The organism is Terribacillus sp. JSM ZJ617 (assembly GCF_044383785.1).
GTDB lineage: Bacteria > Bacillota > Bacilli > Bacillales > Amphibacillaceae > Terribacillus.
Genome location: NZ_JBISEQ010000003.1, coordinates 57,672 through 173,014 on the forward strand (window position 1 = coordinate 57,672; position 115,343 = coordinate 173,014).

Genomic DNA, 115,343 nt, shown 5'->3' on the forward strand with positions numbered 1-115,343 from the left:
GGGAATATGCTGCTAGACTATGTCAGCTGGAGAACTTCGCTGGTCATGCAGAACAAGCATTACTGAGAGTGAGAAAATACAAATAACTAAGAAATCACACTTCTATTATGGAAATAGGTGACCACTATGTTAAGTATGATAGGTCTTATTGGTGGGTTAGTATTACTGACGATTCTAGTTATGAAAGGTATGAATCTGTTGGTAGTTGCACCGATATCTGCATTATTCGTGGCAATTTTGAATGGTATACCAATATTCCCTCAGTTTGCCGATGAGGGTCAAGTAGATTTTATAACCGGATATATGGATGGTTTTGCCGGATTCATTACCTCTTGGTATCTTATGTTTTTGGCCGGTGCTATTTTCGGGAAAGTGATGGAAGATAGCGGAGCAGCTGATAGTGTTTCGCATTGGATTATCACAAAGATAGGAATTAAGCACGCTGTACTTGCAATAGTACTCGCATCTGCTGTATTGACATATGGCGGGGTTAGTTTATTCGTAGTTGCATTTGCAGTATATCCGATGGCGGTCAGCTTATTTAAGGAAGCGGATTTACCAAGAAGGTTCATACCAGCCGCATTGGCGTTCGGCTCTACCACATTTACAATGACATCTGCAGGATCACCTGAGATACAAAACTGGATCTCGATTCCCTTTCTCGGAACAAGTCCTTATGCAGGGTGGGAAGTCAGTATACTGACAGCTGTATTTATGATTGTCTTTGGGTATTGGTGGCTGATGAAAATGATCAGAAAAGCCACTAAAAAAGGGGAACGTTTCATTGCAAGAGATGCAGATCAAATAGAAATAAGAAAAGATCTCCCGAATCCGTTAAAAAGCATAATTCCATTATTAATAGTTTTAATTATTGCTTTTGCTTTCCATAATACATTAGCCCAGTCAGCATTGATTCTTGCTTTGCTTGGCGGGATTATCTCTACATGGTTATTAAACAGAAAGTACTTTAGGAACTTCTGGAATGCTGTGGGCGAAGGTACGACTGGAGCAATTATTGCAATCGGTAACACGTCAGCAGTAGTCGGTTTTGGCGGAGTTGCAAAGATAACCCCAGCATTCGATGATGCAGTGAATTTTATGACTAGTATTCCAGGATCACCATTAATAGGCGGAGCATTAGCTGTAATGGTTATTGCGGGATTGACTGGTTCATCATCGGGGGGCCAATCGATAGCCTTGCCAATCTTGGCTCCGCATTATTTGGATATAGGAGTAGATCCAGAAGCTCTTCATAGGACGGTATCAATTTCTTCCGGTACTTTAGATTCTCTGCCGCACGGAGGTTATGCCGTTACTACGATAAGAGCGATTGCGGGAGAAACACATCGAGATGCATATCCCGCATTTGGAGCAATGACAGTCATTGTTCCATTAGCAGCAGTTATCCTAGCTGTATTATTATTTAGTTTGGGATTAGGCATTTAGTAGTTGTCCGCATAGATACAAAAAAGAGCCCCTTCATTATTGAAGGGGCTCTTAGCATTAGATGATCTGTTTACCCATTTGCCCTAAAGCATAATGAATCCCGTGCTGCAATGTTTGGAAACAGTCGAATGTTGCAAGTGAGATGCCGGAGTTGGTAATTTGTAAGCCAAGCTCTGGTGAAATTCCGACAAGTAATGTCTGCGTACCAATCAAGGATGAAGCCGATCCAACCTTGCTGATAAGGTTCGCGGTATACTGGCTGACGTCCTTATCCAGTCCTGTCAAATCAAGGAGCAGGTATCTTGCTTTATATGCAGGCAAATTCTCGAGCGTTTTAAATAGCAGCTCCTCGGATCGCTCTTCGTCATATTTTCCAATTAAGGGAACGACAACAACATGATCCAGTACAGGAATGATCGGGGATGATAAATCACGTACCAGCTTTTTCAATTCCCTTGTCTTATCTTCGACAGTCGCTTCCAATTCCATGATTTTCTGTGATTCTTTTTTCCGTGCTAACTGATGGATATTCTCCGAAACCGTAACTTCTGAAGGGAAGTAATGGATGATAGTACTTTCATAGCCCTCCAATTGATAATGCTCTACCTTATACCATACATTTGTTCCGAACATACCGCTGAAGATGCCAGCGTAATGGGCTGGCAAGAAGCGGCCGCCTTCGGTTTTTCCTTGAGCAATGTTTATTTTATGTTCCCAGCTGTCAATCAGTTCTGCTGTAAGTGTATGTTTTTCCGGATCAAGATCCTTGATGGTAGTCCTGCCCCAGCCTGCAGAAGCATACGTGTTCGTGATCAGTTCTGCAGCTTGATGAATTCCGACATCAGGTTTGTTTTCGAAATACTCTCCGACAACAAGACCCTGTCGATACCCTGTTGTTTCGAAAACAAGATTGGATACCTCTTCTCCTGAAATCTCCTCTATCGTGTCAAAAAGTTCACGCATAGCACTGGAAATCCAAAAGAGAACTGCATCCTGATCTTCATATATGAATCTGCCTTTATCCAGTTCCCAACCAAACTGGAGGCCGCCAATTTCTATCTTGTCCAATGGTTCCGTACTCCTTTTTCGGGCGAATTATAGTCCAAGTATCATTATAAATTTTATGTAGATACAATGCCAGTTCTTTGCTGTCACGCAGTAAGTCTTATACTATCATTTCTCTTTATCGTGCCAATATACTAACAATAGCACATATTATGGATGGTTGCTGGAATGCAATCCAATACGATTTAGAGTAATACGTACGATAATTCCCGTTGGCTAACTGCACAGGAGATATGTATAAAATAAGAGCGTGCCGAATGGACACGCCCCTGACTCATTTTGTAATATCCATAAATCCTTCACCGAAAACGTCTCGTACGTCGTATAACGTAATGAATGCTTTCGTATCGATAGAGCGGACTATTTTCTTCAATGGAAGCAGTTCCTGTTTATTGATGACAACATACAGAATTTCTTTCTGGTTCTGTGTATAATACCCACGTCCTTCCAGCAGCGTAACACCTCTGTCGAGCTGCGTGGAAATTGTTTTGGCGATCGTATCTTTCTGATTGGAAATGATGAACACAGCTTTCTTTGGATTTAACCCTTCAATCACGAATTCCATTACCTTAGTTGCGATATATAGCATAATTACAGTAATCAAAAGCTTCTCAGTACCGATGATGAACCATGAAGCTGCCACTACGATCAAATCGAAGAACAGCAGGGCAAAGCTAGTGTTCCAATCAAGATACTTATTCGCAAGACGGGCAAGAATTGCAGTGCCTGCTGTCGTGCCGCCTACTTTAAGTACAAGTCCAATGCCGACACCTGCAAATAAACCGCCGAAAACTGCGTTTACTAGTACTTGATCAGAAGCTATTTCCCAGCTCTCAGTTATATGAAGGAAAATAGAATTGAGTATGACGACGATAATTGTATAAAAAACGGTCTGTTTGTCTAGGAATCGATATCCTATGATAAGCAAGAGTCCATTCAAAATTAAGTTCATGATACTCGGAGCCCAGCCAAGAGTATAAAATAAAATTATAGTAACACCTGTTACACCGCCTTCACCCAGCTCACTTGGAATAGCGAAGATATTCACTGCCAGGGCAAATAGAAAGGATCCAGCTATGAGGAATACGAGGTCTTTGAGGAAGTGCTGCTTTATCTGTTTCATCTGATAACCCCCTTTTATAATGTTGTTTCTTCTCTGATAGACCACGAGATTATATCACACTGCATTATAGCTTGCCATATTACTTGACAAGATTCTAAAAGAATATCTGTCGGTTTCATTGCAGATAAAAATAGGGTAATGGAATTTGAAAAGTGAAATATTTAGCAAAATGCGCATAAATTGTGTCTGGTTATGAAAAAGATTAGTATGTAGATAGTAGGAGGGTATGCAGATGAATGAAACATTTAAAGCGTTAATTGCAGATAAACAGGGAGAAGACTTCTCGGTCCAGGTGAAGGAATTGACCGTTGACCAGTTGCCGGAGGGAGAAGTATTAATCAAGGTCCACTATTCTGGCGTCAACTATAAAGATAGCCTAGCAACGATACCAAATGGAAATGTAGTGAAGTCTTACCCGATCGTACCGGGAATAGATTTAGCTGGAGAAGTTGTCACTTCCGAAGATGAGCGGTTCCAGCCGGGTGATCAAGTGATTGCCACGAGCTATGAAATCGGGGTTGCTCGTCATGGTGGTTATAGCGAGTACGCAAGGGTGCCAGCCGAATATATTGTCCCAGTGCCGGAAGGGATGACAACGAGAGAAGCAATGATCATTGGTACAGCAGGGTTTACAGCTGCACTTTCCGTTCAGCGCTTGTTGGAGAATGGTTTGAATAAAGAAAACGGTCCAGTACTTGTTACAGGGGCGACCGGAGGAGTCGGAAGCTTCGCGGTAGCTATATTGTACAAGCTTGGCTTCGAAGTAGAAGCAAGCACAGGTAAACTAGAGGAGCAGGAATACCTCAAGGAGCTTGGAGCTACCCGTATTATTTCGCGTGATGATGTGTATGACGGCAACCTCAAACAGCTTGCCAGCCAAAAATGGGCAGCAGCAGTCGATCCTGTTGGCGGGGAACCTTTAGCGGCGGTCCTCAGCCAGCTCAAGTATAATGGATCTGCTGCAGTGAGCGGATTGACAGCAGGAGGTAAGGTTCCGACTAGTGTCTTCCCATTCATCCTGCGCGGAATCAACTTGCTTGGAATCGATTCGGTCTATTGCCCGAAACCAACTCGTGATAAAGTATGGATGCAGCTGGCAACCGCTTTTAACCCAGGAGATTTGGAACGATTCGTTATAGAAGAGCTGACACTGGAGCAATTGCCAGATGCATTACCTAATTTATTGAAAGGTCATGCCCGAGGCAGATACCTTGTCCGTATCGGAGAATGAGTGTGACATTTGTGTGTCAGTGAAATTTGAACTGTTTGTGAACATCGTCACAAATTGTTTTCCTCTGCGATCAATCATGGCATAATCATAATCAAATGACTATGTGAGGTGCACAAAATGATTTATCTATTAATTGTGTTCGCGGTGGCTTGTGTTGTTGGCTGTTTTGCAACTTGGATGAAGATGGTCAAACAAGACGAAAATCAATTTGCAAATGTGACGGAAACTCAGACAGAAGCATATAAAAAGGCTAATTAAATGTAAAAAGCGCGCTGTTAATCAGCGTGCTTTTTTTATATGACAATATTACTAACTTTTCTTCATAAAATGGGTTATAAGATTAGCTGATTAGGGTAAAGGTATGATATTCGAATGATGCTTAAGGAGAAAGGTACTGGAAATGAAAACAGTTGCGGAGATGACCAAAAGTGTAAGTGCTTTTGATAATTTCGATCAAGCGGCACAGGGTGTGCTGGATATTATCAGTGAATTCGTGAAGATTAATACACTATTTATCGCTAAAAATGATAGCATTCATAATGAAATCATCAAAGTTGTAAATCAGAAAGAGACGCTCCTGCAGGAAGGCGAAAAGCTTCCATTCAGTGAAACATTATGCAAGCTTAGTGTGGATCACGGGAGAAAAATACTAATAATTCCCGACTTGGCGAAAAGCGAACTTTCTCAATCGCTTGAGATAGCAAAGAATCTTGGAGGCGGCAGCTTTATCGGGATTCCGATCTATTTTGAGAACGGACAGAATTACGGAACCATTTGCGGACTTGACTCGAACTCATTTCCGTTTACAGAGGAACACATCCGATTATTTGAAACGATGGCTTCGCTTATGACTTTTGTACTTGAGCTTGATAATGCAAACAAGCAGATACAAAATTTATCAGCACCATTTGTTCCGATTACTTCTGGGGTAGCAGTGCTTCCGATTATCGGATTCATCAATGAAGATAGAGCAGAAAAAATAATTCAGCTATCTCTGCAAAAGAGTCTGGAGCTGAATTTGGACTATCTTGTCATCGACTTATCTGGTATTTCACAGATTGATCATGTGGTGAGCAGCTCACTGCTAAAGATAGCCACCTTGCTGAAGCTTATCGGGGTGACCCCTATTCTGACCGGATTCCATCCGGATTTAGCATTGAAAGCATTATCTCTGCAGATGGAATTAAAGGACATTCTTATTGAAGCCAATTTGGAGCGTGCATTGAATAAGATCGGATTAAAATTGGAAAAACGTGATAGTTTGTAAACCAGACAAAGATATTTGTCTGGTTTTTGTATTAGGTTGGGACCAGATTTGAATGAATTTGTCAATTTATGGAAAGGGAGAAGTGTAGCGCTGTTAACAAGTTTCATCTTAGCTGGGGTTTTCAGCGGCAGGCTGGCTTCTTGGTAAGTCTTATGCATTTGTTTCAGGAGGCATTATCTATCATGCTATCAAGCTACAAATGCAGGAACAAGGAAAATCTACGGCGTTTTTGTATTTCTGTATACCTTGTATTCTCTATACATTTGTTTGGATAATGGTAAAATAAGGAGGGTACCTAAACAGAAGGAAATACTGCTTGTTGATCCAAGTATTGCAGGAGTATGCGCGTTTACATAGTACGAATCAGATTCCGGAGCATGACGGAATGGCTCTAAGTAACGAGCCGATTTTCGAAAGGAAAGCATATGAGGTGGAAGTATGAGAATCAGGGAAATTGAAGAAAAAGATAATCAGCAAGTCGAGCAGCTGATTCGGACTTGCTTAAAGGAGTTCGGTGCCGATAAACCTGGAACAGCTTGGAGTGATCCAGATTTAGGTCGTTTCTATTCCTTGTATCAGCAGCCAGGTTCGAAGTATTGGGTTGTGGAAGAGGAAGGAACGATTGTTGCCGGATGCGGTATTGGTCCGATCGAAGGACACCCGGAAGTTTGTGAGCTCCAGAAGATGTATACAGCCAAGAATACACGCGGGACAGGCATTGCACGCGATTTGCTGCAAACAGTACTTACTTTTGCTAGCAAGCATTATAGTCGCTGTTACTTGGAAACGCTGAGCAACATGACTGCAGCAAATCGTTTCTATCTGAAGACAGGCTTTCAGCGTTTGGACAGGCCTCTGAGCGAAACAGAACATTATGCTTGTGATGTTTGGTATATCAAGGATTTATAATGTAACGAAAGGAAGGCGAACTCTTGCACGTCAAACCAATCGTAACGCTGCTGGAAGCGAATGAGATTGTTTATGCTGTTGGGGGTTCATTGCTGCTCTACTTAAAAGGGCTGCCAGTTAGTCCAAATGATATGGATATACTAGTAGAGCCTGAGCAGTTTGCCCGTGCAAAAAGAACACTTCAAAACATAGCGGTCATATCGGAAGACAAGCTGCCGCTGGACCGGTTTCAAACGAAGTCATGTACAACCTTCACTATGTCAGATGGTTTACAAGTGGACTTGATGGCAGGTTTTGCCGTTTCCTATGGAGGTAATGTATTAGAGATGCCTTTTACTGCTGTAAGGGATCAGACAATTGCCGGTGTACTGCCGCTAAGCAGTATGGAGGCATGGTACATTATGTACTGGTTGTTGCCCGGAAAAGAAGGGAAACGTTCTGTAATGGAGCAATACTTCCGCAGTAGCGGGCTAAAGGATCGGCATTATTTACAGCAAGCACTCGAATTTGAATTACCGGAAGGTGCCTCCGCGGCAATTCAGGATTTATTAACAATATGAAGAAACAGAATTCAATTTAAGTCAAAATAAATTCATAACAACTACTTGAAAATCCCTTTCTAAAGGGATTTTTTTGTTTGTTAACAAAGCTGTGACGATTACGCCACAAATTGTTCAATATTTCACAATCCCAAATAGGAAGACAGGAGTATACTAAATGTAACAGGACATTGTGACCAATTTCACATAGTTTCCGATAAAATTATGAAAAGAAAGAAGGCGGCAAAATGGATGTTGTAGAGCTTTCGCGTATCCAATTTGCATCAACGACGTTGTTCCACTTCCTATTCGTTCCGTTAAGTATAGGATTGGCATTCATCATTGCAATCATGGAAACATTGTATGTTGTCAAAAAAGACGATAAATATAAAAAAATGGCGAAGTTCTGGGGACATATATTCCTGATCAACTTCGCAGTCGGTGTTGTCACCGGTATATTACAGGAATTCCAATTCGGAATGAACTGGTCGGAATACTCCCGTTTTGTAGGGGATGTTTTCGGTGCACCGCTTGCTATTGAAGCGCTGCTGGCATTCTTCATGGAGTCCACTTTCCTTGGTCTGTGGATTTTCGGTTGGGATCGCTTGCCAAAATGGGTGCATGCATTATGTATTTGGCTTGTGTCCCTAGGTACGATTTTCTCTGCATTCTTCATTCTGTCTGCAAACTCATTCATGCAGCATCCAGTCGGAGAAGTATTGCAAAATGGCAGACTTGAGATGAATGACTTTCTGGCAATCATGACAAATGGTCAGCTTTGGGTCGAATTCCCGCATACAGTCTTCGGTTCGTTCGCGACTGGTGCATTATTCATCGTTGGTATTAGTGCCATTGCTCTATTGCGTAAGAAACATGTGGAATTCTATAAAGGTTCCTTTAAGGTTGCAATTGTTGTCGCTTTGATCAGTGGTATCGGTATCGCTTTATCCGGTCACGAGCAGGCATTATATCTTGTGGAAACTCAGCCAATGAAAATGGCTGCCAGTGAGGGTCTTTGGGAAGACAGTGCCGATCCTGCACCTTGGACAGTAATTGCCAATATCGATACCGAAGCGAAGGAAAATACGGGAGAACTTAAAATCCCTTATATGTTAAGTTTCTTATCTTATGGTACATTCAGCGGTTCAGTAGAAGGCATGAATTCCTTGCAGGAACGTTATACAGATCTATACGGACCTGGCAATTACATCCCGCCTGTCAAAACGACATTCTGGAGTTTCCGTGTCATGACGGTACTAGGCGGAGCAGTTCTAGCTCTATCCATCTGGGGTGCTTATCTTTATGCACGTAAAAAACTCGTTAATAGCAAATGGTATCTGCGCTTGATGATCGTTGCAATCAGCTTCCCGTTTATCGGCAACTCTGCTGGTTGGATCATGACTGAAATCGGTCGTCAGCCATGGGTTGTATTTGGATATATGAAAACAGAGGATGCGGTCAGTGCTGGTGTCACAGCTGGAGAAGTTCTTTTCTCCCTCATCACTTTCTCGGCCATGTACTTGATTCTGTTCGCGGTCATGATTACTTTGTTCGTCCGTGAAATCAAAAAAGGGCCGGAGCATGATGTGGAAGAAACAGAACCAATCGCAGACCCATTCACGAAGGAGGGTCAACATGCTTTCTCTTAATGAATTTTGGTTTATCCTTGTCGCTGTTTTGTTCGTTGGCTTCTTCTTCCTGGAAGGCTTCGACTTCGGCGTCGGGATTGCAAGTAAATTTGTAGCTAAAGATGATTTGGAAAAACGCGCTTTCATCAATTCGATCGGCCCATATTGGGATGCGAATGAAGTATGGCTCATCACAGCTATCGGAGCGATGTTCGCAGCTTTTCCGAACTGGTATGCGTCTATGCTAAGCGGTTTTTATCTTTGCTTCGCTTTCATTTTGTTCGGTCTGATCGGCCGCGGGGTGGCTTTCGAGTTCCGAGGCAAAGCGGAGCACCCGACGTGGCGCAAGACTTGGGATTGGGTGATTCTCTTCGGCAGTATCATTCCGCCGCTTGTTTTCGGTATCATGTTCACTGCGTTGATCCAAGGTGTACCGATTGACGAGAATATGCACATGCATGCTGGTGTGTCCGATGTCATCAATGTCTATACAGTTCTTGGCGGTGTGACGTTGACAATGCTTTGCGTATGGCATGGTCTTATCTTCGGAACACTACGTTTAATGGATACGTTACGTGAACGCTGCCGCAGTGCAGCAAAAAAATTGCTGCCAATCAACGCAATTTTATTGGTTGCATTCCTTGGAATGACATTCTTTAAGACAGATATGTTCAGTGTCCATGAAAATATTTTAGAGTATCTATTCATGGTCGGTATTCTTGTGTATATCGCATCTGGCTACTTCATCACACGAAAACGTGATGGCTGGGCATTCCTGATGTCTGGTTTAATCATGATCCTGTTGATTGCTTCTGTGTTCATTGGTCTATTCCCTCGGGTAATGATCAGTTCTATCAGTGAAGCTTACAGCTTGACTGTACAGTCAGCATCATCAGGAGATTATTCATTGAAAGTCATGACCTATATCAGTTTGGCATTGCTGCCATTCGTGTTAGGCTATCAAATTTGGAGCTACTACGTTTTCCGTAAACGTGTAGATCATAAGGAGCATATGGAATACTAATGGGCAGAAATTTAATGGCTTACAAGGGAATAAAAACGGTGCTGGTAGGGCTATCCGCATTGACGCTGCTGCAAGCTGTGGCCATTATCTTTCAAGCGAAATGGCTGGCGGAGGCCATCACGCACCTATTCCATGGGGAAATCTTCACTTCCCAAATCCCACTTATAGGCTGCTTTATAGCAGCCTTTCTTGCTAGGCAGCTTTTGCAGCTGATCATCAAAAAAATATGTTTCCGCTTCGCAGAAGCAACTGTTGAGGATATGCGGAAAGCATTTTTGGAAAGTGTATTCAAGCTTGGACCACGCTATACGAAACAGGAAGGAACCGGGAATCTGGTTACCTTTTTGCTGGAGGGAGCAGGTAAGCTCCGCGACTATCTGGAGCTGTTTTTGCCAAAGCTCGTTTCCAATATGATTACACCATGGCTTGTACTAGTTTATATCTGGCTGCATGATGGTATTTCGGCTGTCATTTTATTGGTTACCATTCCTATCTTGGTCGCTTTTATGATTTTGCTTGGCTTAGCCGCACAGAAGAAAATGGACAGTCAGTGGAAGGCTTATCGAATGCTTTCCAATCACTTTGTGGATTCTTTAAGAGGATTGGAAACGTTGAAATTCCTTGGTCGCAGCAAGGAGCACGGTGAGACGATCGAGAAAGTAAGCGGACAGTATCGCAAATCCACGTTAGGTACATTGCGGATTGCGTTTCTTTCCTCTTTTGCGCTGGATTTGTTCACGCAGCTTGCGATCGCTTTCGTCGCCGTGACACTTGGTCTGCGGTTGATTGATGGAACACTATTGCTGGAGCCAGCATTGATGATCCTCCTGCTTGCGCCAGAATATTTCCTTCCGATTCGTGAGGTGGGAAATGATTATCATGCTACGTTGGATGGTAAGGATGCTGGCGACCAGATGCTTGCTGTTATCAAGGTTGCCAAAGAGAAGCATAAAGGAAATCAAGCAGGTGCTTGGGGAGAAGACAGTGAGCTTGTTTTAAATGATGTGACTGTTATGTACGACAATGATCGTCCTGCTTTGTCTGACATAAAGCTAAGCATCAAAGGGAATCAGAAGGTCGGTTTAATTGGAGCAAGTGGTGCCGGTAAGTCAACATTCATTGATTTGCTGAGCGGGTTTATTGATCCCGTTTCCGGTCAAATGGAGCTGGACGGAAAGCCTGTGGACTTCTCAGCTGAAGCTTGGCAGAAACAAACAGCTTACATTCCGCAGCACCCATTCATATTCCAAGGCAGCATCAAGGACAACGTAAGATTTTATGCGCCGGAAGCTTCGGATGAACGAGTGGAAGAAGCGATTGGTCATGCTGGTCTCAGGGATGTTGTTGATAGGCTGCCTGAAGGATCCGACACCTTGATTGGGGAAGGAGCCCGTAACTTAAGCGGCGGTCAGGCACAGCGTGTTGTCTTGGCGAGGGCATTTTTGAGTGACCGTTCGATTGTCCTTTTGGATGAGCCTACAGCGCAGCTTGATATTGAAACGGAATATGAATTAAAAGAAGTCATCGAGGAGCTTGCTGCAGGTAAACTATTGTTCTTTGCATCGCATCGACTACATTGGATGCAGGAAATGGATCTAATTGTAGTCATGGATAACGGAAGAATAGCGGAGTGTGGCACGCATGAACAATTAATGGCAAACCGCGGCCAATATGTCCGCTTGCTGAAAGCACAAATGGGGGATAATCATGAAGCATCGTGACTGGATCATGCCATATGTTAAACAATATAAATATCGCATGCTGACCATTCTGCTGCTGAGTATGCTGACAGTAGGTTCAGCTGCAGCATTGATGTTCACATCTGGCTTTTTGATTTCTAAATCATCACTTCGGCCGGAAAATATCCTGCTCGTATACGTGCCGATTGTACTCGTTCGGGCATTTGGTCTTGGTCGCTCTGTATTTCGCTATTCCGAACGACTGGTGAGTCATGATTTCATTCTCCGCGTGCTGGCAAAGATGCGGACTAGGCTTTATCATCTGGTCGAGCCGAAGGCAGCTACGAGCAAGTCGATGAAAACGGGAGAAGTGCTCGGTATATTGGCGGAGGATATCGAAAGCTTGCAGGATTTGTATCTGCGTACGATTCTGCCGACTGCATCCGCTGTCCTTCTATATGTGATCAGTATTTGTGCACTCGGTTACTTTAGTATTGGATTCGCTTTACTTATGGCGATTTATTTCTTCGTGCTGGTTGTTGTGATGCCGATTTTCTCACTTTTGCATATGCGTGCTGCCAATCAGGCATACAAAAAGGATAAGGACCAGCTGTATCAATATGTAACAGATGGTTTCCTTGGTATACATGACTGGCTTTTGAGCGGGCAAAAACAGCATTTCTTCAGCCGCTTTTTCAAACGTCAGGAAACACAGGACAAAGCTGATAAACGGTCGAAGAACTGGTCATATTATCGTGAATTCATCGGGCAAATCGTTGTTGCTGCCATGCTGGTCACGATGCTTGCTTTCGGTGCCAGTCTGTTCACGGATGGAAGAATAGCAGATGTATTCATTGCTGCATTTGTACTTGTCATCATTCCGCTGTCCGAGGCGATTCTACCTGTTTCGAATGCTGTGGAAAAGTACCCACGGTATGAGGAATCATTGAATCGTGTCACCGAGCTGGAATCAGATCAGGACACAACCGTTGAGGCTGCAGCCTATGAAGGTTCTTTCGAAACTGTACAGCTGACTATGAATAGTGTGGATTTTGGATATGAAGAGCAGGGGAGTGTTATCAAAAACCTATCTCTCGAACTGACACAAGGTAAAAAGATTGCCATTATCGGTAAGAGTGGAGCGGGTAAATCAACATTGCTCAAGCTTTTGCAAGGGATGCTGTTACCAGATTCCGGGACTGTACAAATCAATGGATATGAAGCATCATCCATTCGTCCTGATATGACAAAACTTGTTTCTGTATTGAATCAAAATCCGTATCTTTTCTATACAAGTGTGGCGAATAACTTGCTTTTGGCAAATGAAACAGCAACCGAAGCAGAAGTGAAAGCTGTTATGAAACAAGTCAAACTGCATGATTTAGTAGCCAGTCAGCCAGAAGGCTATCAGACATCTATGCAAGAAACCGGGCAGCGCTTTTCTGGCGGAGAACGTCAGCGTATTGCGCTGGCACGGGTATTGCTGCAGGATACACCGATTGTCATGCTGGATGAGCCGACTGTGGGACTTGATCCGATCACTGAACGAGACCTGCTTGATACGATTTTCACTAGCCTGACGGGTAAGTCCTTGTTGTGGGTAACACATCATCTGGTCGGAATGGAACAGATGGATGAGATCATATTCATGGAAGAAGGGAAAATCAAAATGCGCGGAACACATGCACAATTGCTGCAGGAATCAGCACATTATCGCAAATTATACGAACTGGACCGGCCGACGGCATTCCAGCATGTGTGATCCAAAGCTTTAAAGCTTTGGATTTTTTTTATGCATAAATCGATAGAAAGCTCATCATACTACCGGTAAAGCAAAATTGAAATGGAGTGACGTGATGGATATCCTTCTTGCCGTCCTGCCTGCATTGTTCTGGGGCAGTATCGTGTTATTCAATGTCAAGCTTGGCGGGACCCCTTATCACCAAATCCTCGGTACGACTATCGGTGCATTGTTGCTCTCGATTGTACTGTATTTCTTCGTAAGGCCTGAATTGACTGGATTCATCTTCTTAATTGGGTTTTTATCTGGGGTGTTCTGGTCACTTGGTCAAACCTTCCAGTTAAAAAGCGTACATGCAATCGGTGTTTCCAGAACGATGCCGATTTCGACTGGTGCGCAGCTTGTTTCCACTTCCCTATTTGGAGTGATTGTTTTCGGTGAATGGAATACAGCAAGATCTGTCATTCTCGGAATTCTGGCATTATTGCTCATTATCATTGGTGCAATGCTCACTTCCAAACGTGCTAAAGGAGAAAAGACGGACGAGGCAAGCCGGGGAGCGTTCCGAAAAGGTCTGATTTTCATCACCATCTCAACAGTTGGCTACCTCGTATACGTTGTCATAGCCAGACTCTTCGGTGTTGATGGATGGACAGCTTTATTCCCGCAGGCTGTCGGCATGGTAGCAGGCGGAATCATCCTGACGGTGAAATACAGACCGTATGATTTTTACACCATAAAGAACATCATTCCAGGTTTGATATGGGCGACAGGAAATATGTTTTTGTTTATTTCACAGCCGCGTGTAGGCGTAGCGACTAGCTTTTCTTTATCTCAAATGGGAATCGTCATATCCACGCTTGGCGGTATTTTCATATTAGGAGAGAAAAAAACGAGGGGCCAGCTGATCAGTATCAGTATCGGTATCATCCTGATCGTTGTTGCCGGTTTCCTATTAGGCTATACAAAATCATAATGAAGGAGAGTTTCGTATGTATCCAAGTTTGCAAGGGAAAGTAGTCGTCATCACAGGTTCATCTACTGGTCTCGGGAGAGCTATGGCTTTGCGCTTTGGCCAAGAAGGTGCGAAAGTAGTCGTGAATTATTACAATAATGGCGAGAAAGCTGATGAGGTAGTCCAAGAAATCAAAAACAGCGGCAGTGATGCAGTAGCCATACAAGGAAATGTAATGGTGGAAGAGGACGTTAAAAAACTTGTTCAGACAGCCATCGATTCATTTGGTAAATTGGATATCATGATTAATAATGCTGGTGTCGAAAACCCGGTTCCTTCCCATGAATTGCCACTGAAGGATTGGGACCGAGTTATCGGAACGAATTTGACAGGTGCCTTCATAGGCTCGCGTGAAGCATTGAAGTATTTTGTTGAAAATGATGTAAAAGGAAATATCATCAATATGTCCAGTGTACATGAAATGATTCCTTGGCCATTGTTTGCACATTATGCTGCTAGTAAAGGCGGGGTAAAGCTCTTGACCGAAACATTGGCACTGGAATATGCTCCGAAACAAATTCGTGTGAACAATATCGGACCAGGCGCAATCAATACGCCAATCAATGCTGAGAAATTCGCAGATCCAAAGCAAAAAGCAGATGTAGAGAGCATGATTCCGATGGGTTATATCGGAAAGCCAGAAGAAATTGCAGCTGTTGCAGTGTGGCTTGCTTCTGATGAATCCAGCTACGTGACAGGTATAACATTATTTGCAGATGGCGGTATGACCAAGTATCCAAGCTTCCAGGCAGGAAGAGGCTGAACATTAAAAAGACAATGCCCCATGGGCATTGTCTTTTTAATGTTCATAAATCATTTTGCGTGTCATGCCGCCGTCTACAACAATATTTTCACCGTTGATGAAGTTATTTTCAGCTGATGTCAGGAATATGCATGCTCTGGCGATATCTGATGGTGTTCCGACACGTTTTGATGGGTGCTGATCATGATCGACAGGACGCAGACTATCATATTCCTTCGTTTCGATCCAGCCTGGGCTGATGCTGTTTACCGTAATGTAGTCATCCTGCAATGACATAGAAAGTGCATGCGTAAGAGCGACAATGCCGCCTTTAGTAGCAGCATATGCTTCCGTATCAGGTTCCGACATGGTTGCACGAGTCGATGCAATATTCACGATCGAGCCGCCTTTTCCGCTTTGTTTCATATATCCTGCAGCTTCTCTGCTGGCTAGGAAAGTGCCGCGCAAATTTGTATTGATGATGCTATCCCATTCTTCGACCTCTAGTTCAAACATATTCTTGAACGCACTGATACCAGCGTTGTTAATCAAAATATCAATTTGTCCAAAATGGTCAAAGGTTTGCTTCATAAAATCAGTCACGTCCTGGTGATTCCGAATGTCGGTCTGAAGGGCAAGTCCTTCTCCTGCCATTTCCTGTACAGTTTGTTCGGCAGCTGCATGATCCAGATCAACTGCAGCTACTTTTGCTCCTTTAGCGGCATACTGAAGAGCAACCGCCTTTCCGATTCCATTTCCTGCTCCAGTTACGACGACCACTTTGTCTGTAAAATCCATTACATTCATCCTTTCTTATCTTTGTAAAAAATATGTTTTAAAGACCATGTGCCATCTTCTTGAACAATCAATTCGCCGAATGAGAATTGCTCCTGCCGCCGTTTATCTGTTGGTGAGCCGGGATTGAAAAGAACAAGATCCGCTTCTTCCTTATGAATGGGAATATGTGAGTGGCCGAAGATAAGCAGATCAATATGTTCGTCTTCAAATGCTGCCTTCGCGCGCTGTTCAGTCGTTTTTCCTTTCCCGTGTCCATGTATTACCCCAACCTTCACTCCATGAAAGGTAAGGAGCTGTTTATTTGGTAATGTATCAATGAGCTCGGGATTGTCTATGTTTCCGGAAACAGCTGTAACTGGAGCGAAAGATGCAAGGGAATCAAGAACCCGGCTATCCTGAAGATCACCAGCATGGATGATATGGTCAGCCTGCTCCAGATGGGGGAGCAGTGCAGCTGGCCAAACCTTTGCCATACGCGGCATATGTGTGTCAGCTAAGATAGTGATTCGCATCTGCTTCCCTCCAATCAATCTCATAATACCCTAAAGCACGTCACAGCAATCATAAAAAAACCGCTCACCCCATCAAGGGGGAGCGGTCGATGTTATATTTGAGTCTGATGCTCAGGCTGATGCAGTGTGATATCTGCACCAAGCTGTGTGAACAGCCCGACGATATCCTCATAACCACGCTGAATATGTTTGACATCCGTGATTTTGGTTACGCCATCAGCTGCCAGGCCAGCCAAAATCAAGGAAGTACCAGCGCGAACGTCATGTGCTTTTACTGTTGCGCCCGTAAGCTTAGAAACACCATGAATCAGGATCTGATGATCAACCACTTCAATGTCAGCGCCAAGTTTCTTCAACTCCGCAACATGCCCATTACGGTTTGGATATACTTTGTCCAAAATCGTACTAGAGCCAGCTGCTAGAGTGAGCAGCGTAGTAAGCGGCTGCTGCAAATCAGTTGCGAGCTCCGGATACATGCCTGTCTGGATACGCGCACCTTGCAGCGCGGTTCCTGAAGCTGTCATCGAGTCATCGTCTTCTGTAATAGTCATACCTAGCTCGATCAGTTTGTTCGTACAGCTAGCCAAGTGCTCTGGAATGACATTTTTAACTGTAATCCGGCCATTCGTCACACCTGCAGCCATCAAAAATGCGCCAGCAATCAAACGATCCGGAATCACCGTGTGTTCAATACCCCCATGAAGGGACTCAACGCCGTCAATTGTGATCTTCTCTGTGCCGGCTCCTTTGATCTTTGCTCCCATCAAGTTCAGGAGATTCGCTAAATCAACCACTTCCGGATCTTTTGCAGCGTTGTGCAGCGTAGTGCGTCCTTCTGCTTTAGCTGCTGCCAGCATAGCGTTGATGGTAGCACCTGATGTAATGACATCAAATGTAATCTCCGCACCGGTCAATTTCTCGCTAGTTACTTCATAATACTGCTGCTTGAAATCGAATGTCGCTCCAAGTGCAGAAAGAGCCTTCACATGCTGATCAATCGGGCGTGATCCAAAATCATCTCCGCCTGGATATCCGATTTGCACGGTCTTTACCTTGTGCAGCAAAGCTCCGACAAAATAATATGATGCACGGAAATCTGAGGTTTTTGCTAAATCAAGCTTCCCGGATGTTATATGTTTGCCGGTAAGCTCATATGTGTTCTTCTCTTTTTCTTCCATATGCAAACCAATATCTTCGGCAAGCTCTTTTATCAATAAAATATCCCGGATAGCGGGAATATCATGAATTGTAATTGTCTCATCTGTCAAACAGCCTGCTACAACTAGTGCAAGCGCACTGTTTTTGGCACCCGGGATGGTAACTTCTCCGGTTAGCGGGCCGCTTTTTCTGACTTCAAACCATGCATTGTCCACTCTATTACGCTCCTTGTCTAATTACAGCTCTGAAAGTCAGAATCAAAGGAATAAAGAATAAAGGAATTACCCTAGCTTCTTTGTATTATCCAGTATTTCTGATAAGCCTTCAGCGCTTATTATCTGCTCTCATATGCACATAAATTTCATTTTACCATTAATCAGCCAAGAAGTAGATAGGGAATAAGTATTCCTGTATGCAGTTTTTACCTTTATCTTCGAACCCCTAGGGTAAGAGCTTCATATACTAGCGGTAACAGACTTTTGTGCTACAATAAAAAGGACTGGACTATACCAAAGGAAAGGCAGGCTCATCATGAAAGGAAAAAAGGTTGTCAAGGGCACGGCTATCGCGCTGCTTGTACTTTTTCTGTTTTGGTTCGTCCGGGAACATATTAAACTGTCACCTGAGGATATCCAAGGGTGGATTGTCTCATTTGGGATCGTTTCTCCATTAATCTACATGGGAATCTATGCGGTCAAACCCGTCATTTTTTTCCCTTCCTCTGTATTATCGATTGCAGGCGGTTTAGCGTTTGGCTTTGTTAAGGGTACCATCTTCATATTAATTGGTTCCGCGGGTGCTGCTATCGTCGCATATTTTCTAGCTCATTTTTTCTCCGAGCGGTTCGGGGATAAGGATTTAGGCGAAAGAGTGGAGAAAATCAAGCAGAAATTGCATGACGAAGGTTTCTTTTATGTATTGGTCATGCGGGTGCTGCCGGTTTTCAATTATGATTTGGTCAGTTATGTTGCCGGTCTGACACGTGTTAAATTCAAGCAATATATGGCCGCCAGTTTATTAGGCGTGCTTCCGGGGACGATGACCTATGCACTTGTCGGGTCAAGTATCGTATCCTTAAACTATACGTATCTAGCTATTATTCTATTGATTATATTGATTTGTGCTCTCATAGGCTTTTGGAAAAGAGACAAGATAAAGGAAATACTGACATAAGACAGCTGAGGCTGTCTTTTTTTATTTTAGGTGGAAAAAGTTTAGTTATTATAGTTGAAAGAATATTCCGAATTGTGGTGGTGTGTGCATGGAAGATCAAAAACAGTCACTACGACGCAGCATCCAGTACGTGAAGCAGGAAATTATCGGCCATGATGATGGTGCAAAGCAGCAGATGTAAGCTGACTCTTGCACCACTTAACCCGAATTGGAACGCCGTACAGCTTGTAGGCTATTGAGCATGATATCCGAGAGACAAAAAAACAGAGAGAGAGGCTGGGACATATTTTAGCCATATAAAAACCGAACTATTTTGCAAATCCTCCTAAGAAAAATTTGCATAAGTTCGGTCATTTGATTAGTTACCCATATTAGCGGAGTATTCGCTCAAGAATAACATTCGGTTTATGTCCCGGTCTCTTTCTTCATGCAAATGCTGTAGCTTGGATTCCGCTTTCTTTTTCATAGGCACGCTGCAGAGCGCGCGTTTTATCGCCTGGTGTCCCGTCACCAATTTGTTTACCCTCAATTTCAATGACTGGCATGATTTCACTTGTTGTACTGGTAATGAATACTTCATCTGCTTGGAGCAGCTGATCTGTTGTAAATGCTGTTTCCTTTACCTGCAATCCTGTGTTTGGTGCAAGAGCCAATACTCTGCTCCGCACGCAGCCATGCAGGATGTTTGTTGCAGCCGGGTGCGTGAAAAGGATGTCATCCTTTATGATGAATACATTAGAAGATGAGCCTTCGGTAACTTTGCCATCCTTGTGGAGAATAGCTTCAAAAGCTCCATTATCCTTGGCAGTTTGCTTGGCTAATATATTCGGCAGTAAATTCAGGCTTTTGATATAGCATAGATCCCATCTGATATCATCTGCCAAAATAGTGCGAACGCCTTTCTGAAGTAGAGAAAAAGGTCTTTCACTAGGTTCGATATAAGCATAGAAATTACTTGGTACATCCGGGAAGCTATGCTCACGGGGGGCAGAACCGCGAGTGATTTGCAAATAAAGCTTTGCGTCCGTTTGAACGTCATTCTTGTCTGTAAGCTGATGGAGGGAAGCAACCAATGCCTCTTTGGAAAACGGAACTTTCAGCCGAATCGCTTCAGCAGAACGATAAAGCCGTTCGATATGTTCCTCCAGCAAATCAAATGTTCCTTGATATATACGGATGACCTCGTAAACACCATCACCGAATTGCAGTCCACGTTCTTCAAAAGGATACAAAAGTGATTCTTTCGTGATTATCCCGTCTTGCGTCAACAAATAATCGTACAAGCTCATATCCATACCTCCCTCTTGTTAAAATCCAGTATAACAGAGGTGTAAAAGGAGGCGAGAAAAAAATTTGTCGAATTATGTTTAGAATGTTGCGTGCATGTAAAAACCTTGTTATACTACTTAACATACTATTTATAAACCGGGGTAATCATTTCGCTTTTCTCGCACTTGTTAACTACCCTTGAGCCAACGCAGTGTCTCGTTTTAAACGTAACGAGGCATTGCGTTTTTACTATGTATATTAGGAAATAATGATAAAAGAAAGGAGGCCGTATGATGGATACAGAACAGCTGAAGCAGGAGCTGATTGCCTACAGCAAGAAGATTGGTGTAGATAAAATAAAGTTTACAACAGCCGATGTCTTTCAGGAGCTGAAGGAAAGACTGAAACAGCAGCAGGAGAAAAATTATCAGTCAGGTTTTGAAAAGGGTACAATCGAGGAACGGACTGAACCGAAGAAGCTTATGCCTTCTGCTCAATCCATTATTGCAATTGCGCTCGCGTATCCTTCCAGATTGCCGAATGCACCAAAAAGTACGAAGGAAGAACCGCGCGGCTTGTTCTGTAGGGCCTCCTGGGGAATGGATTACCATGAAGTGCTGCGCGACCGGATGAATAAGCTGACTGCGTTTCTTGCGGAAAGGGTGGAAGGATTCACCTATCGTTCAATGGTTGATACAGGAGAGTTATCCGACCGAGCTGTAGCGGAGCGGGCAGGTATCGGTTTCAGTGCCAAAAACAGCTTTGTCATTACACCTGAATTCGGATCGTATGTGTATCTTGGAGAAGTAATTACCAACATTCCATTTTTACCGGATGAAGCTGTAGAAGATAGCTGCGGAACATGCACAAAATGTATTGATTCCTGTCCGACAGGCGCGCTTGTCCAAGGCGGCCAGCTGAATGCACAGCGCTGTATCGCCTATCTGACTCAGACGAAAGATTTCCTGCCAGATGAGTTTCGCTCTAAAATAGGAAATCGTATCTATGGCTGTGACACATGCCAGCTTGTTTGTCCAAAGAACAAAGGCATGGATTTCCACCTTCACGAAGAGATGGAGCCAGATCCAGAAGTCGTGAAACCGCTGCTGAAACCTTTACTCAAGATGTCGAATAAAGAGTTTAAGGCGAAATTTGGTCTGATCTCTGGTTCTTGGCGTGGTAAGAAGCCGATTCAGCGGAATGCAATACTTGCCATTGCGCATTATAAGACCACATCTGCTGTGCCGGATTTGATAGAACTGATGGAACAAGATCCACGACCTGTCATTCGCGGAACAGCTGCCTGGGCAATTGGTAAGATTGGGTTGCCGGAAGGCTTTGATGCAGTCAGAAAAGCTATGGACAAGGAGCAGGACGAACAAGTACTTGAAGAAATGCGCAAAGGACTGCAGTTTGAAGAGGAATATGCTGAGGCACACTGAAAAAGGAGCATGAATATATGCTCTTTTTTTATTTTCACGGTTTAGCAATTTAAAAAGCCGGGTATTTAATAACAAGATGGAATATATGGATATTTTTTTAGGCTTTGAATGGTATGAAATGCCTAAAACTATTGTCCTGATACTGTCGAATAAGTGTATAAGAAACGTAGGGATCAGAATGGAATTATTACATAGTTTAGTTGAGTCAGCAGAGGATCTGCAAAAAATGATCGGTACCGATACGATGATCGGAATTACAGATAGAGAAAAATTCTTAAGTTATCTGCCTACTACAAAGGTGGATTTTGGAATACATATAGGAAGTCCGATACCAGCCGGGGATAAAAACCTAGAAGCTGCATTAGCGGGTCGATATGGTTCGGTTTTATTACCTAAGGAAGTGTACGGTATTCCCCTGCACGCGAAGTCCTTTCCGATTCGGAGCGACAATAAAGAGGTTGTTGGCGCATTTGCAATTGCTATTCCACTGGATGCTCAAGAAAAAATGGAAGGTTACATTGGCAATCTGCGTCAAATAATTGATGGACTCCAGGATAAACTGCATACCGTTTCGGCTCATTCAGAAGAGCTTGCGGCCTCAAGCGAAGAGATTGCAGCACAATCTCAGGAATCCATGTTGCTGACAGAAACGACAGTTGGGTCAATAAGTGAGATTTCCCAAATCCAGCAGCAAACCAATATCCTGGGTTTGAATGCGTCGATTGAAGCAGCCCGAGCAGGGGAAGCTGGTGCAGGTTTTGCTGTAGTTGCAAGTGAAGTGAGGAAGCTGTCTTCCCAAACGACAGATGTTACGAAAAGTATGAGCGTCTCTCTGGAGAATATAAAAAATAATATTACTGCCCTATCCGGAAGTGTGGAGCAAATTCGAAATGCATCCGGCGAGCAAGCAGATTTAGTTAATGACTTCAGTCAGCTTATCGACCAATTGCATCTTTTAGGTGAAGATATGCAGTTATTTTTCAAATCAGTTACATCTTCATAAAATAAGGCCGCAGCAGCGGCCTATTTTAATGCTTTGCCCAACCCTTCTGCGTTATAAAATCTTTCATATATACACGTTTCGGGATTCGGAGCTTATCTGTAGCCTGCTCGGTCCAGGTTGTCTTCCGAGTGTTTTCAGTCCGATCCACGTAATATGACTGAATAGTACGGTCATATTCCTCCAGCTGGGCATTCAGCATGCCTTTATCCACATTATATCTATTTTCATGATATACACTTCCGAACGGCAGCCGTGGTTTCTTTTCATTTACTTTCTCCGGATAACCGACGGCAATCCCGAACAACGGCAATACATGTGCAGGTACGCCGAGGCTTGCAGAAACGCCTGCCAGATTATTTCGGAGCCCGCCTATGTAACAAATGCCCAATCCCATCGATTCTGCTGCAATGGCAAGATTTTGGGCGGCCAGTGAGGCATCGATAGTACCGATCAGCAAAGCTTCCGTGCCTTGAATTGTTTCGGAAATATCGGCTCGCAAATTTTTAGCCATTTCCTTATGGCGGTAGAAATCAGCACAAAAAACAAAGAAGTGGCCATTATTCACGACGTACTCCTGGCTGCCAGCATATGTGCTAAGCTCCTTTTTCACTAAAGGATCGCTCACACCAATAATCGAATACGCCTGGAGGAAACTCGACGTGGATGCTGCTTGAGCAGCGGAGACAAGCTCCTTTATCTGTTCCTCTGTAAGGCGCTCGGTCGTAAATGATCTTACTGATTTGTGGCTAAGGATGGTTTGCAAAACATCAGACATCGTATTCTCCCCCTTTTTTATAAGGATACACAAATTTGTCACATTTGTAACTAAAAATGTTTGCGCTTTCACAAATAGAATCAGTCAAGCTGATGAAGCATATACTGTCATGATTCTACATACATACAAGTGAGGTGGGAGCATGGAGACATTCATGACTATTTTATCCGTATTCGTAGTAGGAGGCTTGCTCCTCCTGCGGGGATATGCCATGTCATATCGAAGGAAGAACAGGAGGGATAGAGATGGGGAAGAGTGAACAGCTGGCGGATTATTGGATGCAGGAAGTCGACGGGAAGAAAGCTGGGAATTGGCTTGTAAACCGAATTGCTTTCCATGAAAAGGATGGGGCGAAGGTTGCCCAGATTCGAGGAGAAGGGACAATCCTGAGCGAAGAGCATGATGGGGAAGAGGATATCATTACCTACCGCTTATGTGCAACTTTTCTCGTGCATAAGCAGCATGCTACGTATCATGAAGAAGAAGTGCATACACATATAGCCCGTATGCGTGATGGGCAGATCATTCATAATGAGCGGGTAGAGGATGCTGTCCAGCCTCATGTCCAGGGACTTGTCGTTTATGAAAGCAATGATCAGGATTTTGACCGGCAATTCACCTACGACAGACGAGCGGCGGTTCAGTATGCCGAGCGATGGTGGAATGATTATAACCCTGCCTATAAGAAATTTGAAGTAGACTGTACAAATTACATTTCACAGTGCCTTCGGGCGGGCGGAGCACCAATGCGGGGAGAACCGGACCGGAATTCGGGATGGTGGTTCAATGGGGAAAATTGGAGCTATAGTTTCACAGTGGCGAATGCTTTGCGGTGGTATTTGAGCGGATCAAAACAAGGGTTACGAGGCAAGGAAGTAGCCGATGCAAGACTGCTGCGGCCTGGGGATGTGATTTGCTATGATTTTGAGGGCGATGGCAATTTCAACCATAATACGATAGTGGTAGCCCGGAATGCACAAGGAGAGCCTTTGGTCAATGCACACACCGCCAACAGCAGAATGCGTCATTGGGCTTACGTTGATTCACCGGCATATACAAAGAACGTTGTATATAAATTTTTCCAGATTGGGCTATGATCTCTGCTATGCTATACTGGTAAGGTTGAAAGTAGAAAAGCAGAGGTGAAAGTATATGCCAAGACATATCGTACTATTCCAGCCAGAAATTCCAGCTAATACAGGGAACATTGCTCGTACCTGCCTTGCGACAGATACGGCTTTGCATCTGATTCGTCCGCTTGGTTTCTCGACGGATGACAAAATGCTGAGAAGGTCAGGATTGGATTATTGGCATGACGTGGATATCCATTACTACGATAGTATAGAAGAGTTATATGAAAAATTTCCGGAAGGTGTCTTTTATTATATAGAGAACTTCGGTACCAAGTATTATTCAGATTATGATTTCAGTAACACAGATCAAGATCTGCTATTCGTTTTCGGACGGGAGTCGACTGGCATTCCAAAGGATTTGCTAGTAGGAAAAGAGGAGCTATGCCTTCGTATTCATATGACAGATAAAGTTCGATCTTTGAATCTGTCTAATACTGCTGCAATTATCATTTATGAAGCTCTTCGTCAGCAGGGCTTCGATGGGTTATCCTAAACTGCACCTTGTGTGCAGTTTATTTTTTATAGTTGTTTAGACATGGATAAAAGGGGGCAAATATAGTACTTTAACCTGTTTTATTTGGTAGCATTATACTAATGTCACTTATATCCGGTGGATTTACTGAGGTAACGAGGTATAATGGAGTGCATGAATAATATGAGAGATTACACGCTATTGCTTCGGACATTTGGGGATAAGCTTCGATATCTGAGAAAAAAACAGATGCTGACACAGGAGGAATTGGCTGGCATGGCGGGTTTTAATCGATCGTACTACTCCGATATTGAAAACGGCAAGCGAAATATTTCTTTTGTGGGCATCAGTAAGTTGGCAATAGCACTGAATGTGGAAATGGTGGACCTTCTGCCAACAAAAGAGGACTATTATAAGCTGCTTGATTTGTCAGCAGAATACAACCAGGAAACAATTACATACATATACGGCAGCACTGTTGAAAGGCAGTTACGCAAAACTTGAGGGGCTAAGGAATGAGATTCTATGCCAGCCAGTTGCGAAAATGGATTCTCAGGCTGCCAGATCTGGCAGCTTTTTTTTGAAAAAGGAGAATGAAATTGATCTTAAAACGTAAACGCATCCAAGATATACTACTAGGTGATTTTTTGGGCAGTGACATTGTCCTGGCAGACAAGACAAAACTGGATAAAGGGACAGTCATTACTGCAGCATTACTGGAACAGCTGAAGCATAACAGAGTACCGTCCGTCATCGTGGAAACAGCGGAAGAAGAGACTTCTGATCCATTTAGCAAGACAGATCGTCTTCAGCAGATGATTCTGCAGCTACAGGAGAAAGAAATGGATCATCAAGCAACATATAAACGAAGTATGGAAAAGCATTTTTACACAAATTTATCTTATATCGCTTTTGAATATCGCTATGGAAAATTGCTTTATGAGGAAGAAAGCATCCGTTTCTTGAAGGACCTATACATCAAAAGCCTGAAGACGATGGGAAGAAGCAGTCTTTGGCATATGCTTGAGCAAAGAGATCCGTACGCTTTCATCCATTCCATGGACGTTTTTGTGATCGGCACGATGCTCGCTTATCATATGAATGTCGTGCAGCTGGAACTTTGTGCAACAGGATATTTATTTCACGATATCGGCAAGCTTGATATACCTCGTGAAATTCTTGATAAAACAACGTCACTGACAAAAGAGGAATATGAGATTGTACAAACACATACGGTCAAAGGAGAGACACTCCTGCACCAGGCAGGTGAGCCTTTACTCGGCCGCTATGCGCGAAGTCATCACGAACGGCTGAATCGACAAGGCTATCCGGATGGTGCTTATTTGCCGGAACTAGGAGTGGATTTGCAAATATTAGCTGTCGTCGACACGTTTTCTGCTTTGACCCTTTCCCGCACTTATCGGGAAGTCCTTCCTGCAGCAGAAGCTATTCAGCTGATGCTGGAAATGTCGGAAGCATATCCAAAGAAAATAGTGAAGAAACTGGCCCAGCTGATGCATATATTCCCTAACGATAAAAAGACACTTCAGCTTGACGATGTCATGCTGGATAAATATACGAATGAGTCGTATATGGAAATAGGATGGAAGCAGAAGCCGTAAGCGTCGTTTATGGATTTGCTGGCATGATAGCCAAACCCTGGGCATACATTAAGGTAATCGCCTTTTGTTTAACAATGCCTGGGAGGTTAATGAATGATGAATATATTGGATAAGGTACAGCAGTATCGCCAGGAACAAGAGAAGCTCCACTGGGAAGGAACGCTCGCTGATTATCTGCGTTTGTTGAAAGACCGGCCTTATCTTGCTCAATCTGCACATTCCCGTGTATATAATATGATCAAGCATAAAGGCATTGAAGAAGAAGATGGTGTGAAAAACTATAGCTTCTTCAAGGATGCATTATTCGGTTTGGAAGAACCGCTTGAAAAGCTGGTAGAAGAATACTTCCATCCGGCAGCTCGGAGACTGGATGTACGCAAACGGATTCTCCTGCTCATGGGACCGGTAAGCGGAGGGAAATCCACGCTCGTCAGCCTGCTCAAACGAGGGCTGGAGGAATATACACTGACAGATGAGGGTGCAGTTTATGCCATAAAAGGCTGCCCGATGCATGAGGATCCGCTCCATCTTATTCCTGTTCATCTTCGCAAGGAATTCGAGGATGAATATGGTATCCGGATTGAGGGGAATCTTTCCCCATTAAACCTGATGCGTCTGGAAGAAGAGTATGATGGAAGAATAGAAGATGTCGTTGTTGAACGAATTTTCTTTTCCGAAGATAAACGATCAGGAATCGGTACATTCAGTCCTTCCGATCCAAAATCACAGGATATTGCCGACTTGACTGGTTCCATTGATTTCTCCACAATCGCGGAATATGGATCAGAATCGGATCCCAGGGCTTATCGCTTTGACGGAGAGCTCAACAAAGCTAATCGCGGCTTGATGGAATTTCAGGAAATGCTGAAATGCGACGAGAAGTTTCTTTGGCATTTGCTTTCATTGACGCAGGAAGGCAACTTCAAAGCCGGCCGCTTTGCGTTAATCAGTGCGGATGAGTTAATCGTGGCGCACACGAACGAATCAGAGTATCGTTCATTTATTTCCAATAAGAAGAATGAAGCATTGCATTCCCGGATGATCGTCATGCCGGTTCCTTATAATCTTAAGGTGGATGAAGAAGAGAAAATCTATCAGAAAATGATCTCGGAAAGTGATATTAAAGATGTCCATATCGCACCGCACACACTAAAGATTGCTGCGATGTTCACAATTCTTACGAGATTGAAAGAATCGAACCAAGGCGGTATCAGCTTGCTGAAGAAAATGCATCTTTATAATGGGAAGCAGCTGGAAGGATTCAGCGACGCAGATATCCAGGAACTGAAAAAAGAACACAGCGATGAAGGGATGAGCGGCATTGATCCGCGCTATGTGATCAACCGAATTTCCAGTACGATCATCAAAAAGGAAATGCGTTCGATCAGTGCATTGGATGTACTCCGTTCCTTGAAGGATGGGCTTAGCAGTCATGCATCCATATCGAAAGAAGACCGCGAACGTTACTTGAATTACATCGCAGTAGCACGTAAGGAATATGATGAAATTGCGAAGAAAGAAGTACAGAAAGCATTCGTCTATTCTTATGAAGAATCAGCTAAAACATTGATGGATAACTATCTGGATAATGTAGAAGCTTATTGTAATAAGACAAAACTGCATGATCCGCTGACAGGGGAGGAAATGCCTTCTGATGAAAAGCTGATGCGTTCCATCGAGGAGCAAATTGGGATTTCGGAGAATGCGAAGAAAGCTTTCCGTGAAGAAATCCTTATCCGAATCTCGGCGTATGCACGTAAAGGGAAAAAGTTCGACTATCAATCCCATGAACGGCTGAGGGAAGCAATCCAGAAAAAGCTGTTTGCTGATCTGAAGGATGTAGTAAAAATCACAACGTCCACAAAAACGCCAGATGAGCAGCAGCTGAAGAAAATGAATGAAGTAGTCGCAACATTGATCGATGAATATGATTATAATTCCACATCGGCAAACGACCTGCTCCGCTATGTAGGAAGTTTGCTGAATAGATAATAAATAAGCCGCCGGGATCCCGGCGGCTTATTTATGTGATTTATGCAGATAATAGTAAAAATCCTGCAAATATCGGAAGCAATACCATCGCTGTCTTCAAGTAGACAGGACGAACGCGTTTTGTGAATTTCGCTCCGACATAGGAACCGATCATCGTTCCTGCAACTACTTCAAGAAGTAATTTGATATCAAGGAAACCGAGCTGTGCATAGCCGACTCCGCCAGCCAAGGCGATTGGAATAATGATCATCATCGTTGTGCCTGCGGATTGCTGCGCGGACAGTCCGAGCAGGATAAGCAGTCCAATTTGGATGAATGGAGCAGAACCTATACCGAACAATCCGGATAGTGCACCTGTAATAATACCGAGCAATGCAGCGGAAATGAAATAAACAAGCTTGTTCTGGTAGATGAATGCACTTACTGTATTTTCTTTGTTGGAAGGTTTGCCCATCAGCAAAAGACGAATACATAGAACTACACCCGATAATACGAGCATTCCGGCTGTAAGATAATTCAGGATATCTTCCGGGATGATTCCGGAAAAATGAGAACTGATGAAGGCGCCAACTGCACCGAAAATACCAATGATCAAACCAGCCCGCAACGTGACATTTCCTTCCCGGTAGTGACTGACTGCACCCGAGAATGATGAAAACAGCATTGATGTAAGAGCAGTGCCTAACGCTACGTGAATCGGGAAACCGAACAGCACTGTCAGGATGCTGATGATGAACCCAGATCCCCCAGCACCGACAAAGCCGACGATTAGACCCGCGGCAATCATGATAAGGATAATTTCAATAGCCATACTAATTCCCTCATTTCTTGTTGTACTTTTAGTTAACCATACTGAAATAGTATTGTATAATGCATAAATAACATATAAAGCATGCAGGAAAGGTATGGGTCAGCTTATGGAATGGCAGCAGTTAGTTTATTTCAAGGAAGTAGCGGAGCGGGAGCACTATCTTCAGGCAGCAAAGGCTTTAGCCATCTCTCAGCCTGCCTTGAGCCGGTCGATTCAGAAGCTGGAGGAGCAACTGGGAGTCCAGCTTTTTGAGAAAAGGGGTCGAGGAATTGTTCGCAGCCTGTACGGGGAAGCTTTTTATATACATGCAGTCAAAATATTGGAAGAAATGGACAAGGCTGAAAAACACATACGGAAAATGAAGGATCCGCAGTATGGGGAAATTACGCTTGGATTTATGAGATCGCAGGGACTCCAGCATATCCCACGATTGTTGAAGCAGTATAAAGAGATATATCCTTCCGTCGAGTTCTCTCTGAATCAAGGCTCAACGGAAGAGCTGATCAACCAGTTAAGGGAAGGGAAGCTTGATTTATGTATCTGTAATATGGATCAAGGGGCAGAAGGGCTATCCTGGCGAAAGCTGTGGTCAGATCAGCTTTATGTATATGTATCTGATACACACCCGCTCGCAAATGAAGAGCAGCTGGGATTAAAGCAGATAGAAGACGAGCCCTTTCTGCTTATTCGCCCAGGCTACAGTGCCCGGGTGATGTTTGAACAAATAGTCGAAAAATATGGACTGGAACCGAAAGTGGCGTTCGAAAGTGAGGATATGATGACAATTCTGGGTTTTGTCGCGGCAGGACAGGGCATTGCCCTGCTTCCATCCTTGGAGGCACTTCATATGCATCATGTCAGAAGCATCCCGCTCATCGAACCGACAGAAAGGCAGATTGGTGTGGCTTGGCGCGAGGGAAGTGTACGATCTCCTGCAAGTGAGCATTTTATTGAACAGATTATCACGTACTCAACAAAATTTGGAGAATAAAGCGGCTTGATGTCGCTTTATTTTTTTCTGGTTAACACTTTAGCATATTTTGTCGAAGTATTATGGCAACAATTTACAATCTCTTCATTGATCCTTAATACATAAATTCTAGAATGAATGCGGGGAGACAATCCCGATAAAAGATAGGGGGAGCTATATGAAGCGTTCATATCGAATGGCTGCTGGTCTCAGCGCATGTTTGCTGCTTATGCAGACAGTTGTACCCGCATCCATTCCAGCCGTAAATGCAGAGGAAAAGATTCGGGAAGAAAAGGTTTCTATCACAGAAGTCTACGGCAGTGAGAAACAAGGTGCTGATGGTTTATCTTTTATCGAAGTACATAATGGAACAAAAGAAGCGAAATCCTGGAAGGATCTTAACATCATATACACAACCGACCAGGAGCAAAAACTTACAGTTCAAGAACAAGAGGAGCAAATTCCGGCAGATGGCTATGCAGTACTTGCTCTGGACAAAGAGGCAACCGTCGAAGCTTTCAACAGTCATTTCGGTACGGAATTGACAGACGCAGCATTCACCACCGTGACAGACCCCTACATATTCACAGACGATGAACAGCAGCTTTCCATAACTGATACAACGACCGAGCAGACCTCCGTTTCTGTTTTCCATTTCCAAGACGTGGAGAAGGCAGAAAGTATCCACTTTGCTAATAATCAAGAGACGCCTACCATCCTGGCAGCACCATCACCAGGATCCGAAAGGATAGAGCAAGCTCAAGCTGAACAGGAAGAAACAGTGGAAGACTCGGAGCAGGATTCCCCTGAGGAAGATGTGAAGGAAGCACCTGCTGCAGAAGGACAAGAGTCTGATCCAGCGCCTGAATCAGAGACGAAGGACCAGGTACAAGAAGAACAAGCTGATGCTGAAGCCAAGGAACAGCCAGCTGAAGAGACCGAAGAGCAGACTGGAAAAGGTGAACAAGAGAAAGCAGCAGAAACGGATGAACCAGCCCAGGAGGAACAACCTGAGCAGCCTGCACTCGCTCATGAAGCGATTTCCAATGCCGATAGCAGCCAGGATCTTACTATCACTGCATCTATTGAAAACGGAAACGCAGATTCCGCAGTACTTACATATGTTACTGCTCCTGGAATGATCGAACGAAAGGTCGACATGACAGACAAAGGTGATGGCAATTGGGAAGCTGTCGTTCCGAAAGAGGTGCTATGGAGTCCGACGTTCCAATACAGCATTGATGTGGTCAGTGGAGATGCACCGCTCCGCTTTCCTGAAAGTGGATTTCAGAGCATACAAGTAGCAGTTGCCGAGCCTGATCCGCAGACACAGCCGCCCGTCCTTATCACGGAAATCGTTCCAGACAGTGATAATATCAGCGGTGCTGATGCGTATGAATTCATCGAGGTTTATAACAACTCCGATCAATCGATGGATTTGAAGGATTATAAACTTTCCTATCAATATCCTGATGGAAGGCAGACAGATTGGGATATCGATCGATCTGTCACATTGGAGCCAAAGGGTAAGGTTGTCATCTGGATCAAGAATGGTGCGAACCAGTCACTTGGGCTAGCTGATTTTAACAGCCATTATCAGACTGATTTGTCAGAAGACCAAATAATCGAAATGAACAATGATGGAATGGCAAATGGATCAGCTCGTACCATTGCATTCCAAACCGACAGCGGAGCACAGCTTGCAGCAGCAAGCTACAATGACTCGGAAGGAATCGATGATACGTTTCCGAATCAAGGAATCACGTACCAAGCTTCCGGTACCGCGCAAATGAAGAAGGTGGGATTGCAGCTGAACGCTTCACCTGGCGCTTTGATTGATGGACAAGTTCCAGCAGAAACCGTCAAGGTCGAAAAAGATGAAACAGCTCCGGAAATTAGTCATGAACCGGTGAAAACAGTTACCATTCCTGCACCGCTTCAAATTGAAGCTGCCATAAAAGAAGAGAATTTCATTCAGCATGTGACGCTTTATATCAAAAAAGAGGGCGCGGATGAATTCGAGCAATATAGCATGCAGCATACAGGAGAACTATATAAAGCTGAAATTCCTACTGCTGACCTGGAAGCAGGAACGCTCGAATATTATATTGAAACATCCGATGGTTTCAACAGTTCCAAAACAGATACTTTTAAAGTGGAAGTGAAAAAGCCGGATACTGATTTTTCTGTGCTCCCTTCTTTATTAGTAACAGAATTGGTGCCCGATTCTTCTAATGTAAATGGAGCGGACGGATTTGAATTCATCGAGGTTTACAACAATACGACAGCTCCGGTCGATATGCAGGATTATGATTTGACTTATGTATATCCGGATACGAGAGTGACCGCTTGGAAGCCGGACGAAAGCCCAGTCATCCAGCCTGGGGAGACTGCTGTATTCTGGATTATCAACGGTTCCAATAATGATTTGACTGCTGATGATTTTAATAATAATTACAGCACGAATTTAACCCTCGGTGTAAACTTGTTCAAAGTACAGTCGGGCGGGATGGCAAATGGCGACCAGCGAGGAATCGGTGTAGCAACAAAGACTGGAAGTACAATTGCGATGGCAACATATAACGAGGTGTCAGGCGTCAAAGACACTGTTGCCAATATGGGAATCAACTTCAAGTATCCGCTCGATGGCTCGACAAATATGTTAAAACTGAATGCTGGTACCATACTTGGTACTCCTGGAACTGTCACTTCTGATCAAGTTCCCGGCGAACCTATCCAAGTGGAAGAAGATAGCGTTGCACCAGAAGTGAAGGATCTGACGGACAAAGATACCATCAATCAAACGGAAGATCTGCAGATCTCTGCTGAAGCTTCTGATGATAAAGGTGTCAAACGTGTATCCGTATTCTATCGTACTGATGACACTAGTGACTACAAACGGGTTGATCTAACCAAAAACGAACAGACAGGCTACTATCATCACACAGTTTATACACCAGAGCTGATTGCAAAGGATTATGTGGAATATTACGTGGCTGCAACAGATGGTTTCAATGAAACAAAAACAGAAACAAAGCGTGTAAGTATTGAGCGTGATCAAAAAGAGTCCAGCCCGCGTTTGAATGTGGAGGAAGGACAGCTCATTTCTGGAACATATAAGCTAAAAGCGACTTCTGATAACGCAGGTCAGGAAACAGCATTGCTTATTGACGGGAAAGAAGTTGAGCAGACAGACAAAGCATTGGAAACAGAAGCTTATTTCGCATTTGATGTGAATGGAATCAATACGTATTTCCAAAATGCAGTTGTACAAGATGGGGAAGTGCTGCGTATATTCGATGACTGGATCGATACGTACACGACAATTACTGTTCCGGTTGACCCCGATACGCTGAAGGAAGGAAAGAATACAATCAGTATCCATGCCGGAAACAAAGCCTCTCCTTTCCAGCTTGAATCTCCGGAAAACCGGGATGACTTTGATGCGAAGAATGTCCGACTTGTTTTAGGGGATGGAACTGTCTTGTATGATCCGGCGTTTGCAGATCCAAATCAAGTAATTGATATTGGAGATAACGGTAATTATCGTCCGGTTCAGGATTTCACTTTCACCATCCAGCCCGAGAAATTCCAGGCAAATGCATATGAATGGGATACGACGAAAACAGAAGATGGTACACACACGATTGAAGCTAAGGATGGAGAAGCATCTGACAAAGTTTCCGTGACTGTTGACAATACTGTGCCAGTCATTGAAACAGCAATGGAAGACGGAAAATCGTACAAAGGACCATTCACGATTGATGCCAGTGCAGAAGATGCTTTGAGCGGTCTGGACAGCCTAACTGCAGAACTTGATGGAGAAGAAATTCAGCTTCCTTATGAGACTTCATCTGCAGCCTTAGCTGCTGGCGATCATCAGCTTCTGCTGCGTGCGGTTGATAAAGCTGGAAATGAAGAGGTTCGTACAATTAATTTCTCTACTCCTGAAGAGCAGCCTGCAGCTCCAGAATTGATCAAACCGGAAGATGAAGCGGGTAATGTCGGGAAAAATCCGGAGCTTGAAGTCAAAGTGACAGATCCTACCGGAGATGATATGGACGTTACTTTCTATCAAGGACATAAATATAAAGTCAGCCAAGATAGTGAAATCAAAGCGTACAAGAATGCAGCAGATTACGAGCCGCCATCTGACTACGCGCCAGACGGGGAAGAAGCATTCAGCAGCGAGGATATCGATAAGGTTGCGGATGTAGATGACAAGTATTTAATTAACGACAGTGAGACGCAGTTCCCTTACCATCGATTTGAGGTTCCTGTTTCCAAGGATGTTGACGAAAAGAATGTCGTCGAAGTCAATTGGAGCGGTAATTCCCTGCCAGGACGCAAGGTTTCCATGTATGCGTGGAATCATCAGGAAGAAGACTGGCAGCTGATTGATTATAAGGTAGCAGGAGATGAGGACTTCGATTTGCAAGGATCCGTAAATGTCGATGCCTTTGTAAAAGACTACAAGATCAATGTCCTGATTCAAGATGAAATTGCAATTGAAGATGAAGATTATGATTATAGTTTCGTCTGGATGTCTGATACGCAGTATTATTCCGAGAGTTATCCGCATATTTACAACGAACAAGTGAATTGGATAGCTGAAAACAAAGACAAACTTAATATTGATTATGTAATGCATACTGGTGATTTGGTGAACTTCTCGGATCAGGAATATCAATGGGAAGTCGCAGATAAGGCGATGCAAGTATTGGATGACGCAGGGGTCCCTTACGGCGTCTTGGCCGGGAACCATGATGTGGAGCAGAAGAGTAATGACTATACTGATTACTACCGTTATTTCGGAGAGGATCGTTTCAAAGATAAACCTTGGTACGGCGGTTCTTATAAGAATAACAGAGGACATTATGATCTGATCTCCTCTAATGGCAATGACTATATTATGGTCTATCTTGGCTGGGGCATAGATGATGAGGGTATTGCATGGGCGGATGAGGTTCTTAAAGCACATCCGGATCGGAAGGCGATTCTGAACTTCCATGAATATTTGCTGTCATCTGGAAACCGTCATCCAGTGGGTGAAAAGCTCTATCAGGAGCTTGTTCTGGATAATGAAAATGTGTTCGCTGTCCTATGTGGCCACTATCATGCTGCAGACATGCTCGTGGATGAAATTGATGACGATGGCGATGGTGTAACCGATCGCAAAGTCTATCAAATGCTTGCCGATTACCAGGCAGGTCCTGAAGGCGGTCAAGGCTATATGCGCATCTTGCTCTTTGATGCAGAAACCGATCAAATCAAAGTAAAAACATACTCTCCATATATGGATGATTACAACTATTATGATGAGGATGAATTCCCGGGAACGGACGAGTTCTCTATCGGGCTTGAATTGGATGCTCAAAAGAAACGTGTAGCTACTAACTATGTAGAAGTGAATGTATTCGGCACGAAGGAAATAGGAAAAGCGGAAGATGTTAAAAGCGGAGAAACTGCTTCTGTTACATGGGATGGATTGACCTCTGACCATGAATATGCCTGGTATGCTGTTGCAGAGGATGCGCATGGCGGCAAGACGAAGTCCGATCTGTGGACGTTCACTACTGGCGGGGGAGCGCCTGCCCCTGGAGACAATGGGAACGAACCGCCTGCAGAAAATCCACCAGGAGATGATGGAGACAGCGGGCAAGAAGATCCGATAATCGGCGGTGGAGAGAATCCATCTGAAGATACCGGTGGGAAACCTGACGGAAACAGCCAAAATGGAAATACGAATCTACCAGTGAATCAAACACAGCCTTCGGGTGACAATACAGCGAAGAATGTATCGCCTGTACCTGCAGATTCTAAAAAAGCGACACCATTCGGCGGAATTCTCCCTGAAACTGCAAGTCAGCTGTATAATTATTTGTTGGCTGGCGCTGTACTGCTTCTATTAGGCGGAACCTTGTATTGGTTTAATAAAAGAAGAACAGCAAACAAATAAAGTTGGAGGATAAATGGAAAATAACTATCCATTTATCCTTTTTTTAATTTAAAAAAGCAATGTTTTTTTCTTGCTGAAATAAAAATGTAAAAACGCTTTCAAAATGATGATATTTATGAAAGGTAATTATATAAACCCTTATATATCAATGAAGAAAGCGTTTTAAAAAATTTCTTGTTTTAGTTGTAAGTTTTGTTTTGTTACGGTATATTGGGAGTGTGAAATCGTAACAAGCCACTTAAAAAAATTTCCAATTTCAAAGCCTTTGCTATTCTAAAAAAAGTTACTTCTATTGGGGGGAACAGTCGTGGGACAAAAGGAATCTAGCGAAAGATTCTGGGAGAACTTCCATGGACCGAATATGGGTTATGTGGAGGAGCAATACGACAATTATAGGCAAGATCCGGAATCAGTGGAAGCATCATTGAAAGAACTATTCGATACGTATGGAGAGCCGAGGGTGATGCGGCGTCAAGGGGAAGACGCGCCATCAACAGGAATGTCCGAAGCATCCATAAAGAAAATCACTGCGGCAATTCAGCTTGTAGAAGCAATTCGCCGCTATGGGCATCTGGAAGCAGATATCTACCCAGTCGGCGGAGAGCATACGGAAACTGCGGTACTGACCAAGATGGAGGATTTTCAGCTAACTGAATCTGATTTACGGGATATACCGGCAAGCTTTGTCTGGGAAGAGGCTCCGAATGATGTACATACGGCTTTGGAAGCCGTTCAGCTACTGAAGGAAAGGTATGCAGGCACCACTTCCTTCGAGTATGATCATGTCGGCAACCATGAAGAGCGCAAATGGCTTCAGGATCAGATTGAGACTGCATCCTATATTCCAGGGTGGAGTGAAGCCGATAAAAAAGAAATTTTGAAACGGCTTACAGACGTGGAAGGCTTCGAATCCTTCCTGGCGCGTACTTTCGTCGGTCAGAAACGTTTCTCCATCGAAGGTCTTGAAGCGATGGTTCCGATGCTGGATTCTATCATTAAAGAAGCGTGTCTCGCTGATACTGATGAAGTGATGCTTGGCATGGCGCATAGAGGAAGGCTATCTGTACTAGCACATGTATTAGGCAAGCCTTTCGATCTTATCTTCTCTGAATTCAATCACACAGGTGAGAAAGAGTTGCTTCCTTCAGAAGGTTCAAGAGGCCTGCATGGCGGCTGGACTGGTGATGTAAAATACCATTTCGGTGCTGTAGCGGAACACCATGAAGGTCAGGAAAAGCATACAACTATTACATTGGCTAACAACCCCTCCCACTTGGAATTTGTCAATCCGATCGTAGAAGGATTTACAAGAGCGGCCCAGGACAATACATCACAAGCAGGGTATCCGGATCAGGATCCGTCGAAAGCGCTTAGTATCCTTATCCATGGTGATGCTGCTTTCATCGGGGAAGGTGTTGTAGCTGAAACGCTTAACCTAGGGGATTTACCGGGATATACGACTGCTGGTTCGGTGCATATTATCGCAAACAACCAGGTTGGCTTCACAACGAATCGCCGCGATGGACGTTCAACCCGATACGCAAGCGATTTAGCGAAGGGTTTTGAAATTCCAATCGTTCATGTGAACGCTGACGACCCGCTTGCATGCGTAGCAGCAGCATCGCTTGCTTTCCGTTACCGCCAGCGTTTCCATAAGAGTATTCTGATTGATCTTGTAGGTTACCGTCGTTATGGTCATAACGAGATGGATGAGCCGCGTTCCACACAGCCGATCCTTTATCAGGATATCGATGCGCATGATACGGTAGCTAAAATCTTCTCTGCGAAACTGGAAGAAGAGAAAGTCATCACAGGAGAAGAAGGCTACGACTCTCTTAGTGCGCAAGTCGGTGAACATCTGAAGGATATCTTCCAGAATATGAAGGAAGAAGATGCGAAGGAAAAGCTGCCGAAACCAGAACCGGAAGCTCTGAAATGTGATCTGCCTGATATCCAGACTAGTGTCCCGGCAGATACTTTGTTCTCCCTTAATAGACAGCTACAGAAGAGACCGGAAGGATTCCAAGTCTTCAAGAAGTTGATCAAGATTATTTCCAAACGGCATCAGGCATTCGAAGAAGAAGGGAAAGCAGACTGGGCTGTCGGTGAGATTCTGGCTTATGCCAGCATTTTACAGGAAGGCACGCCAATACGTCTGACTGGTCAGGATTCAGAACGGGGCACATTTGCCCACCGGCACGCGGTGCTGCACGATGTCGAAACAGACGCAACCTATTCTCCGCTGCATGGCTTGGATGAAGCAAAATCATTTGCCCTTCATAATAGTCCGCTGTCAGAGGCAGGCGTTATCGGCTTCGAATATGGTTATAGCGTACACAATCCGAATGCTTTTGTTCTTTGGGAAGCGCAATTCGGAGACTTTGCCAATACAGGACAGGTCCTATTCGATCAGTTTATCGCGGCTGGCCGTGCTAAATGGGGCGAAAAGTCCAATATGGCTATACTGCTGCCGCATGGATACGAAGGACAAGGACCGGAGCATTCCAGCGGCCGGGTGGAAAGATTCCTTCAGCTTGCAGCAGAGAATAATTTGATTATAGCGAATGTGACAAGTTCCGCTCAGCTGTTTCACCTGCTTCGCCGACAAGCGAAACTAGGGGGAAGAGAAGAGGCTCGACCTCTTGTGCTAATGACGCCGAAAAGCTTGATGCGGAGTGCTCGTCTGGCAAGTAACCTGGAAGAATTCACAGAAGGAAGTTTTTCGTCCTTGCGTGTTCAGCCTAATAACGAGGCGACATCTGAAACAGCTAAAACACTTGTATTAGGAAGCGGAAAAGTGATGGTGGATCTGGAAGAAGCGATGGAAAAAGAAGCGGGTGCATTTGAAGAGCTTCATATCGTCCGTGTAGAGCAGCTTTATCCATTCCCTTCCCAGAAAATCAAGCAGATTCTTGAAGACTACCCTTCAATCAGAGAAGTGAGATGGGTTCAGGAAGAACCGCGTAATATGGGAGCCTGGACATTCGTCCGCGAAAGAGTTGAATCAATTCTTTCAGAAGGTCAAACACTTGAATATATCGGCCGTCCGGATCGTGCATCACCTGCAGTAGGAAAGCCTGCTGTACACAAAACAGAACAGAAGCAGATCATCAATCAAGCCTTAAAGCTGTCCAAGGGAGGAGTTAGCGTATGAAGGAACTGAAAGTACCAGAGCTGGCAGAATCAATTACAGAGGGAACGATTTCCGAGTGGTTAGTAAATCCAGGTGACCATGTTGAAAAAGGGGATCCGGTTCTCGAATTGGAAACAGATAAGGTAAATGTGGAAGTCAACGCGGAATATAGCGGTGTGGTAAAGGAACTGCTGAAGGAAGCAGGCGATGATGTAGAAGTAGGCGATATCATTGCTACAGTTGACGAGAATGGCGAGGCTGGCGGTGAGGCAGATACATCTGCAGCAGAAGAGACGAAAGCAGAAGCGGCAGCTGTAGCAGAAGCTCCAGTTGAAGAGAAGAAGGAAGAGACAAAAGTCAAAGCGGCTGAACCGGCTGCCTCCAATAAAAATACGCTGGCAACTCCGGCTGCTCGTAAACGTGCTCGTGAGTTAGGTATTAGCCTGGATGAGATCTCAGCACGTGATCCATTTGGCAGAGTTCGTCCGGAAGATGTCGAGGAAGCAGCGAAACCGAAAGAAAAACCTGCCAAGCAGTCAAAAGATGATAAACAAAAACAATCGGCAAAGACAGAATTCGAGAAACCTGTCGAGCGGATAAAAATGACTCGCCGTCGTCAAACGATTGCGAGCAGGCTGGTGGAAGCACAGCACACGTCGGCGATGCTGACTACTTTCAATGAAGTCGATATGACAGCAGTTATGCAGCTTCGCAGTGAACGCAAGGATAAATTCCTCGAAAAACATGATGTGAAGCTTGGGTTTATGTCCTTCTTTACGAAAGCAGTTGTCGGGGCATTGAAGGAATTCCCTTATATCAATGCAGAGATCCAGGGTAATGAAATCGTTTTGAAGAAATTCTACGATGTTGGTATCGCTGTATCTACTGATGATGGACTTGTCGTTCCAGTTGTGCGGGATGCAGATAGACTGGACTTTGCTGGCATTGAAAGCGAGATCTCCCGACTAGGTAAGAAAGCCCGTAACAAAGAGCTTAGCTTGGATGAACTGAACGGAGGTTCATTCACTATCACAAACGGTGGTATTTTCGGATCACTCGTTTCCACACCGATCTTGAACACACCGCAAGTAGGTATCCTGGGAATGCATACGATCCAAAAACGTCCAATCGCGATGCCGGATGATACAATCCAGATTCGCCCGATGATGTACCTTGCATTATCTTACGATCATCGTATCGTCGATGGAAAAGATGCGGTACAGTTCCTTGTGCGTATCAAGCAATTGCTGGAAGATCCATACGATCTCCTTTTGGAAGGTTAAACTATAAAAACCGCCCTCGTTATGAGGGCGGTTTTTTGTGTGCTCTTTTTCTACATATCTTTCCTGCACCTGCACAAACTAACAAAAATGAAACTGGAAAGGTGCGTCGCCATGGGTTTTTTCAAACAGAAGAAGAACCAGCCAGTACAAGAAAAAGTCATACGTGAAGACAAGATGCCGCCGCATCAATCCACAGTATCACTAGAGAAAAACATCCGTTATATCCAGGAAGAGATGAAGAATTCGGCTGATCTAAAAGTACGGCTGCTTCCAGGCAATAAACAAGCGTTGGTTTACTTGGATGACATTACAGATCCGGATAAAATACAACGATATATATTCGTACCGCTAATGGAAATGGATGGGAATATTCAAAGAGTTAGAGATCGGGAAGAAAGTGAAGATCTCAATAAAGCCGTTTCTGCACTTTTGGAAGGTAAAGCTGTCTATTTAATAGAAGGGGATGCTACATGCTACTTCTTCAATGTTCAGCAAAATGTGACCCGGGCTATCATGGAGCCGATGAACGAAAAGGTTATCAAAGGATCGCATGATGGTTTCAATGAAGATATCAAGCAGAATATCAATCTCATTCGCCGCCGTATTCAGCATAGGAGCCTGACGATAAAAAAGCAGACGGTTGGCGATTACACAGAATCTGAAATTGCCTTGGTCTATGTGGAGGGCATAGTAAATCCAGATGTAGTGAAGGAACTGGAAAAAAGGGTGAAAAATATCAGCAGTGATGCACTATTGAGTGCTGGGGCCTTCAGTGAATATATTGAAGATCGCACGTATAGTATCTTTCCGCAATTTTTGAGTACGGAAAGACCCGATAAAACTGTTGCACAATTGATGGAAGGCAGAATTGCGATTCTTTTTGCCAACAATCCTACATGTCTAATTGCTCCGGTTACTTTCTTTGCCTTTTATCAATCGCCGGATGATTATAACACACGCTGGCTCGTAGCAACTTATATTCGTTTAATTCGCTTGTTCAGTTTTATTTTGGCTATAACACTGCCTTCTTTCTATATAGCAGTAGTCGGCTTTCATTTTGAAGTGATTCCGGAAGCACTTATTTCACCTGTACTGGGTGCTATTCGGGATATTGCTTATCCGCCAATTGTAGAAGCAGTTCTGATGGTAATCGTCATCGAACTGATACGGGAATCCGGTATCAGGCTGCCATCCCCTATCGGCTCTACAATTGGTATTGTCGGTGGTCTTGTTATCGGTGATGCGATTGTGACAGCTGGATTGGTATCCAATTTGATGGTCATCGTCATTGCCCTCACTTCTCTGGCTTCCTTTGTTGTGCCATCGAATGAAATGAGTGATTCGCTAAGGATACTGACATTTCCGCTGATCATCCTGAGCTCTGTTCTTGGTTTTATCGGGATTGCTTTTGGTTTACTGATGGTTCTGATCCATCTTTGCCGGATGGAATCGTTGGGACTCAGCTACTTTACACCTATCCAGTTCCGGGATTTAAAAGATACAGTAATTCGTGTTCCGCAATTTTTAATGAAGCGCCGCCCAGAGCAATTAGGATCACCGCGTCCATACAAGTCCAATGAACTGAGTGATGAAAATGGCAGTAAGTGATACGAAGCAGAAAATCACCTTGTCCCAACTTGCTTATATCTTTATTCAAAGTCAAATTGGCGTCGATATTTTGAATCTGTCCACAGTACTGCATAAAGCAGCTGGGGCGGATGGCTGGATTCCTCTACTAATCGGTGGTGTGATTTCCACTGTCTTCGTAATAATGGTGTTGCATATCAGCAACCGTTATCCTGGTGAAGGTTTGTTCGATATTCTAAGAAGCAGTTTTGGGAAGCCGTTAGGCAATGTAGCCGGATTCGGATATTATGTTTATTTTCTTGTTGTTGCGATATACCTTCTGACGTCTTACGGGGAACTGATCAACGAGTGGCTGCTACCGGAAACACCGATCCTGGTACTCTATGTGCTATTGCTCGTTAGTGCGCTCTATACTATTTCAGGTGGATTAACTGTCATTGCCAAGGTATTCACCTTTTTCGCGGTTATTTTGTTTATTATTTCCGCATTGTTTCTATTCGGTTTTGTGGATGCAAAGTTCATTTACATGCTGCCGTTCGGTCAGGCCTCCTTTTCAGGCTATATGGAAGGGATACGAGTCACGATTTATTCGTTTAGCAGTTATGTGCTGTTATTGCTGTTTGTTCCTTATGCAAAGGGCGATTTAAAACAAAAAAAGCGGACATTGATCGGCGCAAACTTACTTGTGCTCCTATTCTACCTGTATACAGTCATCGTTTCCTTTGCGCATTTTGGATCAGATCAGATTGAACATGTGTCACAGCCTGTTCTTTATATGCTTCGAACTGCGGATTCTGTCATTATTACAAGAATCGATATCTTTGTGCTTACCATGTGGACTGTTTTCGCAATGACAGCTTTTGCAGCGTATCTGTATGGTGCAGAAAGGGCTTTCGCTAAAATACCGAAGCCGAAGAAGAAGATGCTGAATGTATATACAGCTTCCATCATCGTTCTTGCTGTTTCCTACTGGGGAGGACTAAATGAGAAGCATATCAGAAATATCATTAATTTCCAGGATTTAATTACAGAATACTTCACCATATATATTCCGATTTTACTATTCCTTCTATCTTTCTTTCGCCGAAAGGATAAGAAAAAGGGGGCAGCACAATGAAAAAGCTGACTATGATACTGCTAAGCTGCACGCTTATATTGTCTGGCTGCTGGGATACCAGGGAATTCAAGGAAGTGAAGATGGGCATTTCTGCTGCCTATGATTTGACAGAGGATGGTGTTTATACGAATACCATACTCATACCGAATGTACAGAATAGCGCACAAGGACCGGGACAGGAATCAACCCAATTTCTAACGGCAACCGGAAATACTCCCTCGGAAGCAAGAACGAACATCGATAGACGGTTATCATCGACGTATAGTCCGACACAGCTTGATGTTGTTCTTTTTGGAGATAAGCTTGCCCGACAAGACATCTATCCATATGTGGATGCCTATTACCGCGATCCGAGGATGCATCTTGATGTGGTACCAGTGGTAGTGAAGGGTAATGCAGAACAAGCGCTGAAAGTAGTTCCTAAATCCGAGACGCGTCCGAGTGAATATATAGAAGGTATCGTCGAATCGGAAGTAGAAACAACAAATACTCTTGAGACCAGTTTGCAAGCGATCGGTTCCGAACTTTATGAAGAGGGGGAAGACTTCAGCTTACCGCTCTTACAAGTCGGGGACGGGGGAAAAACGGTGTCTTATGAAGGGTTAGCGCTGTTCCATAAATCAAGTTATACGGGGAAGGATATTCCTTTCGAACATACGACGCTCTTTTTATTGATGAAGAAGGTTAAAGGTAAAGTAGCTCGTATTACTACCAAAATATTTGATGGAAAGAAGCCGGAACCAGATAACTATACGACCATTAATATTGAGGATTTTTCCAGTAAAATCAAGTCGAAGCCAGATAAGCAGAACAAAGTAAGGACCGATATAACATTGAATCTAACCGTAATGATTCAAGAGTACCCACAGGATCATCTTGCTTTGAAAGATTTACCTGAAGTCAAAAAAAACCTGGAACAGGCATTGACTGACCAAGCAAATGAAACAATCAAAATAATCCAAGATGCGAATAGCGATGTGTTCGGAATCGGCCGAAGCATATATGGTCATTATCCGTCACACTGGGAAAAGCTTGATTGGGAAAAGGATTTCAAAGAAATAAAAATTGTTCCTCATGTGACTGTAAATATCCGTTCACGCGGAATTTTCAGATAATTTAACACTTTTCTATAGTTTGTTTAATCAATACCAGTACTCCCGCATAAGATAGACTAATTATCTTAAGGAGGCTGGCGAATGAGTGATTCCAATCATTTTGCAGTGTCAGAAGAAGACTGGTCCCTCCATCGAAAAGGATATGATGATCAGAAGCGGCATCAGGAGAAGGTCCAGGAAGTATTGAAGAACAAGCTGCCCGATTTGATCACAGAAGAAAATATTATCATGTCTAATGGGAAAGATCTGATCAAGATACCGATTAGATCATTGGATGAATACAAGATCCGCTATAGCCAAGACAAGAATAAGCATGCGGGCCAAGGAAAAGGCGATAGTAAAGTAGGCGATGTGCTTGGGCGTGCCGGCGGCCAGCAGAAGGCGCCAGGTAAAGGTCAGGGAGAAGCAGGGGACCAGCCTGGTCAGGACTATTACGAAGCAGAAGTATCTTTTGAGGAACTGGAAGAGAATTTCTACAGTCAGCTGGAGCTGCCGAATTTGGAGCAAAAAGATGAACAGCAGATGATTGTGACGGATATTGCGTTTCATGATATTCGCAAGACAGGACTTGTCGGTAATATCGACAAGAAACGGACGATGCTGGAGGCATTCAAACGCAATGCTTTAAGCGGTACTGCAGCATTTGCTCCGATTTATCCGGAGGATGTACGCTACAAAACCTGGGATGCGATTGAAAAACCGGATTCGAAGGCAGTGGTACTTGCCATGCTTGATACGAGCGGCAGTATGGGAAATTGGGAAAAGTATGTGGCAAGAAGCTTCTTCTTTTGGATGACAAGATTCCTGCGGACGAAATACGAAACAGTGGAAATTGAATTCATTGCCCATCATACAGAGGCGAATGTTGTCGATGAAGAGTCCTTTTTCTCTAAAGGGGAGAGCGGCGGGACGATCTGTTCCTCGGCTTACAGAAAGGCCTTGCAGTTAATAGATGAGAAATATCCACCGTCAGCTTATAATATTTACCCATTCCATTTTTCAGATGGCGACAACCTTACATCTGATAACAGCCGCTGCGTTGGACTGATCAATCAGCTGATCGAGAAATCAAGTATGTTCGGCTACGGAGAAGTCAACCAGTATAATCGTCATTCCACGCTTATGCAGATTTTCCGTAAGATGGATCATCCGAAATTCCGGTATTATGTGCTGCGGAAGAAAACGGATGTTTTCTACGCCATGCAGCGCTTCTTCTCGAACGAAGAGACAGAAATTTCCGTTTGAACAGCAGTTTTTCACTGCTGTTTTTTTCTGTTTTCAGGAAAAAATCAGATCGAAAAAGCATATATTGGTCATATGCCAAAAAGCCCTTTCTTTTTTCTAAAATATCCTTTAGGATAGAATAGGCGATTAAATGTTTCGTTTACATTACAAATAAATTACAGATATATTAAATAGAGAAGTGCTTTTAATGGGAAAGGGAAGGATTTACAACATGAAGGAAAAACGGATTCTATTTACGGGGGGCGGCACTGCCGGCCATGTAATCGTGAACGTGGCCTTGATTCCTGTATTCAGGCAAGAAGGGTGGAAGATCGATTACATTGGTTCAAAGAATGGAATAGAGCGTGACCTCATTGAACCGATGGAAGGCGTGACCTATCATAGTATCTCAACAGGAAAACTGAGAAGGTACATGTCTAAAGAGAATTTCAAAGATCCTTTTAAAGTGATGAAAGGAACAATGCAGGCGTATCGAATCATGGGGAAAGTGAAACCACATGTGATTTTCTCCAAAGGTGGATTCGTTTCCGTTCCTGTCTTGTTTGCATCTTGGCTGCGTCATATTCCGGCAGTCATTCATGAATCAGATATCACACCAGGTCTTGCGAATAAGCTGGCAATGCCATTCGCGAAGAAAATCGTGACGACATTTGCAGAAACAGTATCACATGTATCTGCCAAGAAAGCAGAATGGGTTGGAGCAGTTGTACGGGACGAACTGATTCAGGGTAATCGCCGGGTTGGTTTAGAACAGCTTGGTTTTTCTCCTGATAAAGCAGTGCTGTTCATAATGGGAGGAAGCGGTGGTTCCCAAGTGATAAATGAAGCCGTTCGTTCCAGCTTGGATACGCTGCTAAAAGAATTCCAAATTGTACACATCTGCGGTAAGAATCAAATGGATGATACAATCAAGCGCGATGGATACGTACAATTTGAATATGTGAACGAAGGGCTGAATGATTTGTTCGCCGCTTCCGATTTTGTCTTGTCACGTGCAGGTTCAAATGCCATATTCGAATTCTTGGCACTGCGTAAGCCGATGCTTTTGGTACCTTTATCTCGTAAAGCGAGCCGGGGCGATCAGCTGCTTAATGCAAGCTCCTTTAAAAAACAAGGCTATGCAGATGTACTGGAAGAAGAAGAGCTGACAAGTGCCTCTTTGATTCAGCATTTACAGGATCTCAAGGAACATAAAAATGAAATACTGCGAAATATGAGTCATTATGAAAGTCAAGAAGCGAAACAACGTGTAATTGAAATCATAAAAGAACATTCAAAAAAAACCAACTGACAAAATGTCAGTTGGTTTTTTCGTATCCGTTGCGGATGACAGTCAATTCTCCAGTTGCTGGATCGATTACGAGCGCATGTACTGGTACCTGTTTAGGAAGCAATGGATGATTTGCAATCAAGGATGCACTGCTTTCTACAGATTCCTCCACGCTGTTAAATCCATCGAACCATGTACTTGCAATATCTTCGCTGGATGATTGACGTAAGTATGTCTCAACATCTCCACCTTGCTTACCGATCTGTTCCAGCATATCAGAGCCATGCAAATGGTGCATACCGCAGTCTTTGTGGCCGATTACGAAGACTTCTTCGCCTTTTAAGGCATGGATTGCTACTAAGATACTTTTCATGGCACTGTCAGAAGTGTCAACGAGCATTGCGCCAGCATTCTGAATGATTTTTGCATCTCCATTCTTCAAATTGACTGCTTTAGGCAGCAATTCCAGCAAGCGGGCATCCATACAAGTTAGAATGACAGCTTTTTTGGAAGGAAACTTGTCCGTTTCATACTGTGCATATGCTTTGTCTTCTACGAATTTTTGGTTATGAGCCAAGATGTCATCTAATAACATAGATCGTGACACTCCTTTTTTTAGTTATCTTCTTTAGTTTACCACATAAGGACAAATGTTTATCTATTGCTTATTGCTCAAATTGTTTGAAAATATCGTTGACCTTTTTAAACCGGTATGTATATACTTATTATGCATAAAATAACAATTGAAAGGAGGAGCCCAAAATGAATAATCGGAAAATAGTTTTTATCAGCCAATTTCATAGTGGGCATCTCCTCCTTTGTTCGGAATCTTTTCAGGGATAACTTTATCTGGACGGAGTCTGCCGCATATCGCTTGCTGCTTACTTCTGAGAACGTGTACGTCTGCGGGCGTGCGCGTTTTTTTTATGCGCAAATTCAACGAGTTGTTGATACAAGCTGGATTTCCTGTTCGGCTTTTTATCATAACAAGAAAACAAGGAGGAAAGCTTATGCTGAACGTTCAAACAAGACCATGGGAAGAAGATTGGAATGATGATGGCTAGCTGAACGACTGAGACAAATTCGTGAGAGAAGGTTGGGGAAAGTATGTTTGATGTATTGAAAAAGCTGGATTGGTTCTTCCTGAAATATTGGAAGCGATATACGATTGCAATTATCGCTCTTATTATTGCAAGTCTGATCGGGTTGATTCCGCCGATGCTGATCGGCCAGACCATCGATGAGATTAACTATAACTCTTTGACGACAGAAAGGCTTTGGCAAGTCATCGGTTTATTTCTCTTGCTGATCGTCTTACACTACGTCATTTCTTATGTATGGGATTACACGCTTTTCAGTGGTTCCGCAATTCTGGAGCGGTTGATGCGTTCCAAGCTGATGGGACATTTCTTCCGTATGACGCCTACGTTCTTTGATAAGAAAAAAGTAGGTGATCTGATGGCTCAAGGTACAAATGATTTAAGAGCCATTTATATGACGAGCGGTTTCGGGGTGCTAACCTTGGTCGACTCGAGCATCTTCATGCTGATGATCATTGGAATCATGGGATTTTCAATCAGCTGGGAGCTGACTTTAGTCGCTCTTATCCCGATGCCTATCATGGCAATCGTGATGCATAAATACGGGGAAGCAATCAATGAACGCTTCACAGAAGCTCAGGAAGCCTTCGGAAACCTGAATAATGAAGTGTTGGAATCGATCCGCGGCATTCGTGTGACCCGCGCGTTCGTTCAGGAAAAACAAGATGAGAAACGATTCCAGGATATGACAGAGGATGTCTATCAGAAGAATATCAAGGTAGCTAAAATCGATGCGTTGTTCGAGCCGACAATGAAAATCCTAGTTGGGCTTTCCTATACAATCGGCATCGGCTATGGCGCCTTGCTCGTCTTCCGGAATGAAATCACGCTAGGGAATTTAGTGTCATTCAATATGTATCTAGGCATGCTGATTTGGCCGATGTTTGCGGTAGGGGAACTGATCAATGTCCTGCAGCGGGGCAATGCTTCCCTGGACCGTGTCAATACGACACTGGATTATCCTGCCGATGTAAAAGATCCTTCACAGCCTGCTGATAAGGAAAAGCCAGGGGATATCGTTTTCGATTCCGTTAGCTTCCGCTATCCAGGGAATGATACAGAACGCCTTCAGAACATCACCCTTGAAATCAAACAGGGAACAACTCTTGGTGTTGTCGGTAAGACTGGTGCCGGTAAATCGACGCTGTTCAAGCAGCTGCTTCGGCAATATCCGCCAGGAGAAGGCAGATTGCTTCTGGGAGGTACGCCGATCGATCAGTTTACATTGGAAAAGACACGCAGCTGGATCGGTTATGTGCCGCAGGAACAAATTCTCTTCTCTAAAACAATCAGAGAGAACATCCGGTATGGAAAACATGATGCATCTGATGAAGAGATATTCCGCGTGATGGAACTCGCTCATTTTCTTACAGATATTCAGAGTCTGCCGGAAGGACTGGATACAAAGGTTGGCGAGAGCGGTGTAACGCTTTCTGGAGGCCAGAAGCAGCGCGTAGCCCTTGCACGTGCTTTTATAAAAAATTCTGAAGTGCTGATCCTCGATGATTCGATGAGTGCGGTCGATGGCAAGACTGAGGCAAATATTATTGAACATTTGAAGAAAGAGCGCCAGGAAAAAACCACAATCATTGCAGCTCACCGTCTTTCCGCTGTTAAGCATGCAGAACAGATTATTGTGCTGGATGCGGGGAAAATCATAGAACAGGGCACGCATGAAGAACTTTTGGCTTTAAACGGCTGGTATGCTAGTCAGTATTACTTGCAGCAGCTAGAGGATAAGGAGGTTATCTCCTCATGAAGAAAAACACAACGGAACGAAGACTGTTCCGATACGCTTTAAGCAATAAAAAAACGATCAGTATCGGTCTTGTCTGTTTGCTGATTGCAGTGGTACTGGAGCTGGCGGGTCCTTTAATAGCCGCAAGAATCATTGATCACCATATCCTTGGTATTGAAGCTACTTGGTATGAGGTAGAAGATGAAACCGATAAAACTGTAAATTACGATGGAAAAACTTATGTCCGGTCTGATGAAATACAAACGAAAGAAGATGCAGCCGGTGAAGCAACGATTCTTCAGATTGGCAGGCATTTTTATTTCACGGATGCGGTTTTGCCTTTGGATGGTTCCAGATCATATGAGGATGGAACAATCACGGTTGAAAGTCCCGTGGGGATTGAAGAAGCAGAAGCTGCGAGACTATCAGCTGGTGAGCTGTACGAATTTTTCAGTCCGCAGTTCCAGCCGATTATCATACTTCTGATTGTCTATGCAGCACTTCTATTCATCGCAGCTATATTCCAGTTTTGGAAGACATTCCTGCTCCAGCAGGCTTCCAATAAAATTGTCCGCACGATGCGGAATGATATATTTGCCCATACGCAGCGTGTTCCGATCAATTATTATGTGGATCGGCCAGCAGGTACAATCGTGGCTCGGATCACAAACGATACGGAGGCAATCCGTGATCTATATGAAAGGGTTCTGGCAACCTTCGTTACGAGTTTCGTGTATATGGCCGGGATTTTCGTTGCGATGTTCTTCCTGAATGCCCGGCTTGCTGCTATCTGTTTGCTCGTCATTCCGATTTTCTGGGCTTGGATGAAAGTTTATAAGTATTTTGGTACTAAATATAATAAAGTCGTCCGAAAAACAGTAAGTGAGATTAACGGCAGTATCAATGAATCGATACAGGGGATGCCGATCATCCAGGCGTTCAACAGAGAAAAAGAAACGAAAGCAGAATTCGAAGTCCTTAATACCCGGAACTTTACTTATCAGCGTAAGCTGATGAAGCTTAGCGCCTTAACCTCGCATAACTTAGTGACAGTGCTTCGTAATTTAGCTTTTGTTGCATTCATCTGGTATTTCGGCGGTGCTGCCGCAACAGGAGGCTCAATCGTTACCGTAGGTGTACTGTATGCCTTTGTAGATTACTTGAACCGCTTGTTTAATCCGGTTACAGATGCAGTGAACCAGCTGCCGCTTCTTGAGCAGGCCCGTGTTGCCGCTTCCCGGGTATTCCAGCTGCTTGATCAGCCGGGTGAAGATGTGGATTTGGAGGCTAAACGGGAGAAAAACCGTGGAGAGATCGAATTCGATCATGTCAGCTTTGCATATAATGATAAAGATTATGTCTTAAAGAATCTTAGCTTCCAAGTGAAAAGCGGCCAGACAGCAGCTTTTGTTGGTCATACTGGTTCTGGGAAAAGTTCTATCATGAATTTACTATTCCGGTTTTATGATCATCAAAAGGGTAAAATAACGATCGATGGAGTCGATACAAAAGAAATGTCACGCCAGCAGGTTCGCAGCAGTATGGGAATTGTACTGCAGGATCCATTCCTTTTTACCGGTACTATTTTGACGAATGTGACGATGAACAATCCGGATATTTCTCGGGAAATGGCAATCCAGGCATTGCAAGCAGTAGGAGCGGACCAATTCATCTCCAAGCTTCCAAAACAGTATGATGAACCGGTCAAGGAAGGCGGTTCCACACTTTCTATGGGAGAGCGCCAGCTGGTTTCCTTTGCGAGGGCTTTGGCTTTCAATCCTTCTATCCTAATCCTTGATGAAGCAACAGCCAATATCGATACGGAAACAGAAGCGATTATCCAACGGGCTTTGGATGTACTCAAACAGGGCAGAACGACATTGGTTATTGCGCATCGGCTTTCGACGATTATGCATGCTGACCAGATTTTTGTCCTGGATCACGGGGAGATATTGGAACAAGGCAATCATATGTCCCTATTGGAGAAAAAGGGACAATATTATCAGATGTATTTAATGCAACAGAGCGGCATCAAACGTTCTGCCGGTTAAAAAAAGCCGTCCTGTTTAACAGGACGGCTTTTTTATGGGGGTTATTGTTGCAGAGATTTAATTTTTTTGTAATTATTTTGAGAAGCACCCTTCACTCTGGGTGTTGTATGATAGGCATATTGGTTAAGTATTGGAGTAAGCCATATGTCATATAAAAAAATTACGAATGAACTTATACGAAATTTACAAATGAAATTAGCATGTTACACCCGAAAATTACAATTATGTTACGAAAAATATAGAAGGCTGGAGGTGATAGGTCTTGTATCTACGCCAGTCTAATGATCCTAACCGCGGAAAATTAGAAGAACAAATCAAACAAGTGCAGGCCGGGAATACCGATATGCAAAATCAGCTGATTGAGAGCTATCAGCCTTTTATTGCGAAATCTGTTTCCGAGGTATGCCGCAGATTTATCGATCCTACCAAGGATGAAGAATTCAGCATTGGCCTTTCTGCTTTCAATGAAGCGATGCTTGCGTATGCAGATGACAAAGGAAGCTCGTTCCTTTCGTTTGCCAAGCTTGTGATAAAACGAAAGACGATCGACTATATCAGACATGAACGGATCCGCCTTCCGGCTGCTTCGCTCGATGAGCTGTATGAAGATGACAGCGAGAATCCGCGGGAAGCTGAAGCTGCCCAGACAGCTTATAATCAGGAAACGGAAGCATGGTATCGTCGTGCTGAAATCGAGGAGTACGATAGGAAACTGAAGGAATACAAGCTATCCTTTCAGGAGCTGATCCGTGTTGCGCCAAAGCATCGTGATGCGAGGGAATCGGCCATCGAAGCAGCTAAGATTCTTCATCAAGATCATGAGTTGCGGGATTATGTGATAAGAAAAAAGAAAATCCCGATTAAGCAGCTAGTGGAAAAGGTAACAGTTAGTAAGAAGACGTTGGAAAGGAACAGGAAGTATATTCTCGCTATTTTCGTTATACTGAGCGAGGATTATATCTACCTGAAGGACTACATGAAGGGGGTGAGTTAGTGAAGAGAGGAGTCGTCGTGAAACAAAGCCGCCGGAGCACGATTGTGTTGACCAGTGAAGGCACATTCCTGGAAATCAACGCGCAAGGGCAGGCAGAGATCGGGCAAGAAGTCGAATTTAGTGCACAGGAACTGGTTCGGAGAACAAGAATTAGGCATTGGACACCTTCCATGAAAAATTTCATGCGGGTTGCCGTATTGGTGCTTGTATTTGTTCTGGCTTTATTTCCGGTTTATTCCTGGTACAACGGCAACAAAGCATATGCCTACGTCAGTTTGGATTTCAATCCGAGCATTGAATTGAAAGTGAATAATCGTATGGATGTCGTCTCTGTGGCAGCTTTGAACGAAGACGCGAAAACAGTCCTCGCTAATTTGGATGATTGGCAAGGTGAGGATGTTAAGACGGTCGCGGCCAGTATTTTGCGTATATCGAGTGACTTAGGTCTTTTAGCTGACTCGGAAAGTATTATTATTGGTGTGAATTATATTCATACCAAGCAAGAGGACAAACAGCTGACCAATATCTTAGAAGGTTCGATCATTGGTTTCAACGAGACATTACATATTGCTTCCTACCAAGTACCTGATAGGGTACGTGAAACAGCCCAGGACGAGCAAAAATCCATGAATGAAATTATGGCAGAGTCCATCCTGGATGAAGACTCATCTAAGTCTGTACCTGCTCTTACACAATCAGATTCAGCTATTATTAAAGATTTTTATAAAAATGATGTGGAAGAAGATGGAGCAGAAGCAGAAGAGACTTCCCTTCAGACAAGTGAGGACCCTGATTCACAGTCTGCACATGCTGTGGCAGAATCCGCTGAAAAGAGGGAGAAAGCGGATCAACAAGCAGATATAGTGAAAGCAAAGGCAGAACAGGCAGAAGCCAAACCGCTAAAAGCAGTAAGTGAACAAAAAAAGAACGAAGAAGCTGTGCGTTCAAGAGAAGCAATGAAGGAAGATAAACAAAAAGCAAAAGAAGCAGCTAAGCCATCCAAGGATGAAAGAAAGCGAGCAAAAGAAGCTGAGAAGCAGTTGAGGGAAGCTCAGAAGGAATTCAAAGCGAAAGAAAAGCAGATGGAAAAAGAAGAGTCGAATAGACAAAAAGAAAATGAAAAAGATAATCATCGAAATAAATCCGAAGAAACTAAACATTCCTCTGCGAGAGAGCAAGGAAATGAACGAGATAATGATGATAAAAGAGATCCACGTGATGATGAAAGACATGGAAATCATGACGACAACTAAACCTTTTTAGGATGAAGTAGGTAATCTGTGCCGGGAAGTATCGATTTTAGACAGGCTTTTAGCTCATAATAGGACTACATGTATATCAGGAAGGGTAAAAACAATAGTGAACTTTGCTGAATAGAGAGGATACCTACTATGTCTGAACTTGATTTGTCGCAGTTTGAGAAAAAGGTTGTTTTACGTAATATTACGGAAGCAGATATTGATCAAATCCTGGACATGCAGAAAGTGTGCTTCCCAGGCATGGAGCCGTGGAAAAAGAGCCATTTGAAAAGTCATATCGATATATTCCCAGAAGGCCAATTCTGTGTGGAAGTTGACGGTAAGATCATTGGCAGTTGTTCCAGTTTGATTGTCAATTTTGATGAATACGATGATCGACATACGTGGGATGACATCACGGATGAAGGATATATCACAAACCATAACCCGGATGGTTTCAATTTGTATGGCATTGAGGTCATGGTGCATCCGGATTATCGTGGCATGAAGATTGGGAAGCGCCTTTATGAAGCGAGAAGGGAACTGGCCGCAGAGATGAATTTGAAAAGCATCATCATCGGCGGAAGAATCCCAAATTATCATAAGTACAAGGATGAAATGACACCACGGGAGTATGTGGAGGAAGTGGAATCACAGAATATCTATGATCCCGTACTTACTTTCCAAATGATGAACGGATTTCGCGTGATGCGGATTAATCGTGATTATTTGCCTGATGACAAGCAATCCGCAACTTTCGCTACCTTAATGGAGTGGAATAACATTGAATATCATGCAAAAACGAAACGTCATTTCAAAACGTCTTATCCGGTGCGGATCACGGTTATTCAATATATGATGAAGCAAATCGAATCGTTTGAGGAGTTTGCAAGGCAAGTCGAATATTATGTTGACGTCGCCTATGATTTTGGATCTGACTTTGCTGTATTTCCCGAAATCTTCACAACCCAGCTCATGAGCTTCCTTGAAGAAAAAGTACCTTCTAAAGCAGTCCGTAAACTATCTGAATTTACGGAGCAGTATATCGAGCTATTCACTAGTCTGGCTGTCCGCTACAATGTCAATATTGTCGGAGGCTCGCACTTTGTGGAAGAGGACGAGCATATATATAATATTGCCTATCTTTTCCGCCGGGATGGCACAATTGAGAAGCAATATAAAATACATGTTACACCGAATGAGAGAAAATGGTGGGGAATCCAGCCTGGGGACACAGTAAAAGTATTTGATACAGATTGCGGCCGAATTGCAATCCAAATTTGCTATGATATCGAATTTCCAGAGCTTGCACGCTATGCAGTAGATCAAGGTGCGAATATCATTTTTGTACCATTCTGTACGGATGATCGACAAGGCTACTTGCGAGTTCGCTACTGTGCACAGGCCCGTGCAGTTGAAAACCAAGTGTATACTGTCATCGCAGGAACGGTTGGCAACTTGACTCAAGTAGAAAATATGGATATTCAATATGCTCAGTCTGGAATTTTCACACCTTCTGATTTTGAATTTGCGCGTGATGGAATTGTTGGAGAGTGTCCGCCGAATATTGAGACAGTTGTTGTTGGTGATGTTGATTTGGAGATATTGCAGCGCCAGCGGAAGACTGGTACTGTACGTCATTTGCATGATCGCCGCAAAGATCTCTTCGAATTAAAGTTCAAGAATCTGGAGAGTGAAACGCCTGAAGACCAATAAATAGACTCGAGCATAATGCTCGAGTCTATTTTACATATCCAAAGCATACAGAGTTGTATGACCTAGTGCATGATCGATATATTGAATCAGCTCTTCGTGTGATTTCACGACTGCGTGCTGTTCGGAGGGATAATGAAAGGCGTGCAAAAAGATTTCAATCCGCTTGGAAAGCATATCATCCTTTGTGCGTACCATGAGGACAAGCAGATCATCCCACTGTCCCCAAATTGTGAATAGCAGTGCTTTTTCGTAATCCTGGACTTTCATTGCGCTATCCCCTTCCTGTCAGGGTATAGATAGTATCTCTCCAATCAGCAGGAACATTGCTGGCAGATATAAGCAGCACTGTTGCCTCCTTTGTATAGGGTGAAAAAAACCGTACATACTAAGCGCAGTATGGCAAATCAAAGGAGGAAACACCAATGAAAAAATGGAAATTAATCAGCATGGCTGCCCTTGCTGCGATTACGCTTACAGCTTGTCAGAATGACGATAATAACAATGACACTGGCATGGGCAATGTAGAACCGACTAGATTCAATAATACGGACAATAATTTAGTCGACCGTAATACTGACAATACAAGAGATGGGGATGATCGCCAGAAAAATGGTGATGACCAACAGCCGCGTTACCAGGTTGCAGATGACGTAGCAAGAAAAGTGGAAGAAGTTGAAGGTGTAGATAGAGCGTATGTATTTACAACGGATAACAATGCTTATGTAGCTGTCGATATGAAGGACGATAACAATAACGGTAACAATGGTAATAACGGTATTAATGGAAACAATGATAATAACGGAAATAACGGTAACACAGGCAACAACGGAATGGGCAACACAGCTACTGGTAATAACAACAATAATGAAGTAACAGACAAGATGAAAAAAGATGTGGAAAAAGCAGTTAAATCAGTCGATGAAGATATCGATAATGTATATGTATCCGCAGATCCAGACTTTTTGGGAATGGCAGAAGACTACAACAACAAAATTGATGAAGGTCAGCCAGTAAAAGGCTTCTTCTTAGAATTCGGCAATATGCTAAATCGTGTCTTCCCTAATAACGAAAGATAAAAAAGAGGCTCCCACACGGGAGCCTCTTTTTAATTTGGCTGTTTCGAAAGAGATGAAGCAACTGCCAAAGCTTTCTTTATCGCACCTTTACCAACGTCATAATGTGTGACAAAACGAACACTGTAAGGACCGAAAGCATTTGCCAATACTTGCTGTTCCTTGAGCAGCTGAACATAAGCATCTGCTGTCATACCGGTACCTTGCACATCTGCAAGCACGATATTCGTTTCAACCTTATTCATTATTTCAATACCGTCAATTTCAGCTAGGCCATCTGCCAATAGCTTAGCACTCTCGTGGTCGTCTGCGAGACGTTCGACATTTTCGCGCAGGGCGACAAGGCCAGGTGCTGCTAATATGCCGGCTTGGCGCATGCCGCCTCCAAGACGTTTTCTCCATTTCTTAGCTTTAGCAATGAACACTTCAGATCCTGCCAGAACAGAACCGACAGGCGCTCCTAAGCCCTTGGACAAACAAACCTGGACAGTATCGGTCAGCTGCGCATATTTTGCCACACTAATACCGGAAGCGACGGATGCATTGAACAAACGTGCACCATCCAAGTGAATCGGAATTCGATGTTCACGGGCTATTTGGGCAATCACCATCATATTCTCGATCGGGATGACGGCTCCGCCTGCTTTATTATGCGTATTCTCCAGACAAATCAAGCCTGTTTCCGGAAAATGGATATCGTCCTTGCGGATAGCAGCAGCTAATCCCTCCGGGCATATCGCCCCGCGTTCCCCTTTCAGTGTACGTGTCTGCACACCTGCAAAAATGGATGTAGCAGCTCCTTCATAGAGAAAAATATGGGATTCCTCTTCCAAGATGATTTCATTACCAGGGTTGCAATGAGAAAGTACTGCGATTTGATTCCCCTGAGTACCGCTTGGCACGAATAGTGCGGCTTCCTTTCCAAGTAAATCGGCAACCGTTTCCTCTAGCTCATTTACAGCTGGATCCTCTCCATAGACATCATCTCCGACTTCTGCTTCATAAGCAGCTTTTCGCATCGCTTCTGATGGCTTGGTGACCGTATCACTACGCAGATCGATCATGACGACCACTCCTCTCCATCTTATTATATAGTATGAATTTGTAACTTTTCCACTATTTTTATAGTTGTTGACTTTGTATTCCTAAAAAGTGGAATTTATGACTGGCATCGTATTTTTTCATTGAATAAACTGAGGTACTATGGTATTCTTCTGTCATAAACATGATAATCCTTATTAGTTTACTTGGATATTTGAGATATTACACTTGAGGTGATGAAATGGGCCGCGAATTTATCGATATGTTCGATGAATGGGCAGAGACGTATGATGATACGGTTACTGGCCAGGATCCACAATATAAAGAAGTGTTTGATAAATACAATGAAATCCTGCAAACTGTCGCGGATGCTGCAGAAGGAAACACACTGGAGTTCGGTGTCGGAACAGGAAACCTTTCTGAAAAGCTGTTAGCTAAAGGTTTGAATGTAACTGGAATTGAACCTTCCAAAGAGATGCGCGAGCATGCATCCCGGAAATTCCCGCAGCTTCAGATAGTAGACGGTGATTTTCTCTCCTTTCCGCAGCCTGATCATGAGGTTTCTGCCATCGTAAGTACGTGGGCATTCCACCATCTGACAGATGAGGAGAAGGAGCAGGCAATTACGAAATATGCACAGCTGCTTCCAGCAGGCGGAAAAGTAATATTTGCTGATACGGTATTCTCAAGTGAAGAAGGTCGTGACCAGCTAATTCAGGAAGAAAAGGATAAGGGATATGACAGACTTGTCCAGGATTTAACAACCGAATATTATACGACGATGCAAGTGCTTCGTAACATTTTCCAAACGCACGGATTTCATGTTACATTTAAGCAAATGAACCGCTTCGTCTATTTGATCACAGCAGAAAAAGCGTAAGGGGAGAGACAATCATGACAAAGAAAATGAACGTAGAAAGCTTCAACCTTGATCATACTAAAGTTGCTGCACCATATGTCCGCTTAGTCGGCACAACAGAGGGAGCACAAGACAAAGTATACAAATACGACATCCGCTTCAAGCAACCTAACAAAGAGTATATGGAAATGCCAGGTCTGCATTCCTTGGAGCATTTAATGGCTGAGAATATCCGCAATAATATCGACAATATCCTTGATATCGGTCCAATGGGCTGCCAAACAGGTTTCTATGTTTCCATTTTGAATAATGACAGCTATGACGACATCCTCGTCGCTTTGGAAAAAACATTGCAAGATGTGCTCGATGCAACAGAAGTGCCTGCTTGCAATGAAGTGCAATGCGGCTGGGCAGCTAACCATAGTCTTGAGGGTGCACAGGAGATCGCGAAAGAAATGCTTGCTAAAAAAGATGAATGGCGTCAAGTTTTCGCTGAATAGAGGGAGAAAATGGCTGTTTACAATTCAGTACACGAACTGATTGGGAATACACCTATTGTACAAATAACGAACTTTTCTCTTCCGGAGGGAGTTCGTTTATTTGCGAAACTGGAGTTTTATAACCCTGGTGGCAGTGTGAAGGATCGGCTTGGTGTCAATTTGATCGATGAGGCGTTTCGGACAGGGAAACTGAAGGAAAACGGTACGATCATTGAACCGACAGCGGGTAATACCGGTATTGGTATTGCACTGGCTGCCTTGAAACGCAGGGTTTCCGTAATCTTCTGCGTACCAGAGAAATTCAGCCAGGAAAAACAGGAGCTGATGCGGGCGCTTGGGGCAAAGGTAATCAATACACCGACATCCGAAGGGATGACAGGAGCAATTAAAAAGGCAAAAGAGCTGCTGGATGAAATCCCTGACAGCTATTGCCCGCAGCAATTTGCTAACCCTGCTAACCCAGAGACTTACTATAAGACGCTTGGTCCGGAAATATGGCGTGACCTTGAAGGTAAAGTGGATATCTTTGTAGCTGGTGGCGGCACAGGCGGAACGTTCATGGGTACAGCGCGTTACTTGAAGGATCAGAATCCTGAAGTGAAGACAGTCATTGTTGAGCCGGAGGGTTCGATCCTGAACGGTGGTGCTCCAGGATCACACCGTACAGAAGGTATAGGCATGGAGTTTTTACCTGATTATATGGATACAGCATATTTTGATGCAATTCATACAATTTCAGATGATGATGCATTTTATTACGTAAAAGAGCTGGCTGCCAAAGAAGGGCTGCTTGTCGGCAGTTCTTCCGGATCTGCTTTCACTGCAGCACTTAAAGAAGCAGAGCATGCTAAGCCAGGGACGACGATTGTGACCATCTTCCCTGACAGCAGTGAGCGCTACCTCAGCCAGCAGATCTACCAAGGAGGATTACGATGAGACGGAAAACAAAAATGATTCACGGTGGAATTACATCGGACGAAAAAACGGGCGCGGTTAGTGTGCCTATTTACCAGGTAAGTACGTACAAACAGCCAGGACCTGGTGAACACACAGGCTATGAATATTCCCGTACAGGGAATCCGACAAGGCATGCATTGGAAGAAACAATTGCAGCTTTGGAAAACGGTAAAAGAGGCTTTGCATTCAGTTCCGGTATGGCGGCCATCACTTCTGTGATGATGCTTTTTGAAGCAGGCAGCCATGTTGTCATGACTGACGATGTGTATGGCGGAAGCTACCGTTTAGCGACAAAAGTACTGAATCGCTATCAGCTTGGACACACATTTGTAGATACCAGTTCGCCGGAAGCGGTTGAGCAGGCAATCAAACCAGAAACAAAAGCCATTTATGTCGAGACACCGACCAATCCATTATTGAAAATTACTGATATCAAAAAGATGGCGGAAATCGCGAAGAAACATGACGTTCTGCTGATTGTCGATAATACGTTCGCAACACCTTACTGGCAGAATCCGCTTGATTTGGGAGCAGATATCGTACTTCACAGTGCAACGAAATATATTGGCGGTCATAGCGATGTCGTGTCAGGGCTCGTTGTCGTAAATGATGACAAACTTGCTGATGAGCTGCACTTTATCCAGAACTCTGCTGGTGCTGTTCTTGGACCGCAAGACAGCTGGCTGCTTCTTCGCGGAATCAAGACACTTGGTATCCGCATGGAAGCTATAGAGAAAAATAGTGTTAAGCTAGTCGACTTCTTGAAAGCTCATCCAGGAGTGAGTACGATTTATTACCCTGGTCTGCCTGAGCATAAAGGACACGATATTGCTGCAAGCCAAGCAGAGGGCTTTGGCGGTATGATATCCTTTGATGTCGGCAGTGGTGAAAAAGCAGATCAAGTCCTGCGTAAAACGAAATATTTCGTCTTGGCAGAAAGCCTCGGAGCAGTCGAAAGCCTCATATCCCTTCCTGCTAAAATGACGCATGCATCCATTCCGCAGGAACGCAGAGCAGAATTGGGTATTACGGATGGTTTGATACGAATCAGTGTTGGTATCGAGGATAGTGAAGATTTGATCGAAGACTTGAAGCAAGCAATGGAAGATTGATAAAAAGCCAGCTCCGTTTACGGAGCTGGCTTTCTTCTTAAAATTTGTTCTTCCTCTGAAATTCGCAGCACAGCGCGGAAAGAACGAGGGTTTTCTTCAAAATCTTTTTGTTCAATTCGCTTGATGACTGCTTTCGCTACATCTTTGACACTGGCTGGATTCTGTCCGGTGATCAGTCTGTCGTCTGCTTCTACATGTCCTTTGAAAGGCACTTTTGATTTGTGGTAGGTAAGTGCGCGTATTTTAAGCTGCTCTTCCAAGCTATAAGGAATTTCGTGTTTATTCAGGCTAGCAGTTTCTTCGCGGTCGGAATAACCAGTGACTGTCTTATCTTGCAATAAGTAAGTCCCGTCAGACAGCTTCACATTCAGCAATGCAGCAGGGCCGTGACAAACGGCGGCAACAATTCCTCCGTTTTCATAGATTTCCCTAGTCAACTGCTGCAGCTCCTTATTTTCAGGGAAGTCCCACATTGTCCCGTGACCTCCAGTGAAATAAATGGCATCATAATCGGCCGCATTCACTTCTTTCGGGGACAGGCTGTTCTCCAATAATCTCCTAAACCCCGGAGCCCGGTAATATTTCCGCAGCTTATGGCTTTTGAACAGCCCTGTAAGACTGCGATGATCTATTGGTATATTTCCGCCCTTTGGACTGACAACCGTCATGACATGACGTGTCTTTAGTTTATCGTAAAAATTCGTCAGTTCACTGAACCAGAGTCCTGTTGTGTGGGGTGTCTGTTTCAGGCTGTCGTGGTTGGTTGCGACAATCAATACATTACCCATTGTTCTCCTCCTGACGTGACTGTGTATTTCTATTTAGTTTCCACCAGCAGGTACAAGCTAAACAAGAATCAGCCGATTTATGCTACACTAGTAAGAAAGGAAAGGGTGGCGCAAATGACGAATCAAGTTGTCGCTTATTTACAGGAAAATCGGGAGAAATTGCTGGAGAAGCTTTATACATATCTTCGGATTCCCAGTATCAGCACAGATAGTGCATACAAGGAAGATGTTGCAAAGACAGCCGCCTTTACGGCTGACTATTTGAAAGAAATCGGCTTCGATAAAGTGACCATCCAAGAAACAGAGCGTCATCCTATCGTAACAGGTGAATGGCTTGGTGCAGGTCCGGATAAACCGACTGCACTTTTCTACGGACATTATGATGTGCAGCCGGCAGATCCGCTTCCGCTTTGGGACAGCGAGCCATTCGAGCCGACAGAACGCAACGGACGGATCTATGCACGAGGCGTGAGTGATGACAAAGGTCAGGTATTCATGCACCTGGCAGTATTCGAAGCATTCATGAAAACAGAAGGCGCGCTGCCGATCAATGTAAAAGTATGTATCGAAGGAGAAGAAGAGATCGGAAGTACGAATCTGCATGCTGTACTGCATGAGCAGACAGAGCAATTCCAAGCCGATTTCGCTATCATCAGCGATTCCGGGATGGTCGAAGCAGGCCAGCCGACTATGCTTTATGGCTTGAAAGGTGCAGCTGCGCTTGAGTTCTCTGTGTATGGACCAGATCGCGATCTGCATTCCGGTATGTATGGTGGTGCTGTCCGTAATCCGCTTCAGGCATTGGCGCATATCCTAAGTTCCTTGAAGGATGAAAAAGAAGTCGTTCAAGTAGAAGGTTTTTATGATGGTGTAGAGGAATTGCCTGAAGAAGAGCGTAAACTGATGGAGCAAGCACCAGGTGAAGACTTTGTTCAGACAGTAGGCGTGCCGGAAGCGGTTTCCGAAAAAGGTTACACTGCCAAGGAACATACAATGGCTCGTCCAACCTTGGAAATCAACGGTATGTACGGCGGTTACCAAGGAGAAGGTACGAAAACAATCATCCCGGCTGAGGCAACAGCGAAGATCACCAGCCGTCTCGTACCTGGACAGGATCCAGTTGATATCGTGGAGAAAATCACGGCACACATCGAAAAACATGCACCTGCTGGCGTTCGTGTGGAAGTGAGACCGGAACCTTTCAAAGCAAAAGCATACAAAGTCGATCCGAATCATCCGCTGATCCAAAAAGCAGCGGAAAGTCTGACACAGGCCTTCGGTAAGGAAACGGTCTTCGTTCGTATGGGAGGATCGATTCCGGTCGTCGAATGGATTGATACGGTTTATCAAATGCCAGTGGTTCTGCTTGGTTTCGGAACACCTGAGGACAGATTGCATTCCCCGAATGAAAGCTTCCCGCTGGAAAGCTTTGATAAAGGAATGGAGACGCTGGTTTATTACTATCAAAAAGCAAGCGAGTGAAAAAAGACACCCGAAAGGGTGTCTTTTTTCTGTCTTATCAGCATATGTATGAGTACTATTACGTACAAAGGGGAGAAAGCCCGTGCTGCAATCCGATACACATGCATTGGAAAGGGCTATTGGGGAAATAACGGAAATCGCAAAGGGCTTTGGCCTTGATTTCTACCCGATGCGCTATGAAATTTGTCCTGCTGACATCATTTATACATTCGGTGCTTATGGTATGCCGACAAGATTCACACATTGGAGCTTCGGGAAGCAATTTCATAAAATGAAGCTGCAATATGACCTTGGTTTGAGCAAGATTTATGAGCTTGTAATCAATAGCAATCCTTGTTATGCCTTCTTGTTAAATTCCAATAGTCTTGTTCAGAATAAATTGATTGTGGCCCATGTGCTTGCGCATTGTGATTTCTTTAAAAATAATGTTCGATTCCAAAATACAAACCGTAACATGGTCGATAGTATGGCAGCTACAGCAGAACGGATAGCTGCATATGAAAAAGAATTCGGCAAGAAGGAAGTCGAGGATTTCCTCGATGCTGTGCTGGCAATTCAGGAGCATATTGATCCATCCTTGCTGCGGCCGAAGCTCGGCTGGGATATTGATGACGATGAGACAGATGAAAGTCCGGAAAAGTCGACGGAATATGATGATCTTTGGTTTGTTGATCGCGGAAAGTCAAAAGATAAGAAAGAAAGGAAACGAAAAGCATTCCCGCCTCGTCCGGAAAAAGATATTCTTCTATTTATAGAGGAATACAGCCGGACCTTAGAAGACTGGCAGCGGGATATACTGACAATGATGCGGGAGGAAATGCTGTATTTCTGGCCCCAGCTTGAGACAAAGATCATGAATGAAGGCTGGGCTTCGTACTGGCATGCTCGTATTCTCCGAGAAATGGATTTGACGAGTGATGAAGCAATCGAGTATGCAAAGCTCAACGCTGGTGTCGTGCAGCCGTCTCCATCACAAATCAATCCCTATTATCTTGGTATTAAGATTTTTGAAGATATCGAAGAACGGTTTGACAATCCGACCGAAGAGATGAAACGGTATGGTGTGAAGCCAGGCTCCGGAAGGGAAAAAATGTTCGAGGTCCGGGAAATAGAATCGGATATATCCTTCCTGCGAAATTACCTGACAAAAGACCTTGTGCACCGGGAAGATATGTACTTGTTCCAGAAGCAAGGAAATGAATATAAAATCACAGACAAAGACTGGGAAGCGGTCCGCGATCAGCTGATTACGATGCGGGTAAACGGAGGTTTCCCTTATTTGACCGTAACAGACGGCGATTATATGTCTAATGGTGAGCTTTATTTGAAGCATCATTATGAAGGTGTCGAATTGGATTTGACGTATCTTGAGCGGACATTGCCTTACTTTTATCAGCTATGGGGAAGATTCGTCCATATGGAAACGTATATTGAGGGAAAACATGTGTTATTCAGCTATGAAGGTAAACGAGTTCTAAAGAAATACCTATAAAAGAAGGGGCAGCTGCCCCTTCTTTTTTAAATTGCTTTTAATTGTTTTGTGCCAAACCAGTCATGGCGGTTATCGGATACCCATTTATATAGGGATTCCAAATAGGGATCAAGGAATGGAAGATGCAGGATCCATCCTAATACTGCGGTAACTGGCAGCAGTGTCAATACCTTCTTGACAGTTTCATGTCCTTTGTAGATATCACCTTTGAAAGACATCATATGAATTCGGTCGTACACATCACCTTTGGCAAGGAAACGGAAACGCTCGTAATTCTCGATATTTTGTACCGGGATCCATTTCACGTTATCCAGCCAATCCAATTTTTGGATAACTTGCTTTGCAGTTGAACAAAGTGGGCAGCTTGCGTCAAAAAATACAATATGCTTCATCACACATTCTCCTCTCGTTTACTACATAGCCCGTCCAGCATGATGTTAAACAGAAGTTGACCTGCTAGACTATTTAGAACGAGTCTATCATATTTTCATGTAAATTTCACAGCGACTGGAAGTTTGCTATACTAATTGTCAGATACTTCTAAAAGAAGGAGGGTATGTGATGGATCCCTTCACCGAAAAAGTGATTCAAATCATTAAATCAATACCAGAAGGAAAGGTCATGACCTATGGCCAAATCGGTGACGCAGCCGGTAAAGCACGAGGAGCGAGGCAAGTATCAAGAATATTACATAGCATGAGCCGAAAACATGATCTTCCGTGGCATCGCGTCATCAGTGCCGATGGAAAACTGAAAATTCAAGATGAAGAGACACGAAACGAACAGCTGGAGAGATTGTATGAAGAAGGGCTGGAGATCTTGAATGGACGTATTGATTTGAAGGTGCACCGGTATGAGCCTAAATAAGATACACGCTGAATAGCTAAAAAGGAATGTGTCTAATGCTTAAAACAGAAGAAGATATACTAAAAGCAATCAAACAAGACAAATGGATGATGGAAGTGCTCAGCGCAGCAGCGATGTTACACCTCCCTGATTTCTGTATAAGCGCCGGATTTGTCCGATCAAAGGTTTGGGATGTCCAACATGGGTATACTCGAAGAACTCCGCTTCCGGATGTTGATGTTGTGTATTTTGATGCTTCCGATACAAAGAAAGCAACAGAAAAAAGATACGAAAATATGCTGCGGAAGAGGATACCTGATATACCATGGTCCGTAAAAAACCAGGCCAGAATGCATAAAGTCAATAGGATGCCTGCTTTTCGAGATACGGAGCATGCTATTGAATGCTATCCGGAAACAGCTACCAGTATTGGTGTAACTTTTGAGGGAGAGAAGGTACGCTTGCTTGCGCCATATGGAGTGGATGATTTACTGGCTTGCCGTATTGCGCCGACTCCATTATACGTGAAGGCCGCAAGCTATCATCCTATCTATCTGAAAAGAATAAAACAGAAAAACTGGCAGCGGCTGTGGCCACATGTTCGAATGGAGGAATGACAGGGTGATTGATCTGAAAATCAGACCGCCTAAAGAAGAGGACGGACCTGTGTTATGGAAGCTGAAATATGGAGAAAAGGAGCCAGATTGGAAAAAGTGGGACGCACCTTATTTTCCTTTGGTTCACGTGCCGAGGGAAGAATTCTTGGCTAGCTATCGCTTTGATGAAGATTCTCCAGACCAATGGGTGATTGAAACAGATGGAGCTATCATCGGAACAGTAAGTTATTACTGGGAACATGAACCTTCCAGATGGCTGGAGATGGGCATCACAATCTATGATCCTGCCTATTGGAATGGAGGTTACGGGACAGAGGCCCTCCGGCAATGGATATCACATTTATTCAAGGCGATGCCGATTGTTAGGGTAGGTTATACAACTTGGTCAGGAAATAAACGGATGGTGCGGCTCGGGGAAAAGCTTGGTATGACGATGGAAGCCCGTATGAGAAAATGCAGATATTATAATGGAGAATATTATGATTCCATTCGTATGGGACTGCTGCGAGAAGAGTGGGAATAAGTGAAGAAATGCACAAATTATAATAAGTATTTCTTTACAATCTTTTTTAGAAATAACCCTTTCATCCTTGTCCAAACATGTTACACTATGCATAGTAAATTCTTTGTAAAATAATTTACCAAAAGTATATATAACTCTATGCTGGGGGAAATGGCGCTATGAGTATGATGTTACAAACATATTGGAATAGTCGTTTTGAAGCAGGGGACATTTGGGGAACGGAAGCAACACCATCAGCTGTCATGGCTTATCCATATTTTGCTGCGGATCAGGCGAAGCAGTTATTCGTACCAGGATGCGGATATGGAAGGAATAGCAACTTCTTTGGGGAATATGCATTTGAAGTGACAGCGTGTGACATATCAGAAGTGGCTATCGAGCGTGCCAGCAGCCATGCTAAGGCAGTTGGATTAGCCAATGTAAATCATTTCGTAGGAGACTATTTAAATTTGCCGTTTCCTTCGACAGAGAGATTTGACGGCATTTATCTATCGAGTATCCTTCATATGTACACAGAAGAAGAGCGTGAACAACTGCTTGATCATTTCACATCATTGCTGCGCAAGGATGGATTATTGATTTTCTCTTGCCTGTCAGCAAGAGATGAGAAGCTATATGGTTCTGGAGTGGAGATGGAAAAGGATACATTCCTCGTGCATGACCGGATTGCGCATTTCTTCCAGGAAGAAGAATTGTATGCGCTGCTTGATGATGACTATCAAGTTGTCGAGATGACACTTCATAAACAGCGAGTGGATTTTAAAGCAGGTGCAGAACAGGATGCCCAGCTTTGGTTCGTCGTAGCACGGAAAAAATGAAAATCCAGCCTCAAGTGAGGCTGGATTTCTTATATTTTCGTGTTCTTTTTTTTAGCGCGCTGCTCCAGCTGGCTTTTCGGTTCCTGATTTGCTGCGTCTTCTGATAGTCCTTGTCTGTTTACACTGGTAGCTGCTTTTTCATACTGGCTTTTTTTTCTGCTCATTTCCAATCACCTCCTGGTTAGTATGGCATTTGTCCTTATTTTTATTAAAAGATTGATGTATATTGTCATAGTAAGCTGGGCTACTTTATAATTAGTATCATGCCTTTCAACTAGCTATTCAACAGGAGAGAATAAATGAAAAATAAATATGTTATCATCTTAGTGAGTTTGGCAGCCCTGGCTCTTATATTTGCTATTTTGACTTACCAGAACCGTTCGGATGAAATACGCGCGGAATCAGATACTGCAACGAGGAAAACAGAGATTGCGCACAAAGAAGATGTGCTGCAGTTATCAGCGGTTGAGGACGGGCCCTTGGATGTGCCGCTTCTTAACCAAATGGACGCACCACGGCTATATAATGGCTGTGAGGTAACGAGTTTAGCGATGGTCCTGCAGTATGCAGGATATGATGTAACAAAGAATGACTTGGCCGATCAAATTGAAAACGTACCGCTGAATTATGACAACGGTCTGCATGGCGATCCAAATGAGGGATTCGTCGGAGACATGCCAAATGGGCCAGGACTTGGTGTTTATCATGGACCAGTCATGGATGTTGCGAAACAAGTAGCAGGTGAAAAGGCAGTTGACATGACTGGTAAATCAGTCGAAGAGGCTATTTATCAATCTTTGGATAATGGCAATCCGGTTTGGATCATCACAACTGCGACTCTTGCTCCGGTTAATGACATGCAAACATGGGACACACCAAATGGAGCAGTTGACGTTACTTACAGTGTCCATAGCGTCGCAGTTACAGGTTATACAGAAGACACTGTGTTCATCAATAACCCATATGGCCAGAAAGACCAGGAAGTGGATCGCGAAAATTTCGAGAAGGCTTGGGAGCAGCTTGGCAGTCAGGCGATATATATCAATAACTAAGGGAAAGCACAGTCAAACTGTGCTTTTTTGCGTCTTGAGGTCCCTCAAGCTACAATGGAGGAAGAGCGGAGGTGCTGAAATGGAACTTGAACCAATACCGGATCACATTCAAGAAGGACTGCGGCTTTTGTTCATCGGCTTCAATCCAAGTGTACGCTCAAGCGAAACCGGTCATCACTATGCAAATCGCAATAACCGATTCTGGAATATTTTATATCAAGCTGGCATTACAGAGAGAAAATGTGAACCCTTTGAAGATCAGGATCTGCTGGGTAAGGGAATAGGTTTTACGAATATAGTGGCCAGACCAACCAAGGCTGCAGCAGATATAACAAAGGAAGAATACATAGAAGGAGCGAGGATGCTCCGGGAAAAACTAGCTTATTACCGACCGCAGGTGGCATGTTTTGTCGGCAAAGGCGTTTACCAGCAATACAGCAAGGTAAAACAGACTGGCTGGGGTATTCAGGAAGCTTCGGTGATGCAAGATGTTATAGAATTTGTGGCTCCGTCATCGAGCGGATTGGTGCGAATGCCGATAAAAGAAATCGTCAGTATCTATGCAGAAATCCCAGCTATACTACGGGAATTGGAGGAGAAAAAATGAAAACAGCAGTAGTAACAGGGGCTTCCCGCGGATTGGGGGAAGCAATTGCCAAGCAACTAATGGATAAAGGCATTCAAGTAATAGGAGTTGCAAGAAAGAATAGTGATAATCTTCCTTCCTTTGAAGGAAAGGATAATGCTGGTTATACGTACCGCTATGGTGATTTACAGGATACAGCGGCGTCTGCGAACGTTTTCGAGGAATTAGCAGAAGACATTTTCACAAAAGCCGACGATACTGTTTATTTAGTCAACAATGCAGGTGTGGTCGGTCCGATTGCAACTGCTGATGCCTACAGTCTGCAGGAGTGGGAAGCTCATATGGCAATTAATTTGACTGCACCAATGCTGGCTTGCTCGATTTTCCTCAAATATGCTAAAAAGCATAATATCCCGCTTATCATCGTGAATGTCACTTCTGGTGCAGCGGAACGTTCTGTGCATGGCTGGAGCGCCTATAGCACATCAAAAGCTGGTTTGAACCGCTACACGGAAACTGTCGCTCTTGAAGAGGCCGAAGCTGATACTGGTAATATCGCTATTGCTTACAATCCTGGTATCATGGATACGGATATGCAGGCAGATATACGTTCGAGCGAACCAGAACAATTCCAGGATGTACAGAAGTTCAAGGATTATGTAACGAACAAGTCGCTTAGGGATCCAATGTTTGTTGCAGGTGTATTGGCCGAAATTCTGACCGGAAATGAAATTGAAAATGGGAAACGTTATGCAGTGAAGGATTATGTGTAAGACGGAATAGGTATGCGCCCGCTCCTTTCTGGGTTCTGCACATACAATGCAGTATCCTGTAGGAAAAGGGGGAAGTAAAATGTCTAAAGGTAATGAGGGAGGCTTCGGCTTCGCATTTTTGGTTGTGTTATTCATCCTTTTGATTATTGTCGGTTCATCCTATGTAGGTGGCTGCGATTATGGATATGGCTACGGCTGCCACTATTAATTTATAAATAAAGAAGCTTTGCACAATATCGTGCAAAGCTTCTTTTTATCTGGAGAGTGTTGCTCGGTCAGCAATTTTCAGCAGCCTGCTGACTAAATATAATAGGAAAACGATAACCACACTGATGTACAGCACTGTAACAATGAATGAAACAAGCATAGACATTTTCAGTATGAGCAGCAGAGCAAAAAGGAAAACGAATGCCCCCGCTGTTATTACGATGGAGATTAGAGTTGCCAGCCTATTTTGGAATAGCTCTGTCTCTTCCGTCCAGCCGAGTTTTGGATACAGTAAGTCGCTGACCATTCCGACGACAGTAACTGCGGCATTAACTAACAAAGCTATAACCACCCATATCAATGCTTCCCATACATTCATCTGTATCACGGGTACAGCAACCATGAATATAACGGTGAGCGGTAGTAGATTAATGAGGAACGCAGCTTGCAGTTTGGCAAGGACAATCTGCTGCAGGGTTAATGGCAGAAACAGATGTGCTTCCCAGCTCTGTCCATCTTTTGAGAAGCTGATGATGCTGATAGGGTTAAGTCCAACGGAAAAGACATTGGCGAAGAGGATGACGACAAATAACATACTGCCGCTTATCCCTTCCATCATGGTTGTGGCAGAAGCAAAATCCCCCATGAGGAAAATCACAACCAGTAGTGCAGGCATTACAAAAGCTCCAGCGACACATTGCAGGAAGAATGTCGGCGTCCGGAAAATGGTCTGTATTTCTTTTGTACGATAAGCACTGACGATCGTCTTCGGTTTCCGGCTTAACCCTTTGCCGCTGAATACTTTACCCGAACCAGTATTAAGGCCTAATGCACCCTTCAAGTAGAATTTCTGCGCAGCTGCAAAGAAGACAAGCCCCGCAGCAAAAGCAAGCAGCATTACGATGATAAAGTAAAGCAGGCTTTGCCAGGCTCCTGCAGTTGTAAGTATATGTGACATCAGTGCAGCTGGCGGATAATACAATGTTGCCATCTGCAGCAGTCCGCCTTTTTCGGCATTATCAGCTATCACTTGTGCGATTTGTTCTGGATCCTGCTGTAAGCGCAGGACTACATTCAGTAAGATGAGCAAAATAAATCCGATAATACCACCGATGACTTTACTTCTATCCTTGTTCTTCCCTCTATTGACAAACTGCATGGTGAACATTACTACAGCTGCCGCTAATGCATATGGTATGGTTGGCATCAGGAAGAAAAGAAACAGGACAAAGACATAATACATAAAGCCAGCACCGCTTAATATGCCATAGTAAATGCTGACAGGGAAATACATGGCAGCTGTAAGCAAATAGACATAAATCAGCGGATTCATCGACTTGGCGATAAGCAGCTGATAAGAGTGGACCGGCAGATGAAGGAATGACGAAATATCCTCCGTGAAATAGAACGTATTCATGATTAACATGAACGATAAGATGAAAATGAGAAAGAAATTCATCAAGAATAAGGAGCCTAAAATGGCTTCGGTATTGCCTGACGGTTCCAGCAAGCTGTACATCATGTCAATGATCTGCAGCATATACCCGCCGAATATCATGCCGATAAAAAGTAATCCAATTATCCCGAATACTAATCCGATAACTACACTTGGTTTCTTGAATACGTTGGCATACTGCATCTTCAGCTGGATACGGACGAGGGAGCGGATCGGCCTATGCATCCTGAGTCAGCTCCAAGAAGATATGCTCCAAGCTTTCATCGGATTGGAATCTTTCCCGCATTTCCGTTAGAGTACCTTGGAAAAGAAGCTCACCCTTCCGGATGATGGCCACTTCGTCACAAAGCTGTTCCACCACCTCTAGCACATGAGAGGAGAAAAAGACAGTGTTGCCGTTCGCTGCGTGATTTCGCATTAGTTCCTTCAGTTGATAAGAGGATTTGGGATCCAAGCCTGTCATTGGCTCATCCAGAATCCAGACAGAGGGCTGCTGCACAAGCATGCCGGTTATAAATAGCTTCTGCCGCATTCCATGCGAATAAGTCTTGATTTGATCTCCTAGTGCTTCATAGATACTGAACATCTTGCTGTATTCCTCAATTCTAGCCTCTCTAACATCCGCTGCAATCCCATAAATATCACTTAAGAAATGGAGATAATCCAATCCCTTTAACCGCAAAAATAAATCTGGGCTATCCGGGACGTAGCCGAATTCCTGCTTCGCAACAATTGTATCCGAAGTGATGTTCTTCCCATTAATGGTGATGGTCCCTGAATCAACCGGCAAGACACCGGTTACCATTTTGATCGTTGTCGATTTACCAGCACCATTTGGTCCAAGAAAACCGAATATTTTGCCGCTTGGGACTATCAGACTGACATCGCTCACAGCCTTCTTATTTCCATATTGCTTATGTACATGGTCGATTTGTATCACTGCAGGACCTCCTTGTCTATTACTTCCATTCTGGGCTTTCCTTGCCAAATATTCAAGATTATCTGCCATAAAAAAAGGCTATATCCTTCCGCATATCATGTCGCTCTTACTAGTATATTTAAGACAAGCATAGGAGGTGGTAAAAATGCGGAATCTGCAAAAGAAAACGGCATTTATTGCCGTATTTCTCCAAACAGTATTGAATATTACCTTGACCATCCTAGCAATGATACTTGTCGTCTTCCTTCTGAAGAAAACAGTATTCATCTTCGATGTACTGCTAATACGCAATGAAGAGGTAAGCTACTTTTATCTGGCGGAAGGAATCATCGTATATTTCCTTTATTTTGAGTTCATCAGTTTGATCATCAAGTACTTCACGCATGACTACCATTTTCCGCTTCGCTATTTCATCTACATAGGGATTACAGCAATCATTCGGCTGATTATCATTGACCATGAAAATCCTCTTACAATCCTTCTGTATGCGTTGGCGATAGTCCTGCTTGTCTTCGCTTTGCTGATTGCCAGTCATTCCAATATGAAGGACGATGAACGGTTGGATTGAATAACATAATCAGCGTAACGATTTAAACGTTTTGGCATAATATGATACACTCTATAGTGGAAAAGTAAGCTTTGTCGTCAGAAAGGAAGAGAAATATATGATTAATCGCAAAAGTGAGCGTGAAATAGAAATGATGCGAGCAGCTGGACAGCTGCTTGCTGATATTCATAAAGAAATCCGTAACATGATCAAGCCGGGCATTACAACAATGGAAATCGATCAATTCGTGGAAGGATATTTGGCCAAGCATGGCGCAACAGCCGAGCAGAAGGGCTACAATGGCTACGCATATGCAACTTGTGCTTCTATAAATGATGAAATTTGCCACGGATTCCCAAGAAACGAGCCATTGAAAAATGGAGATATCGTAACAATCGATATGGTTGTTAATTTAAATGGCGGTTTAGCGGATTCTGCCTGGACCTATGGAGTCGGTGAAATCAGTGAAGCAGCACAGCGATTACTTGAAGTCACAAAAGAATCCCTGTACAAAGGAATTGAAAAAGCGCAGCCTGGGGCGAGAATCGGTGATATCGGTCATGCAATCCAGGAATACGCAGAAGCAGAAGGTTTTTCAGTCGTGCGTGACTTCACAGGACATGGAATCGGTCCTACTATCCACGAAGATCCGCATATCCCGCACTTTGGGTTGCCGAATAAAGGGCCACGCTTGAAAGAAGGTATGGTCATCACAATTGAACCGATGCTTAATATCGGTGAATGGGGCAGCCAAATGGATGATAATAACTGGACGGCTCGTACAGTCGACGGTTCTTTATCCGCTCAATATGAGCATACAATCGTCATCACAAAAGATGGTCCAGTCATCCTGACAAATCAAGATGAGGAATAAAGTAAAGCCTATACCATGCTTGGTATAGGCTTTTTTTTCTATGGTTCGATATGGATGAAAGTATGGAATATATCATGCTTCTTGATAAGGAGCCTTTCCAATCTTTCCGTGATGGCATGGCTTTCTTTTACATTGAGAGATGCGTCGACTCGGATGATGACATCAACGAGGGATTGATTACCGTGCAGTCTTGCTTTGATTTCGACAACCTCCAAAACATCTTTATCCTCGAGGATGCTATGACGGATCTTCAATAACCTGTCCACATCATATCCATCCGTAAGGGAATAGGTTGCATCATAAAAGATATCCCATGCTGTCTTACAGATCAGTATTCCTACGATGAAGCCTGCCAGAGGATCTAGCCAGTAATAGCCGAACTGAGCTCCGAATATTCCTACGAAAGCACCTATACTGACCAACCCGTCTGAGCGATTGTCCTGTGCAGCAGCCATAAGTGCGGGGCTTTTGATTCGTTTTGCCAAGGTGGAATTGTAACGGTATACAAGCATCATAACGATTGCTGCGCCTAAGGCAGTCCAGCCTGTCAGCATATCAGGCTGGACATAATCCGGCTCCATTAAACGCTCCAGTGTATCAAACAAGACATGAAGGCCAACGGTGATCATGATGAAGGCAGCAACTAAAGATGCGATTGTCTCCGCCCGGAAATGACCGTATCTATGGTCAGTGTCAGGCGGTTTGCGGGAGATGCGCAGTCCGATTAATACGGCAACAGAGGCTACGACATCTGTTGTATTGTTCAGCCCGTCGGCAAGCAAGGCATCTGAATCACCGACATAGGCGACAAGCAATTTGATAAAGGATAACAGCAAATATGCAGCTATGCTGAGCAAAGCTCCTTTCTCACCAGCTTTCAGATTATCATACTGGCCCATATGTAAAATTTCCTCCGATCTGATTCTGGAGCAGGAACGGTTAATGCATGTCCAGAATGGGTACAAGATAGTACATTATATTCTTCTGATTCATCATTATACGAAGGGGTTGAAAAAAATGAGCCAGGAAAAGATCATTATTGAAGGCAGCTTGGAAGGGGTACGGTTTTACAAGGAACTGGATATCGTGATCGGTCCCGAGGAAGAGACACCAGAGCGAGCGATCATCCGTTTCTACGGCAGCGAGGCAGAGAACTTCGAGGAGCTGGCTCGAGAACAAGGCTGGCGCAATTGTTACTGGACTTATGCAGATCAAGAAGCCCTGCTGCAGCAGGCAAATTAATCCCAGACGAATCTGGGATTTTTTCGTTGGATAAAAAACTCCTGTCTTGCAGAAAATGAAAGTAGTTTGTGAAAGGCAGGAGACGACATATGGGTGAAAAAAATGCTTCAACAAGTAAATCAGGAAAATCACCAAAGGATATGCGCTGGGCAATTGTAGCATTGGCATCCATCCCCTTGATCATGACACTTGGGAACAGCATGCTGCTGCCCGTGCTTCCGCTGATGGAAAAGGAATTGGATATAACCAAACTGCAATCAAGTTTTATCATTACATTCTATTCCATTGTAGCTATCATATTCATCCCGGTTGCTGGCTTCTTATCCGATCGTTTCGGCCGCAAAGCAGTTATTTTGCCTTCGTTGGTTATAGCTGGAGCTGGCGGACTGATAGCTGGGATATTTGCTGTTGGCAGTGATAATCCGTATATATGGATCCTGATAGGAAGGATACTGCAGGGGATAGGTGTTGCAGGTGCAGCACCAGTTGTACTCCCGCTAGTCGGAGATATGTTTGAAAAAGAAGAGGACGTCAGTGCCACACTAGGTATTGTTGAAACTGCCAATACTTTTGGGAAGGTATTGAGCCCAGTGCTTGGAGCACTGCTGGCGGGGTTCCTTTGGTATCTGCCATTTTATGCGATCCCTGTGTTTTGTGCAATTTCATTCTTATTGGTGCTCTTTCTTATTAAAAAGCCGAAAGATGATAAAAAAGGCAATGATTTTAAGACATTCTTGAAAAACACGAAGGCGACATTTCATGAACATGGCGGCTGGCTTACAGCTACCTTCCTGATTGGGGCCATTCTTATGTTTCTTCTTTTCGGTATCCTATTCTATTTGAGCACGGTATTGGAAGAGAAGTACGGCATGCACGGCATACTGAAGGGTGCGGTTTTGGCTATACCACTGGCAGCATTATGTCTGGCATCCTATCTGACAGGTAAATGGATCAAAAATAACGGGAAGCTGATGAAGTGGATTATATTCACAGGTGTGCTTGTTGCGGGTGTCGTAACAATCGCTCTCTATTTCTCAAAGGGGATTTTCTTCATGATGGCGGTATTCCTTGTTGCGGGCGTAGGAATCGGAGCAGGTCTGCCTTGTTTGGATTCTTTGGTTACAAGCAATATGGAAAAGGATGTTCGCGGGACAATCACATCATTGTTAAGTGCCATGCGCTACGTCGGTGTTGCTGCTGGTCCGCCTGCTGTAGCCATTTTGCTGAAAGTGGATTTTATTTGGTTGATCGTTACATTTGCTGGAGCAGCTTTTGTTGCAGCATTACTGACATTGAAATTTGTCAAACCGCCTGATCCGAATGAACATAAACATCACCCCGTTCCGCATTTACATTAATTTAACGGACAAATCAGAAAATTGTTGCAAAATTAATGTGAATCCAGCATAATGGAAAAAAGGAACCAGGGGGAATCGTTCCATGAAAAAGCATAAAGTTGTCTATCGTCTGCAAAGAACGAAGAGGAAGCGTGCTTATGTTACTGCTAAACGGGAAATTTCGTTTGAAGTGAAGCTGGCCACAAGACTTATGCTGGATGAATTTTACTTTACCTGGAACAAGAATAAACTGGAAGCACAGATTAATGAGTGTATCGACCAAAAAGACGCGGAACGATTCAAGGAATTAAGTGCAGCTTACCGCCCCTATACTTTGGAATAACATAAAATTTTTATAGGACCTGTTTTGTCATCGGACAAGGCAGGTCTTTTTACGTGCGAAAATAATTAGCACCTATGCTATAATATTTTCAAAACTAGATGTACGAAGAGGAGATTTTAGAAATGAAGCGTTTGATGCTGTTTGCTGCGCTTAGCGCTGTGTTAGTTGCAGCTGGATGTCAAAACCAGCAAACAAGCCAGAATCAAGACACAAATGAAAATAAAACTGCCCAGAAGCAGACCGACAATCGGCAGGCAGAACAAGTACAGGAAGAAGATACTGCTGCTGATGAAACCGCTGAGGCAAAGCCTGACCAGCATCAGGAAGAAGCAGAAGATGTGGTAGGGACAATCGAGAAACCAGTGACGGTCGATAATCCGGAAAGTATCGAAGTTGTCGTGAACAAAACAAGAAAGTTTCCGGATGGCTGGGAACCGAAGGACTTAGTTGAGCCGGACGTACCGTTTTACTTCAGTGAGCATCTGGAGAAGCGAAAAATGCGTAAAGAAGCAGCGGAAGCATTGGAAGAGCTGTTTGACGCATCCCAAAAGGACGGGATGGAACTTGTGGCTGCAAGCGGGTACCGATCGGAAGCAAGGCAAAAGGAAATTTATGAGAATAACGTAGCGACCCAAGGACAGGAAGAGACGGATAAAGTATCTTCCAGACCAGGCAGAAGTGAGCACCAAACAGGGCTCGCTATCGATTTGACATCTGCAGAGATGGCATTAGCGCTGGAAGAGACTTTCATCGATACAGATGAAGGGAAATGGCTGGCAGAACATGCACATGAATATGGTTACATCATTCGCTACCCAGAAGGGAAATCCGATATAACTGGCTACAGCTATGAGCCATGGCACATCCGATATGTCGGAAAAGATCTGGCGAAGCAAATTTATGAAGAAGGAACGACATTGGAGGAGCATTTCCAAATGGAGTCCGATCTTAAGAGCTGAAAAAGAGCCGCTGTCCTAATGGGCAGTGGCTCCAATTTATGTGATGGGAGGTCACATACAGATTTAGCGGCATAGAAGGTATGCCTAAGACTTACTTGTCCAAATGTGCTTATAAATGCTGCACGAAATAAAATTGATTGATTATTAACTCAACTCGATTCTAACATATTGTAAACCGGAAAGGTAGCGAAATTATTAAATTTTTTCAAAAATGAAAAGATGGCCAACCTTCCGAAGATGATAGCCGCAAAATTAGAGATTATTTGTTACAATAAAGATGCCTTATCAAATGAAGACTTTGGAGAGGGGAAGTAAAATGGAATTTCGTGTGGAAAAAGATACTATCGGTGAAATTCAGGTGCCTGCAGATAAGTTTTGGGGAGCGCAAACACAGCGGAGCAGGGAGAATTTTCCGATTGGTTCAGAAAGAATGCCGAAAGAAATTGTATACGCTTTCGCTTTGCTTAAGAAAAGTGCCGCAAAGGCCAATCATGATTTAGGTTTATTGGAAAAAGATAAAAGTGATGCAATCGGCTATGCTGCGGATCAAATTACAAGCGGTGAGCTGGATGATCATTTTCCGCTAGTTGTCTGGCAGACAGGCAGCGGGACACAATCGAATATGAACGTCAATGAAGTTATTGCTTATGTCGGAAACAAGTGGCTTGAAGAACAAGGAAAAGAAGTGCGTTTGCATCCTAATGATGATGTCAACAAGTCTCAAAGCTCCAATGATACTTACCCGACAGCTCTACATATAGCTGCTGTGACACAGCTGGAAGATGTGGTATTGCCTGCTTTGATCCAGCTCAAAACAACGTTGAAAGAAAAATCAGATGCTTTTCAGGATATCGTGAAAATAGGCCGTACGCATCTGCAAGATGCAACACCGCTAACACTTGGACAGGAAATCAGCGGCTGGCATCGTATGCTGGAAAAATCGGAACAGATGATCAGGACAAGCCTGCCGTTTGTCCAAGAGCTTGCAATTGGCGGAACTGCAGTAGGAACCGGCTTGAACGCCCATCCTGATTTCTCTGAGAAGGTTTGCCGTGAACTATCTGAGGCTACTGGAAAAGAATTCATTTCAGCTGTGAATAAGTTCCATGCTCTGACAAGTCATGATGAGCTCGTGTATGCACATGGGGCGCTGAAGGGTCTTGCGGCAGATATGATGAAAATCGCTAATGATGTACGCTGGCTGGCAAGCGGGCCGCGCTGCGGAATCGGTGAAATTGAAATTCCGGCAAATGAACCTGGAAGCTCCATTATGCCTGGCAAGGTGAATCCTACCCAGAGTGAAGCTGTGACGATGGTAGCTGTGCAAGTGATGGGCAATGATGCTGCAATTGGATTTGCAGCCAGCCAAGGAAATTTTGAGCTGAACGTTTTCAAACCCGTTATTGCTTATAACTTTATTCAATCTGCGCAGCTTCTGGCCGACAGTATGCTTTCATTCAATGATCGCTGTGCAGTCGGAATTGAACCAAACCGGGAAAAAATCGCAAAAAATCTTCAAGAGTCCTTAATGCTTGTGACAGCTTTGAACCCGCATATCGGCTATGAAAATGCTGCCAAGATTGCTAAGACAGCTTTTGCTGAAAATAAAACATTGAAAGAAGCAGCTATAGAAAGTGGATTACTGACAGAAGAACAATTCGATTCCTATATAAAACCAGAAGAAATGACTTATCCGAAGTAACTGCCATGTTTGACCAGGAGTTCCAATAAGTAAGCCTGATAAAAAGCGCCTTCTTGCCCAAACTATAGGCATAGGAGGTGAACAAACATGGCGAACAACAACAGCTCAAACCAATTGCTAGTACCTGGCGTACAACAAGCACTTGATCAAATGAAATTCGAAATCGCACAAGAATTCGGTGTAGGTCTTGATGGCAACGAAACTTCTCGTGCAAACGGATCTGTCGGTGGAGAGATCACTAAACGTCTTGTAGCTTCTGCACAGTCTCAGCTTAGCGGCGGTCAATTCTAATTGAATATTGATGGCAAGAGAGGCACCGTTTCGGTGCCTCTTTCTTTATGGAAGGTTATGCAGGGCCAAGTATAGGGCAAACGCATCCTGGAATTTCCGTATATCGAGACCAGTTTTCTCTGTTAGTTTGTCTAAACGATAATTCAAGCTATTGCGGTGTATATACAGCTTTTTCGCTGTAAGAGTAAGATTTTGATTGCAAGTGAAATACATATTCACTGTCCGGAGCAGTTCGTCGTCTTCTTGCAATCCTTGCAGGATGTGATGCATGATATATTTTCGGTCATTTTCCGGCATCAGCATACTGATCAATTGCGGTAACGCATCATGGAAATGAAGCACGTGGTTGGCTGAATGGAATGGAATCTGTTTGTGCACTGTCAGCAGCCACTCATATTGTTCAGAAGCGTGTTTTACTGAACGCAGCCAAGGAGTTACGAATAGCCGGAGCGGGACAGATAAATCATACATCAGCATGTCGATGACTTTTTCATAAAGAATAGGTTCTGTTTGACGGCTCTCGATCAGTAAGCCTGTTTGCTTCGTAAACCACAGGCATGCAAGCGGATGATCAGTCAGACTATCCATTGCTTCCCTGAACACCTCGGGTTTAACACGCCCCTCCACAGTAAAGAAAATGAAGCGGCAGCCAGACGAATATAGAGCATTCTCGGTTAGTTCATCCGCTGTTTTTCCGCCGTGCAGCAGTTGATACCAGGCTGTATCTGTACTGCTGCCAGTTGGTATTGTAACAGGTGAACCAAAGTGATGAAGTAAGGCAAGTTCTCGTTCGTTCAGCTGATTGGCTGGCAAACCGATAGTCTCCCCATTCTCCAATCGAAACCAATGGTATGTATTCGTATCAAGTCCATTAAGGCCGTCTGCCGTTATGATACCCGAAAATAGTCTTTCCAGTTCCTCCTTCATACGCACTTCTCCTATCCATACAATCTGTTTCTTTGTAATTGGTGTTATTTGTATTATACTAAAACCGAAGTAAACAGAAAGGTCGATACAACATGAATAGTGGAGATATTTGGTTGATTTTATCCATGGCGCTTATTGGTGCCTTGATTGGCGGTATCACGAATTACTTAGCGATAAAGATGCTGTTTAAGCCTCATCGCGCTATATATATAGGGAAATGGCGAGTCCCATTTACTCCGGGATTAATACCAAAACGCAGAAGTGACTTGGCCCGTTCGCTTGGAAAAACGGTCGTTGACCATCTTCTTACGCCGAAGGGCATGCAAGCAAGGCTGGTTGATGAAGGCTTCCAATGGAAGGTCAACAGTTGGGCAAAACGTGAAGTGTTCCGTTTTTTGCGTTCAGAACGAACATTGCGTCAGCTGCTGTTAGATTTTAATGTAGCTGTGGATACGGATATATTGCACAAAAAGGCTGCCGAATTATTAAAAACACAGCTGGAGAAACAAGCAGAAAGAGAACTAGGCAGCTTGTTGCCAGAGGAATTGAAAGAAAAGACAGAGGCTGCTGCTGACAGAGCAGCAATGCATATTCAGCAGATGCTTGCAGCTTATGTGGATAGCTACGATGGCCGTCGCAAAATACAGGAGCTTGTCCAAAGCTTTCTGCAAGGCAGGGGTTTTCTTGGCAGTATGCTGTCCTCTTTTATGGATCCTAGCAGTGCAGTCGATAAAATTCAGCCTGTTATCATCGAATCTGTCGGGTCAGAAGGCACCCGTCGCTGGCTGCAGCAGCTGCTTGCTAGTGAGCTGAATAAGCTGATGAGCAAGACAGTAGGCGATGTAACGGAAACAATCGGTCCAGAAACAGTGGAAGAGGCTATTCAGCAAGTCGTCAGGAAATCGATCCCGTTTGATGAGCTGCTAGACACACCAATCCAGGTGTATACGAAAGATATGCAAGACCATGTAATAGAAGAAAAGCTGACCATGCTTGTCGGACGAGTTCTACAGCGTCTATCTGAGCAGGTGCCGGTCATCATGGAACAATTGGAGCTTTCCAAGATGGTCGAGAAAGAAGTATCCGGTTTTCCTCTGGAACGAGTGGAAGAGCTTGTCCTGGCTATCTCTAATAAAGAATTCAAGCTGATTACATACCTCGGATTCCTGTTGGGTGGTATCATCGGGATCGTTCAGGGAGTTATCGCCCTCTTTATCTGATGGTTCGAACTATACAGCGCTCTATCGGTTTGTTATAGTGGAACTTGAGTAAAAATGAGGAGGTACGTACCCATGGCTAATATGTACGATCATGCGTATGACTTAGAAAAAGCAATCCGTGAAAGTGATGAATTCAAAGGCTTGAAAGCCGCTTATGATACGGTAATGAATGATCCATCTTCCAAGCAGATGTTCGAAAACTTCCGTAACATCCAACTTGAATTGCAGCAAAAACAAATGCAAGGACAGGAAATTACAGAAGAAGAAGTTCAAAAAGCACAAAGCGTAGTTCAAGTAGTGCAGCAGGACGAACAAATTGCAAAATTGATGGAACAAGAACAGCGTCTGAACATCGCAATCAATGATATCAGCAGAATCATCACGAAACCTTTGGAAGAGCTTTACGGACAGCCAGAGGCGTAAGCAATAACCCCCTTGCCATTTGGCAAGGGGGTTTTCTTTTGTTTTGAAACCGAACGTGCATTCGCAAGAGGTGCATGCTACTATAGAAGCAAACGACGACTAAAGAAAGGAACCTTCTATGCTGCCTAAACTAACATTCATTCATGCTGCCGATCTTCATCTGGATAGCCAAATGGAAGGATTGACTGCTGCGCATCCTGCTATGAAAAGCCGGCTGCAGGAAAGCACTTTCCAAGCCTTGAAACAGCTTGTACAATGTGCAATATCTGAAAAAGTTGATTTTATCTTACTGGCTGGAGATATCTTTGATGCTAACAGACAATCTCTAAAAGCACTTGTTGCCTTGCGTGAAGCCTGTAAAGAGTTGCAAGAGCACGGTATCGATGTGTACATGCAGTATGGAAATCATGATTTTACAGGAAAACAGCCAATGATGAGTTACCCGGACAATGTACATATTTTTCAAACCGAAAAAGTGGAAACATTCTTCCATGAGAAAAATGGTGAGCCAGCAGCTGCGATCCACGGGTTCAGTTATACGACAAGACATATTAAATCTCGAAAGGCGCTGGAGTACGAAGCCAAAGGAGAAGGGATTTACCAGATAGGCATGCTCCATGGCAGTCTGGGGACAGGCGGAGATGCGGATGTCTATGCTCCTTTCAGTGTAGATGAGCTGAAGCATACCGGCTTTGATTATTGGGCGCTTGGGCATATTCATAAACGCGAGGTATTGTCAGAGCAGCCGCCTATTGTATACCCGGGGAATATCCAGGGCAGACATCGCAAAGAGTCTGGGGAGAAAGGCTGCTTTTTAGTGGAGTTGGAGGGCCAATCCTGTGTCATGTCATTTCTTCCCTTGCAGGATATCCGATTTGAAACAGTGGACGTGGATGTCAAAGAAGGATCAGCATTATATGATGTGGAACAGATTTTGCTGGAAAGCTGTCTCCGATGGGAGGAAGCATTTGGGGATGCTGTACTTCACGTGATCTTCCATGGTCCTGCCCATCTATTGATGCGATGGAGCCAGGAGGAGCGCTTGGAGGAGCTGCTTGAAATTATCAATGAGCAGCAGCAGAATCTGGGCCGCCAGCTTGTACTTGCAGGTTTCACGGTACAGGCAACCCTTGACATGAAGGAAGAGCTGCTTCTGGAACGTAACGACTTCACTGCAGCGCTGTACACCACTTCCTATTCAGCTGATGAAATGACACGAAGTTTGGAGGAGTTGATGGGAAATCGTCAATACCGTAAGATCCAGCAGTTTTATTCCGAGGAAGAATTACAGGAGTTGCTCGGTGAAGCGAAACAACTGCTGCTCCAAACTTTATTGGAGGTAGAATAACGATGCAAATCAGCGGCGGACATATTTATGATTTCGGTAAATGGCATGATTATACTTTCGATTTCCAAGAGAGCTCTCTTGTGATCATCCAGGGGGAGAATGAGGCTGGTAAGTCCACATTAAAAGCTTTTCTTATCTACATACTATTTGGGATGCGTACGCGGGAACTGGAATCTTATAAACCAAGGACAGGGGGTACTCCAGGCGGAAGACTCACCCTCCGTTTACCTGGTGGACAAGCAGTTGTCGAACGGATCCTGGATCGGCATAATGGTGAAGCTGTCTGCTATAGAGGTTCTGAACAAAAAGATCAGCAGTGGCTGGAGGACCAGCTTGGCGGTATGGATGCTTCCGTATTCCGCCAGGTTTTCACATTGGATACGGAAGCACTTATTTCCTTGCAGCTCACAGACAAGGAGCATCTGGGGCAAGTCCTATTGGATGCAGGTCAGACAGGATCAGCAGATGTTCATAAGCTGGAGAAAAAGCTGCAGCAGGAATTGCAGCAGCTATTCCGTCCTCAAGGAAGGAAGCCGAGAATCAATGCTATGCTGCATACCGTCTCAGAACAGGAACGTCTTGTTCAAGAGCTAGCAGACAAGGAAGCAGCTTATCAGCCGGATAAAGAGAAACTGCGCGCAACACTTGAAAAAACAAATGAGCTGCAAAATCACAAGGCAGAGCTTCGCGCTCAGATCCGTGTCCAGAAACAAGTGCTGCAAGCTATTCCATGGCAAAAGAAGGCCGCTTTCGCGAAGGAACAGCTGAAGCAGCTGGCACATGTGGAAGGTTTTCCTTCTGAAGGATTCGAACAGATGCAGAAAATCCAGTATCAGCTTCAGACTTTGGAAGCTCAATATCATGTCCACAAGAAGGAATCTGCTTTAATACAAAAGGATTTGGTGTCGACAAAAGAGAAGTTGTTGAAAGATGACTTATACAAGGAATTGTATGAACTGGGCGCCAGGACAGACTGGACAGCTGTGAAGAAACGTATCGAGCTATTGGAGGAAGAGCGTGATAAACTTCGAAATCAGCTAGCTCGTGTGCATCTCAGCTATCCGTATCCCGAATATTTTGCCTGGAATTCACATATGGCGGAAGTCTCCGAGGAATGGCGTCCGCTTCAGGAAAAAATGATGATTTTGCAGGCAGAGAGTAAGCGAATTCATCAGTCTATTGCTGAGAAGAGACAGGAAATAGATAAAATGGATCATCTGCAAAATAGGATCCATCAGAGTTTGCTTTCAGAAAAGGAATATAGGGACCTTCACAACAAGAATGACAGAAAACATAGAGGAAATGATTTACGTAAGAGAACAATTTCACCTATTATCCTTTTGGTTGTTTTTGCAGGACTATTAAGTGGTATTGGTATTTTGACTGCAAATTGGCTCTTAGCTGGAAGTGGTATTTTACTGCTGGTTGGTGCTGGTTTGAACTGGCGCCTTGGGCATCAGCCCGGAGGTCATTCTGAGAGCTCTTCCTATATTTCTGAAAAACTCACAGAACAGAAGGAGTTGCGAGTCCGCTGGCGTCAATTGGAGGAGCAGCGTCACCCGTTGGAAGTACAGCTTATGGAGTTACAGCAAGAACAGTCTGAGCAAGTAATAAGGAGAGAGTATCTGGAGCAACAGATAGCTATTCAGATAGAGAAATTTCCTTTCTTAACGGACGTGCCACTAGTGTATTGGGAGAAAGCGGTTCACGAGTGGAAAGCAAAAGAGCAGCTGTTAGAGGCACAGAACAGGGTAAAGCGAGAGCTTGAAGAGGAGCAGCAGCGCTATACGGATTCTATTGACCGACTGGGTGACATAATGGATGTAACAATTGGTGCACGGCCAGAGGAAATAATAGAGCAAGCAGAATATGTAATCGAGTCACAGCAAAAGCTAAGACACGCAAAGGAACAGCTTTTTGAACGACAGCAGGAGATACAGCGGTTTTTACAAGAATTGGATAAGCAGCTCAAGCCGTTACAGGAACAAAAAGCTATTTTGCTTGAAGAAGGCGGAGCTGATGACTACCATCAGTTCCTGCACGCAGCAGAGCAATATCGGAAAAGAAAGCAGCTTCTCGAAGAATTGGAGCATTTCCATGTGCAGGTAAGAGCCATTGTGCCAGACGGAAAGTACAGATCAGAAGAAGTGGAATATGAACAGGATAGAGTGGAGCAAGTGATTGCCAAACTTGAAACGGAACAAGAGGCTGTGGAGGAGGAGCTGGATAAATGTCGACAGCACGCCGCCACGCTGCAAGTTAAGCTTGCTGACCTTGAATCGGACACAACAGCATCAGCAGCTTATCATGAGCTGCAGCGGCAGAAGCAGGTGCTGACAGCGGCTGGACGGAAGTGGGCTGTACGGAAACTTGCTTACGATATGCTTTCACAAACAAAAAGAACGTTTCAGGAAGAACGATTTCCGAAAGTCCTTAGAGAAGCCAGCAGTTTGTTTTCTCAGGTAGCAGATCAGTATAGCGGGCTGGCACTGACAGAAGCGGGTAGTTTGGTTGTGAAAGATCGATACAGCAGGGACATTGCCTTGGGGCAGCTTTCAAGAGGCACGATTGAGCAGCTTTATCTTTGCATGCGGCTGGCGCTTTCCCGACATCTTGGTATGCAGCAGAGCTTTCCGTTATTGATTGACGACGCATTCAGCCATACAGATATTGAAAGAAGAGGACGCTTTCTTCCTATACTTCAGGCTGCCGCGGATGTGCAGCAGATCATTTTGTTCACGTGGGAAGAACCGGCACCTGAATGGACTCAGCAGTCTAAATTGCTTCAGCTTGAAAAAACGCAGAAAACTGGTTCGTTGTAGCGTTTTAGCATTCGCAAAAAGGTGACAATAATGGTAAACTGGTTAAGATAAAAATTGGATTATTGTAAGCTGGAGGGTCGGGCAGTGCCGAGTAACGAAGAAAATTGGGCTAAATACGAGGAATCTATCGAAAAATTCATACAGGTCATTGCCAAGAATATGAATTTATATGGAATCACCTCATCTGTTGGCCGGCTATATGGTGCGCTTTATTTTGCGGATCGACCAATGACATTGGATGATATGAGAGATGCTTTGGAGATGAGTAAAACAAGCATGTCAACAGGAGTCAGGGCATTAGCTGAGATGAAAATGGTAGAGCCTGCATATAAAAAAGGTATGCGGAAGGATCTATATAAATCGGAGGAAGACTGGTACAAATCTTTTACGTCGCTCTTCGGAAATAAGTGGGAGAAAAGTACGCAATCGAATCTGGAGGAAGCTGAGGAGACGATTGAGGAACTGAAGCATTTGAAGGAAGATGTTGAGGATCCAGAATTAATTGAGAGAATCGACAAAGATATTGACCGTCTTCAATATGCTCGCGATTACTACACGTGGCTCCTGCAGTTCATCAATGTGGTCGAATCAGGAGAAATATTCAAATACGTTCCAAAGCCGCCAAAGAGATAAAGGGCATTGGAGCATGATGCCCTTGCTGAATAGTAAGGGCTGTATTTATGAGGGAGGAGAATAGCGTTGAAAAAAGGTATTGGGTATTTTCAGGTAGGCGATAAATTCGATAGCTTTCTGCTGATTAAACAAGCAGACAAAGCCATTGCAAGTAATGGTAAAGCTTTTATGACACTGATATTAGGTGATGATACCGGGGATATCGAGGCGAAGCTATGGGATGCATCACCTGCGGATGAACAGCGCTATCAAGCTGGCCATGTAATTAAAGTCCAAGGTGAGGTAAACGCATTCCGCGGTCGTCTGCAGCTTAAAATACAGGCTATTCGGGTGGCAGAACCGAATGATGGTGTACATGCGCATGACTTTGTCAAGCGTGCGCCGCTTTCGAAGGAACAGCTGCTGGAAGAATTGACATCATTCATATTTGATATGGAGAATCCGAATTTACAGCGAATTACGAGGTATTTTCTATCCAATTATCAAGAGCAGCTGCTTGCTTATCCGGCGGCAGTACGTAATCACCACGAATTTGTTTCCGGGCTGGCTTTCCATGTTGTATCGATGCTGCGGATTGCTCGCGAATTGAAAAATCTGTATCCGGAGATCAATAAGGATTTGCTTTATGCAGGAATCATTCTTCATGATATCGGTAAATTACGGGAACTCTCAGGTGCAACGAATCCTACTTATACGGTAGAAGGGAAGCTGCTCGGTCACATTTCGATCATGTCAGATGAAATCGCCCAGGCCGCCAGGGAATTGCAAATCGAGGCAGAAGAAGTGATGATTTTACAGCATATGATCTTAAGCCACCATGGCAAAGGGGAATGGGGCAGTCCGAAGCCGCCGCTCGTGCGTGAAGCGGAGCTTCTGCATATGATCGACCTGATTGATGCGAAAATGAATACACTGCAGCGTGTCATGGATAAAGTAGCGCCGGGAGACTTTTCGGAGCGCGTCTTCTCTTTGGAGAACCGCAGCTTTTATAAACCTGCTTTCGAGCGTGAGTGAAAGTAATAGAGAGAAAAATAGAATAGAGGGAATTATATGAGATGGAAGGATTGGGATCGCAATTTAAAGATTCGCTTGCTTGGGGAAGCAATGATGAATTTCCTGTTCTGGGCCTACTTCCCGTTCATGACGATCTTTTTCCAGGACGCTTTCGGGAAGGACAGAGCTGGATGGCTGCTCATGCTATCCCAAGCGCTTTCCGTACTTGCAAGCTTAGTAGGGGGATATTGTGCTGACCGCTTTGGCCGAAGAAGGATGATGAGTATTGCGGTTGCCGGTCAATCCGTCACCTTCCTCGTGTTTGCATACGCGAATTCACCTTGGCTGACATCATCAGCCTTGACTTTCCTTGCGTTTAGCTTCCTTGGTATTTGGAGTGCGTTGTATTGGCCAGCATCACATGCGATGGTAGCCGATGTGGTTAAGGAAAAAGATCGAACTGCCGTTTTTGCGGTCTTCTATACAAGCCTCAATATAGCTGTAGTGGTAGGGCCGTTGATTGGGACCGTTTTATTTTATTCGTACCGTTTTCAAATGCTGCTGGCTGGTTTCCTGCTTACTGCCATTTTATTTGTCATTATGCAAGTCTTCATTCGTGAAACAGTGCCAGAGAAGAAGCAAGAGAAAGCAGATCATGCAGCATGGTATAAAGCTGTCTGGAAAGAACTCCAGACATATCGCATCATTGCTAAAGACCGAACTTTCCTCCTTTTCATCGTGGCGGGTGTGCTGGTTGCGCAGACGTTCATGCAGCTGGATATCCTGATAGCTGTTTATACGAGCGAAGTCATTACCAATCAAACCGTTTTTGCACTTGGTGATTTCCGCATAGAGGTGGATGGAAAACAAGCATTTTCACTTATCCTGGCTTTAAATGGTTTGTTAGTAGCTATATTCACAGTATTTACATCCAAGTTTGTCATCAAATTCCGGATTGCCCGAGTGTTTGTCGCATCAAGCATTGCCTATGCTGCAGGTATATGGCTTTACGGGATGACGGAGAGCTTCTGGATTTTTGTGGTAGCAATCATTCTCTTTACAATCGGGGAGCTTATGGTAGTTGGCTTACAGGAAAGTTTTGTCGCATCGCTGGCCACAGAAGAAAGCAGAGGGCAATACTTTTCCGCAGCAAGTCTTCGCTTCACACTTGGGAAGCTGCTTGCGCCGCTTAGCCTTGTGCTCGTCAGCTATATGAGCTATCAGCTCACATTCACGATTCTTGCTTTGCTAGCTCTAGTGAGTGCCTTCGTCTATAACGCGATGTTCAAACGCTACCAGAAGGAACAGCGGGCAGCGTCCTGATCTTTGTCATGAATCCTTGTCCACTTGCATAGATATTACACAACAAGGACAAGGGGGTATTACAATGCCGGACATTCCATTGTGGGTCATGCTCATTTTTCTTTGCATGATCGGCAGCGGCTTCATGGCATTCCGGACGCAACGGCATGATTATCAAACAGAGAAGCAGTTCATCGAGCGGGAAGGAAATGTTTATATGGAGCGTATCGAGGAAGAAAAAGCGAGACGTGCAGTTAAAAAGTAATGAAAAAAGACCGAAACGAATTCGTTTCGGTCTTTTTATTATCAGCCGGAAGTTGTTGATGTAGAAGTCATATCATCGATTAGATCTTTATATTCGTCGATCTTGATATCAAAGTCTGCATCTTTTAGAATTTTATTGATTTTCTCTTGTTGTTTAGCTGAGTCTACTTTCTGGATAGCTAGTTCTGTCTTGATTTGGTCACGTTCGTCATCAAGGGAACCAACTTCCTGTTCTGTATCGCGAGTGTCATCCAGGCGAATGATATGCCAGCCAAAGCTGGATTCTACTGGATCACTGATTTCACCTTTTTTCAGTTTATAAGCTGCATCTTCAAAGGCAGCATCCATTGTACCAGCAGTGAACCAATCGAGAGAACCTTTGTTTTCTACTGTACCAGTATCTGTAGAGTATTCTTCAACAAGCTTGTCCCAATCTTCTCCGTCATCAAGCTTCTTTTTAACTTCTTTCGCTGTATCTTCATCGGCAACTAGGATATGACTTGCATTTAGATCTGTTTTCATATGATCATAGCGAGTTTGGATTTCTTCATCAGAAACGTCCACGCCATCTGCAATTGCCTGCTGTTGAAGAAGGCTTGTTTTCACGGATTCGCGGAAGGCATCTTCATCTGCATAGCCGGCTTGCTGCAGGACAGATTCGAAAGTATCTCCATACTGATCCTTCAATTTGTCAACCTGTTCGTCAATTTGTTCTTTGTCCACATCATATTTATCGTCAAGGGCCTTCTCCAGAACCATTGTCTGTAATACTTGAGAACCGTATTTGTCACTTAGTTCCTGATAGTAATCCTCTTTGGAGATATCCCCAGCTTTTGATTCTACCACTGTCTCACCGGAACCACATGCTGATAGTGCGACAACGCTTGTCGCGAATACTGCAGCGATAGCCAATTTCTTCATGAAAACAAACACTCCTAATCCACTTATATTTGATTGGCGGCTTGTCCGCCGTTTCCCCATAAGACAATATATCACATATTCAAGGATAAAAGGGAACCTGTGGCGGCAATTCCACAGTTTTTCCATATGTAAAAACGCTCCAGGGGGAGCGTCATTTGACCAAGATATCGTAGCTTTTATCTGTCCCTGCAATGACACACTTGCGCGGGGCCTGCAATAAATTGCAAAGGTAGAAGCCATCTGAGAAGGTCATGCCTGCATTCACACTGACAAGAAGGATATAATAGATAGGCATCGTATCCAAGAGAATAGCTCCAATCAGCAAAGGCAGGGTAATCAGTATAGTCGGCATAATTAAGGAAAGAAACGGTATAATCCGGCTTGTCTTGGTTCTAACCTTGAAATGCACGGTCGGGATGAATTGTCTGCTCCATTGCAGTTTATATTCACAGCGCTTCCCTGTTATCCAAAAAGGAATCAAATGTGTGATACCGTGGATGAGCGGAAGCATATATAGAGAAATTATTGATAGTAATAGACCAGTTTCTTCTAATTTCATTTTTGGGTGGATGAGCGTCAGCATCGGATAAAGAATGATGAATGTCAATATACCTATCATTGTGGATATAAGGAATATCCGATTGGTACCGAGATCTTTCTGTGCATCGACACTTCTCCAGCAATTCATGTCCAGTGGCTCCCTTCAGTTGACTTAAAATTAGGGTCAGCTTTCTTCACTTAAGAGATATTAGTACGTTTGGGCGGGAAAATCAATAGCTTTCCTGGAAATTTTACTTTAAAATATAAGAACAAGATCCGTTTGTATGAAACGGTCAGTATGAAAGGCAAAGGAAGCGTTTTTATGGAGGAAGAAAAAAAGAGTACGCTGTCTTTTCATCTGCATTTAATTGCAGAGACTGGAGTGTTGGATAAATACCCTTTCCGTAAGCTCCTCATAGAACGGAATATAAATGAGGAGGAGTATGCCGCCGTCCTAAATATGCTCCAGCGGCTTAATAGCTTATATAAGGAGCAAAAGGAAGAAGGCTTGCTCGATTACACGTCGCTGCTTCTGGAATTCGTCGGGATGCTGCCAGAGAAGCTGTATTATTGGGATGTACTGCTGGCACTTCGTGAAGAAAAACAGGACGATACATATAAGGGTCTGGTTGATGAACTGATTTTACTGGATATGAAAAACCGCTATTAGCATGAGCTGATAGCGGTTTTTTTCTCTGTAATCTGGCTATGAACATATGGTGCGGGCTAGCTATGTGATATTTCTCTTAATCAAAATTACCCTCTGCTTCAGAGTGATTGACGTTTTTCTACATATAATATAGCCAGCAGCACGACAGCTCTATGTTAAGTTCCTATAATGAAGTGCTATCTGTATTTAACTATTTTCTCGAACCTAGAGGAACCTGTAAAGAATGAATATACTCCATATCAAAGTATTTTGGAGTATTTTGGCGGAAATAGAAGGAAAACAAGCTTATGTTTTGTACAGTATATACTGTACGTACTATATGTTCAGATATAACGATTCATTTCGTTTGATTTGTTTGTTTTTTATGTTTAGTATTAATAGGGTCGAAACAAAGGGATAGGAAAATAATCCTGATTATTACAGATAAGTTACAGAAGACTAGTGAAAAAGAGGTGAATACTGTGCCGATTATCAAAGTAGAAAATCTCTCTAAGGTGTTTGGGAAAAACACGAAGGCTGCTCTGCAATTAGCAGAAGCGGGTAAGTCAAAAGAAGAGATTCTAAAAGAAACAGGGAGCACAGTTGGTGTAAATCGTGCATCATTTGAGGTAGAAGCCGGTGAAATTTTTGTTATCATGGGTCTGTCAGGAAGTGGTAAATCCACTTTGGTAAGACTGATTAATCGTCTGATAGAGCCAACGACAGGTAACATTTATATTGATGGAGAAAATCTGGCAAAGATGGACAAAAAGGAACTTCGTCGTGTGCGCCGGGAAAAGCTGAGCATGGTATTCCAGCGATTCGGGTTATTCCCAAACCGCACGATCTTGCAGAATACAGAATACGGATTGGAAGTTCAAGGAATCAGTAAACAAGAAAGAACAAAAAAAGCGAAAGAATCCTTGGAGCTTGTTGGGTTGGGAAGCTACCTTAACCAATATCCTGACCAATTATCCGGCGGGATGCAGCAGCGTGTAGGTTTGGCACGTGCACTGGCAAATGATCCAGAAGTGATGCTGATGGATGAAGCTTTCTCTGCTCTGGATCCGCTTATCCGGAAAGATATGCAGGATGAACTATTGGATTTGCAGGAAACAATGAAGAAGACGATTCTGTTCATCACGCATGATTTAGATGAAGCACTCCGCATTGGTGATCGCATCGCCTTGATGAAAGACGGTCATATCGTCCAGATTGGCACGCCTGAGGAAATACTTATAAATCCGGCCAATAAATTTGTTGAAAAGTTTGTTGAAGACGTAGACCGGGCAAAAGTACTTACTGCTCACCAAATCATGAAACGACCAGAAACTGTAAATATAGACAAGCACGGCCCTCGTGTTGCGCTTGAGCGTATGCGGGAAGCTGGTCTATCCAGTATCTTTGTTGTGGATAGTAAACGTATGCTGCATGGAATCATTACTGCTGATGCAGCGAATGAAGCCAGAAAGAATGAAGTTAAGAACCTATCAGAAATCATTCAGCGTGATGTGCCGACAGTGGAAAAGGATACGCCATTGCATGATTTGTTTGCAGTCATCCATGATTCTCCTGTTCCGTTAGCAGTTACGGAGAACGGAAAGTTATTGGGAATTATCGTCAGAGGTGCGGTTATCGGTGCGCTTGCTGGTGAGGGTGAGGTGAATGGCCATGCTTAATTTCATGGAAAATTTAAACACAATACCAGTTGGAGATTGGATGACTACTTTCGTCGACTGGATGACTAATACTTTTGCTTTCTTGTTCGATCCGATCAAGGAAGGTTTGGGAAGCTTTATGAGCCTCATTACTGATGGCTTGTCTGCCATTCCTCCAGTCATTTTCATACTGTTAGTTGCTGTATTGGCCTTTTTCATGACTGGGAAAAAATTCGGGTTAGCGATATTCAGCGTTATCGGTTTATTATTTATCTGGAACCAAGATCTTTGGAATCAGCTGATTGAAACGTTCACACTTGTGCTGACCGCCAGTATCCTTTGTATCATCATTGGTATTCCGATTGGTATCCTGATGGCAAAAAGTAAAGTTGCAGAAACAATCATCACACCTATTTTGGACTTTATGCAAACAATGCCTGCTTTCGTTTACTTGATTCCAGCTGTTGCTTTCTTCAGCATTGGGGTTGTTCCGGGTATTTTTGCTTCCCTTGTCTTTGCAACGCCGCCAACAGTCCGTTTTACGAATCTTGGTATTCGCCAGGTATCCGATGAGTTAGTCGAAGCAGCGGATGCTTTCGGATCGACTGGACCGCAGAAGTTATTCAAAGTAGAGCTGCCAATGGCAAAATACACTATCATGGCAGGTGTCAATCAAACGGTTATGCTTGCTCTATCCATGGTCGTTATCGCATCCATGATCGGTGCACCTGGTCTTGGTCGCGAAGTATTGGCATCGCTGCAGCGTGCACAGGTTGGTCCTGGTTTCGTAGCTGGACTCTGTATTTTTGTGCTGGCCATCATCATTGACCGTTTTACACAAAATATTTATAGAAATAAATCTAAATAACTGATAAAGCCTGTAACAGGCTTTCCGTTACGTGGAAAAGGAGAGTTCGGTTACATGAAGAAGTGGAAAACACTAGGTGTGGCTGCTGGTCTGGCAATGACACTGGTAGCAGCAGGCTGCGGCAGTGAGAGCTCCAGCTCAGACAGCCTCAGCGAGCAAGTGGATTACACGGTAACAGGCATCGAAGCGGGTGCCGGCGTCATGAAAGCAACGGAGAAGGCGTTTAATGACTATCAGCTTGATGGCTGGGAGATCATGCCATCTTCAAGTGGTGTCATGACAATTGCGCTGGATGATGCGATCGAGGACAAAAAGCCTATTATCATCACAGGCTGGACTCCACACTGGATGTTCGCAAAATATGATCTGAAGTATCTCGAAGATCCGAAAGGCTCCTATGGCGGAGCGGAAGCCCTTCATACACTCACACGCCAAGGTTTTGCAGATGATGTACCTGGTGCCAATAAGGTCCTCGATCAGTTTAACTGGGGTGTAGAGGATATGGAAGAAGTGATGCTCGAGATTAATAAAGGAGCAGAACCGGCAGAAGCAGCTCGGAAATGGGTAGATGCGCATGCTGATAAGGTGGCTGATTGGACAAAAGGTGCTGAGGAAGGTAATGGACAGGAAGTAAGTCTTGTTTATGTAGAATGGGATTCCGAGGTGGCATCTACAAATGTCTTGAAAGTCGTCTTGGATGATTTAGGCTATAAAACAGAGATTACACCGCTTGATAATGCCATCATGTGGCAGGCAGTCGCGCAGGGCGAAGCAGATGCAACAGCATCAGCATGGCTGCCTACGACACATGGTGATCTTTATGAGCAATATAAGGACCAAGTTGTCGATCTAGGTGCCAGCCTCGAAGGTGCAAGAACAGGTTTGGTCGTTCCTAGTTATGTAGATGCAGATTCTATCGAAGATTTGGAGCCTAAAAAATAATTAAGGAAACCTCTTCCTCTGGGAAGGGGTTTTTCTTATGTATGAATACAAGGAATGCTATCTATCGGAGGAAATGAAATTTCGTTTCAAATTGAACCGCTATCAGCTCGAGCTGGTAGCGGTTATTTTTTCGAGTATAGCAGCAGCTTCTTGATGGAATTGAAGACTGCTGGATAGTTTCTCCTGCATATGCTTCCAATCCGGATCATTTTCTGGGAGGGTCCTTTTTAATTGCTCCATAGCCTCGAACTGGCGATTTGTCTGCGTATGCCATTGTTTGACCTGTAGTGTCATCAGCTTTTTATATAAGGGTTCGACATTCGTATAGAAATCCTTCCTTGAGCCTTTAACCCATACACGATCAACGAGTTCCAAGTGAGATAGATTACGGACAGCTATATTTACAGCTGTTTTACTTTTTCCGATTAACTTTGCCATTTGATCCAAGGTAAGTGAACGGTTCTCAATATATAACACTGCGAGCAGCCGAGCTTCGGTTGCGGACAAATGAAACATTTCTCCCGTCCTCGTCAATTCCATTATAAGTGTCTCGTATGATGAAATCTTTTCATTCACTATAGTTGTTACCTCCCCTTACCTATACAGTTGTATCAAGCTTACACGATATAAAAGGTTAAAGGAATTGCTTCCTTGCATAGTATTTTGGAGCATAAAGGAGGAAATAGAAGGAAAAGTGCTGTTAAAGTTTGTTCAGTATATTCTGTACAAACTTTATGGACTGAAACGACAATTTATAGAGTTTGTGTTGTATGAACTTTTTCTATAACATAAATTTAGTCGAGTCATTGTTACAGGAAGTTATCTTAATGATGACAATCATGTTACAGGAAAAAGAGGTGAATGCTGTGCCGATTATTAAAGTAGAAAATCTCTCTAAGGTATTCGGGAAAAACACGAGGGCTGCATTGCAATTAGCAGAAGCCGGTAAGACGAAAGAAGAGATTTTAAAAGAGACAGGAAGCACAGTTGGAGTCAATCGTGCATCATTTGAAGTAGAAGCTGGTGAAATCTTCGTCATCATGGGGCTTTCAGGTAGTGGTAAATCTACATTGGTCCGTCTGATCAACCGCTTGATCGAACCTACAACAGGCGATGTTTATATTGATGGAGAAAACTTGGCGAAGATGGATAAGAAGGAGCTTCGCCGGGTACGGCGACAAAAGCTGAGTATGGTATTCCAGCGATTCGGATTATTTCCAAACAGAACGATTTTGCAGAACGCAGAATATGGTCTGGAAGTGCAAGGAATGAGCAAACAAGAGAGAAGCGAGAAAGCGAAGACATCCTTGGAGCTTGTTGGTCTCGGTAGCTATCTTGATCAATATCCAGGTCAATTGTCCGGAGGGATGCAGCAGCGTGTGGGGCTGGCACGAGCGTTAGCAAACGATCCAGAAGTGATGCTGATGGACGAAGCTTTTTCAGCCCTGGATCCGCTCATTCGGAAAGATATGCAGGATGAACTATTGGATCTGCAAGAAACAATGAAAAAAACGATACTGTTCATCACGCATGACTTGGACGAGGCGCTCCGTATCGGAGACCGTATTGCGTTGATGAAAGACGGAAACATCGTCCAGATTGGAACTCCTGAAGAAATCCTCATGAATCCGGCCAATAGCTATGTCGAGAAGTTCGTCGAGGATGTGGATCGTGCGAAAGTACTTACTGCTCAGCAGATCATGAAACGACCAGAAACTGTAAACATAGAAAAACATGGGCCTCGAGTGGCATTGGAACGTATGCGGGAAGCAGGTCTGTCCAGCATCCTGGTTGTGGATAGCAAACGTGTACTGCAAGGTATCATTACTGCCGATGCAGCGAATGAAGCCAGAAAGAATGACGTGAAAAACCTATCGCAAATTATTCAGCGGGATGTGCCGACAGTAGAGAAGGATACACCGCTGCATGATTTGTTCGCAGTCATCCATGACTCCCCAGTTCCGTTAGCAGTTACGGAAAACGAAAAGCTATTAGGAATTATCGTCAGAGGTGCTGTTATCGGAGCACTTGCTGGGGAGGGGGAGGTGAATGTGAATGCTTAATTTCATGGAAAACGTAGAGGCTTTGCCGGTTGCAGATTGGACAACGGATTTTGTTAGCTGGCTCACTGATACATTCGCTTTCTTGTTCGATCCAATTAAGGATGGACTAGGCGATTTGATGGATCTGATTACATCAGGTCTCGATGCCATCCCTCCTGTCATCTTCATTTTGCTAGTTGCAATATTAGCCTTTTTCATGACAGGTAAGAAATTCGGATTAGCTGTATTCAGTATTGTCGGTTTGTTGTTCATTTGGAATCAAGGATTATGGGATCAGCTGATCGATACGTTCACACTTGTACTGACCTCCAGTATTTTGTGTATTATCATCGGAATCCCGATTGGTATCTTGATGTCCAAGAGTAAAATCGCACAAACAATCATTACGCCAATTCTCGACTTCATGCAAACAATGCCTGCCTTCGTCTACTTAATTCCGGCAGTTGCCTTCTTTAGTATCGGGGTTGTACCGGGTATTTTTGCTTCCCTGATCTTTGCAACACCGCCAACTGTCCGTTTCACGAACCTTGGTATCCGACAAGTTTCTGAGGAACTGGTAGAAGCGGCAGATGCCTTCGGTTCAACTGGACCGCAGAAGCTATTCAAAGTGGAATTGCCGATGGCGAAATACACTATCATGGCAGGTATCAACCAAACAGTCATGCTGGCGCTTTCCATGGTAGTTATCGCATCCATGATCGGTGCACCAGGTCTTGGGCGTGAAGTACTATCTTCATTGCAGCGGGCACAGGTTGGTCCTGGTTTTGTAGCGGGACTTAGCATTGTTGTACTGGCAATCATCATTGACCGTTTTACGCAGAACATCTACAAAGATAAATCCAAATAAGTGTTTCGCCTTAAATAGGCTTTTACTAATTAAAGAAAAAGGGGAGTTCGACATGAAAAAGTGGAAAACATTAGGGGCAGCAGCAGGACTAGCATTGACACTGGTGGCAGCAGGGTGCGGTAATGACAGCTCCAGCTCAGACAGTTTCAGCGAACAAGTCGATTACACGATTACTGGTATCGAAGCTGGAGCTGGGGTCATGAGTGCAACAGAAAGAGCAATTGAAGATTATGACCAGCTGAATGGCTGGACATTGCAGCCATCCTCCAGTGGTGCAATGGCTACAACTTTAGGCGAGGCTGTCAAGGATGAAGAGCCAATCATTATCACTGGCTGGACACCGCATTGGATGTTCAGTAAATATGATCTAAAGTACCTGGAAGATCCGAAGGGTTCATTTGGAAGTGAAGAAACAATCAATACCATGACTCGCCAGGGATTTGCTGACGATGTACCGGGTGCCAACACAGTGCTTGATCAATTCAACTGGTCAACGGATGATATGGGAGAAGTCATGTTGGAAGTAAGTGAGGGTACCGACCCAGCAGAAGCTGCACGAAATTGGGTTGATGGACATGCTGATCAAGTAGCTGAGTGGACAGATGGAGCCGAGGAAGGTACTGGACAAGAAGTCAGCCTTACGTATGTAGAGTGGGATTCTGAAGTTGCTTCTACCAATGTCATGAAAGTTGTACTGGATGATCTAGGATACAATGCCAAAATCACTCCTCTCGATAACGCGGTTATGTGGCAGTCCGTTGCTAATGGAGAAGCTGATGCCATGGTAGCAGCTTGGCTGCCGACGACACATGGTGATTTGTATGAGCAATACAAAGATCAAGTAGTTGATCTTGGACCTAACCTGGAAGGTGCGAAAACTGGCTTAGTCGTACCTAGCTATGTAGATGCGGATTCAATTGAGGATCTTGAAGCGAAATAATGGAATGATTGAAAAACCTCTCCTTCAAGGAAGAGGTTTTTCTTCAATAAAAAATGCTCTCCATAATGGAGAGCATTTTTTATTCGTTGCCTTTTTTCTGATTCGCTTTGTCTTCCAGTTCTTTTAGGCTCTTTTCAATCTGAGCCAAGCTTTTCTGGATGTTTTTCTGATGTGGTTCAACTGTACGTTTCCAGCTGTCTATGGAAGTCTTCACTTCAGCTGATAATTCTTTGAACATAGCAGCGCCTTCTTTGGACGTTCTGGCGATCTGTTCTTTCAGCTGTGTACCTTCATTCTTCAAATTATTGAATGTAACCTTCCATTCGTCACTGCGCTGTTTAGCGTCTGCGCGCAGTTCACTGCCGGAGGATGGTGCTGTCAGCAATGTAATTGCAGCGCTGACGGTACTGCCTACAAGTATACCTAAAGCGATTGATTTGCCACTTGCCATCGTCTCCACTCCTTCCTACTTCATTATACTATTTTCTCTTCCTATGTAGCAGTGAAACCTGTTAGGACAATCTTATTGGATTTTACTGCTGATTGCTTCTGCCAATTCACCAAGTTGTTCACTGGCAGTATTGTCATGCTGTTCGAATGTAGCGTGGAAGCCGTCGTCTTTGCCGTATCTCGGGATTAGATGCACATGCAGATGAAAAACAGTCTGACCTGCTGCCGCTTCTGTGTTGCTCAACACGTTCAAACCAGCGGGCTGGAAAGCTTCTTTAATTGCATTTGCGATCAGCGGTACACGAGAAAAAACTTCCTGTGCCACTTCGGGCGGTGTTTCGTAAATATTCTTCGTATGTGTTTTCGGAATGATGAGGGTGTGTCCCTTTGTCACCTGGCCGATGTCCATAAAAGCAAGTACGTGGTCATCTTCATAAACTTTCGCAGATGGCAGTTCGCCAGCAGCAATTTTACAGAAGATACAATCCTTTTCGTGCATACGATCACTCCTTTAACGTGTATACATATTGTATAAAGGAATGGACATGCTTGTAAAGTAAGTCGAATAAAATAGGCAGACATCCCGTAACGGCCGGAATGTTGGAATTCTTCGCGTTTTGGGAGTGTCTGCCTTGGAAGCAAGGTTGCCAAGAGTAAAACCATTTCGAACTGTACAGCGGCTTACGAGGTTTGCGCCAGTACACTTTCAGCTTGCTTACAAATGTAAATCAGCTTACTTTTCGGACGTAGCGGTCTGTATCTCCTACCAACACCTCATTATATTAAGAATGGGTCCTGCTTTGGAAACCCCTTGGCAACATCTTTGCTTCGAAATTAGTATGTGCAGGTTGTCAGAGGTTATAACCGTTTTATTTTGGCAAATACGGCGTGCTTTGGTAAACTTTTAGCAGAAGCGTGCTTTAGAAAGGGGAAAGGGTAATGCAGCCTTTATTACATATTAATTCACTGACAGGTGGGTATACACATAAAAATGTCCTGCACGATATATCGTTCCAAGTTGATGCAGGGGAAATTGTCGGGCTGATCGGCCTAAATGGTGCAGGAAAAAGTACGACGATCAAGCATATCATTGGTCTTATGCAGCCAAAGGGCGGCAGTATCCAGATCAATGGAAGCACGTTTGCTGAATCACCTGAAACTTATCGAAGCAATTTTTCCTATATACCGGAAATGCCGGTACTGTATGATGAATTGACGTTATACGACCATCTTCGTCTTACTGCGCAAGCATATGATCTGTCAAAGGAGGAGTTCGATAAGCGGCTTCCGCCTTTATTGAAGGAGTTCCGGCTGGAAAAGAAACTGAAGATGTTCCCGGTCCATTTTTCGAAAGGGATGCGTCAGAAAGTGATGATCATGTGTTCTTTCCTTGTCGAACCTGACCTTTACATCGTGGACGAGCCATTCGTCGGACTGGATCCGCTCGGTATCCAATCCTATCTGCAGCTGATGAATCAAGCAAAGGAAAATGGAGCGGGCGTCCTCATGTCCACGCATATTTTGGCGACAGCCGAACGCTATTGTGATCGCATTGTCATTTTGCATGATGGAAAGCTGCGGGCAGCTGGTACGATGGAAGAGCTGCGCAATGAATTCGATATGCGAAATGCCACACTGGATGATTTATATGTACAGCTGACGAAAGAAGAAGATAGCCATGTTTAATGCAGAAACATTTTTCAAACAGCGGCTTACCGAGCACATGAAGGAAATGAATCGCTATTTGCGGTACATATTCAACCAGCATCTTATGATAGCGATGCTGTTCCTTATCTCGGGGCTCGCTTATTATTATCAGCAGTGGCTAGAGGGATTAACTCCGGACTTTCCTGCGGCGCTTTTGATCGGTACTGTATTCGGTCTCCTGGCCAGCTACAGCCCTGTGCGGACTTTATTGAAAGAAGCAGATATGATATTCATGCTTCCGCTTGAGCCAAAGTTGCACCGCTATTTCAAATTAACCATCGGGTATAGCTTTTTTACGCAGCTTTACTTATTAATATTGGCTGCAGCAGCACTGGCGCCATTGTTCTTCGCGGCAGATCTAGGAGAGGGTTTTGCATCCTATCTGCTTGTATTTGTTGTTCTGCTCGTTTTCAAGCTTTGGAACCTTCATATGAATTGGTGGATGCTGAAGATACGGAATGTCAACATCAGAAGAATAGAACAGACGCTGCGGCTGGTGCTGAACGTCGGAAGCTTTTGGCTGTTTTTACGAGGCAATCTTATTGCTGCGGCAGTTTTGACGGTTCTATTCGTCGTACTTCTTTTTGTGGACTATACTTTCACCCGGAAGCAGGGTGGTCTCGCTTGGGACTTGCTGATCGAAAAAGACCAAGCACGCATGCAGGCGTTCTACCGTATTGCTAACCAATTTGCTGATGTACCGCATTTGAAGACAAAAGTCCATAAGCGGCAATCCCTCGTCAACCTCTTCACTAGTCGAGTTCCGTTCGAACAGAAGCATACTTATGATTATCTGTTCCGGATCACTTTTGTCAGAGGAGGGGACTATTTCGGTCTCTTTCTTCGGCTGACGATTCTTGCTGGCGTCATCATCTACTTCATTCCGAATCTTTGGGTGCAGCTGGCGTTCGCTTTATTGTTCCTTTATTTGACCGGTTTCCAGCTTATTGGAATGTGGAAGCATCACCGGACAATCGCTTGGATGGATCTTTATCCGGTAGCGGGTGATACGCGTAAGCGTGCATTGTTATCCCTTCTCCAGCAGCTGGCCATTATACAAGCAGTGCTGCTTAGTCTAGTATTCCTTCTCCGCATCGATGTGGTCGGTTTTGCTTTGGCTCTTGTTGCCGGACTTGCCTTCGGTATCGGGTTTGTCCGTATGTATGTTCCGAAACGGTTGAAATAGGAGGGGTTCGGATGGTGGATGACTATTATAAGGAAAGAAAATTGAAGGAAGCGATGTTCTATTATCATTCCCTGCAGAGGCGCGGTGGCAGGTTTCAACGGCTTTCCAAAGGAACACAGGATACTATTACAGATAAAATTCCGGCAGCTGTTCATACTGCAATTACGACAGCTATCCGCCAAATGATAGAACTCAGCCTGACGTCTTCCAACTACATCTATCCAATCAAGGTTGAACAGAAATGGAGTTTCGAGCAACGTGAGAAAGAGGTTCGGAAGGTCATCAATCGTTATAAAACAACGGCGAGATTGGAAGGTGCCGGTACTGGCGCTGGAGGTATCCTCTTAGGAATGGCCGATTTTCCGCTTCTCCTTAGCATCAAAATGAAATGCCTATTCGATATTGGCAGAATCTATGGTTTTGATGTGACAGCTTTCAGTGAACGTGTTTTCTTGCTGCAGATTTTCAGTGCCACTTTCTCAAGCAGTGAAACGAGGATTAAGCTATGGGATGAAATCCGTGATTGGAACAAAGTTACCGGTGCTATCGAGGATGTGAATTGGAGGGTACTGCAGCAAGAATACCGTGACCATATTGATTTGATCAAAATGGTGCAGATGCTGCCAGGTGTCGGAGCTTTCGTCGGTGCCATCATTAATGGGAAGTTTCTTGAACAGTTAGGTACAGCTGCGATGCATGCATACCGCATCCGGTTGTTAACATAAAAAAGATCAGCGTGAAAAATCACGCTGATCTTTTTTTCATTGGTAAGCAATGCAAGTGCTGAGTAATGTCTTGGCAGCAATGCTCATTGCTCTTTCATCAAAGTCGAATTTCGGATGGTGGTGCGGATAATAATGATCTTCTTTCTTAGCACCGGTAAAGAAGAAAGCTCCTGGTTTGTTGTGCAGATAATAAGAGAAATCCTCACCAGTCATCGTAGGCAGTACCTTGTTGGCTTCCTTGACTTCTTCGACTTGTTTCGAAGCATCCAGTACCAATTGAGCTTCGGCTGGATGGTTGATTACTGGCGGGTATCCTTCGATATAGTCATATTTATAGCTTGCGCCGTTAGCGGTTGTAATACCTTTCAGTACATTCTCGATTTCCACTTTGATCTGTTCCTGCACCGCAGTGTCAAATGTACGGACTGTACCAGTAAGCTTGGCTGTTCCGGCAACTACATTGAAAGCTGCGCCAGCCTCGAAAGTACCGACGGTGATAACAGCTGTTGACAATGGATCCAAGCGGCGGCTGATAATTTGCTGAAGCGCTGTTACGACTTGAGATCCGATAAGCACGGCATCCTTTGTCTGGTGCGGCTGAGCACCATGACCGCCTTTACCGATGATTTCAATTTCAAATCGATCTGCTCCTGCCATGAATTCTTTATCCGCTGTTTCAATTGTGCCAAGCGGCGTGTTCGACCAGAGGTGGGTTCCGAACACGGCATCCACGTCATCTAGGATACCAGTTTCAATAATCGGCTTTGCTCCGCCTGGTGCATATTCTTCTGCATGCTGGTGGACGAAAACAAGCGTTCCTGGTAACTCGTCCTGCAATGCTTTGGCTGCTTTGGCGATGCCAAGCAGAGTAGCTGTATGTCCATCATGACCGCATGCATGCATAACATTCGGTACTGTAGATTTGTAAGGTACATCATTTTCTTCTTGGATTGGCAATGCATCAAAATCTGCACGCAAGGCAATCTTCTTACCGGGCTTTCCGCCTTTGAGAGTGGCTACTACACCATTACCTCCAACGTTCTTTTCGTAGGGAATACCAAGTTCCTCGTATGTATTAGCAATATATGCAGCTGTCTTTTCTTCTTTAAAGGACAGTTCTGGATGCTGATGAAGGTATCTTCTTGTAGTAACCATATCATCATACAGTTCATCGATTTTGGTGAAAAATTTCGCTAGCATGCTGCACCAGCCTCCTTATTCATATGAAATAAGACCAGTATAGCACATTTCCTATTAATAATTATTGATTTATTCAGAAAAATGCATAGGAAAACCCATAACCAATGGTTATGGGTTTGAACTTTAGGATAGGCGGGAGTCGCTCAAAAGACGGTTGAGCTCGTCGCGGTGGTTTGTTTCATCAGCAATCAGATCTTCCAGCTTGGTGGCCAGCTCTGTCAAGTTAAGATCTTCAGCCTGCTTTCTGCGTTTTTCATAACGGTCGATCGTATCCTGTTCTGCATCGCGTGCTTCTGTTAGCATTTTCTTTATATCGGTGTGATATGGTACTTCAGCTGGAACAGTGGTTGGCACGCCGCCGAGTGTTACAATCTTATCTGCTAAATATTTTGCATGCCCGATTTCATCCGTGATTTCATCCTCGAAAAATGGTTTCAAATACGCACGATATAGGCCTGAAACAGCTGAGCTGTATGTTGTATACATGATGGAAGCGGCATATTCATTTGCCAAGTCTACGTTCAAGCCATCAATAAGTTCCTGTAGTTGAGAGTCGTCCTTGATTTTTCTAACATTGTCTGCCATGTTTATCATCCTTTCTGATTGGCTATCTAGTAAGGTATATTCCCCAGGTATTTGTTTTCTAAACAAGTACCATAGTACAATCAATCAGAGGTGACAAGATGGAACTCACGAATAGAAAAAGATACATACTGCTATTTACAATTGCGATTATCGCAGCAACTATATTCACGATTGATGTCAGACTCCACACAGATCCGCTGCTGGATCAATGGACAGCTCCATTTGCGGAATCATTGCAGGGCACATTTTGGTATGAAGTATTCCGTTGGATTACAGAGCTTGGTTCGAGCATTGTTCTGGGCGTGCTCGCATTTTTATTTGGTTTATTCTTAGCTATTGGTAAACGAGATCTTATTGGAGCAGGTATTGTATTTACGGCTACCGCTTTAGGTTATCAATTCAATTTCCTTATTAAACAATTGGTAGAGAGGGAGCGCCCGACGATTCTGGCATTAGTGGATGGTGAGGGATTCAGTTTCCCATCGGGCCATTCCATGGTGTCCTTTATTACATATGGCATCATCCTGTATTTCCTTTGGCATTACCTTAAAAGCAGCCAGCGGTATATAGCTGCATGCATAGCAGCTATTATCGTCCTGCTGGTTGGCTTTAGCCGGTATGTTCTCCGTGTCCACTATTTGACTGATGTACTGGCCGGATTTGCGTACGGAATGATCTTTCTGGTCATTTGGATTTTGTTATATAAATGGCTGCAGCATAAGCTTGGAAAAAGAGAAAAAGTGCGCTCTTATTGATATAGCTGAAAAAAAGGGCCTGTCCGTGTAATTGGACAGGCCCTTTTTTTATTCGTTGTCGATTTGGTAGGTGGTGACATATGCTGGTCCGCCACTGAATGGCGGCTTTTTCGGCTGGTCGGCATCTTTTTTATGAGCATGCTGAAAAGCTTCTGATTTCTTCCAATCCTCGAAGTGCTGTTTGGATTCCCATGCTGTCAGCACTAGATACGTGTTTCCCTCTTGAGGACGAAGCACCCGGAGCGCTTTGAAACCGGGAGTTTGCTCTATTTTGCCGGCTCTGCGTTTGAATACATCCTCAAAGATCGGCCGGCCTTCGTCTGTGACCGGAATATTGTTGATGGCGATATAACCTTCATCTGGAAGGCTGCCTGTGCCCGTTACCTGTTCATAGGTTCGCGGCGCCGTGAATTTAGCAGCATTTGGTTCTTCTGTATAAGCGAGGGCTCCCTCTGCTCCTTCGAACACCCAGATTTTTGCTTTATCTTTCGCCTTTAGCTGGCGAAGAAATTCAGTAGTACCATTGGTGAAGTGTACGATCATTTGTATTCAACCTCCTGGCAGTATGTTAAAGTCAGTGTAGCAATTACGTATTGTGCAATGCAAGCTAGGACTCCATTCGATAGAAAGATGGGTAAATGGCATTTTTTGTCGTATAATATAGGATATAGAATGAACATGGGGATACGTTAGAGGTGAAAGAAACGTTATGAAACGATCAGAACATAAGCAGCACATACGGATGCGGCGGAAGACTCTATATCTTCTCGTGGCGGGTATCATATTGGCAGGAATGACCGCTGCCTATATCCTGTTATTTTTCGGAGGAAGACTCGTTATCGATAAAGATGATCTGACATTGAAAGCTGCTTCGACAGTTGAGAACCAGGATGGGGAAGTCATAGCGGAATTCTATGAAGAAAACCGGGAGCCTGTCAAATTCGATGAGATTTCCGAACATGTGAAAAACGCTTTTGTTTCCATAGAAGACGCCCGGTTCTACAGTCATCATGGCATCGACCTTCGAGCGACTGCGCGAGCTTTGTACCGTGACATTCTGGCGATGAGCAAAGTGGAGGGCGGAAGTACGATTACACAGCAAACCGCCAAAAATCTCTTCTTCAAAAATGATAAGACCTTTACCCGGAAAGCGAAGGAAGCGATGGCTGCTATATACTTGGAGAGGCATTACACGAAAAAGCAGATCCTCGAATATTATCTGAATGAAATTTATTTTGCTCATGGTCTTTATGGAATAGAGTCAGCTGCGAATTATTACTTCAATAAAAGCGCAAGCGATCTGACACTTTCGGAAAGTGCGATGCTTGCAGCTCTGTCAAAAGCACCGAATACGTACTCGCCGAATAATAACCCTGATCTGGCGAAGGAAAGACGTAATCTCGTGCTGGACGAGATGGAAGAACAGGGCTACATTACAGCCGAAGAGAAGGAAGCTGCGCAGGCGGAAGAACTTGGTGTGACTGAGCCTGAAGAAGAGCAAGAGCGTCCTTGGATCGAAAGCTATATTGATTTGGTAGCAGAAGAAGCGGAGGAGAAATATGATTTATCTCTGGAAAATCTGCGTACTGGCGGTTACCGCATCGTAGTGAATGTGGATGAAGATATCCAACGCACAGCTTATAATACAATGCAGGATGATACGTATTTCGATGGCTCGACCGATAGCATTGAAGGGGCCTTTGTCATGCTTGATCAAAATTCCGGTAAAATCGTCGCAGCTGTGGGGGCGCGTGAGTTCCAATACGGCGACATAAACCGTGTGACAGTCCAGAGACAGCCAGGCTCTGTGATGAAGCCGCTTGCGGTGTATGGACCAGCATTGGATACAGGAGATTACAATGCGTATAGTGAGCTGCCGGATGAGAAGAAGACTTACGATGATGACTACACGGTATCTAACCATAACGATCAGTATGAGGGAGATATAACGATGTATGAAGCCGTGCAAGAATCGAAGAATACGACAGCTGTTTGGCTGCTTGATCAAATCGGTATCAAAACAAGCAAATCGTATTTGGAGAAGATGCACATCGACCTGCCGGAGGATAAAGGTCTATCGATTGCCCTTGGCGGCTTGAAGAAAGGACTGACACCGCTGCAAGTCGCGGAGGGATTCCGTACGTTCGCCCATGAGGGCCAATGGATCGAATCACAGTCCATCAACGCGATTTATGACCGCAACGGGGAAGCAGCCTTCAAGGCAGAACCTCAAACAGAAGATGTATTCTCGGAACAGACTGCCTGGGATATGACACGTATGCTGCAAGGAGTCATCACCGGCGGTACCGGTACGGCTGGTACTTATTATGGTGCCTTGGCTGGTAAGACGGGAACGACGCAGCATCCGACAGTGGATAATGCAGATAAGGATGCTTGGTTTGCCGGATACACACCGGAATATGTCGCGGTAAGCTGGATGGGGTATGACAAAACAAACGATGAAAACTATCTGGAGAGCGGCAGTTCGATGCCTACTGCTCTGACGAAATCGATTTTGCGCCAAGTTTCCCAATATAGGACAATGTCCACGAGCTTCGAAAAGCCGGAAAATGCAGAGGATATCGGTGGTCCGGTTGAATTGCCGACCATTACAGATGCTTCGATTTCATATGGTTTCGGCGGCCTGCGGATCGTCAATGCTGATTTGACTTGGACAGCGAGCGAAGACAAGCGAATCATCTATCATATTTACAAAGAAACAGACAATGGAGCAGAGAAAATCGGTGAAGTACAAGGAAAAGGGTCCTTTACAGTGGATAAAGTCAATCCGCTGAAAGATACATCCTATTATGTAGTTCCATTCAACCCGCTGACAGATGAAAGCGGTGCTGAATCCAACCATACAGTCCTATCCGGTTTCGGATTCTGACGATTTTCACGACTCTGACACAATTCATTAAAAAATGGGGATTTTATGAGTCAAATGCTATACAAATGCTCATGAAATTTCGTATAGTTGGAACGGATAATGAGGAGACGAAGGAGAACGATTATGCCTAACATCAAAAACGATACAATACTGCGTGCATTTCGTGGAGAAGCAACGGATTATACGCCAGTATGGTATATGCGCCAAGCCGGGAGATCGCAAAAAGAATATCGCGAGCTTAAAGAGAAATATTCCCTGTTTGAAATAACGCATCAGCCTGAGCTTGCAGCTTATGTGACGCGACTGCCAGTCGAACAGTATGATGTCGATGCAGCTATTTTATATAAAGATATCATGACACCACTGCCAGGCATTGGCGTGGATGTCGATATCAAGTCAGGAATCGGTCCAGTGATCGCCAACCCTATCAGCAGCATTCATGATGTGGAGAAGCTTGGAACCCTGGATCCAAAGCGTGACGTCCCATACATTCTGGATACGATCAAGCTCCTGACAGAGGAACAGCTGGAAGTACCGCTGATCGGTTTTTCTGGTGCGCCGTTCACATTGGCTAGCTACATGATCGAAGGCGGACCATCCAAAAACTACCATAAGACTAAATCGCTTATGTACAGTGACCCTGCTGCATGGTTCGCACTGATGGATAAGCTTGCGGAGGTATCCATCACTTATGCAAAAGCACAAGTGGCAGCCGGAGCATCAGCCATTCAGATTTTTGACTCATGGGTAGGGGCATTGAATGCAGCAGATTACCGTATGTACATCAAGCCGACAATGGAACGTATTTTCAATGAACTGCGTGATACAAAAGTTCCGCTCATCCTATTCGGTGTAGGAGCTAGTCACCTGATCATGGAATGGAATGATCTGCCGGTAGATGTCATCGGGCTTGACTGGAGACTATCTATTAAGGAAGCAAGAGAAAAAGGCATCACGAAGACGCTTCAAGGCAATCTCGACCCAGCATTCCTGACTAGTGACTGGAAGGTGCTGGAAGAAAGGGCTAAATCGATTTTGGATCAGGGCCGGGAAGCTGGACCGCATGTGTTTAACCTTGGCCACGGTGTGACACCGGAAATAAGCCCTAGTGTGCTGAAGAAGCTGACTTCCTTCATCCATTCGTATTCCGCTAAACAAAACTCAATTTTATGACCCGAGGTGTAAGACATGACAAAGAAAAAAGTTGGTTTATTAGTTATGGCGTACGGCACGCCTTATAAAGAAGAAGACATCGAACGTTATTATACAGATATCCGGCACGGACGAAAGCCTACACCGGAAATGCTGGAGGATTTGACTAGCCGTTATAAAGCAATCGGCGGAATTTCCCCGCTTGCGCGTATTACACAGGAACAAGCTGATGCTATCGAAACAGCTTTGAACAACTCTCAGGAAGCTATCGAATTCAAGGCTTATCTTGGTTTGAAGCATATTGAGCCTTCCATTGAAGATGGTGTTGCCGAAATGGCAAAAGACGGTATTACAGAAGCTATTTCACTCGTATTGGCACCACATTACAGCACATTCAGTGTGAAATCCTACAACGAGCGTGCTCATAAAGCCGCTGCAGAAGCTGGTAATCTTCAAATTACGTCTGTAGAAAGCTGGTACGACGAACCAGGCTTTATCAAATACTGGTCAGATAATATTTCAGAGATCTTTGCTGGCATGGACAAAGAAGAGCGTGATAAAGCAGCGCTGATCGTATCTGCGCACAGTCTTCCGGAAAAAATCCTTCAAAATGGTGATCCGTACCCGGATCAGCTGAAACGTACAGCTGATTTGATTCAGGAACAGACTGGTATCAAAAACGTTGAGCTTGGCTGGCAGAGTGAAGGTAATACTCCTGATCCATGGCTTGGACCGGATGTACAGGATCTTACTCGCGAGCTTTACGAGAAAAAGGGCTATCGTTCCTTCGTATATGCACCAGTAGGCTTCATCGCGGACCATTTGGAAGTATTGTATGATAATGACTATGAATGTAAGGTCGTTTGTGACGAATTAGGCGCAAAATACTACCGTCCGGCAATGCCGAACACGGACCAGCAGTTCATCGATACATTGGCGAAGGTGGTATTGGAGCAGCAGGCACGAGTTGAGCGCCATGGCTGAAAAAAAACAGATCGCGATCGTCGGGGGCGGTATTGCCGGCCTGACAACCGCTTATTATCTTCAGAAGCAGATCCGTGCATACCGTCTGGATTATGAAGTGATGCTGTTTGAAGCCTCCAGCCATCTTGGCGGAAAGATCGACACGCTGAAAAAAGATGGATTCGTGATTGAACGCGGCCCTGATTCCTTCTTAGCACGTAAGGAGTCCGCATCCCGTGTGATACATGACATTGGCATGGAAAAGGATCTCGTCCGAAACAATACAGGACAATCCTACATTTTAGCGGGCAAGAAGCTACATAAAATGCCGAAACGTGCCTTTATGGGTGTACCGACAGAATTAAAGCCATTTTATCAATCGCGTCTTCTTTCCACTAAAGCGAAAGCTCGAATCAGTGTTGAACCGATGCTGCCGAAAGGAAAAGAAGCTCAAGACCAATCCATGGGATTATTCTTCCGCCGGCGCTTCGGTGATGAATTGGTAGAGAATGTGCTCGAACCGCTTTTGTCCGGTGTCTATGCAGGTGAAATTGATGAATTAAGTTTGATGGCCACATATCCAAAGTTCTATGAAGTAGAACAGCAGTATGGAAGTGTGATCAAAGGATTGCAGGCGACGATGCCGAAGCCGCCGAAACAAAAGAAAGATGTGAAGCCTCCAGGCGCATTTCTTTCCTTGAAGAACGGGCTGCAATCATTGGTGGAAGGTTTGGAAGCAAAGCTTGATCCAGGCACTGTCCATTTAGAAACAAGTGTGGATCATATCGAACGAAAAGAAGATCATTATCATCTGCTGCTAGGCAACGGAGAGGTATTCCGAGCGGACGCCGCAGTACTTGCTTCGCCTTTCTTTGCAGTTCAGCGTATGCTGAGTCAATATGATTTCATGGAGCAGCTGAAAGAGATGAAGGCGACATCTGTTGCAACGGTAGCGATGACATTCGATGCTTCTGCCATCAAGAAAGATATCGATGGTACAGGCTTTGTTATCTCCCGCAACAGTAAGTACCGGATTACAGCATGCACATGGACGCATAAAAAGTGGGAAGGCACCACTCCTGAAGGCAAAGTCATGCTCCGCTGCTATGTCGGCAGACCAGATGACAGCGGCATAGTGGATTTGTCTGATGAGGAAATCGTCCGGATCGCTTTAAAAGACTTGAATAAAATTATGAAGATAAAAAGCAAGCCGCTCTTTTCCGTGGTCAGCCGCTGGAAAAAAGCAATGCCGCAATACGTAGTCGGCCATCTGCAGCGTGTTGCTGATGTGCGCGCCAATATGGCGATTCACCTTCCTGGTCTATTCCTTGCGGGTGGTTCCTATGATGGAATCGGTATTCCGGATTGTATCGATAGCGGCGAACAAGCCGTACAAAACGTACTTGCTTACTTGCGTGAAAAAAGCTTCTCCTAAGGGAGAAGCTTTTTTTGTACCTTGTTATTTCAGATATTATGGAAGCAGTTATCATTCTTGGAGCAGTCAGGTACTATGGGAATAAGGCTTGCTTTTCTTCTTGTTCCATGCTTCGACAGCTTGGCTGCGTGTCTTTCCTTTGTTTATAGGATTGGAGAAAAATTCACGAATAAATCGATTATACTCAAACTGAGGGGCAATATCTTTCCTGTAAGCAGGATCTTGCTTGCGATTTTCTTCTTTATGCCACGCATTAATAGCATCTTCGTATGTTTTACCAATGTTTGCACGAAAATAGTCTTGTATGTAAGTAGAGAAATGAAAATGTTCTCCAATTTCCTGCTTGAAAAATGCTCGTACTTCCTGGCTGCAGCGATGGTCTTCTGTAATAATGGTAGAACGGCTGAGCGGTTCATTGGATTTCTTTCTCCTGCGTGATTGTTTCTGTTTTGGTTTTTCAATGAGACCATTCCGCAGGAAGCTTTCAATTCTTGCTGTAATCTCCATTTTGGATCCAGAGACAGGCAATTCATTCTCACGGCAGAATTGGACAAGTTCTACTTTCAGCCAATAATAATCTAGAAAATCATCTGCATTCGTCATACGAGTCAATTCTGGTCTCAAGTTATATACCCCCACATGCGTTTTTCTCTCTTTTTGTTATATTATGTCATATATGCATAAAGGAGACCAGCCCCTAAGGGGAGCACTCCTTAAAGATTATGTGGTTTACATGCAAGGAATTCGGTAAAGGTAAACAATAGAAGGAGAGGTGTTAGAAAGTATGAAATTGACAGTTATAGGATTTTGGGGAGCTTATCCAGGCAGGGAAAGTGCCAGCTCTTGCTATTTAGTGGAGAAGGAAGGATATGCTCTGCTGCTGGATTGCGGAAGCGGTGCGTTATCACGGATGCCAGCTTTCATTGATCCGAAGGAATTGAATGCGGTTGTCGTAAGTCATTATCATCCTGATCACATAGCGGACATTGGTGCTTTGCAGCATGTTTGGCAAGTACAAAACAGCTTGAAAGGAACAGATGATGTGCTGCCTATTTATGGCCATGAAGAGGACGATGCAGGCTTCCAGAGCTTAAAACATAAATTCACCGAGGGGATTGCCTATAAGCAGGATGAAATTCTTAGCATAGGTCCTTTCGTGATCACTTTCATGAAAACGAAGCATCCAGTGCCCTGCTATGGTATGCGGATTTCAGATGGTTTTTCCGACATTGTTTATACAGCTGATTCCAGTTACTTAGAGGAATGGGCGGAGTTCAGCAAGGATGCAGATCTGCTTATCACCGATTGCAATTTCTATCAGCATCAGGATGGGGAATCTGCCGGTCATATGAACAGTCTGCAGGTAGGCGGCATTGCGGAGCGGGCAGGTGTGAAAAATCTCTTCCTCAGTCATCTGCCGCATTTTGGAGAACACAGGCAGCTGTTGGAGGAAGCAAGCAGCGTATACAGCGGAGAAGTAAAGCTCGCATATGAAGGGCTGACATGGGAAGGGTAATACCTTCCCATTTGTCTGAATTGCTATCATGCTGAGGATTCGGTAGAATATTACTAGGATAAACAATTTCTGACACTGGGGGTCTTTATTTTGCGTTTTATCGATAATGAAGGTATTACAGATCCGAGGATTAACCTTGCGATCGAGGAGTATGTCCTGAAAAATTTCGGCAAAGACGATACATATTTGCTTTTCTATATCAATGAACCATCCATCATCATCGGCCGGAATCAGAACACGATTGAAGAAATCAATACAAAGTACGTAGACGATAATGGCATCAAGGTCGTACGCCGCTTATCCGGAGGCGGAGCTGTATACCATGACATGGGTAATTTGAATTTCAGCTTTATCACACAGGACGACGGTAACAGCTTCCAGGATTTCGCCAAATTCACTAAGCCGGTTACGGATGCATTGAACAAGCTTGGTGTACCAGCAGAATTGAAGGGGCGGAATGACTTGCTTGTCGGTGAACGCAAAATTTCCGGGAATGCGCAATTCTCCACACGCGGTTTGATGTTCAGTCATGGAACACTGATGTATGATTCGGAAATCGAACATGTTGTATCAGCTTTGAAGGTGAAGAAGGAGAAAATCGAATCCAAAGGAATCAAATCTATTCGCAGCCGTGTAGCGAATATTTCGGAGTTCATGGAAAATAAAATTCCTATGGAAGAATTCAAGGATATCCTGCTTCGTTATATCTTCGATGTGGAAGATACGAAGGATGTACCCCGTTACAAGCTGACAGAAGAGGATTGGAAAGCAATCCACAAAATCAGCGAAGAACGATATCAGAAGTGGGAGTGGAACTACGGTAAATCACCTAGCTTCAATATCCAGCAAACACATAAATTCCCATCAGGCAATGTTGATATCCGCCTGGATGTAAAGAACGGAATCATCGAGCAGAT

The 115,343-nt window shown here is 44.0% G+C and carries 110 protein-coding genes, 1 pseudogene and 1 riboswitch (2 of these 112 cut by a window edge); of the genes and pseudogenes, 84 read left to right on the forward strand and 27 right to left on the reverse strand.

Features of this window, described 5'->3' with window-relative positions; genetic code table 11:
* On the forward strand, positions 1 to 86 hold the 3' portion of the coding sequence (gene hisD / locus ACH6C1_RS11805) for a histidinol dehydrogenase (RefSeq protein ID WP_374077304.1). The gene continues 1,189 nt to the left of window position 1, outside the view; only the last 86 of its 1,275 coding nucleotides appear in the window; its start codon lies beyond the left edge, outside the window; it ends in the stop codon at positions 84 to 86.
* Positions 87 to 126: 40 nt separating this feature from the next.
* Complete coding sequence (locus ACH6C1_RS11810; protein ID WP_374077306.1) at positions 127 to 1,446, forward strand: GntP family permease; 1,320 nt, start codon at positions 127 to 129, stop codon at positions 1,444 to 1,446.
* A gap of 57 nt (positions 1,447 to 1,503) precedes the next feature.
* Here the strand turns inward: ACH6C1_RS11810 and ACH6C1_RS11815 are convergent, their stop codons facing one another.
* Both ACH6C1_RS11815 and ACH6C1_RS11820 read right to left on the reverse strand, forming a co-directional pair.
* Positions 1,504 to 2,514, reverse strand: a complete 1,011-nt coding sequence (locus ACH6C1_RS11815; RefSeq protein ID WP_374077308.1) for an STAS domain-containing protein — start codon at positions 2,512 to 2,514, stop codon at positions 1,504 to 1,506.
* A gap of 271 nt (positions 2,515 to 2,785) precedes the next feature.
* Complete coding sequence (locus ACH6C1_RS11820; RefSeq protein ID WP_374077310.1) at positions 2,786 to 3,634, reverse strand: YitT family protein; 849 nt, start codon at positions 3,632 to 3,634, stop codon at positions 2,786 to 2,788.
* A 232-nt stretch (positions 3,635 to 3,866) separates the two neighbouring features.
* On the opposite strand from ACH6C1_RS11820, the gene ACH6C1_RS11825 reads away from it, so the two are divergent.
* The 12 genes from ACH6C1_RS11825 (at position 3,867) to gdh (ending at position 15,430) form a co-directional block, all read left to right on the forward strand.
* On the forward strand, positions 3,867 to 4,865 hold the full coding sequence (locus ACH6C1_RS11825) for an acrylyl-CoA reductase family protein (protein WP_374077312.1): 999 nt from the start codon (positions 3,867 to 3,869) through the stop codon (positions 4,863 to 4,865).
* 117 nt (positions 4,866 to 4,982) lie between these two features.
* Entirely contained in the window at positions 4,983 to 5,123 is a 141-nt protein-coding gene (locus tag ACH6C1_RS11830) for a hypothetical protein (protein ID WP_374077314.1), read from the forward strand.
* 142 nt (positions 5,124 to 5,265) lie between these two features.
* Positions 5,266 to 6,132, forward strand: coding sequence for a GAF domain-containing protein (locus ACH6C1_RS11835; protein WP_374077316.1), 867 nt, complete (start codon positions 5,266 to 5,268; stop codon positions 6,130 to 6,132).
* A gap of 316 nt (positions 6,133 to 6,448) precedes the next feature.
* Entirely contained in the window at positions 6,449 to 6,574 is a 126-nt protein-coding gene (locus tag ACH6C1_RS11840; protein ID WP_374077318.1) for a hypothetical protein, read from the forward strand.
* On the forward strand, positions 6,571 to 7,041 hold the full coding sequence (locus ACH6C1_RS11845; protein ID WP_374077320.1) for a GNAT family N-acetyltransferase: 471 nt from the start codon (positions 6,571 to 6,573) through the stop codon (positions 7,039 to 7,041). The genes ACH6C1_RS11840 and ACH6C1_RS11845 overlap by 4 nt, the downstream gene beginning before the upstream one ends.
* A gap of 23 nt (positions 7,042 to 7,064) precedes the next feature.
* Entirely contained in the window at positions 7,065 to 7,601 is a 537-nt protein-coding gene (locus ACH6C1_RS11850; RefSeq protein WP_374077322.1) for a nucleotidyltransferase family protein, read from the forward strand.
* Positions 7,602 to 7,828: 227 nt separating this feature from the next.
* The gene (locus ACH6C1_RS11855; protein ID WP_374077324.1) at positions 7,829 to 9,229 is read left to right on the forward strand and encodes a cytochrome ubiquinol oxidase subunit I; all 1,401 of its coding nucleotides are present in this window, start codon (positions 7,829 to 7,831) and stop codon (positions 9,227 to 9,229) included.
* Positions 9,216 to 10,232 (forward strand): cytochrome d ubiquinol oxidase subunit II, encoded by a 1,017-nt coding sequence (gene cydB, locus ACH6C1_RS11860; protein ID WP_374077326.1) that lies wholly within the window; start codon positions 9,216 to 9,218, stop codon positions 10,230 to 10,232. The genes ACH6C1_RS11855 and cydB overlap by 14 nt, the downstream gene beginning before the upstream one ends.
* Positions 10,232 to 11,953 (forward strand): thiol reductant ABC exporter subunit CydD, encoded by a 1,722-nt coding sequence (gene cydD, locus ACH6C1_RS11865; protein ID WP_374077328.1) that lies wholly within the window; start codon positions 10,232 to 10,234, stop codon positions 11,951 to 11,953. The genes cydB and cydD overlap by 1 nt, the downstream gene beginning before the upstream one ends.
* Entirely contained in the window at positions 11,940 to 13,673 is a 1,734-nt protein-coding gene (gene cydC / locus ACH6C1_RS11870; protein WP_374077330.1) for a thiol reductant ABC exporter subunit CydC, read from the forward strand. Before cydD ends, cydC begins: the two co-directional genes overlap by 14 nt.
* 94 nt (positions 13,674 to 13,767) lie before the next feature.
* Complete coding sequence (locus ACH6C1_RS11875; RefSeq protein WP_374077332.1) at positions 13,768 to 14,628, forward strand: GRP family sugar transporter; 861 nt, start codon at positions 13,768 to 13,770, stop codon at positions 14,626 to 14,628.
* Between the two features lie 16 nt (positions 14,629 to 14,644).
* The gene (gene gdh, locus ACH6C1_RS11880) at positions 14,645 to 15,430 is read left to right on the forward strand and encodes a glucose 1-dehydrogenase (protein ID WP_374077334.1); all 786 of its coding nucleotides are present in this window, start codon (positions 14,645 to 14,647) and stop codon (positions 15,428 to 15,430) included.
* Positions 15,431 to 15,466: 36 nt separating this feature from the next.
* On the opposite strand, the gene ACH6C1_RS11885 is transcribed toward gdh, so the two are convergent.
* The 3 genes from ACH6C1_RS11885 to murA all read right to left on the reverse strand — a co-directional run bounded on the left by ACH6C1_RS11885 (position 15,467) and on the right by murA (position 18,092).
* Complete coding sequence (locus tag ACH6C1_RS11885) at positions 15,467 to 16,207, reverse strand: glucose 1-dehydrogenase (protein ID WP_374077336.1); 741 nt, start codon at positions 16,205 to 16,207, stop codon at positions 15,467 to 15,469.
* 5 nt (positions 16,208 to 16,212) lie between these two features.
* Positions 16,213 to 16,719 (reverse strand): metallophosphoesterase family protein, encoded by a 507-nt coding sequence (locus ACH6C1_RS11890; protein WP_374077338.1) that lies wholly within the window; start codon positions 16,717 to 16,719, stop codon positions 16,213 to 16,215.
* Positions 16,720 to 16,811: 92 nt separating this feature from the next.
* On the reverse strand, positions 16,812 to 18,092 hold the full coding sequence (murA, locus tag ACH6C1_RS11895) for a UDP-N-acetylglucosamine 1-carboxyvinyltransferase (RefSeq protein ID WP_374077340.1): 1,281 nt from the start codon (positions 18,090 to 18,092) through the stop codon (positions 16,812 to 16,814).
* A gap of 316 nt (positions 18,093 to 18,408) precedes the next feature.
* Here murA and ACH6C1_RS11900 point away from each other — a divergent pair, with 316 nt between their 5' ends.
* Positions 18,409 to 19,050, forward strand: a complete 642-nt coding sequence (locus ACH6C1_RS11900) for a TVP38/TMEM64 family protein (protein ID WP_374077342.1) — start codon at positions 18,409 to 18,411, stop codon at positions 19,048 to 19,050.
* 425 nt (positions 19,051 to 19,475) lie between these two features.
* Here ACH6C1_RS11900 and dat read toward each other — a convergent pair whose 3' ends face one another.
* On the reverse strand, positions 19,476 to 20,339 hold the full coding sequence (dat, locus tag ACH6C1_RS11905; RefSeq protein ID WP_374077344.1) for a D-amino-acid transaminase: 864 nt from the start codon (positions 20,337 to 20,339) through the stop codon (positions 19,476 to 19,478).
* A gap of 273 nt (positions 20,340 to 20,612) precedes the next feature.
* On the opposite strand from dat, the gene queG reads away from it, so the two are divergent.
* Both queG and ACH6C1_RS11915 read left to right on the forward strand, forming a co-directional pair.
* Positions 20,613 to 21,761, forward strand: a complete 1,149-nt coding sequence (queG, locus tag ACH6C1_RS11910; RefSeq protein WP_374077800.1) for a tRNA epoxyqueuosine(34) reductase QueG — start codon at positions 20,613 to 20,615, stop codon at positions 21,759 to 21,761.
* Between the two features lie 178 nt (positions 21,762 to 21,939).
* On the forward strand, positions 21,940 to 22,764 hold the full coding sequence (locus ACH6C1_RS11915) for a methyl-accepting chemotaxis protein (RefSeq protein ID WP_374077346.1): 825 nt from the start codon (positions 21,940 to 21,942) through the stop codon (positions 22,762 to 22,764).
* A 25-nt stretch (positions 22,765 to 22,789) separates the two neighbouring features.
* Here the strand turns inward: ACH6C1_RS11915 and nfsA are convergent, their stop codons facing one another.
* A complete protein-coding gene (gene nfsA / locus ACH6C1_RS11920; protein WP_374077348.1) occupies positions 22,790 to 23,539 on the reverse strand; it encodes an oxygen-insensitive NADPH nitroreductase in 750 nt (249 codons plus the stop codon).
* A 245-nt stretch (positions 23,540 to 23,784) separates the two neighbouring features.
* On the opposite strand from nfsA, the gene ACH6C1_RS11925 reads away from it, so the two are divergent.
* The 5 genes and pseudogenes from ACH6C1_RS11925 (at position 23,785) to ACH6C1_RS11945 (ending at position 28,758) form a co-directional block, all read left to right on the forward strand.
* Positions 23,785 to 24,636, forward strand: coding sequence for an amidase domain-containing protein (locus ACH6C1_RS11925; protein ID WP_374077350.1), 852 nt, complete (start codon positions 23,785 to 23,787; stop codon positions 24,634 to 24,636).
* 55 nt (positions 24,637 to 24,691) lie between these two features.
* Entirely contained in the window at positions 24,692 to 25,165 is a 474-nt protein-coding gene (locus tag ACH6C1_RS11930) for a tRNA (cytidine(34)-2'-O)-methyltransferase (RefSeq protein WP_374077352.1), read from the forward strand.
* Positions 25,166 to 25,327: 162 nt separating this feature from the next.
* A pseudogene (locus ACH6C1_RS11935) lies at positions 25,328 to 25,531 on the forward strand (helix-turn-helix domain-containing protein); the annotation flags it as partial.
* A gap of 71 nt (positions 25,532 to 25,602) precedes the next feature.
* Positions 25,603 to 25,688: riboswitch (cyclic di-GMP riboswitch) on the forward strand.
* A 49-nt stretch (positions 25,689 to 25,737) separates the two neighbouring features.
* A complete protein-coding gene (locus ACH6C1_RS11940) occupies positions 25,738 to 26,766 on the forward strand; it encodes an HD-GYP domain-containing protein (RefSeq protein ID WP_374077354.1) in 1,029 nt (342 codons plus the stop codon).
* A gap of 96 nt (positions 26,767 to 26,862) precedes the next feature.
* Positions 26,863 to 28,758, forward strand: a complete 1,896-nt coding sequence (locus ACH6C1_RS11945; protein WP_095223700.1) for a PrkA family serine protein kinase — start codon at positions 26,863 to 26,865, stop codon at positions 28,756 to 28,758.
* 40 nt (positions 28,759 to 28,798) lie between these two features.
* Here the strand turns inward: ACH6C1_RS11945 and ACH6C1_RS11950 are convergent, their stop codons facing one another.
* Positions 28,799 to 29,569 carry a sulfite exporter TauE/SafE family protein gene (locus ACH6C1_RS11950; RefSeq protein ID WP_366249200.1) on the reverse strand — a complete coding sequence of 257 codons (771 nt, stop codon included), beginning with the start codon at positions 29,567 to 29,569 and terminating at the stop codon, positions 28,799 to 28,801.
* 94 nt (positions 29,570 to 29,663) lie between these two features.
* Between ACH6C1_RS11950 and ACH6C1_RS11955 the strand changes: the two genes are divergently transcribed.
* The 9 genes from ACH6C1_RS11955 (at position 29,664) to ACH6C1_RS11995 (ending at position 47,269) form a co-directional block, all read left to right on the forward strand.
* The gene (locus ACH6C1_RS11955) at positions 29,664 to 30,560 is read left to right on the forward strand and encodes a LysR family transcriptional regulator (RefSeq protein ID WP_374077356.1); all 897 of its coding nucleotides are present in this window, start codon (positions 29,664 to 29,666) and stop codon (positions 30,558 to 30,560) included.
* Positions 30,561 to 30,717: 157 nt separating this feature from the next.
* Complete coding sequence (locus ACH6C1_RS11960; protein ID WP_374077358.1) at positions 30,718 to 36,498, forward strand: lamin tail domain-containing protein; 5,781 nt, start codon at positions 30,718 to 30,720, stop codon at positions 36,496 to 36,498.
* A gap of 307 nt (positions 36,499 to 36,805) precedes the next feature.
* Positions 36,806 to 39,652: a 2-oxoglutarate dehydrogenase E1 component gene (locus ACH6C1_RS11965; protein ID WP_374077360.1), complete on the forward strand. Its 2,847-nt coding sequence runs from the start codon at positions 36,806 to 36,808 to the stop codon at positions 39,650 to 39,652.
* The gene (odhB, locus tag ACH6C1_RS11970) at positions 39,649 to 40,914 is read left to right on the forward strand and encodes a 2-oxoglutarate dehydrogenase complex dihydrolipoyllysine-residue succinyltransferase (RefSeq protein ID WP_374077362.1); all 1,266 of its coding nucleotides are present in this window, start codon (positions 39,649 to 39,651) and stop codon (positions 40,912 to 40,914) included. Before ACH6C1_RS11965 ends, odhB begins: the two co-directional genes overlap by 4 nt.
* Before the next feature lie 111 nt (positions 40,915 to 41,025).
* Positions 41,026 to 42,522, forward strand: a complete 1,497-nt coding sequence (locus tag ACH6C1_RS11975) for a spore germination protein (RefSeq protein ID WP_374077364.1) — start codon at positions 41,026 to 41,028, stop codon at positions 42,520 to 42,522.
* Positions 42,509 to 43,618, forward strand: a complete 1,110-nt coding sequence (locus ACH6C1_RS11980) for a GerAB/ArcD/ProY family transporter (RefSeq protein ID WP_374077366.1) — start codon at positions 42,509 to 42,511, stop codon at positions 43,616 to 43,618. The genes ACH6C1_RS11975 and ACH6C1_RS11980 overlap by 14 nt, the downstream gene beginning before the upstream one ends.
* On the forward strand, positions 43,615 to 44,733 hold the full coding sequence (locus ACH6C1_RS11985) for a Ger(x)C family spore germination protein (RefSeq protein WP_374077367.1): 1,119 nt from the start codon (positions 43,615 to 43,617) through the stop codon (positions 44,731 to 44,733). Before ACH6C1_RS11980 ends, ACH6C1_RS11985 begins: the two co-directional genes overlap by 4 nt.
* A gap of 81 nt (positions 44,734 to 44,814) precedes the next feature.
* Complete coding sequence (gene yhbH, locus ACH6C1_RS11990) at positions 44,815 to 45,978, forward strand: sporulation protein YhbH (protein WP_374077369.1); 1,164 nt, start codon at positions 44,815 to 44,817, stop codon at positions 45,976 to 45,978.
* Between the two features lie 211 nt (positions 45,979 to 46,189).
* Positions 46,190 to 47,269: an undecaprenyldiphospho-muramoylpentapeptide beta-N-acetylglucosaminyltransferase gene (locus ACH6C1_RS11995; protein ID WP_374077371.1), complete on the forward strand. Its 1,080-nt coding sequence runs from the start codon at positions 46,190 to 46,192 to the stop codon at positions 47,267 to 47,269.
* 7 nt (positions 47,270 to 47,276) lie between these two features.
* Here ACH6C1_RS11995 and ACH6C1_RS12000 read toward each other — a convergent pair whose 3' ends face one another.
* The gene (locus tag ACH6C1_RS12000) at positions 47,277 to 47,843 is read right to left on the reverse strand and encodes a beta-class carbonic anhydrase (RefSeq protein WP_374077373.1); all 567 of its coding nucleotides are present in this window, start codon (positions 47,841 to 47,843) and stop codon (positions 47,277 to 47,279) included.
* Between the two features lie 512 nt (positions 47,844 to 48,355).
* On the opposite strand from ACH6C1_RS12000, the gene ACH6C1_RS12005 reads away from it, so the two are divergent.
* From ACH6C1_RS12005 to ACH6C1_RS12025, 5 genes are all read left to right on the forward strand, one after another.
* Complete coding sequence (locus ACH6C1_RS12005) at positions 48,356 to 50,107, forward strand: ABC transporter ATP-binding protein (protein ID WP_374077375.1); 1,752 nt, start codon at positions 48,356 to 48,358, stop codon at positions 50,105 to 50,107.
* On the forward strand, positions 50,104 to 52,137 hold the full coding sequence (locus ACH6C1_RS12010; protein WP_374077377.1) for an ABC transporter ATP-binding protein: 2,034 nt from the start codon (positions 50,104 to 50,106) through the stop codon (positions 52,135 to 52,137). Before ACH6C1_RS12005 ends, ACH6C1_RS12010 begins: the two co-directional genes overlap by 4 nt.
* A 262-nt stretch (positions 52,138 to 52,399) precedes the next feature.
* Entirely contained in the window at positions 52,400 to 53,131 is a 732-nt protein-coding gene (gene sigI, locus ACH6C1_RS12015; protein WP_286160771.1) for an RNA polymerase sigma-I factor, read from the forward strand.
* Positions 53,131 to 54,384: an anti-sigma-I factor RsgI family protein gene (locus tag ACH6C1_RS12020; RefSeq protein WP_374077380.1), complete on the forward strand. Its 1,254-nt coding sequence runs from the start codon at positions 53,131 to 53,133 to the stop codon at positions 54,382 to 54,384. Before sigI ends, ACH6C1_RS12020 begins: the two co-directional genes overlap by 1 nt.
* Before the next feature lie 138 nt (positions 54,385 to 54,522).
* Entirely contained in the window at positions 54,523 to 56,085 is a 1,563-nt protein-coding gene (locus tag ACH6C1_RS12025; RefSeq protein ID WP_374077382.1) for a GNAT family N-acetyltransferase, read from the forward strand.
* A gap of 30 nt (positions 56,086 to 56,115) precedes the next feature.
* Here ACH6C1_RS12025 and ACH6C1_RS12030 read toward each other — a convergent pair whose 3' ends face one another.
* Complete coding sequence (locus ACH6C1_RS12030; protein WP_374077384.1) at positions 56,116 to 56,352, reverse strand: YhdB family protein; 237 nt, start codon at positions 56,350 to 56,352, stop codon at positions 56,116 to 56,118.
* A 155-nt stretch (positions 56,353 to 56,507) separates the two neighbouring features.
* On the opposite strand from ACH6C1_RS12030, the gene ACH6C1_RS12035 reads away from it, so the two are divergent.
* Positions 56,508 to 57,161: a YhcN/YlaJ family sporulation lipoprotein gene (locus tag ACH6C1_RS12035; RefSeq protein WP_374077386.1), complete on the forward strand. Its 654-nt coding sequence runs from the start codon at positions 56,508 to 56,510 to the stop codon at positions 57,159 to 57,161.
* Between the two features lie 29 nt (positions 57,162 to 57,190).
* On the opposite strand, the gene ltaE is transcribed toward ACH6C1_RS12035, so the two are convergent.
* The gene (ltaE, locus tag ACH6C1_RS12040; protein WP_374077388.1) at positions 57,191 to 58,222 is read right to left on the reverse strand and encodes a low-specificity L-threonine aldolase; all 1,032 of its coding nucleotides are present in this window, start codon (positions 58,220 to 58,222) and stop codon (positions 57,191 to 57,193) included.
* Positions 58,223 to 58,440: 218 nt separating this feature from the next.
* Here ltaE and ACH6C1_RS12045 point away from each other — a divergent pair, with 218 nt between their 5' ends.
* The 4 genes from ACH6C1_RS12045 to ACH6C1_RS12060 are packed head-to-tail and all read left to right on the forward strand — an operon-like array spanning position 58,441 to position 61,627.
* On the forward strand, positions 58,441 to 59,079 hold the full coding sequence (locus tag ACH6C1_RS12045) for a class I SAM-dependent DNA methyltransferase (RefSeq protein WP_366249217.1): 639 nt from the start codon (positions 58,441 to 58,443) through the stop codon (positions 59,077 to 59,079).
* 14 nt (positions 59,080 to 59,093) lie between these two features.
* The gene (locus ACH6C1_RS12050) at positions 59,094 to 59,558 is read left to right on the forward strand and encodes an S-ribosylhomocysteine lyase (protein WP_374077390.1); all 465 of its coding nucleotides are present in this window, start codon (positions 59,094 to 59,096) and stop codon (positions 59,556 to 59,558) included.
* Between the two features lie 9 nt (positions 59,559 to 59,567).
* Entirely contained in the window at positions 59,568 to 60,494 is a 927-nt protein-coding gene (locus ACH6C1_RS12055; RefSeq protein ID WP_095223717.1) for a PLP-dependent cysteine synthase family protein, read from the forward strand.
* Entirely contained in the window at positions 60,491 to 61,627 is a 1,137-nt protein-coding gene (locus ACH6C1_RS12060; RefSeq protein ID WP_374077392.1) for a bifunctional cystathionine gamma-lyase/homocysteine desulfhydrase, read from the forward strand. The genes ACH6C1_RS12055 and ACH6C1_RS12060 overlap by 4 nt, the downstream gene beginning before the upstream one ends.
* A 17-nt stretch (positions 61,628 to 61,644) precedes the next feature.
* On the opposite strand, the gene ACH6C1_RS12065 is transcribed toward ACH6C1_RS12060, so the two are convergent.
* Positions 61,645 to 62,415: a type 1 glutamine amidotransferase domain-containing protein gene (locus tag ACH6C1_RS12065; RefSeq protein ID WP_374077394.1), complete on the reverse strand. Its 771-nt coding sequence runs from the start codon at positions 62,413 to 62,415 to the stop codon at positions 61,645 to 61,647.
* 114 nt (positions 62,416 to 62,529) lie between these two features.
* On the opposite strand from ACH6C1_RS12065, the gene ACH6C1_RS12070 reads away from it, so the two are divergent.
* Positions 62,530 to 63,897 carry a dipeptidase gene (locus ACH6C1_RS12070; protein ID WP_374077396.1) on the forward strand — a complete coding sequence of 456 codons (1,368 nt, stop codon included), beginning with the start codon at positions 62,530 to 62,532 and terminating at the stop codon, positions 63,895 to 63,897.
* A gap of 82 nt (positions 63,898 to 63,979) precedes the next feature.
* Positions 63,980 to 65,389, forward strand: a complete 1,410-nt coding sequence (locus ACH6C1_RS12075) for a SpoVR family protein (protein ID WP_374077398.1) — start codon at positions 63,980 to 63,982, stop codon at positions 65,387 to 65,389.
* Between the two features lie 26 nt (positions 65,390 to 65,415).
* On the opposite strand, the gene ACH6C1_RS12080 is transcribed toward ACH6C1_RS12075, so the two are convergent.
* On the reverse strand, positions 65,416 to 65,781 hold the full coding sequence (locus ACH6C1_RS12080) for a thiol-disulfide oxidoreductase DCC family protein (protein ID WP_038559150.1): 366 nt from the start codon (positions 65,779 to 65,781) through the stop codon (positions 65,416 to 65,418).
* Positions 65,782 to 65,950: 169 nt separating this feature from the next.
* On the opposite strand from ACH6C1_RS12080, the gene ACH6C1_RS12085 reads away from it, so the two are divergent.
* From ACH6C1_RS12085 to ACH6C1_RS12100, 4 genes are all read left to right on the forward strand, one after another.
* Entirely contained in the window at positions 65,951 to 66,256 is a 306-nt protein-coding gene (locus ACH6C1_RS12085) for an MGMT family protein (RefSeq protein WP_374077400.1), read from the forward strand.
* A gap of 35 nt (positions 66,257 to 66,291) precedes the next feature.
* A complete protein-coding gene (locus ACH6C1_RS12090) occupies positions 66,292 to 66,852 on the forward strand; it encodes a nucleotidyltransferase family protein (RefSeq protein ID WP_374077402.1) in 561 nt (186 codons plus the stop codon).
* 4 nt (positions 66,853 to 66,856) lie between these two features.
* On the forward strand, positions 66,857 to 67,375 hold the full coding sequence (locus ACH6C1_RS12095; protein WP_374077404.1) for a GNAT family N-acetyltransferase: 519 nt from the start codon (positions 66,857 to 66,859) through the stop codon (positions 67,373 to 67,375).
* A 158-nt stretch (positions 67,376 to 67,533) separates the two neighbouring features.
* A complete protein-coding gene (locus ACH6C1_RS12100; protein WP_095223726.1) occupies positions 67,534 to 68,193 on the forward strand; it encodes a class I SAM-dependent methyltransferase in 660 nt (219 codons plus the stop codon).
* A 29-nt stretch (positions 68,194 to 68,222) separates the two neighbouring features.
* Here the strand turns inward: ACH6C1_RS12100 and ACH6C1_RS12105 are convergent, their stop codons facing one another.
* On the reverse strand, positions 68,223 to 68,357 hold the full coding sequence (locus ACH6C1_RS12105) for a small, acid-soluble spore protein L (protein WP_141234158.1): 135 nt from the start codon (positions 68,355 to 68,357) through the stop codon (positions 68,223 to 68,225).
* Between the two features lie 135 nt (positions 68,358 to 68,492).
* Here ACH6C1_RS12105 and ACH6C1_RS12110 point away from each other — a divergent pair, with 135 nt between their 5' ends.
* From ACH6C1_RS12110 to ACH6C1_RS12125, 4 genes are all read left to right on the forward strand, one after another.
* Positions 68,493 to 69,245, forward strand: a complete 753-nt coding sequence (locus ACH6C1_RS12110; RefSeq protein WP_374077407.1) for a C39 family peptidase — start codon at positions 68,493 to 68,495, stop codon at positions 69,243 to 69,245.
* Positions 69,246 to 69,324: 79 nt separating this feature from the next.
* Complete coding sequence (locus tag ACH6C1_RS12115; RefSeq protein WP_374077411.1) at positions 69,325 to 69,852, forward strand: mismatch-specific DNA-glycosylase; 528 nt, start codon at positions 69,325 to 69,327, stop codon at positions 69,850 to 69,852.
* The gene (locus ACH6C1_RS12120) at positions 69,849 to 70,604 is read left to right on the forward strand and encodes a (S)-benzoin forming benzil reductase (protein WP_374077413.1); all 756 of its coding nucleotides are present in this window, start codon (positions 69,849 to 69,851) and stop codon (positions 70,602 to 70,604) included. Before ACH6C1_RS12115 ends, ACH6C1_RS12120 begins: the two co-directional genes overlap by 4 nt.
* A 79-nt stretch (positions 70,605 to 70,683) precedes the next feature.
* Complete coding sequence (locus ACH6C1_RS12125) at positions 70,684 to 70,812, forward strand: YjcZ family sporulation protein (RefSeq protein WP_095223730.1); 129 nt, start codon at positions 70,684 to 70,686, stop codon at positions 70,810 to 70,812.
* 45 nt (positions 70,813 to 70,857) lie between these two features.
* Here ACH6C1_RS12125 and ACH6C1_RS12130 read toward each other — a convergent pair whose 3' ends face one another.
* Positions 70,858 to 72,492 carry a hypothetical protein gene (locus ACH6C1_RS12130; protein ID WP_374077415.1) on the reverse strand — a complete coding sequence of 545 codons (1,635 nt, stop codon included), beginning with the start codon at positions 72,490 to 72,492 and terminating at the stop codon, positions 70,858 to 70,860.
* Complete coding sequence (locus ACH6C1_RS12135) at positions 72,485 to 73,207, reverse strand: ABC transporter ATP-binding protein (protein WP_374077417.1); 723 nt, start codon at positions 73,205 to 73,207, stop codon at positions 72,485 to 72,487. The genes ACH6C1_RS12130 and ACH6C1_RS12135 overlap by 8 nt, the downstream gene beginning before the upstream one ends.
* Before the next feature lie 145 nt (positions 73,208 to 73,352).
* On the opposite strand from ACH6C1_RS12135, the gene psiE reads away from it, so the two are divergent.
* Positions 73,353 to 73,775, forward strand: a complete 423-nt coding sequence (gene psiE, locus ACH6C1_RS12140) for a phosphate-starvation-inducible protein PsiE (RefSeq protein WP_374077419.1) — start codon at positions 73,353 to 73,355, stop codon at positions 73,773 to 73,775.
* A gap of 97 nt (positions 73,776 to 73,872) precedes the next feature.
* Positions 73,873 to 74,628 carry a type I methionyl aminopeptidase gene (gene map, locus ACH6C1_RS12145; RefSeq protein WP_095223733.1) on the forward strand — a complete coding sequence of 252 codons (756 nt, stop codon included), beginning with the start codon at positions 73,873 to 73,875 and terminating at the stop codon, positions 74,626 to 74,628.
* Between the two features lie 38 nt (positions 74,629 to 74,666).
* Here map and ACH6C1_RS12150 read toward each other — a convergent pair whose 3' ends face one another.
* Positions 74,667 to 75,527 (reverse strand): cation diffusion facilitator family transporter, encoded by an 861-nt coding sequence (locus ACH6C1_RS12150; protein ID WP_366249235.1) that lies wholly within the window; start codon positions 75,525 to 75,527, stop codon positions 74,667 to 74,669.
* Between the two features lie 118 nt (positions 75,528 to 75,645).
* Between ACH6C1_RS12150 and ACH6C1_RS12155 the strand changes: the two genes are divergently transcribed.
* The 6 genes from ACH6C1_RS12155 to ACH6C1_RS12180 all read left to right on the forward strand — a co-directional run bounded on the left by ACH6C1_RS12155 (position 75,646) and on the right by ACH6C1_RS12180 (position 80,502).
* Complete coding sequence (locus tag ACH6C1_RS12155) at positions 75,646 to 75,870, forward strand: hypothetical protein (RefSeq protein ID WP_374077422.1); 225 nt, start codon at positions 75,646 to 75,648, stop codon at positions 75,868 to 75,870.
* 89 nt (positions 75,871 to 75,959) lie between these two features.
* The gene (locus tag ACH6C1_RS12160) at positions 75,960 to 77,228 is read left to right on the forward strand and encodes an MFS transporter (RefSeq protein ID WP_374077424.1); all 1,269 of its coding nucleotides are present in this window, start codon (positions 75,960 to 75,962) and stop codon (positions 77,226 to 77,228) included.
* A gap of 82 nt (positions 77,229 to 77,310) precedes the next feature.
* Positions 77,311 to 77,550, forward strand: coding sequence for an IDEAL domain-containing protein (locus ACH6C1_RS12165; protein WP_366249238.1), 240 nt, complete (start codon positions 77,311 to 77,313; stop codon positions 77,548 to 77,550).
* A gap of 122 nt (positions 77,551 to 77,672) precedes the next feature.
* Positions 77,673 to 78,509 carry a M15 family metallopeptidase gene (locus ACH6C1_RS12170; protein WP_374077426.1) on the forward strand — a complete coding sequence of 279 codons (837 nt, stop codon included), beginning with the start codon at positions 77,673 to 77,675 and terminating at the stop codon, positions 78,507 to 78,509.
* A 316-nt stretch (positions 78,510 to 78,825) separates the two neighbouring features.
* A complete protein-coding gene (gene fumC / locus ACH6C1_RS12175) occupies positions 78,826 to 80,211 on the forward strand; it encodes a class II fumarate hydratase (RefSeq protein WP_374077428.1) in 1,386 nt (461 codons plus the stop codon).
* 87 nt (positions 80,212 to 80,298) lie between these two features.
* A complete protein-coding gene (locus ACH6C1_RS12180; protein ID WP_095223740.1) occupies positions 80,299 to 80,502 on the forward strand; it encodes an alpha/beta-type small acid-soluble spore protein in 204 nt (67 codons plus the stop codon).
* A gap of 45 nt (positions 80,503 to 80,547) precedes the next feature.
* Here the strand turns inward: ACH6C1_RS12180 and ACH6C1_RS12185 are convergent, their stop codons facing one another.
* Complete coding sequence (locus tag ACH6C1_RS12185; RefSeq protein WP_374077430.1) at positions 80,548 to 81,429, reverse strand: PucR family transcriptional regulator; 882 nt, start codon at positions 81,427 to 81,429, stop codon at positions 80,548 to 80,550.
* 92 nt (positions 81,430 to 81,521) lie between these two features.
* On the opposite strand from ACH6C1_RS12185, the gene ACH6C1_RS12190 reads away from it, so the two are divergent.
* From ACH6C1_RS12190 to ACH6C1_RS12225, 8 genes are all read left to right on the forward strand, one after another.
* The gene (locus tag ACH6C1_RS12190) at positions 81,522 to 82,649 is read left to right on the forward strand and encodes a DUF445 domain-containing protein (protein ID WP_374077432.1); all 1,128 of its coding nucleotides are present in this window, start codon (positions 81,522 to 81,524) and stop codon (positions 82,647 to 82,649) included.
* A 72-nt stretch (positions 82,650 to 82,721) separates the two neighbouring features.
* The gene (locus ACH6C1_RS12195) at positions 82,722 to 83,072 is read left to right on the forward strand and encodes a YlbF/YmcA family competence regulator (protein ID WP_095223743.1); all 351 of its coding nucleotides are present in this window, start codon (positions 82,722 to 82,724) and stop codon (positions 83,070 to 83,072) included.
* Positions 83,073 to 83,190: 118 nt separating this feature from the next.
* Positions 83,191 to 84,420, forward strand: a complete 1,230-nt coding sequence (locus tag ACH6C1_RS12200; RefSeq protein ID WP_374077434.1) for a metallophosphoesterase family protein — start codon at positions 83,191 to 83,193, stop codon at positions 84,418 to 84,420.
* Positions 84,421 to 84,422: 2 nt separating this feature from the next.
* The gene (locus ACH6C1_RS12205; protein ID WP_374077436.1) at positions 84,423 to 87,242 is read left to right on the forward strand and encodes an ATP-binding protein; all 2,820 of its coding nucleotides are present in this window, start codon (positions 84,423 to 84,425) and stop codon (positions 87,240 to 87,242) included.
* Between the two features lie 84 nt (positions 87,243 to 87,326).
* The gene (locus ACH6C1_RS12210) at positions 87,327 to 87,875 is read left to right on the forward strand and encodes a GbsR/MarR family transcriptional regulator (RefSeq protein WP_095223746.1); all 549 of its coding nucleotides are present in this window, start codon (positions 87,327 to 87,329) and stop codon (positions 87,873 to 87,875) included.
* Positions 87,876 to 87,941: 66 nt separating this feature from the next.
* Positions 87,942 to 88,889: a 3'-5' exoribonuclease YhaM gene (gene yhaM, locus ACH6C1_RS12215; RefSeq protein ID WP_095223747.1), complete on the forward strand. Its 948-nt coding sequence runs from the start codon at positions 87,942 to 87,944 to the stop codon at positions 88,887 to 88,889.
* A 36-nt stretch (positions 88,890 to 88,925) separates the two neighbouring features.
* The gene (locus tag ACH6C1_RS12220; protein ID WP_374077439.1) at positions 88,926 to 90,191 is read left to right on the forward strand and encodes an MDR family MFS transporter; all 1,266 of its coding nucleotides are present in this window, start codon (positions 88,926 to 88,928) and stop codon (positions 90,189 to 90,191) included.
* A gap of 64 nt (positions 90,192 to 90,255) precedes the next feature.
* Positions 90,256 to 90,435, forward strand: coding sequence for a sporulation YhaL family protein (locus ACH6C1_RS12225; protein WP_095223749.1), 180 nt, complete (start codon positions 90,256 to 90,258; stop codon positions 90,433 to 90,435).
* Positions 90,436 to 90,476: 41 nt separating this feature from the next.
* Here ACH6C1_RS12225 and ACH6C1_RS12230 read toward each other — a convergent pair whose 3' ends face one another.
* Entirely contained in the window at positions 90,477 to 91,355 is an 879-nt protein-coding gene (locus tag ACH6C1_RS12230) for a peptidylprolyl isomerase (RefSeq protein ID WP_374077441.1), read from the reverse strand.
* Positions 91,356 to 91,506: 151 nt separating this feature from the next.
* On the reverse strand, positions 91,507 to 92,043 hold the full coding sequence (locus tag ACH6C1_RS12235; RefSeq protein WP_374077443.1) for a DUF3267 domain-containing protein: 537 nt from the start codon (positions 92,041 to 92,043) through the stop codon (positions 91,507 to 91,509).
* A gap of 174 nt (positions 92,044 to 92,217) precedes the next feature.
* Here ACH6C1_RS12235 and ACH6C1_RS12240 point away from each other — a divergent pair, with 174 nt between their 5' ends.
* The 4 genes from ACH6C1_RS12240 (at position 92,218) to ACH6C1_RS12255 (ending at position 96,012) form a co-directional block, all read left to right on the forward strand.
* The gene (locus tag ACH6C1_RS12240) at positions 92,218 to 92,565 is read left to right on the forward strand and encodes a DUF1878 family protein (RefSeq protein WP_374077445.1); all 348 of its coding nucleotides are present in this window, start codon (positions 92,218 to 92,220) and stop codon (positions 92,563 to 92,565) included.
* A gap of 461 nt (positions 92,566 to 93,026) precedes the next feature.
* A complete protein-coding gene (locus tag ACH6C1_RS12245; RefSeq protein WP_095223753.1) occupies positions 93,027 to 94,223 on the forward strand; it encodes a quaternary amine ABC transporter ATP-binding protein in 1,197 nt (398 codons plus the stop codon).
* Positions 94,216 to 95,070: an ABC transporter permease gene (locus ACH6C1_RS12250; RefSeq protein WP_374077802.1), complete on the forward strand. Its 855-nt coding sequence runs from the start codon at positions 94,216 to 94,218 to the stop codon at positions 95,068 to 95,070. Before ACH6C1_RS12245 ends, ACH6C1_RS12250 begins: the two co-directional genes overlap by 8 nt.
* Before the next feature lie 54 nt (positions 95,071 to 95,124).
* Positions 95,125 to 96,012: a glycine betaine ABC transporter substrate-binding protein gene (locus ACH6C1_RS12255; protein WP_374077447.1), complete on the forward strand. Its 888-nt coding sequence runs from the start codon at positions 95,125 to 95,127 to the stop codon at positions 96,010 to 96,012.
* 102 nt (positions 96,013 to 96,114) lie between these two features.
* Here the strand turns inward: ACH6C1_RS12255 and ACH6C1_RS12260 are convergent, their stop codons facing one another.
* The gene (locus ACH6C1_RS12260; RefSeq protein WP_374077449.1) at positions 96,115 to 96,588 is read right to left on the reverse strand and encodes a GbsR/MarR family transcriptional regulator; all 474 of its coding nucleotides are present in this window, start codon (positions 96,586 to 96,588) and stop codon (positions 96,115 to 96,117) included.
* Positions 96,589 to 96,878: 290 nt separating this feature from the next.
* Here ACH6C1_RS12260 and ACH6C1_RS12265 point away from each other — a divergent pair, with 290 nt between their 5' ends.
* The 3 genes from ACH6C1_RS12265 to ACH6C1_RS12275 are packed head-to-tail and all read left to right on the forward strand — an operon-like array spanning position 96,879 to position 99,862.
* Positions 96,879 to 98,075 (forward strand): quaternary amine ABC transporter ATP-binding protein, encoded by a 1,197-nt coding sequence (locus ACH6C1_RS12265; RefSeq protein ID WP_374077805.1) that lies wholly within the window; start codon positions 96,879 to 96,881, stop codon positions 98,073 to 98,075.
* Positions 98,068 to 98,922: an ABC transporter permease gene (locus tag ACH6C1_RS12270; protein WP_095223756.1), complete on the forward strand. Its 855-nt coding sequence runs from the start codon at positions 98,068 to 98,070 to the stop codon at positions 98,920 to 98,922. The genes ACH6C1_RS12265 and ACH6C1_RS12270 overlap by 8 nt, the downstream gene beginning before the upstream one ends.
* 52 nt (positions 98,923 to 98,974) lie before the next feature.
* A complete protein-coding gene (locus ACH6C1_RS12275; RefSeq protein ID WP_374077452.1) occupies positions 98,975 to 99,862 on the forward strand; it encodes a glycine betaine ABC transporter substrate-binding protein in 888 nt (295 codons plus the stop codon).
* A gap of 79 nt (positions 99,863 to 99,941) precedes the next feature.
* Here the strand turns inward: ACH6C1_RS12275 and ACH6C1_RS12280 are convergent, their stop codons facing one another.
* Positions 99,942 to 100,313 carry a YtxH domain-containing protein gene (locus tag ACH6C1_RS12280; protein WP_374077454.1) on the reverse strand — a complete coding sequence of 124 codons (372 nt, stop codon included), beginning with the start codon at positions 100,311 to 100,313 and terminating at the stop codon, positions 99,942 to 99,944.
* A gap of 72 nt (positions 100,314 to 100,385) precedes the next feature.
* The gene (locus tag ACH6C1_RS12285; RefSeq protein ID WP_095223759.1) at positions 100,386 to 100,811 is read right to left on the reverse strand and encodes an HIT family protein; all 426 of its coding nucleotides are present in this window, start codon (positions 100,809 to 100,811) and stop codon (positions 100,386 to 100,388) included.
* Between the two features lie 440 nt (positions 100,812 to 101,251).
* Here ACH6C1_RS12285 and ACH6C1_RS12290 point away from each other — a divergent pair, with 440 nt between their 5' ends.
* The 3 genes from ACH6C1_RS12290 to ACH6C1_RS12300 are packed head-to-tail and all read left to right on the forward strand — an operon-like array spanning position 101,252 to position 103,930.
* Complete coding sequence (locus ACH6C1_RS12290; RefSeq protein WP_095223760.1) at positions 101,252 to 101,998, forward strand: ABC transporter ATP-binding protein; 747 nt, start codon at positions 101,252 to 101,254, stop codon at positions 101,996 to 101,998.
* Entirely contained in the window at positions 101,991 to 103,205 is a 1,215-nt protein-coding gene (locus tag ACH6C1_RS12295) for an ABC transporter permease (protein WP_374077457.1), read from the forward strand. The genes ACH6C1_RS12290 and ACH6C1_RS12295 overlap by 8 nt, the downstream gene beginning before the upstream one ends.
* Positions 103,206 to 103,216: 11 nt before the next feature.
* On the forward strand, positions 103,217 to 103,930 hold the full coding sequence (locus ACH6C1_RS12300) for an EcsC family protein (protein ID WP_374077459.1): 714 nt from the start codon (positions 103,217 to 103,219) through the stop codon (positions 103,928 to 103,930).
* Positions 103,931 to 103,966: 36 nt separating this feature from the next.
* Here the strand turns inward: ACH6C1_RS12300 and ACH6C1_RS12305 are convergent, their stop codons facing one another.
* Both ACH6C1_RS12305 and ACH6C1_RS12310 read right to left on the reverse strand, forming a co-directional pair.
* Positions 103,967 to 105,130, reverse strand: a complete 1,164-nt coding sequence (locus ACH6C1_RS12305) for a M20 family metallopeptidase (protein ID WP_374077461.1) — start codon at positions 105,128 to 105,130, stop codon at positions 103,967 to 103,969.
* 123 nt (positions 105,131 to 105,253) lie between these two features.
* Positions 105,254 to 105,715 (reverse strand): ferritin-like domain-containing protein, encoded by a 462-nt coding sequence (locus tag ACH6C1_RS12310; RefSeq protein WP_374077463.1) that lies wholly within the window; start codon positions 105,713 to 105,715, stop codon positions 105,254 to 105,256.
* A 98-nt stretch (positions 105,716 to 105,813) separates the two neighbouring features.
* Between ACH6C1_RS12310 and ACH6C1_RS12315 the strand changes: the two genes are divergently transcribed.
* Positions 105,814 to 106,470, forward strand: coding sequence for a phosphatase PAP2 family protein (locus ACH6C1_RS12315; protein ID WP_374077465.1), 657 nt, complete (start codon positions 105,814 to 105,816; stop codon positions 106,468 to 106,470).
* A 48-nt stretch (positions 106,471 to 106,518) separates the two neighbouring features.
* On the opposite strand, the gene ACH6C1_RS12320 is transcribed toward ACH6C1_RS12315, so the two are convergent.
* Positions 106,519 to 107,013 carry an antibiotic biosynthesis monooxygenase family protein gene (locus ACH6C1_RS12320; RefSeq protein WP_374077467.1) on the reverse strand — a complete coding sequence of 165 codons (495 nt, stop codon included), beginning with the start codon at positions 107,011 to 107,013 and terminating at the stop codon, positions 106,519 to 106,521.
* Between the two features lie 166 nt (positions 107,014 to 107,179).
* On the opposite strand from ACH6C1_RS12320, the gene ACH6C1_RS12325 reads away from it, so the two are divergent.
* The 4 genes from ACH6C1_RS12325 (at position 107,180) to hemY (ending at position 112,910) form a co-directional block, all read left to right on the forward strand.
* On the forward strand, positions 107,180 to 109,360 hold the full coding sequence (locus tag ACH6C1_RS12325) for a transglycosylase domain-containing protein (RefSeq protein ID WP_374077469.1): 2,181 nt from the start codon (positions 107,180 to 107,182) through the stop codon (positions 109,358 to 109,360).
* A 123-nt stretch (positions 109,361 to 109,483) separates the two neighbouring features.
* On the forward strand, positions 109,484 to 110,533 hold the full coding sequence (gene hemE / locus ACH6C1_RS12330; protein ID WP_095223768.1) for a uroporphyrinogen decarboxylase: 1,050 nt from the start codon (positions 109,484 to 109,486) through the stop codon (positions 110,531 to 110,533).
* A 15-nt stretch (positions 110,534 to 110,548) separates the two neighbouring features.
* Positions 110,549 to 111,496, forward strand: coding sequence for a ferrochelatase (gene hemH, locus ACH6C1_RS12335; protein ID WP_095223769.1), 948 nt, complete (start codon positions 110,549 to 110,551; stop codon positions 111,494 to 111,496).
* A complete protein-coding gene (gene hemY, locus ACH6C1_RS12340) occupies positions 111,489 to 112,910 on the forward strand; it encodes a protoporphyrinogen oxidase (RefSeq protein ID WP_374077472.1) in 1,422 nt (473 codons plus the stop codon). Before hemH ends, hemY begins: the two co-directional genes overlap by 8 nt.
* Before the next feature lie 66 nt (positions 112,911 to 112,976).
* Here the strand turns inward: hemY and ACH6C1_RS12345 are convergent, their stop codons facing one another.
* Positions 112,977 to 113,534, reverse strand: a complete 558-nt coding sequence (locus ACH6C1_RS12345; protein ID WP_374077474.1) for a DUF6434 domain-containing protein — start codon at positions 113,532 to 113,534, stop codon at positions 112,977 to 112,979.
* 160 nt (positions 113,535 to 113,694) lie between these two features.
* On the opposite strand from ACH6C1_RS12345, the gene ACH6C1_RS12350 reads away from it, so the two are divergent.
* A complete protein-coding gene (locus ACH6C1_RS12350) occupies positions 113,695 to 114,426 on the forward strand; it encodes an MBL fold metallo-hydrolase (protein WP_374077476.1) in 732 nt (243 codons plus the stop codon).
* A 90-nt stretch (positions 114,427 to 114,516) separates the two neighbouring features.
* Positions 114,517 to 115,343, forward strand: partial view of a lipoate--protein ligase gene (gene lplA / locus ACH6C1_RS12355; protein ID WP_366249264.1) — the 5' portion only. The gene runs 169 nt beyond the window's last position; the window shows 827 of its 996 coding nt (coding positions 1-827); the start codon lies at positions 114,517 to 114,519; its stop codon lies off the right edge, out of view.

What these genes read in the sequence shown, in the direction of transcription:
- ACH6C1_RS11940 (WP_374077354.1), top strand. Translation starts at nt 25,738, where the DNA reads ATGAAATTGATCTTAAAACGTAAACGCATCCAAGATATACTACTAGGT.
- ACH6C1_RS12005 (WP_374077375.1), top strand. Translation starts at nt 48,356, where the DNA reads ATGTTTGATGTATTGAAAAAGCTGGATTGGTTCTTCCTGAAATATTGG.
- ACH6C1_RS12325 (WP_374077469.1), top strand. Translation starts at nt 107,180, where the DNA reads ATGAAACGATCAGAACATAAGCAGCACATACGGATGCGGCGGAAGACT.
- ACH6C1_RS11885 (WP_374077336.1), bottom strand. Translation starts at nt 16,207, where the DNA reads ATGGATTTTACAGACAAAGTGGTCGTCGTAACTGGAGCAGGAAATGGA.
- ACH6C1_RS11890 (WP_374077338.1), bottom strand. Translation starts at nt 16,719, where the DNA reads ATGCGAATCACTATCTTAGCTGACACACATATGCCGCGTATGGCAAAG.
- ACH6C1_RS11820 (WP_374077310.1), bottom strand. Translation starts at nt 3,634, where the DNA reads ATGAAACAGATAAAGCAGCACTTCCTCAAAGACCTCGTATTCCTCATA.
- ACH6C1_RS11835 (WP_374077316.1), top strand. Translation starts at nt 5,266, where the DNA reads ATGAAAACAGTTGCGGAGATGACCAAAAGTGTAAGTGCTTTTGATAAT.
- hemH (WP_095223769.1), top strand. Translation starts at nt 110,549, where the DNA reads ATGACAAAGAAAAAAGTTGGTTTATTAGTTATGGCGTACGGCACGCCT.
- ACH6C1_RS12060 (WP_374077392.1), top strand. Translation starts at nt 60,491, where the DNA reads ATGAGACGGAAAACAAAAATGATTCACGGTGGAATTACATCGGACGAA.
- ACH6C1_RS12280 (WP_374077454.1), bottom strand. Translation starts at nt 100,313, where the DNA reads ATGGCAAGTGGCAAATCAATCGCTTTAGGTATACTTGTAGGCAGTACC.
- ACH6C1_RS11845 (WP_374077320.1), top strand. Translation starts at nt 6,571, where the DNA reads ATGAGAATCAGGGAAATTGAAGAAAAAGATAATCAGCAAGTCGAGCAG.
- ACH6C1_RS11825 (WP_374077312.1), top strand. Translation starts at nt 3,867, where the DNA reads ATGAATGAAACATTTAAAGCGTTAATTGCAGATAAACAGGGAGAAGAC.
- ACH6C1_RS12065 (WP_374077394.1), bottom strand. Translation starts at nt 62,415, where the DNA reads ATGGGTAATGTATTGATTGTCGCAACCAACCACGACAGCCTGAAACAG.
- ACH6C1_RS11980 (WP_374077366.1), top strand. Translation starts at nt 42,509, where the DNA reads ATGGCAGTAAGTGATACGAAGCAGAAAATCACCTTGTCCCAACTTGCT.
- ltaE (WP_374077388.1), bottom strand. Translation starts at nt 58,222, where the DNA reads ATGATCGATCTGCGTAGTGATACGGTCACCAAGCCATCAGAAGCGATG.
- ACH6C1_RS12305 (WP_374077461.1), bottom strand. Translation starts at nt 105,130, where the DNA reads ATGCTAGCGAAATTTTTCACCAAAATCGATGAACTGTATGATGATATG.
- ACH6C1_RS12310 (WP_374077463.1), bottom strand. Translation starts at nt 105,715, where the DNA reads ATGGCAGACAATGTTAGAAAAATCAAGGACGACTCTCAACTACAGGAA.
- ACH6C1_RS12285 (WP_095223759.1), bottom strand. Translation starts at nt 100,811, where the DNA reads ATGCACGAAAAGGATTGTATCTTCTGTAAAATTGCTGCTGGCGAACTG.
- ACH6C1_RS12220 (WP_374077439.1), top strand. Translation starts at nt 88,926, where the DNA reads ATGAGATGGAAGGATTGGGATCGCAATTTAAAGATTCGCTTGCTTGGG.
- ACH6C1_RS12030 (WP_374077384.1), bottom strand. Translation starts at nt 56,352, where the DNA reads ATGAAAGTCCAGGATTACGAAAAAGCACTGCTATTCACAATTTGGGGA.
- ACH6C1_RS12125 (WP_095223730.1), top strand. Translation starts at nt 70,684, where the DNA reads ATGTCTAAAGGTAATGAGGGAGGCTTCGGCTTCGCATTTTTGGTTGTG.
- ACH6C1_RS12255 (WP_374077447.1), top strand. Translation starts at nt 95,125, where the DNA reads ATGAAGAAGTGGAAAACACTAGGTGTGGCTGCTGGTCTGGCAATGACA.
- ACH6C1_RS11975 (WP_374077364.1), top strand. Translation starts at nt 41,026, where the DNA reads ATGGGTTTTTTCAAACAGAAGAAGAACCAGCCAGTACAAGAAAAAGTC.
- ACH6C1_RS12240 (WP_374077445.1), top strand. Translation starts at nt 92,218, where the DNA reads ATGGAGGAAGAAAAAAAGAGTACGCTGTCTTTTCATCTGCATTTAATT.
- ACH6C1_RS11925 (WP_374077350.1), top strand. Translation starts at nt 23,785, where the DNA reads ATGGGGAAGAGTGAACAGCTGGCGGATTATTGGATGCAGGAAGTCGAC.
- ACH6C1_RS12000 (WP_374077373.1), bottom strand. Translation starts at nt 47,843, where the DNA reads ATGTTATTAGATGACATCTTGGCTCATAACCAAAAATTCGTAGAAGAC.
- ACH6C1_RS12200 (WP_374077434.1), top strand. Translation starts at nt 83,191, where the DNA reads ATGCTGCCTAAACTAACATTCATTCATGCTGCCGATCTTCATCTGGAT.
- ACH6C1_RS12055 (WP_095223717.1), top strand. Translation starts at nt 59,568, where the DNA reads ATGGCTGTTTACAATTCAGTACACGAACTGATTGGGAATACACCTATT.
- ACH6C1_RS12035 (WP_374077386.1), top strand. Translation starts at nt 56,508, where the DNA reads ATGAAAAAATGGAAATTAATCAGCATGGCTGCCCTTGCTGCGATTACG.
- dat (WP_374077344.1), bottom strand. Translation starts at nt 20,339, where the DNA reads ATGAGCTTGTACGATTATTTGTTGACGCAAGACGGGATAATCACGAAA.
- queG (WP_374077800.1), top strand. Translation starts at nt 20,613, where the DNA reads ATGGATACAGAACAGCTGAAGCAGGAGCTGATTGCCTACAGCAAGAAG.
- hemY (WP_374077472.1), top strand. Translation starts at nt 111,489, where the DNA reads ATGGCTGAAAAAAAACAGATCGCGATCGTCGGGGGCGGTATTGCCGGC.
- ACH6C1_RS12190 (WP_374077432.1), top strand. Translation starts at nt 81,522, where the DNA reads ATGAATAGTGGAGATATTTGGTTGATTTTATCCATGGCGCTTATTGGT.
- ACH6C1_RS11995 (WP_374077371.1), top strand. Translation starts at nt 46,190, where the DNA reads ATGAAGGAAAAACGGATTCTATTTACGGGGGGCGGCACTGCCGGCCAT.
- gdh (WP_374077334.1), top strand. Translation starts at nt 14,645, where the DNA reads ATGTATCCAAGTTTGCAAGGGAAAGTAGTCGTCATCACAGGTTCATCT.
- ACH6C1_RS12160 (WP_374077424.1), top strand. Translation starts at nt 75,960, where the DNA reads ATGGGTGAAAAAAATGCTTCAACAAGTAAATCAGGAAAATCACCAAAG.
- ACH6C1_RS11810 (WP_374077306.1), top strand. Translation starts at nt 127, where the DNA reads ATGTTAAGTATGATAGGTCTTATTGGTGGGTTAGTATTACTGACGATT.
- cydD (WP_374077328.1), top strand. Translation starts at nt 10,232, where the DNA reads ATGGGCAGAAATTTAATGGCTTACAAGGGAATAAAAACGGTGCTGGTA.
- ACH6C1_RS12085 (WP_374077400.1), top strand. Translation starts at nt 65,951, where the DNA reads ATGGATCCCTTCACCGAAAAAGTGATTCAAATCATTAAATCAATACCA.
- ACH6C1_RS12080 (WP_038559150.1), bottom strand. Translation starts at nt 65,781, where the DNA reads ATGAAGCATATTGTATTTTTTGACGCAAGCTGCCCACTTTGTTCAACT.
- odhB (WP_374077362.1), top strand. Translation starts at nt 39,649, where the DNA reads ATGAAGGAACTGAAAGTACCAGAGCTGGCAGAATCAATTACAGAGGGA.
- ACH6C1_RS11830 (WP_374077314.1), top strand. Translation starts at nt 4,983, where the DNA reads ATGATTTATCTATTAATTGTGTTCGCGGTGGCTTGTGTTGTTGGCTGT.
- ACH6C1_RS11950 (WP_366249200.1), bottom strand. Translation starts at nt 29,569, where the DNA reads ATGGCTATTGAAATTATCCTTATCATGATTGCCGCGGGTCTAATCGTC.
- ACH6C1_RS12195 (WP_095223743.1), top strand. Translation starts at nt 82,722, where the DNA reads ATGGCTAATATGTACGATCATGCGTATGACTTAGAAAAAGCAATCCGT.
- ACH6C1_RS12115 (WP_374077411.1), top strand. Translation starts at nt 69,325, where the DNA reads ATGGAACTTGAACCAATACCGGATCACATTCAAGAAGGACTGCGGCTT.
- hemE (WP_095223768.1), top strand. Translation starts at nt 109,484, where the DNA reads ATGCCTAACATCAAAAACGATACAATACTGCGTGCATTTCGTGGAGAA.
- nfsA (WP_374077348.1), bottom strand. Translation starts at nt 23,539, where the DNA reads ATGTCTGATGTTTTGCAAACCATCCTTAGCCACAAATCAGTAAGATCA.
- ACH6C1_RS12025 (WP_374077382.1), top strand. Translation starts at nt 54,523, where the DNA reads ATGTCTGAACTTGATTTGTCGCAGTTTGAGAAAAAGGTTGTTTTACGT.
- ACH6C1_RS12350 (WP_374077476.1), top strand. Translation starts at nt 113,695, where the DNA reads ATGAAATTGACAGTTATAGGATTTTGGGGAGCTTATCCAGGCAGGGAA.
- ACH6C1_RS11960 (WP_374077358.1), top strand. Translation starts at nt 30,718, where the DNA reads ATGAAGCGTTCATATCGAATGGCTGCTGGTCTCAGCGCATGTTTGCTG.
- ACH6C1_RS12235 (WP_374077443.1), bottom strand. Translation starts at nt 92,043, where the DNA reads ATGAATTGCTGGAGAAGTGTCGATGCACAGAAAGATCTCGGTACCAAT.
- cydB (WP_374077326.1), top strand. Translation starts at nt 9,216, where the DNA reads ATGCTTTCTCTTAATGAATTTTGGTTTATCCTTGTCGCTGTTTTGTTC.
- psiE (WP_374077419.1), top strand. Translation starts at nt 73,353, where the DNA reads ATGCGGAATCTGCAAAAGAAAACGGCATTTATTGCCGTATTTCTCCAA.
- fumC (WP_374077428.1), top strand. Translation starts at nt 78,826, where the DNA reads ATGGAATTTCGTGTGGAAAAAGATACTATCGGTGAAATTCAGGTGCCT.
- ACH6C1_RS12155 (WP_374077422.1), top strand. Translation starts at nt 75,646, where the DNA reads ATGAGCCAGGAAAAGATCATTATTGAAGGCAGCTTGGAAGGGGTACGG.
- map (WP_095223733.1), top strand. Translation starts at nt 73,873, where the DNA reads ATGATTAATCGCAAAAGTGAGCGTGAAATAGAAATGATGCGAGCAGCT.
- ACH6C1_RS12165 (WP_366249238.1), top strand. Translation starts at nt 77,311, where the DNA reads ATGAAAAAGCATAAAGTTGTCTATCGTCTGCAAAGAACGAAGAGGAAG.
- ACH6C1_RS12050 (WP_374077390.1), top strand. Translation starts at nt 59,094, where the DNA reads ATGACAAAGAAAATGAACGTAGAAAGCTTCAACCTTGATCATACTAAA.
- ACH6C1_RS12275 (WP_374077452.1), top strand. Translation starts at nt 98,975, where the DNA reads ATGAAAAAGTGGAAAACATTAGGGGCAGCAGCAGGACTAGCATTGACA.
- ACH6C1_RS12315 (WP_374077465.1), top strand. Translation starts at nt 105,814, where the DNA reads ATGGAACTCACGAATAGAAAAAGATACATACTGCTATTTACAATTGCG.
- ACH6C1_RS12070 (WP_374077396.1), top strand. Translation starts at nt 62,530, where the DNA reads ATGACGAATCAAGTTGTCGCTTATTTACAGGAAAATCGGGAGAAATTG.
- ACH6C1_RS11985 (WP_374077367.1), top strand. Translation starts at nt 43,615, where the DNA reads ATGAAAAAGCTGACTATGATACTGCTAAGCTGCACGCTTATATTGTCT.
- ACH6C1_RS12230 (WP_374077441.1), bottom strand. Translation starts at nt 91,355, where the DNA reads ATGAAGAAATTGGCTATCGCTGCAGTATTCGCGACAAGCGTTGTCGCA.
- ACH6C1_RS12100 (WP_095223726.1), top strand. Translation starts at nt 67,534, where the DNA reads ATGAGTATGATGTTACAAACATATTGGAATAGTCGTTTTGAAGCAGGG.
- ACH6C1_RS12295 (WP_374077457.1), top strand. Translation starts at nt 101,991, where the DNA reads ATGTTTAATGCAGAAACATTTTTCAAACAGCGGCTTACCGAGCACATG.
- ACH6C1_RS12170 (WP_374077426.1), top strand. Translation starts at nt 77,673, where the DNA reads ATGAAGCGTTTGATGCTGTTTGCTGCGCTTAGCGCTGTGTTAGTTGCA.
- ACH6C1_RS11855 (WP_374077324.1), top strand. Translation starts at nt 7,829, where the DNA reads ATGGATGTTGTAGAGCTTTCGCGTATCCAATTTGCATCAACGACGTTG.
- ACH6C1_RS12180 (WP_095223740.1), top strand. Translation starts at nt 80,299, where the DNA reads ATGGCGAACAACAACAGCTCAAACCAATTGCTAGTACCTGGCGTACAA.
- ACH6C1_RS12090 (WP_374077402.1), top strand. Translation starts at nt 66,292, where the DNA reads ATGCTTAAAACAGAAGAAGATATACTAAAAGCAATCAAACAAGACAAA.
- ACH6C1_RS11955 (WP_374077356.1), top strand. Translation starts at nt 29,664, where the DNA reads ATGGGTCAGCTTATGGAATGGCAGCAGTTAGTTTATTTCAAGGAAGTA.
- cydC (WP_374077330.1), top strand. Translation starts at nt 11,940, where the DNA reads ATGAAGCATCGTGACTGGATCATGCCATATGTTAAACAATATAAATAT.
- ACH6C1_RS12130 (WP_374077415.1), bottom strand. Translation starts at nt 72,492, where the DNA reads ATGCATAGGCCGATCCGCTCCCTCGTCCGTATCCAGCTGAAGATGCAG.
- ACH6C1_RS11945 (WP_095223700.1), top strand. Translation starts at nt 26,863, where the DNA reads ATGAATATATTGGATAAGGTACAGCAGTATCGCCAGGAACAAGAGAAG.
- ACH6C1_RS12205 (WP_374077436.1), top strand. Translation starts at nt 84,423, where the DNA reads ATGCAAATCAGCGGCGGACATATTTATGATTTCGGTAAATGGCATGAT.
- ACH6C1_RS12010 (WP_374077377.1), top strand. Translation starts at nt 50,104, where the DNA reads ATGAAGAAAAACACAACGGAACGAAGACTGTTCCGATACGCTTTAAGC.
- ACH6C1_RS12290 (WP_095223760.1), top strand. Translation starts at nt 101,252, where the DNA reads ATGCAGCCTTTATTACATATTAATTCACTGACAGGTGGGTATACACAT.
- ACH6C1_RS12225 (WP_095223749.1), top strand. Translation starts at nt 90,256, where the DNA reads ATGCCGGACATTCCATTGTGGGTCATGCTCATTTTTCTTTGCATGATC.
- ACH6C1_RS12270 (WP_095223756.1), top strand. Translation starts at nt 98,068, where the DNA reads ATGCTTAATTTCATGGAAAACGTAGAGGCTTTGCCGGTTGCAGATTGG.
- ACH6C1_RS11915 (WP_374077346.1), top strand. Translation starts at nt 21,940, where the DNA reads ATGGAATTATTACATAGTTTAGTTGAGTCAGCAGAGGATCTGCAAAAA.
- ACH6C1_RS12250 (WP_374077802.1), top strand. Translation starts at nt 94,216, where the DNA reads ATGCTTAATTTCATGGAAAATTTAAACACAATACCAGTTGGAGATTGG.
- ACH6C1_RS12300 (WP_374077459.1), top strand. Translation starts at nt 103,217, where the DNA reads ATGGTGGATGACTATTATAAGGAAAGAAAATTGAAGGAAGCGATGTTC.
- ACH6C1_RS12120 (WP_374077413.1), top strand. Translation starts at nt 69,849, where the DNA reads ATGAAAACAGCAGTAGTAACAGGGGCTTCCCGCGGATTGGGGGAAGCA.
- ACH6C1_RS12105 (WP_141234158.1), bottom strand. Translation starts at nt 68,357, where the DNA reads ATGAGCAGAAAAAAAAGCCAGTATGAAAAAGCAGCTACCAGTGTAAAC.
- ACH6C1_RS11875 (WP_374077332.1), top strand. Translation starts at nt 13,768, where the DNA reads ATGGATATCCTTCTTGCCGTCCTGCCTGCATTGTTCTGGGGCAGTATC.
- ACH6C1_RS12320 (WP_374077467.1), bottom strand. Translation starts at nt 107,013, where the DNA reads ATGATCGTACACTTCACCAATGGTACTACTGAATTTCTTCGCCAGCTA.
- yhbH (WP_374077369.1), top strand. Translation starts at nt 44,815, where the DNA reads ATGAGTGATTCCAATCATTTTGCAGTGTCAGAAGAAGACTGGTCCCTC.
- ACH6C1_RS12045 (WP_366249217.1), top strand. Translation starts at nt 58,441, where the DNA reads ATGGGCCGCGAATTTATCGATATGTTCGATGAATGGGCAGAGACGTAT.
- ACH6C1_RS11930 (WP_374077352.1), top strand. Translation starts at nt 24,692, where the DNA reads ATGCCAAGACATATCGTACTATTCCAGCCAGAAATTCCAGCTAATACA.
- ACH6C1_RS12150 (WP_366249235.1), bottom strand. Translation starts at nt 75,527, where the DNA reads ATGGGCCAGTATGATAATCTGAAAGCTGGTGAGAAAGGAGCTTTGCTC.
- ACH6C1_RS11900 (WP_374077342.1), top strand. Translation starts at nt 18,409, where the DNA reads ATGAAAGGAAAAAAGGTTGTCAAGGGCACGGCTATCGCGCTGCTTGTA.
- ACH6C1_RS12110 (WP_374077407.1), top strand. Translation starts at nt 68,493, where the DNA reads ATGAAAAATAAATATGTTATCATCTTAGTGAGTTTGGCAGCCCTGGCT.
- ACH6C1_RS12185 (WP_374077430.1), bottom strand. Translation starts at nt 81,429, where the DNA reads ATGAAGGAGGAACTGGAAAGACTATTTTCGGGTATCATAACGGCAGAC.